Here is a 115,343-nt window from a genome sequence, read left to right on the forward strand (position 1 = left end):
GAATCAATCGCGTACCATCAACATCCAGTTGTTCATTTTGAATATATCCAACAAATGATGGATATTTTAAGTTTGGTAAGCTATGATACAATGATAATAGTTGTTGGCTACAGGCGTCAAAAAAGGTTTGATGGGATTTTTTGCCTGTGATAATATTATATATGCTTTTTTCTGTTTTGTAATTATGTGCTTGCATTCGTGTAAAGCGAATTAAATTATACATGTGTGCTCCCTCATTTTATAAAACAAAAACATTTGATAAAATTTTAAACAGTAACTACAATACTAATTGTGTTATTAGTGTAGCATGTTTGTTAAAGGAGGCGAAGAGTTTGGCTAAATATACAATTGTGGATATGGATACATGCATTGCATGTGGTGCTTGCGGTGCTGCTGCTCCTGATATATATGATTACGACGATGAAGGTATCGCATACGTTATACTAGATGATAACCAAGGTACTGCGGAAGTACCAGAAGAATTATATGAAGACATGGAAGATGCTTTAGAAGGTTGTCCTACAGATTCTATTAAAATTGAAGAGGAATCTTTTGACGGAGACCCTCTAAAATTTGAATAATAAAATTAATCAAATAGATATTCATTTTTGCATGAAATGAATTTATAAAAGCTCAGTATATTCATTGTTTTAATGAAAATGCTGAGCTTTTATTTTATGAAAAATAATCATTTATTAATTGTATTATGAAAATAAAACAAGTTGAAATATAGCATGTAAATCTCGCAATCAAAAATAAATGACTAATCCGTATGATGAACTGCACCCTGTCAAGTAGACAGTGAAAAAAACAAAATGTTTATGGCTACCTTATATTTACGATATAAGGGTAGCCATTTTTAATGTTATTCTTTCTTGATTAAAAAATTCTATATATGAATTAATTGCTTTTATTGCTGTAGCCTTGTCTTTAAAAATCACTTTTTTTCTTCCTCTAAACAATTCACTTTTAATAGTTCCCCATACACCTTCCATAGGTCCATTATCTATGCAACATCCTGGTCGTGACATACTTTGTTTTATACCAAGTTGCTCTAACGTAACTTTAAATAATCTGCTTGTATATTGATATCCTCTGTCGCTATGCAAGAGTATACCTTCGGTATTCGGCACAAGTTTGACTGCTTTTTTGAGCGTATCTAATACAAATTTATTGTTATTTGAGGTACTTAATTTATGACTGATAATCTGTTTGCTGCCTAAGTCATAAATAGCACTTAAGTAAAGTTTTTTACCATTGCTGAGTTTGAATTCTGTAACGTCAGTTAACCATTTTTTATTTGGGATTTGTTCTTCAAATTTTCTATTTAATATATTATGTGCTGTAATTTCAGGTGTTGTTTTAATATATCGTTTTCTTTTAGGGCGGATAGTAGATTTTAGATTAAGTTGATTCATCAATCTATAGACACGTTTATGATTTACTTTTTGATGTAGTTTAAGTCTTAAATATATGTATATACGACGATATCCATATATGCCTTTGTATTTATTGTAGATATCAACGATATCTTTGATCAATTTTTGGTTTTCAATTTCTTTATTTGATGGTTTGCGATGTAACCATTTATAGTAACTTGAACGTGATATCTTTAATACTGAACATAACCAAGCTATCGGATAAAGGTTTTTAAATGCTTTTACCGTTTGGTATGATGCTTTTTGTCTGATGCCTGTTTCATCAACTTCCTTTCTATTTCTTCTTCCTTTTTTAAAACGTCATTTTCCATTTGAAGAAATTTATTTTTCTCTTTAAGTATCTTAATTTCAGCTTTTAATGCCTCTTCAGGTGTTAATACAGACTGGGGTTTCCCTTTTCCACGTCCATCTTTAAGCCCATCATACCCATGCAAGTTGTACTTTTTTACCCAGTTATATACTTGGCTATAATTGATGTTAAAATGATTTGCTGTTGTCTTATACGATTGACCATGATTCATATAATAATCAACGATTTCCACACGATCTTCAAATGTTAATGATTTATATTTCAATTGATACACCTCGGGTTTTGGAGAATATGTTTTTAATATTTTACCCGATAAATACTTTGAAATCCATTTGTTTACAGTTGAAGTAGTGGGGATATTATATTTAACTACTAAATCAGTTAAAGATAGGCCATCATTTATATATTCGTGCACAACTTTAAGCTTAAATTCATTTGAGTAGGTATTATTTCTCTGAATTGGTAAAAGCACCTTTATTCCATGCTTCTTAAATTTATAATAGTTAATCAATAATGTTCTAGGAGAACAATTTAAATTTAATTTTTGAATTACATTTTTCATACTATATCCTTCTTCATATAAGCTGAAAGCTTTTTGATAAGTTTCAGGTGATAATTTTCTATGAGTCATAAAAAAACTCCCTTCAAAGTTTACATTTTTAAGTGTCTACTTTGAAGGGAGCATATCATAAATTGTCTCAGCTTCTTTTATTATTGCGTGTCTATTTTTTCATATTCGTGGTATAAGCTAATTAATTAAAATTTAGCTAAGTAAAATCTTTTTTAAACGTTTGAATAATAACATAAATATTAAAGAAATTATTATACCTTTCACTATATTAAAAGGTATAACACCTGAAACTATCACAATTTTTATATTTTCAACTACATTTGATAAATTCATAATCATCCCATAAAGTGGTAATAAAACAAAATAATTTAAAATACTTAGAACAATCGTCATAACAATCGTCGCTATTGTAAATCCAATGATTTGTGTTTTGACTGTATGATTATTTTTAATTATATAAAAGGCACTTAAAATAAAACTAGCGCCAGCTAAGAAATTAGCAATTGGTCCAACTGGATCCCCTATATTAAATAAGAAATTAAGTAAATTTTTTATAAATAATATAATAATACCAGCTACTGGTCCTAAACTAAAAGTTGCTAATAGAGCTGGAATATCACTAAAGTCTAATGTTAAATATGGTGGTAAAAATGGGATTGGAAATTTGATAAACATCAAAATAAATGACACCGCACTTAACATACTTATCGTAATAAGTCGCTTGGTTTGTTGTTGCATATTCAATTATCTCCTTCCATTCATCTTACTTAGAAAAGGAGGATTTAATTGCACAACAAAAACCCTCCATCTTCTCCCATCCAGACTATACTGTCGGCTCTAGAATTACACTAGATCAGCCATTTATCTTTTTAATAGATAAATGGGTCGCAGGCTTCAATTACTGCCGGTTGGGAATTACACCCTACCCCGAAGATGAATTTCTTAAATTTTATAAATATATCATAGCCTATTACTCAGATAAAAACAATAGACCTGCTTATGCTAAGTAAATTACATAATTTATGAAAAAGAAGAGATTGAAAATCAATAGTAATGTATTGACTCTCAATCTCGTCATTTATAGAACACACGTGCTTGATTTACATTAAGATTATAAATTAAATTACATTTCACTCTCTATGATTAGTTTAATAGTCATGTATCTTCCGTTCTTCTGTTGGTTTTGGTAATTTAATTATAAATGTTGTGCCTTTGCCAAGCTCACTTTTAACGTCTATCGTACCTCCATGTTCATCAATAATCATACGACAGATAAACAGACCTAACCCAGTACCTTGTTTACCTCGTTTACGAGCAGTGTCGACTTTATAGAAACGGTCAAATACTTGTTGTAAATGTTCTGGAGCAATACCAGATCCTGTGTCTGAAATGTATAAAATATTTTCATTTTCTGACTCTCCATAACTAATCGATATTAAATCACCAGGTTCTGTATATCTAGTAGCATTATCTATAAGATTAGTTAAAACCTGTTCAATTCTATCGGTGTCGAAATACCATAATTGATTGTGTGTATTTGGATTTAAATTCATCGTTAACTTTAAGTCATTTGCTTGTTTCTGGTATTTTTGTTGCATTCTATTAAGCAGTGGATCAATTGGCTGTTTCACTTTCTCTACAGTTAGCCCTTCAGCATCCATACGTGCAACATTTAGCAACTCATTTACTAATCGATTTAAACGTTTTGTTTCATCAAGGACAATGGACAATGATTCATGTATTTCGTCTGGTTCTGTTACAATACCATCCACTATCGACTCTGTATATCCTTGTAGCAATGAAATAGGTGTACGCAATTCATGTGATACATTAGCAATAAAATCTTTTTTCATTTGATCAATATTATGTTCATTGGTCATATCACGAATAATAGCTACAATACCACTTCTGCCATCAGGCTGAATTTGTTCAATATAACTTGTAATAATGACAAAATAGCGTGTGCTAATTTCATATTCTTCGAATTGTGTTTTTTTGGATTTAAATGTTAATTCATTTTGACGATCAAGTTTGTCTAAATCGTGTGCATCCAATATTTTTAAAATATTTTGTGCCATCTTGTTTGATATAATTATTTCTTGTTTATCATTAAAACCTAGAACGCCTTCAACCATAGAGTTTATTAAACTATCTCTGATATTTTTTGATGAGGATAATGCGTCGATGTGTTGTTGTATTTCCGAACTCATCGTGTTAAAAGCACGTGATAACTCACCAATTTCATCTCGAGAATTAACAGGAACTACTTGTGTATAGTCACCTTTAGAAACTTTTAATGCTTGAGTCCTTAAATTTCTAAGTGGTTTTGTAATTCGAGATGATAAGAAAAAGGCGAACACAGTAGTAATAGATAAAAAGATTATAGCAATAATTAAAATAATGACTGTAATCACATTATTGGTATCTTCTATCGTTTTCAAATCTTGATAGATAAAAACACCACTATATTTACTATTATGTGCACTCGATTCTAAATTTTTTGATGGATAACCTATTAAAACATAAGTTTTTTGCTGTTTATTTATATCTATTGTCACGTGCTCAGATATCTGCTTTCCTTTATCGAACACTTTTTCGTAGTTTTTATTACTTTTTATTTCTTTGAACATCTTTTCTTTTGTCTCATCATTATTGACGCTATCCATGTGTTTATGATTCATGATAATAAGCCCAACTGGACCCTCGATAAGAGACTTACTATGCTTTATGGCAGTCGTTTTATCTTCTGAATGCTCAACTAAATGACTGATTCTTTTAGCATCTTCAAGTAATGAATCTTCTGTTTCTTGCGTAAAGTAAGATTGTATAAACGTTATAAGTGCTGCACTTAATAAAATTAAAACTGTCGTTACTATAAAAATTATAGTTAACCACAGTTTTACTACTACATTATTGAGGCGGTTCATTTTCAGATTTAACCTCGAATTTATAGCCAACGCCCCAAACAGTTTGAATCATTTGGGCAGCTTCATCAGAAACGCGATTTAATTTCTCTCTTAAACGTTTTACATGTGTATCAACAGTACGCAAATCTCCATAAAATTCATAATGCCATACTTCTTTTAATAGTTGCTCACGATCAAAGACTTTATTTGGCGTTTTTGCTAAAAAGATTAAAAGTTCATATTCTTTTGGCGTTAAGTTTACTTGGTTGCCATCAGCTAGCACGCGATGAGCATCATTATCAATCACAAGATGTTTAAATTCTATTAGGTCTCGTGCATGAGGTTCACTTTGTTCTGTATGTGCAACTTGAGTTCGTCTTAATAGCGCTTTGACACGTAAGACCACTTCACGTGGTGAAAATGGTTTTACAATATAATCATCTGCACCGGATTCGAAACCTTCTACGCGGTTTGTTTCTTCTCCTTTAGCAGTTAACATAATAACTGGTGTTTCTTTCTGTTCTCTGAGTCTAGCTGCTACAGTAATGCCATCCATTTCTGGCAACATTAAATCTAACAAGATACATGCATAATCATGTTCCATTGCCATTTTGAATGCTTCTTGTCCATCTCTAGCTTCATGAGTTTCAAAAGATTCTCTTTCTAAGTACAATTTTAATAATCGTCTGATTCTATCTTCATCATCAACGATAAGTATTTCGTTTGACATAGGTTCGTACCCTCCCACACTGCTAACTTCAATTTCAACCATATTATATCATAGGTTGAGCTATAAAAGTGTTTATGAATGAAAAGTTTGTGAAAAAATTATCAATATCAGGATTTTGTTAAAGGAATGTCATAATTATTGTCCGTGTTCTGCAATTTGACGTAATATTTTTACTTCATGCGGTGTAAGTACTCGGCCTTCGCCAGCATTGAGTCCTTTCAAATTTAACGGTCCAAATTCTATGCGTTGTAGTTTTGATACTTGATGCCCAAAATATTCAAACATGCGTCTAACTTGTCTATTGCGACCTTCAGTTATTGTAATTTCTACAAGTGTCGTATTTTTATCTTTATCTTGGTTTTTAACTTTAACTGTCGCAGGTTGCGTTTGCCCATCTTCTAAATTAATGCCTTGTTCTAATGCTTTAACTTCTTCACGCATGAGATACCCTTTTAATTTAACAACATATTTCTTTTTGATTTTATAACGTGGATGTGTCATTAAGTTAGTGAATTCACCATCATTGGTAAGTAAAAGTAGCCCTGATGTATCATAATCTAAGCGTCCTACAGGGTATATTCTTGTCTTAATTTGTTTGAAATAATCAGTAACGACCTTTCTACCTTTATCATCAGAAACGCTAGTGATAACTTGAGAAGGTTTATAGAAAAGAATATATAGTTTGTCTTCTTGTTCTAATTTAATGCCTTCAACTTCTACTGTATCCGTTGGTTTTACTTTAGTACCTAATTCTGTTTCGATTTCACCGTTTACTTTCACTTTACCTTCTGTAATTAATGTTTCCGCTTTACGTCTTGAAGTATAGCCACTATTTGCGATACGTTTTTGTAATCTTTCTGTTTCTTTATTCATTTTTTTCTCCTTTTTGATTTACTAAATTACTGAAGAAGGCTTCTATTTCCTCATCTTCTTCATCCGTAGTTGGTAAATCATCTAATTGTTCAATACCAAATACATTTAAGAATAGTTCTGTTGTATATAATTGTTGGCTTCTAGAATCTGCCTCATCTTTGGCTTCAATTAAACCTCGTGCTATCAAGGTTTTGACGGCTCCGTCCGAATTTATACCTCTAATCAATTCAATATCACTACGAGATAATGGCTGATTGTATGCGATTATCGATAAAGCTTCCATAGCTGCTTGTGATAATTTCATTTTTGATTTTTGTTCAATTAACTTCTCAATAAATTCTGACGCATCTTTTTTGGTGGTTAAGACATAATTTTTACCATAATGTTGGATCTCTAAGCCACAAGCGTCATATTCATTGATTAATGTATGAAAACGATGTTGGTCAATGTCTAAAATTTCTAGTATTTGCTTTTCTTCAAGTCCTTCATCACCTGCAGTATAAAGTAATGCTTCTAGGATTCCTTTATCGTTCAATGCCATAATTAACTCCTCTTAAAATATTAATATCGTCAAAACTTTTTTGTTGTTCAATATTTACTATTCCAGATTTCGACATTTCTAGTATGGCGAGGAAATGAGTGACTACCATTTCCAGTGGTTCAGTAAAATTAAATAAACTAAAAAAGTTGAATGATTCATGTTTTTGCAAACGTTGAGTTACTTGTGTAGTAGCTTCTTGTATTGTGAACGTTTCTTTTCGAATATCAACGGTTTTGGGTGTTTGGTATTCCACACGATTTTTCACTTTTTGATAAGCAATGATGAGTTCTGTTAAATCAATCGTATTACTAGGGTCCCAAGTTTCATTTGATTCTAAGTGTGTTAAATCCGTTGGGTGTTTAGAATAATACTTCTCTCTTTCTGCTCTTTTTTCGTTTAATAGCACTGTATATTCTTTATAGTTTTGATATTCAATTAATCGCTCAACCAAATTTTCACGTGGGTCATCTTCTAAATCGTCAACTTCATCTGAATGAGGCAAAAGCATTTTGCTTTTTATCATTAGTAATTCTGATGCCATAACTAAATATTCACTTGCCACATTAATTTCTAATTGACTCATCGCATGAATATATTGCATATACTGTTCTGTTAAAGATTTCATTGGTATATCATAAATATCAATTTCAAATTTTTGAATAAGATGCAATAATAAATCTAAAGGACCATTAAAGGCATCGAGTTTTACTTCATACATTTTATCTACCTCATATTAGCAAGTTAAGTGCTTAATTCACTAAAATATTATAGCATGTTTAATACAAACATTTAAATTCGGAGCGATAATCATGTTAAAAATTGCACTTCAAGATTTTTATTTCCAATTCCATACAAAGCAACATTACTTTCTTTGTCACGATATTTTAGAAGACGCCTGGAAAACAAATCCAAATTACAATAAAGGAGATGCTGTTGTAAGTCTTATACTGACTGCAACTGGCGCTTATCATTACCGTAGACATAATTATGTAGGCGCCTATAAATCATTTGGTAAGGCATTAAAAGTAATAGAAAAGTACGACTCAGCAATTAATATTGGACTCGATATAGAAGCGTATAAAGCGCTATTAGTCGAATTAATTAATGCTACAAAGAAGGAGAAATCTTTCGAGCCTATTCATCTCCCATTAACTGCGACAATGGAGCAAGTTATATTACAACAATACCCGCATTATGCGATGACATATTATAAAATTGAAGATGATTATATCATTGACCACCATTTAAAAAGAGATAGAACTGAAGTCGAAGCAGCAAGAAAACGCGCTCTACAAGCTCGAAACAAATGGATATAAGCATTAATCTTATATGAATATATTTATTTAAATAATGTAACTACAATAAAAAACACAGTCTAGTTATTCAATAGAATAAACCAGGCTGTGTTTATGCTCTTGGATGAAATTCATTATACATTTTACGAATTTGTGATTTTGAAACATGTGTATACAATTGTGTTGTAGATATGTCAGAATGGCCGAGCATTTCTTGTACTGCACGTAAATCTGCTCCATTTTCAAGTAAATGTGTGGCAAATGAATGTCTTAATGTATGTGGTGTTAAAGTTTTTAGTATATTTGCTTTGATACCATTTTGTTTAATCATCTTCCATATGGCTTGTCTTGATAAAGGTTTACCGTGCATATTTAAAAAGAGTGTATCAGTTACCGTGTTTTTTAATAATTGTGGTCTTACTGTTTCTAAATAAGTATTTAAGTATTCAATCACTGTATCTCCTAATGGCACAATTCTTTCTTTATTTCCCTTACCAAAAACACGTATAAAGCCCATAATTAAATTAACATCTTCTAACTCAATTTGAATCAGTTCTGACACACGCATGCCAGTGGCATAAAGTAATTCTAACATCGTGCGATCTCTATATCCGTTATTTTTGGATAAATCAGGTGTTTCTAATAGTCTAAGTACTTCATCTATTTCTAAAACATCTGGTAATTTACGATCATATTTCGGCGTTTCTATTAATACTGTTGGATCTTTTGCTGCATATTTTTCTCTTAATGCAAACTGATGAAAACTGCGGATAGTGGAAATGAAGCGTGCTAACGATTTTGAAGATGCGCCTTCATCATGTAAGTGACCCAAACATTCTTGAATAAGTTGTCTATCTACAAAATCAATATGACTAATTTTGTGTAATGTTAAAAATTCATCATATTTTTTTAAATCTCTTCGATATGCACCAATTGTATTTACACTTAATCCTTTTTCTATTTGTATAAATTTCAAATATTCATCTATAATATTTTTCACTGTACTACCTCTGTTTCTGAAATAGTATTTTTAAAATTATTTTCCTTTTGCTTGGCACGATGCACAAATACCATGGAATGTTAAACGATGGTCTAATATTTTAAATTCAAATTCATTTTCTACTCTTTCCTCTACGCGAGGTAATAAGTCTTCTTCGATTTCTTCTACTTTACCACATTCCATACACACAAGATGGTGGTGAAAATGCTTTGCTCCTTCTTTTCTTAAATCAAATCGTGCAACACCATCACCAAAGTTTATTTTATCCACTACCTTTAATTCTGCTAGCAATTCCAAAGTACGATAGACTGTTGCAAGTCCTATTTCAGGTGCTTTGTCTTTAACTTTTAAATAAACATCTTCAGCACTTAAATGATCTTTTTCATTTTCAATTAAAACTCTCAATGTTGCCTCACGTTGTGGCGTCAATTTATAAGATGATTGCTGTAATTGTTGCTTCACGCGATTTAATCGTTCTTCCACGGAAGCCTCACTCCCCTACTAATAATTATAATCATTTTAATTTAGTTATGATATATATATTTAAAATACCAATAATTGATAAAATTCGCAAGTATTCTCGACTCTTATTTATAATGATTATAATTAAGTAGTAAATGTTGTAAAGCAATAATGGTTTTTGCATCTTCCAATTCTTTATTATCTAATAATGTTTTAATTTCATTTATATCAAAATATGCTATTTCTAAAAATTCATCTTCATCTAAATGCATTTTACCCTTTGCTAAATTTTTTGCCATATAAATTGATATTTTTTCGTTTGAGAAACCAGGTGAACCATACATTTCAGTAATATGTTCTAATTCACCTGCAATATAACCAGTTTCTTCCTCAAGTTCACGCTTAGCTGCGGATATACGTTCTTCGTCTTTTTCTAATTTACCTGCTGGTATTTCTAAAAGTGGTTTTTCGCAAGCTTTACGAAATTGTTTCACTAATATCACTTTATTATCAGGTGTAATGGGACAAACAGCGACAGCACCGTTGTGGTATATTAATTCACGTTTAGAAGTTTGTCCATCGGGTAGTTCAACATCGTGGACTTCTAAATCTATGATTGCTCCTTTATAAATAGAAGCGCTATGTAATGTCTTTTCAAATAGGTTCATAAATAATCACAGTCCTTTTAATTGGTTTAAGATATTGTTAAGATGTACTCATTAGTTATTATGGGAATAGCGAATGAACACATATGAGTTTGATTTTTGTTTTGTATAGAATAGTTAATATTGAAAAAATTCAACTTACTTTATTATGTCTACGCCCTATTATCCAAGTGTATCGAAAGGAGATAAAACATGCAAAAAAATGTTTTGAAAAGCGGTATAGAAATTTCAGAGTTAGGTTTAGGCTGTATGAGTCTTGGGACAAATAAAAAGCAAGCAGAGCCTATCATAGAACGTGCAATTGAACATGGTATCACTTATTTTGATACAGCTGATATGTATGACAAAGGTGTAAACGAGACAATCGTTGGTGAGACTTTAAAGAAATACCAAAATAGAGATGATATAATCATTGGTACAAAAGTAGGAAATCGTTTAACGGGAGATGGGTCTACAACATGGGATCCTTCTAAATCTTATATTAAAGAAGCAGTGAAAGGTTCATTGAAAAGACTCGATTTAGATCATTTAGATTTATACCAGCTACATGGTGGTACGATTGATGATCCTATAGATGAAACGATTAGTGCTTTCGATGAATTAAAGAAAGAAGGTATTATTCGTGCTTACGGTATCTCCTCAATAAGACCTAACGTAATCGATTACTATTTAAAACACAGCGATATCGAAACACTAATGTCTCAATTTAACTTAATTGATAACAGACCAGAACAACTTTTAGATGATGTACATGCTAAAAAAGTTAAAGTATTAGCTCGCGGTCCAGTGTTTAAAGGATTATTAACTGCTAACAGTAATAATGTGTTAGATTCAAAATTTAGTGAAGGTATTTTTGACTATACTTATCAAGAACTCGGCGAAACAATTGCTTCCATAAAAGAAATAGAAAGTAATTTAACTGCCCTTACATTTAATTATTTAACGTCTCATGATGCTTTAGGTTCCATCATTGTTGGTGCAAGTAGTACAGATCAACTTGATGAAAACGTAAAAAATTATCAACGTTCAAAAGACATAAGTTTAGAAGCTTTAAAAGCAGCACAAGAGCGCGTGAAAAATTTAGAGTATACCCAACATTTAAAATAAATCGCTTTTTGTTGTTTCCAATATGTGTATATGCTCAAAATTGAAAATAGTAAAGTTTTAATTGTATAAACGGGGTTGTTTTTCAGACCGAAAGTTGAAAAAAACAAATAACTTCAATCAAAGCCAAAACGTCAATTTCTATTGTGATTTTATAGAAATTGACGTTTTTATATTAAAAGCTTAATTATCCGTAACACCATTATTGCTATCTTCTATTTTAATGCTATTGTCAAAATGACAATTTCTCATTTTTGAAGTAGCGTTACCTTTTGTTTTTAAATAATGAAGTAAAGTTTTTTTCAATAAATCGTGGCATTAATTGATAAATTTTTAGTAAATTATGCATCCATCTAGGTTGATTAATTTCTAATTTTTGCCTAATTATACCTTCGATGATTTGGTTTGCTAGTTTTTCGGGATCAAGCATTATATTACTGTATTTTTTAGCAAATCTCATTGTGGGATCTGCTTTTTCATGGAAAGGCGTCGCTATTGGCCCTGTATTAACTGTCATAATATGATAATTTGGTTTTTCAATGCGCAGTGCATTTAATAATTGATTGAAAGCCGCTTTACTTGCACCATAATGTGCAGCATAACCTTGGCTTATAAAGGCAGCTTGACTTCCTATACCAACGATAATTGGATTTTTAGAGAAAGCCGGTTGTATAACTTTCATTAATAGATTAAAATGCAACACATTCAACTTATATGTTTCAAACATTTCAACAGATGTATGGTCTTCAATGGATTTAAAATACCCAAGACCAGAACAATAGATGAGTCCATCAATCGTTTGGTGTTGAAAGTATTTTTTTAAATTAATGATTTCCTGTTGCGATTGTAAATCACATTTAATGATATTAAGATGTTCTGTATTATATTGCGTTATAAATTGTTTTAATTTCTCTGGATTTCGTGCAAGTACCGTAACATGCACTTTTTTAGTTAATAACGTTTTTAATATGGCTTTTCCTAATCCACTTGTACCACCTGTTAATATAAAATGTTTACCTATCATAGTAAATTCTCCTAGCTTTAAATTCATAGTTTAAGTATATGAGTGTAAATGATATTTTACTATAGATCTTTAAAAATTCTTAGCCATAATTTAAAACTATGTTAGTATGGAAACATAAAAAGCGAAGAGGAAGTGAAGTCTTCACATGAAACTAGTATTTTATGGTGCCGGAAATATGGCGCATGCAATTTTTACAGGTATCGTTAGTTCAAAAGTGATTGATTCTAAAAATATTTATTTGACGAATCGTTCGAATGAAGTTGCATTAAAAGAATATGCTGACGAATTAGGTGTGAACTATAGCTATGATGATGCGGCATTGTTAAAAGATGCAGATTATGTATTCTTAGGAACGAAACCATATGATTTTGATGAGTTAGCAGATCGTATCAAACCATATATTGCAGAAAAGAATAAATTTATTTCTATTATGGCTGGTTTACCGATAAGCTATATTCGTGAAAAATTGGCTTCTAATAATCCAATTGCACGTATCATGCCAAACACAAATGCACATGTCGGACATTCAGTTACTGGCATTAGCTTTTCCAATAATTTTGGCGCTAAATCAAAAGAAGAAGTTGATAGTTTAATAAATGCATTTGGTTCTGCAATAGAAGTTTCAGAAGATAATTTACATCAGGTAACAGCGATTACTGGAAGCGGTCCAGCATTTTTATACCATGTCTTTGAGCAATATGTTACAGCAGGTACACGTTTAGGTTTAGAAAAGTCACAAGTAGAAGAATCGATTCGGAATTTAATTATAGGAACGAGTAAAATGATAGAACGTTCAGAACTGAGTATGGAACAGTTAAGAAAAAATATCACTTCTAAAGGTGGTACAACACAAGCAGGCCTTAATGCGCTTGCAGATCATGACATAGAGGCTATATTCGAAGATTGTTTACGTTCTGCAGTTAATAGAAGTATTGAATTATCCAACCAAGACAATGATTAATATCTTTTAAAAAAATTAAATTATTATAGATAAGTGGGACAGTAATCTAAATTGTAAAATACTTCCAAAGTTTATTATTAAGACTCGTTTTGGAATACATCAATTTTTAGATAACTGCCCCACTTTTCATTTTTAAAATTGCCAAGCATCAAAGTCATTAACAAAATTAAATGGTGGTGTATCACTTAAAAGTTTAAGTGATTTACTAATTTCACATACTTCTTCTTTAGTATAACGATTACTGATATGTGTGATTAAACTGTAGTCGACATTGGCTTCTCTTATCAATTCAAAAACATCATCAATATGACTATGGTGATAACTATTAGCCAATGATTTATCTCCTTCTATATATGTACTTTCATGTACCATGATATTTGCATCACGTGCAATTAATAATTCATTTTTACAAGGCATAGTGTCTCCAAATATTGCTACTACTGGACCTTTAACTGCGTCGTCTTTAAAGTCCTTAGAGTTGTAGATTTCACCTTTATATTCAAATGTTTCATTGTTTTTTACATCTTGATATTTAGGGCCGGGTTCTAATCCAATGCCTCTAAGCGCTTCAACATTGATTTTACCAGATTTATATGGTGCTTCTACTCTATAGCCAAATGAGGGAATACCATGATTTAACATATGTGCTTCAACATTAAATCCATTGTGTTGATAGGACAATTGTTCCTCAATCTCAATATAGGTAATAGGATAATTTAATTTTGATTCTGATAAAGTTAAAGTTGTTTCTATATATGATTTAATACCTTTGGGACCAATAATCGTAAGCGGTTTACCATCACCTCCTTGGAAAGATCGGCTTGTTAGCAAGCCAGGTAAGCCAAATATATGATCCCCGTGCATATGCGTGATAAAAATGTGATCAACTTTACCTAATTTAATTGAATGATGTAATATTTGATGCTGTGTGCCCTCACCAACATCAAAAAGCCATATGCTGTTAGAGTATGGTTCCAAATTTAATGCAATCGCTTGCGTATTTCTTTCTTTAGTTGGCAGACCAGCACTTGTCCCAAAAAACGTAATTTCCATGCATATGCCTCCTCTTCTTGTTCATATTTTATCATATAAAAGTATTAAAAATATAATAAAATATGATATTACAAGCAAAATTGTGGGAAGATATTGGTATATTGGTCTATAATAAATACAGATTTAATAAAGAATTGAGGTTTTGATCTTGAATACTAGAAATAAAGATATCCCATGCTTAATTACTATTTTTGGAGCAACTGGTGATCTTAGTCACAGAAAATTATTTCCATCATTATTCCATTTATACCAACAAGAAAATTTGAATGAGCACATTGCAATCGTTGGAATTGGTAGAAGAGATTTAACAAACGATGATTTCCGTAGTCAAGTGAAGTCGTCAATTCAAGAACATGTTAAAGATACTAAACACTTAGATAAATTTATGGAACACGTATTTTATCATAAACACGATGTAAGTGATGAAGCGAGTTATCAATCACTATTAGAATTCAGTAATAAATTAGATCATGATTTCCAATTGCAAGGTAATAGACTCTTTTATTTAGCTATGGCTCCAAATTTCTTTGGTGTTATATCTGACTATTTAAAATCTTCTGGATTAACAGATACAACAGGTTTTAAACGCCTAGTAATTGAAAAACCATTTGGCTCAGATTTAGAATCTGCTGAAAAATTAAATGAACAATTACGTCGTTCATTTAAAGAAGAAGAAATATACCGTATTGATCATTATCTAGGCAAAGATATGGTTCAAAATATTGAGGTATTACGTTTTGCCAACGCAATGTTCGAACCATTGTGGAATAATAAATACATTTCTAACATTCAAGTTACTTCATCGGAAGTGCTTGGTGTTGAAGACAGAGGTGGCTACTACGAATCTAGCGGCGCATTAAAAGATATGGTTCAAAATCATATGTTACAAATGGTTGCCTTACTCGCAATGGAAGCACCTATTAGTTTAAATAGTGAAGATATCAGAGCAGAAAAAGTTAAAGCTTTAAAATCTTTACGTAAATTAGAACCAGAAGAAGTTCGGCAAAATTTTGTTCGCGGACAATATGATGAAGGTGTCATTGAAGGTCAACAAGTAAAACGTTATAGAGATGAAGATCGTGTAGCAGAAAATTCTACTACACCAACTTTTGTTTCAGGTAAACTAACGATTGATAATTTTAGATGGGCTGGTGTACCCTTCTATATAAGAACTGGTAAACGAATGAAAAGTAAAACGATTCAAGTAGTTGTCGAATTCAAAGAAGTTCCAATGAACCTATACTATAAAACAGATAAAAAATTAGATTCCAACCTCTTAGTTATTAACATACAACCAAATGAGGGTGTCTCCTTACACTTAAATGCTAAAAAGAATGTACAAGGCATTGAAACTGAGCCAGTACAATTATCGTACGCAATGAGCGCGCAAGATAAAATGAATACGGTTGATGCTTATGAAAATTTATTATTTGACTGTTTAAATGGAGATGCAACTAACTTTACACATTGGGAAGAATTAAAATCAACTTGGAAATTCGTTGATGCAATTCAAGAAGAATGGAACCAAAATGAACCTGAATTCCCTAATTATACAGCTGGAACAAATGGTCCATTAGCAAGTGATTTACTATTAAGTAGAGATGGTTTCCACTGGTGGGACGATATTTATTAGTTAACATGTAACTTTTTAAAAAATAAGGCAATGATACAAGTTTCTATTTGTGCTTGTGTTGTTGCTTTTTTATTATACCCTATTTGTGTTATGATTTAGACTATTGATTAAACTATGAATATACAATTTTAGATTGTTTACATTTTACCCTATTTAATATTTTTGAGATGTAAGTCATATAAAAATGATGTAAAATAGAACTAATCAACAATGATTCATAACAAAGTGTATAGAAAAGTAGCGAGGTACATATTTAATTGTATTTAGTTATAATTTAGGAGTGAAAGTTTTGGACGTTATCAAGCAAATCCAACAGGCAATTGTATATATTGAAGATCATTTGCTAGAACCTTTACATTTGCAAGCACTTAGTGATTACGTTGGTCTTTCACCATTTCATATTGATCAATCATTTAAAATGATTGTAGGTCAATCGCCAACAGAATATGCAAGGTCAAGAAGATTGACTTTAGCTGCTCAAGACATTTTAAGTGGTTCAGCTCGCTTGGTAGATGTTGCAAAAAAGTATAGCTATAAAGATGCTAATGATTTTGCTAATGATTTTAGTGATTTTCATGGTGTTTCTCCTATTCAAGTCAATACAAAACGAGACGATTTAAAAATGCAACCAAGACTTTATATTAAACTTACTACTACAGAACGTGCGCCTTATACGTATCGTTTAGAAGATACACAAGGCTTATCTTTAGTGGGTTATGCTAAATTTTTGAATTCAGACGAGATTGACAACCCATTTAAAGTGCCTGATTTTTTAGAAGATTTATTAATTGACGATAAAGTTAAGGAATTACAACGATATAATGATACGAGTCCACATGAGTTATTTGTGGTTAATTGTCCACTTGATCATGGTATGGAAATTTTTGTTGGCGTGCCAAGTGAAAGATACCCAGCTCATCTAGAAAGTCGTTACTTACCTGAAAGACAATATGCTAAATTTAATTTGCAAGGTGAGATGGATTATGTCGTCAATGAAGCTTGGTATTATATTGAGACTAGCCTGCAAATGACTTTACCCTATGAACATAATAGTTTGTACGTTGAAGTTTATCCATTTGATATTTCATTCGATGATCCATTCACTAAAGTTCAATTATGGATGCCTGTTGATCAAGAGCAATATGATATACTAGAATAACAATTCACAAAATGCTTAAATAACAAATAGCGAGTAAGCAAACTTATTATTAATTGAGTTGCTTACTCGCTATTTTTGCGTTTGTAATACTATTTAATGTGGTAAATCGAAAATGTTTTATAATTTAATTACAAATGCTTCGTATGGTTGGATATTTTCAAAATCAATAGTATTGTTTTTATAGTTGTGTAGTAAGATATTTTCTTCTATCACATTCATATCAAAGTATAATTTAGCTTCTTGATTTGTTAAATTACCAACAATTAGTACACTTTGACCATCTAATTCTCGTGTATATGCAAATACTTGACTATTTTCTGAATCAACCAGATTAAACGTTCCATATGTAAAAATATCTTGAGATTTTTTTAATTTTATTAAAGCTTTATAGAAATTTAATATTGAATTTGGGTCTTGTTGTTGTTGTGCAACATTAATCGTTTTATAGTTTGGATTTACAGGGAACCAAGGCGTTACGTCTGAAAATCCTGCAAAGTTAGAACTATTCCATTGCATAGGCGTTCGTGAATTATCTCTATTTTCTTTTTTATGTTTATCTAAAAGTTTGGATACGTCGCCACCTTGCTGTTTGACAATTTGGTATTCATTGACTACTGCAACATCATTAAAAGTTTTAATATCATCGAATGGATAATTGGTCATACCAATTTCTTGCCCTTGATAGATAAAGGGTGTACCTTGTTGTAAAAAATAAACGACTGCATGACTTGTAGCAGATTCAAACCAATAATGCGAATCATCTCCCCAAGTTGATACACGTCTTGGCTGATCATGATTTTCAATAAATAATGCATTCCAACCAACATTTTCAAGCTTTTTTTGCCATTCATTTAACACATTTTTATAGGCATTGACATCAAATTTAACATCACCTGAATTCCATAAACTTAAATGTTCGAATTGAAAAATCATATTGAACTTACCAGTTGACTCACCTACCCATGGTTCAGCATTATCTGGACTGACGCCATTTGCTTCCCCTACAGTCATAATATCATAATGATTTAAAGATTTATCTTTCATTTCTTGTAACCAAGTTTGTATGCCAGGTTGATTCATATCCACTTCAAATGCTGGCGCATAATCTTTTCCTTCTGGTAGTTTTAAGTCACCAGCTTCAAATGTTTTTTTAATATGTGTTATTGCATCTACTCTAAAACCATCTATACCTTTATTAAACCACCAATTCATCATTTCAAAAATAGCATTTCTTACTTCTTTATTTTCCCAGTTTAAATCTGGTTGTTTTTTACTGAATAAATGAAAATAATATTGACCTGTATGTTCATCAAATTCCCATGTAGATCCATTAAATATACTTTCCCAATTATTTGGCTCTGATCCATCTGGTTTCGGATCTCTCCAAATATACCAGTCACGTTTAGGATTATCTTTACTTGATTTTGATTCTATAAACCACTGATGTTCATCTGACGTATGGTTTACGACTAAATCTAATATTAATTTCATATCTCTTTGATGTACTTCATATAGTAATTGATCAAAATCTTCCATAGTACCAAACTCATCCATAATATCTTTATAATCGCTGATGTCATAACCATTATCATCATTTGGAGATTTATACATTGGGCTAAGCCAAATAACATCAATGCCTAAATCATCTAAGTAATCTAATTTTTCTATCACACCTTTTAAATCTCCGATACCATCGTTATTTGTATCATTAAAGCTTCTTGGATAAACTTGGTAAGCGACTGCTTCTTTCCACCATTCCCTGTTCATATAAATCCCCCTTCAAAAGTATTGAATTCGTTAAATCCGTTCATTATTAATATTTGAAGTGTTACCTATGAGTTGAATTGTCATAAAATATTTGCATGACAAGCAGTAGCGAATATTTCATTGTTATAGGTTAATACAATATTAAATATAAAAGAATTAATTACATATATTAATAGGATAATTAATGTATGTATAAAAGTCAAAAGTTTAGCGTAATCGCTTCCAAATGAAACAGGTATGATATAAAAAAGATATTTAGTTTATACATATAGATTTCTTTTTAAAAAATCAGCTAAACAATAACTTTATTTTAAATTTGATTGAATAAGTAATTTTATTTATAGAAAAAACACTTCCGTATAAATTCATTTTATATTATGAATTTAACGAAAGTGTTTTTATTATGATCTTCACTAATTGAGGTCGATCCATCGTTAATTTTAATGACATTTAACACTCTTTAGTTAGAATTACTTATGTTTTTGGTAATTTTTTAGTTTCATCTGAGATAATTATATCAGAACATGAATGTTATAAAACATCTAAATTATTCATCAATCCACTGTGTATGGAAAATGCCAGAACGGTCTTTACGCTCATATGTGTGTGCACCAAAATAATCGCGTTGTGCTTGGATTAAGTTAGCTGGTAAATTTTCTGAACGATAACTGTCATAATAGTTAATACTTGCAGAAAAACCAGGTGTTGGTACGCCATTTTGTACGCCTGTTGCTACAACGTCACGTAAAGCATCTTGATAATTTGTAACGATGTCTTTGAAATAAGGATCTAATAGTAAGTTTTGTAATTCACTATCATTATCATACGCTTCTTTAATTTTTTGTAAGAATTGCGCACGGATTATACAACCTTCACGCCATATCATAGCAAGTTCACCTAATTGAAGATTCCATGCATGGTCTTCACTAGCTTTTCTCATTTGAGCAAAACCTTGCGCGTAAGAACAGATTTTACTCATATAAAGTGCTTTGCGGATTTTTTCAAGGAATGCTTTTTTATCACCCTCAAATTTAGCACTAGGTCCATTTAATTGTTTAGAAGCATTTACACGTTCTTCTTTAATTGAAGAAATAAAACGAGCAAATACAGATTCAGTGATTATTGTTAAAGGTATTCCTAGTTCTAAAGCATTGATAGATGTCCATTTACCAGTACCTTTTTGGCCAGCTGTATCTAGTATTTGTTCAACTAATGGGCCATTTGTTTCATCATCTAATTTATTGAAAATATCACCAGTTATTTCTATTAAATAACTAGATAATTCCCCAGCATTCCAGTCCTTAAATGTTTGAGCGATATCTTCATGTGACATACCTAGTAAGTCTTTCATCATTGCATAACTTTCTGCAATTAATTGCATGTCAGCATATTCTATACCATTATGGACCATTTTAACGTAATGTCCGGCACCATTTGGTCCAATATAGGCTACACATGGAGCACCGTCTTTTGCTTTTGCTGATATAGCTTCTAATATATGACTCACTTTATTAAAAGCTGCTTCTTGTCCACCAGGCATAAGTGAAGGTCCTGTTAATGCACCAACTTCACCACCAGATACACCCATACCAATGAAATTAACACCACTTTCAGCGAGTGCTTTGTTTCGTCTAATTGTATCTTGATAATTAGTATTTCCACCATCAATTAAAATGTCATCATCGTCTAATAATGGTAAAAGCGTATCAATTGTTGCATCTGTAGCTGTTCCTGCTTTTACCATTAGTAGTATTTTACGGGGTTTTTCTAAAGAATTTACAAATTCTTCCATTGAATATGTTGGATGTATGTTTTTTCCTTCAGATTCTTTTACCATTTCATCTGTTTTTTCTGAAGAACGGTTAAAAACTGATACGCTGTATCCACGTGATTCAATATTCCAAGCAAGGTTTTTACCCATTACGGCTAAACCTACTACACCTATTTGTTGTGTCATTTAACTAACCTCTCTTATTAAAGTTTTCTAGTATATTGTATCACAAAGGTATCTTTATATTCACTTAATCAGTTTATAGATTGTTTAATAAGCATGTCGTTAATACTTAAAAGTTGACTAGCTAACTGATTTAAAGATTCAATTGAAATTCTTTCTTCTGTAGTGTGAATGTTTTCATAACCTACACCTAAAATGACTGTAGGTATTCCAAGTTGATTTATTATATTACCATCTGATCCACCACCAGCAATGACAGTATTTGCTTCTAAACCTAAAGCTAAAGCGCTAGATTTTGCTATAGAAGTTACCGTTGCATCATCAGAAATTTTAAATCCTGGATAACTTTTGATGATTTCTACTTCGGCATGACAATGATACCTTTTTGCTGTTGTTTCAAAAACAGATTTCATATGATTTACTTGTCTGACGATATTTTCTTCTGAATGTGAACGTGCTTCTGCATTTAATGTTACTTTTTCTGCCACAATATTGGTAGCAGAACCACCTTCAAAACGACCAATATTTGCAGTGGTATAGTCATCTATTCGACCTAAGTTCATTTCACTAATTGCCTTTGCAGCTACATTGATTGCACTTATACCATGGTTAGGTGTACTGGCGTGCGCTGTTTTTCCAAATATAGTCGCATTCAGTTTCATTTGAGTTGGCGCACCAACTACAGTTGTGCCAACTGGAACACTTGCATCAATTGCAAACCCATAACTCGCATCTAGTAAAGTTTTATCTATTGCTTTCGCCCCCTCTAAGCCAATTTCTTCACCAACAGTCAAAACAAATTGAATTTGACCATGAGGCAAATGTTGTTCATTAATAACATGGATAAATTCTATAATAGCTGCTAAGCCAGCCTTATCATCTGCACCTAAAATCGTAGTTCCATCTGAGTATATGTATCCATCATCCTTTACAGTTGGTGTGATTTTTTGACCTGGTACAACTGTATCCATATGACTTGTGAAATATATTTTTTCAAGATGTTCATAATTGGGCGTTGCCTTTAAGGTGCAAATTAAATTATTCGCACCTAAAGTATCATTTTGAATACTGGCTTTATCTTCATAGATATCTATATTTTGCTGTTCCATTATTTTTTTAAGATGGTATTGGATATCCTGTTCATTGCCACTTTCAGAATCAATTTGAACGAGTTCTAAAAATGTCTCTAATAGACGTTGTTTATTTATCATATAAATCCCCTTTTCTATAATCACAATTTATTTTAGTTTACATAAGTTTAAAGCTTAGCAAAACAAATATGTTTATACGTATTCGTCTAGTTATGTTATAATATACATTGATAAAATAGTAGTGACTTGAAATATTGTGGATGAGTCACAGTACAATATTGCTTTTTAAAACGCATTTGATATATTTTGGAGGAATTAAGTTTGAATAACAATAAAGTGCTTAGATTTATAATTGTAGTTATGTTGATAGCAGTCGTACTTGCATTAATCTTGACGAGTATAGTTCCTTTAACAAATTAAAAAATGAAAATAAATATTAATTAAAATTGTGTCATGTATCATTTAGCGATGTAAATTATATTGCTTTATGGTACATTTTTTGTGCTTTTTTACATTAAAATGACCTAGGTAAAAGAAAGTGATTGCGCCATTTCTTTTACATAGGTCAAGGTGATTATTATTTATGCATATTATGAAAAAATTGTTGATTTTGTATCTTTATGTAATTTTAAGGATCCGAATTGTGATTTAACTTCTAAATATTCTTCTAATTCATTGAGTAATTGTTTAATGCTTGCTCTAGTTCTGAAAGAAGCATGTGAGTTTGGTAACTCTAATTGATCTAACTCTAATTTGATTTCATAAAGAGAATGCAAGCGTAAGGCAGTATAATCATTACTATTTACGTTTTGAGCTACCTCTAAAAACAAACTACTGATTTTATCTAATAACGTGTCTTTTGTTTCAATGTTTTGTATCATTTTAGACATTCTTTCTAATAATTCTAACTGTGCTTCTCTCATATCAAAATAATGATAGTAAGAATTTTCATTACGTACAAAATGATTTTTAACATCTCTAAATGCAATTGATTTTGCTTTTTGTATCGTAAGTTGTAATTGATTGAATGACATATCTAAAGAAGGGTTAGGTGCTTTGCAAGTAGTACTGAATGTTTCAAAGATTTTTGTGAATTGATTTTCTATTTCCTCTTTATATTGTTTTAGTTTAAAGTCTAAACTAGGCATGATTAAATTCATTAAAAATGCAATACCAAGACCAACGATTAACAATAAAATTTCATTGATAAACAAGTGTATGTCAATGACTTTAGCATTAAATACATGCAGCAAAATAACACAACTTGTAACTACTCCCTCTTGTACTTTAAAAACAACAGTGAGCGGTATAAATAAAAGTACGATCACACCTAAAATAATCGCGCTTTGACCAAAATAACTGAAAGCTATTGAGCCAATCACAAGGATTAATATACAAGAGACAAATCTAGATATTATCGCTTGTAGTGAATGTACTTTTGTATGTTTAATACAAAGCACCACTAAAATGGCACTAGAAGCAAAATTATCTAACCCCATTAATTTAGCAATGATAATTCCTAGTGCCATACCTACAGCAGTTTTTATTGTTCTAAATCCGATTCGATATGGATTTAATCGCATTATCGATGTTAACCTCTATCTTTCATCACAATAAGTATCAAATAAATTTTGTAATTGATTAATAACATCCATCACATCGTGGCCTTCGATTTGATGGCGTTCTATCATTTGTGTGATTTCACCATTTTTTATTAATGCAAATGATGGGCTTGATGGTGCATATCCTTTAAAATAATCTCTTGCTTGTTGAGTTGCTTCTTTATCTTGTCCAGCAAACACTGTTACAAGTCTGTCTGGTAATTTATCATAATGTAATGCATGCGTAGCTGCTGGTCTAGCAATACCACCTGCACAACCACAAACTGAGTTAACCATAACTAGTGATGTACCTTCTTGGTTTAATACTTTATCAACTTCATCAGCTGTTGTTAATTGTTCATAACCTGCTTCTTCGATTTCATTTCTTGCTTGGCTTACTACATCATTCATATATAAATCAAAATTTAAATCCATATTCAAATCACCTTTCGTTATCAATTTATTAATTTCATTTTACTAATATATAGACAATAGTTCAACATGTGTGTTTAATCTGACAACAAGTTCGTTCATCTTGGAACTTTCAATAATAAAGTCTTTAAAATAAAAAAGTTAGAAATCAAAATAATGAAATTTGATTTCTAACTTACTATTTATCACATTTAATAGTATTTACCGATATTACAAAACTAATAAATACTTGTGTTTTCTATAGAATATTGCTCGATTCTCGTTTTGACGAAATTCATAAATCTACCTGCTTGCAAGCCATCTAATATACGATGGTCGATAGAAATACATAAATTAACCATATGTCTAATTGCAATCATATCATCAATAACGACAGGTTTTTTGATAATAGATTCAATTTGAAGTATTGCTGCTTCAGGGTGATTGATAATTCCCATAGATGATACTGAACCAAATGTACCAGTATTATTGACTGTAAAAGTACCACCTTGCATATCTTCAGATCTTAATTTTTTATTACGTGCTTTTTGAGCTAAATCATTAATTTCTCTAGCAATGCCTTTTAAAGATTTTTCATCAGCATTTTTGATTACTGGAACATATAATTTTTCTTCATCAGCTACTGCAATTGAAATATTAACATCTTTGTGCATTACTATTTCAGAATTTTGCCAGCTGCTATTTAGTAAAGGATATGCTTTTAAGCCTTCTGCAACTGCTTTTACAAAGAATGCAAAATAAGTAAGGTTATAACCTTCATTTTCTTTAAAACTATTTTTATGATAATTTCTTGTTTTAACTAGATTTGTAGCATCTGCCTCTACCATCATCCAAGCATGTGGGATTTCATTAACACTGTTGACCATATTTTCAGCAATTTGCTTACGAACGCCATTTACTGGTATTGCTGAACCCGGAGATGGTTCATTATATTGCACTTGCTTATTGACTTTAGGTGAGTCTTTAGGCGCGATGATTTCTGAACCTAATTTATGGGTACCTTCTTTGATTGCTTTCTCTATGTCCTTTTTAGTTACTCTTCCTTCAAAGCCAGTTCCTTTAACTTGTGAAAGGTCAATTTGATGTTCAGACGCTAGTTTAAATACTACAGGTGAAAAGCGTCCATTATTTTGAGGACGCTGATCAGCTGCAGCGTTTTCGCTATTGTTTACATTTGAGTTACTCTCTTGAGTTTGTGATGTTTCTTTTACATCTTCAGGTTGGTCATTTGTAGCACCGTTATCGGTATTTTCATCTGATACATCTTCTTCAGTATCTAAGTAACAAATTACTTCACCTACTTCAACTGTTGTACCTTCCTCCACAATAATTTCACGGATTGTACCTGCAAATGATGATGGCACTTCTGCTGTAACTTTATCAGTTATGACTTCACAAAGTGGGTCATATTCTTCTATTTTATCGCCTACTGAAACAAGCCATTGTTCAATTGTTCCTTCATGTACACTTTCACCGAGTTTAGGCATTTTAATTTCCATGGTTGTGCCTCCTTAAAATTCTGCGAGTTCACGCATTTTGTTTTTTATTTTTTCTGGATTTATCATAAACTCATCTTCAAGCGTCGGTGCAAATGGCATTGATGGAACATCTGGACCGGCAAGTCTCATAATCGGTGCATCAAGGTCAAATAAACAGTTTTCTGAAATAATAGCGGCTACTTCAGAAATAATACTTCCTTCTAAATTATCCTCAGTAACTAATAATATTTTACCTGTTTGTTTTGCGCGTTCAATAATTGTATCTTTATCTAATGGATACACGGTACGTAAATCTACAACTTCAACATTGATGCCTTCTTCCATTAACATATCAGCAGCTTGTATACAATAATTGACACATAAGCCATAGGTAAATACTGTAATGTCATCTCCTTCACGTTTTACATCAGCTTTACCAATTGGCACCGTATAATATGACTCAGGTACTTCTTCTTTTAATAAACGATATGCTTTTTTATGTTCAAAGTATAGGACTGGGTCATTAGATTCGATTGAAGCAAGTAATAGCCCCTTTGCATCATAAGGTGAAGAAGGTATGACTATTGTTAGACCAGGTGTTGATGCAAAAATAGATTCTACACTTTGAGAATGGTATAAAGCGCCATGAATTCCACCGCCAAATGGAGAACGAATGGTTAATGGACAGTGCCAATCATTATTTGAGCGATATCTCATCTTAGCAGCTTCACTCATAATTTGGTTGGTAGCAGGTAAAATGTATTCTGCAAATTGTATTTCAGCCACTGGTCTTTTACCCATCATTGCTGCACCTATACCAGTTCCTACAATGTTAGATTCAGCTAATGGCGTGTCTAACACACGTGCTTCCCCATATTTTTGTTGTAATCCTAGAGTAACACCAAAGACGCCACCTTTTTTACCTACATCTTCACCCAATACAAAAACATCATTGTCTTTTTCCATTGCTTGGTCTAGACCTTGATGAATCGCTTCTAAATAAGATAATTTAGCCATTATTTAAGCTCCCTTCTTCGTAGACATGTGTGTAAGTTTCTTCTGGTGATGGATAAGGTGCTTTTTCAGCTTCTTTTGTTGCTTGATTAACAATTTCTTTATGTTCTTTTTCTATTTCATCCAACCACTGTTCATCAATAATTCCTTCTTCTAATAAGAAAGATTTGAATTTTTGATTACAATCTAATGATTTTAATCCTTCACGTTCTTCTTGTGAACGATATTTATCATCATCATCAGAAGAATGCGCAGTCAAACGTGTACACATCGCTTCAATTAAAGTTGAACCTTCGCCACTCAATGCACGCTCACGAGCCTCTTTCATAACTTTATATACTGCAATGGGATCATTGCCATCTACTTGTTCACCATGTATACCATATCCAATAGCACGATCAGATAATTTTTCAGCACCATATTGCAATGAGTCAGGTACAGAAATAGCATATTTATTATTTTCTATTACGCAAATAAAAGGTAATTTATGTACACCAGCGAAGTTTAAACCTTCATGGAAATCTCCTTGGTTAGAACTTCCTTCACCTACAGTAGTTATTGCAATATTTTGTTTACTGTCCATTTTTAAAGCTAGTGCAGCACCAACTGCATGTAATATTTGTGTAGCAACTGGTGAACCTTGAGATAGAATTCCTTTTTCTTTTTTACTAAAATGAGATGGCATTTGTTTGCCGCCAGAGCTGATATCATCACGTTTACCAAAAGCAGCTAACATTGAATCAAGTGGCGTCATACCTAAATATGTAACAAGTGCAAGATCTCTATAATAAGGTGATGAAATATCCCCTTCTTGCATTGCGAATGCCATACCTATTTGTGTAGCTTCTTGTCCCTGACAGCTTATTACAAAAGGTATTTTACCTGCACGATTAAGTAGCCACATGCGCTCATCAATTTTTCGGCCTAAATCCATCCATTTATACATAGATTTTAATTCAGAAGTATCAAGACCTACTGATTTATAATCAAACATTTTGTATCCTCCTTAATTAAACGTGAATCGATCTATTTTCGACTTTTAATCCTAATTCCATCAGCACTTCTGAAAGTGACGGATGTGCATGTGTAGTTAACCCTAATTCCAATGTTGAACCATTCATAAATTGAAATAATGATAATTCATTAATGAGCTCAGTTACGTGGGGGCCAATCATATTTATACCTAGGACGTTATCGTTTTCTTGATCAATTACAATTTCACAAAAACCATTCAAATTTTTTGTATTTTCAATAACTGCTTTTCCAATTGCCTTAAATGGAACTTTAAATGTTTTTGTTTTGAATCCTTCCTCATTCGCTGATTCTTTAGTTTGACCAATACTTGCAACTTCTGGTTGTGTATAGACACATTTTGGCATTTTATTATAGTCTACTGAGATTGGTGTAGCATCAAACATATGCTCAATGGCTGTTATGCCTTCTTTAGATCCAACATGTGCGAGTTGTAATTTACCTATACAATCTCCAGCAGCATAGATATGTTTGTCTTCTGTTTGTTGATATTCATTTACGACTATATGGCCTTTATCCGTCAGTTTTATTTTTGTGTTGTTTAATCCAATATCTGTTGTATTTGGTTTACGACCAATGGCTACTAATAATTTATCAAAAACGAATAATTCTTCCTCGATTTGAATTTCAATACTGTTATCTTTAGTAGAAACATGTTCTTCAGATAGTTGGACATCTACATAAAAATTAACGCCACGTTGTTCTAAATCATTTTGCAACACTTTTGCTATTGATTTACTTTCAGTAGGCAAAATACGTGGTCCTGCTTCGATAACAGAAACTTCTACACCTAAATCCACCATTAAAGATGCAAATTCTAAACCAATTACTCCGCCTCCTATGATAGCAAGTGTTTGTGGCAATTTATCTAACTTTAATATATCATCACTAGATAACACAGTGTTGCCATCAAAAGATAAAAAAGGTAAGGGCATTGGAGATGATCCTGTACAAATTAATACATTATTATTTGGAATTAATTCTGATTCACCATCATCATATTCTACTGAAATAGTGCCACTTTGAGGTGAGAAAATAGAAGGACCTAATATTCGTCCGAAACCATTAAACACATCTATTTTATTATGTTTCATAAGTTGTTCAACACCGTTAAACATTTGTTGGACTACTTCATTTTTACGCGTTTGCATTCTTGAAAAATTTAACTTAAATGCATCAATATCTACACCAAATTCACTTGAATTTGTAACTGTTCTTAATACTTCAGCGGATTTTAAGAGCGCTTTTGTTGGTATACATCCTTTATGTAGGCAAGTACCTCCTAAAAGTGACTTTTCTACAAGCGCAACTTTTTTACCTAATTGAGATGCTCTTATTGCTGATACATACCCAGCTGTTCCTCCACCTAAAATTACTAGATCATATTTTTCATCTGCCATATTTTTGCTCCTAACTGCAATCTTAGTATTATGTCAAAAATCATATTTAAACATTAAATTCGTATAGTATTTAAAATTCAATCTATAGTTTACAGTTTAATATTTATTTGAAAGAACATTGATAAAAGAATTGTATAGCAAGTTTAAAGTATTTAACAAACTGAATTGTTTAATGTTAATTAATTTAAACATACGAATAAAATCACCTTTGAATTTTAAAAGTGATTTCAATACAAATTTTTGAAATTTACTAAAATAACTTCATTTCATTAATTTTTAAAAACGAATACTTTCAGTAAAATGTTTAAATAATGAAATATGAATAGATACTATTATTACAATAAGTCTTATATAGAAAATCGTTACTTACTTTACATAAACAAGTGCAACAGCATTTAAATTTTCTATTAATTGATATCCTTTACTATCTTACATCAAAATTCAGTATTATAAAATTAATAACCTAAATAATAGTGTAAAAATTCAAATTTATTTAGTGGTTAAATTTATTTTGTGTTTTCAAAGCAAGTAATAAGGAGTTTAACTTATTTTGCTTACTTTCTGCCCTTGACGTGAAAACAATTGGGAATTTTGCGCCGAGTAACAAACTGGAAACAGAAGCATTTCCAAAATGAGTTAAAGATTTTAATAATGCACTCCCAACATCTATATTTGAAACGATAAGTGCATCAACATCACCAGCAATACTAGATGTGTAATTTTTTTCAATCGCTCTTTTTTTACTGATTGCATAATCAAATAGAATTGGTCCATCTACTTTTACATATACATCCGAAGTTCGATTGAAAATATTTTTTAATTTTTCAGCGTCAATAGATGATGGTATCTTTTTAGACGCATATTCGACTGCAGATAATAATCCAATATTAAATTTATCGTAACCTAATGTATTACTAAATGTAGTTAGATTTTTAATGATTTGCTTTTTTTCTTCTATCGTAGGTGCCACATTATATGCTACATCACTAATCATTAAAGTTTTATGGTAATTAGGTATACTAAAACACGCAACATGGTTTAAAAACCCATATTGGTCTATAAAATTTTTATTGCTTAAAATAAAAGAAATCATTGATGTGGCTTTCATTTTTCCTTTCATTAAAACAGTTACTTTACCCTGCGATAAATCTTCTGCGCATTGCTTAAGTAATTGATAATCACTTGAAAATGTTAGCACATGAATCCTATTTAGGATTTGAGGTTCTAAATCAAAAGAACGAATGATTTCCGTAGTGTCTTGGGTATCATAAATAAAAATGTCTATGTTAGTTAATTTTAAAGCCTTAACTAGTACTGATATCATTTTTTCGTCATTTGCATATAAAACGGCTACATTTCCATTCATTGTTTCACATGGTTCAACTAAATGTTGGAATCGCATAAAATCAACATCCTTCACTGATTATTTATCTAACCCAGCTTGCACTTGTATTAACAATAGTGAATATAGATTTTTATTTTAAATTGTGGTTCTGCTCTATCATTTCTTTCGCATTTTGTCTGGTTAATTCTGTCACAGTAGCACCAGAAATCATTCTCGCTACTTCATCAATACGTTCTTCTCCAGTCAATTCTTTAACTTGTGTTGTTGTTCGTTCATCATTAGAATTTTTACTAATAAATAAATGGTGGTCACTCATGGACGCAACTTGTGGTAGATGTGATATACATATCACTTGTATGTGTTCAGCCAATCCTTTCATTTTCTCTGCCATCTTTTGAGCAGCTTTACCAGATACACCAGAATCTACTTCATCAAATAAAATTGCTGTCTGGCCTCTTGTTTTTACAAAGATAGTTTTTAGCGCTAACATAATTCTTGATAATTCTCCTCCAGAAGCAATCTTATTTAAGCTCATTAAAGGTTCGCCTTTATTTGGACTGATTAAAAATTCCACAAATTCTATTCCTTCTCGGTTCGGTTTATCTAAAGGTTTAAATGAAATTTCTAAATTAGCATCGTTCATCTGAAGATTTTGAATTTCATCTACAATATGATTACGCAAAGATTGTGCAACATTTCTTCTTTCTTGCGATAACTTTTCTCCTAGTTCCATAACATTTTTATATAAATCATCGATTTCTTGACGTAATTGAGCAGTACTTTCTTCATAATTTTCAATCTTATTAATTTCGTCAGCCATTTTATCTTGATACATAATTAGTTCATTAACATCTTTACCATATTTACGTTTCAAACTATTTAATAAATTCATTCTAGATTCTAATTCATTTAAATATTGTTCATCAAATTCTGTATTCGTTAAATCATCGTACAATTGATGTTTAGCATCCTCAAGCGTGTAATAAAATTGGTCGACATCTTCTTTTAGTTCATCATATTTATCGGGTAAAATTTCACTAATTGATTGTAACTGATTACTCAATTCGTATAAACGATCTGTAATAGCATGCTCATCTGTCAACGTGACGTGTGCATTGTTTAACGCTAAACTGAGACTTTCTGAATTTTGAATACGTTTGATATCGCTCTCAAGTTGAGGTACTTCGTTTTCAATAAGATTCGCTTCTTGTAATTCTTCATATTGAAATTTTAACAAATCTAACCGTTGTAATAACGCTTGATCGGCTGACTCTAAATCTGCTAATTCTTTTTTCTTAGCGCTATATTTATCAAAAGTATCAACATACGATTCAAGCAGTGATTTATATGTATTTTCGGCATAATTATCTAATAAATGTAAATGATATTTTTGCTTTAATAATGTTTGTGTTTCATGTTGTCCATGTATATCTAATAATTCTTGCATTATTTTTCTCAAATCTTGTAAAGTAACTGTTTGATTATTAACTCTACAAATACTCTTACCTGAGCTAAATATTTCTCTTTTTACTAATAAAAAGTCTTCATCGATATCGATAGATAAATCATGAAGTATCGAAATGGCTTCTTTACTATTATCTATATCAAAAATTCCTTCAATAACAGCTTTTTTTTCACCATGTCTAACATAGTTTGATGAAGCACGCATACCAATTAATTGACCAATCGCGTCTATAATAATTGATTTACCAGCACCAGTTTCGCCACTCAAAACAGTTAAGCCATCACCAAAGTTTACTTCTAATTCATCTATAATAGCGAATTGTTTAATTGATAAGGTTTGTAGCATTTATAATCACTTCCTTATACTTATAATAAATTAAAGATACGTGTTTTAATTTTTTCGCTGGCTGATTCATCTCTGCATATAATTAAACAAGTATCATCACCACAAATTGTACCCAACACTTCATCCCAGTCTATTTGATCTAAAATTGCCCCAATTGATTGAGCGTTACCAGGTAAGGTCTTAAGTACTAAAAGGTTTCCAGTACCATCAATATTTACAAATGAATCCATTAAATAACGACCAAGTTTTTCTAAAGGATGATATTTTCTGTCATTAGGTAAACTATAAACATATTGACCAGAAGGTGTAGGGACCTTTATTAACTGTAATTCTTTAATGTCGCGAGAAACAGTTGCTTGGGTAACATTTAACTCATATTCATTTAAACGCTTTACCAGTTCATCTTGGGTTTCAATTTTTTCATTAGATATAATTTCTCTTATTTTAATATGTCTTACTGATTTTTTTGCCATGTATAGCACCTCTGTAAACGAATATTTATACAATGATTTTAACACATGGACAATGATACTACTACTAAAGTTAATTTAACAGAAATACTTTTATTGACTGTTGTGTATACTGCCTGTCTATTTTCGAAGTGAATTAAAAATAAGCCATAATTAAATTTTGAATCACTTATACCGATACTATTTTAGTAACAAATGAATATTTATTTATAAAATTATAAATTTTTATAAATAAAAAATCACGCTACGAAAAGTAGCATGATTTAGCATAATTTAATGGTAGAAATTTTATAAAATCTGTAAAAACAGAATCTACGTCTGATTATGACTCTCTATAATTGAATAATTCTATGATATATTTTAGATTACTTGTGTCATATTGTTCAGGTAAACGAGCTAAACACGCATATGCAGATTCAGTATGTGATTTTAGCTTATCTTCTGCCCCGTTTTGACCTAATAATGAGACGTAAGTGCTTTTATCATTTTCAAGATCACTACCTGTAGATTTACCTAGTTTCGCTTCGTCTCCATAAATGTCTAATAAATCATCTTTTATTTGGAACATTAATCCTAAATGTTCACTAAATTTTTCTAATAAATTAGCTACACTTGGTTCAGCCTCGGCAATATCAACAGCTGCCATTACTGCAAATTTTAATAGCGCACCTGTCTTAGCTTGATGGATATGTTCTAAAGTATTTAGGTCTACCGCAGATCCTTCACCTTCACTTTGCATATCGAGTGTTTGACCACCTACCATACCTAAATGTCCACTTGCAGATGATAAGCGTTTAATCAGTTTTATTTTGGTATTATCTTTCAGCTTGTCGTCGTTAACAATGATATCAAATGCTTTAGTGAGTAATGCATCACCAGCTAGTATTGCTTTCCATTCACCGTAGACTTTATGATTTGTCAATTTACCTCTTCGATAATCATCATCATCCATTGCAGGCAAATCATCATGAATAAGAGAATACGTATGTACCATTTCTAACCCAAGTGCTGAAGCGTAACCAAGTTTATAATCCGATGTTAGCATTTCCAATGTTAATAAAAGTAAAACAGGTCTAATTCGTTTGCCGCCTGCTTCTAACGAATATCTCATGCTATGTTCTAAATCTGTATTCAGTGATGAATTCGGAATTGAATTTTGTAATAATTCATTAATTTCGTCAGTTAAATTGTCTATTTTATGATTCATCATGATTTTCTTCCTTTTCAGTTTCTTCATCGCCTTCAACATTTTCTTCAGACATCAGTTCATTAACTTTTTTTTCAGCATTTTTCAATGTTTCATCACAATTTGCTGATAATGTCATACCTCTTTGGTATAAGTTTAAAGATTCTTCTAAAGAAACATTTTCATTATCTAGTTTTTGAACTATACTTTCTAATTCTTTCATCATTTCTTCAAAACTTTGTGATTTATTCGTCATCATTACACCTTACTTTCATAACTTGTGCATCAACAGAACCGTCTTTCATCGTTAATACAATATTATCATTTTCAGCTAAATCGCTAGTACTAGTAACTATTTTATCTTGTTTGTTCACAATCGTATAACCACGTAACATTGTATTGGTTGGACTAAGATTATTCAAATTCTCTATTTTATTAGTTAAATTATTTCTTTGTTTTACAATAAGATGATTCATTAATTTTACAAGATTCGTTTGTTTTTGATTGATAGTTGATTGTTCTCTTTGAATATTTTGTTTGAAATGTTTTAAGTTGAAACTTTGTTTTATTAATTCTAGCTTTTGCTTATGTTGATTAACTTTAAAAGTAATAGCTAAATTAAGCTGTTTCTCTAAGTCATCCCGTTTTTGAATCTGTTGATCATATAACAAGGTTGGTGTTTTAAATTTGTAATATGAAGCAACGTGTTCTAAATACTGCTTTTGATGTTGAATCTGTTGTTTCATAAACCTGGTTAAAGAAAGTTTTTGTTGTTGAATATATTGCCTCAATTCAAATTGATCAGGTGTTGCCATCACTGCTGCTTGTGTAGGTGTAGCAGCACGTGCATCTGCTACAAAATCACTAAGCGTAAAGTCTGTTTCGTGGCCTACTGCTGATATGATTGGCGTTTCACACGCATAAATCGCTTTGACAACATCTTCTTCGTTGAAGTTCCATAAATCTTCTATAGAACCACCACCACGACCAATGATTATAGTATCTACATTTAAATCATCAGCTTGTTTTATTTTTTCAATGATATCATACTTAGCCTGCTCACCTTGTACTAAAGTGTTGATTTGTATTTGTTCAACTAAAGGATATCGACTATTAATAGTAGTATGGATATCTCTAATCGCTGCACCCGTGCCTGCAGTCAGCACAGCGATTTTTTTAGGAAACTTAGGAATAATCTTTTTATGGTTTTGATCAAGATAACCATCTTTAGTTAATTTCTTTTTTAACTGTTCTAATTTTTGATATAAATTACCAATACCATCTATATGCATTTTATTAACATAAATTTGATAATTACCACGTCTTTCATATACAGAAACACGTGCTTCTAACAACACTTCATCTCCCTCTTTAGGGTCGAAGTCAATTTTCGAAGCATTTCCTTTAAACATCATTGCACTGATGACACTATTTTTATCTTTAACATTAAAATAGAGATGACCGCTACTATGTTTTTTAAAGTTAGAAAGTTCACCTTTAAGCAATACAGTCTGTAAGTGCGGATCTTGATCAAATTTATATTTAATATATTTAGTTAAAGCTGAAACGCTTAAATAATCTGACATATTATATCACTCTTTTACTCAATATTACTCAACACACCATTGATAAACTTATAATGTTCATCATCACTGAATTGTTTTGCTAATTCAACTGCTTCATTGATAATTACTTTTTGTGGCGTTTCGCTATTTAGTAATTCATAAGTTGACATTCTTAAAATAATTCGGTCAGATTTCAATAATCTATCTATTGTCCAATCTTTTAAATGTGGTGCAATTTTATTATCTAATACAGATTCATGATCTTTTACGCCTGTAACTAGCCAATTAATAAAATCAAACTCTAAATCAGGATTATCATCTTTAATAAAACTAATTGCTTCATCAATCGTTAAATCACTATTTTTCATTTCTAATTGAAATAGTGTTTGAAAGGCTTGTGTTCTTGATTCTTTTCGACTCATTATAAACTCCTTTTAGCATTGTACGCTTTATGACTAATATAAAATAGAATTTTGTTAATCTCTTGATTATAGAACTCAGTTTTATGACCGCATTAAAGTCAAAGTGCTATGTTTAATTTGTAGATACGATATGTGTAATGTGAACATTAATTTGACTTGGTATGATCGTTGTCATCGTAGATATTGAATTGTATATAGCATTTTGTATTTTTCTTGCTGTTTCTGAGATATTAATATCATATGAAAATGAACAATATACATCAATATGAATACCATCATCTTTAGTATCTACTTTAATACCACGTGCCAATTGTTTTTTTGTAACTTTCTCAACACTTAAGTCCTTTATTTCTTTAAAGTGACCTTCTAAGCCTTTTACTTCTGAGGTTGCTATACTTGCAATAACAGTCAAAACCTCAGGTGCAATTTCTATTTTTCCTAAATTGGAATGTGATGATTCTGTTACTTTGACCATTTCACAAACCTCCTATTTAGTTTATTCATCCATTATGTTATAAGTTTCTAAGAAATTAGTATTAAATTCACCACTTCTAAATATATCGTTATTTAGTAGGCGAATATGAAATGGAATTGTAGTGTCAATGCCTAATACTAAATATTCACCTAACGCTCTCAATCCTGTCATAATTGCTTCATCTCTTGATGGTTCATGAACAATTAATTTTGCTACCATAGAATCATAGTATGGAGGGATTGTATAATTAGTATAACATGCTGATTCAATTCTTACGCCAAAACCACCCGGTGCTAGATATTGTGTGATTTTACCTGGTGAAGGCATAAAGTTTTTATAAGGATTTTCAGCGTTAATTCTAAATTCAATTGCATGTCCTTTGATTTCAATATCTTTTTGTGAGAATGGTAACTTTTCACCCATCGCTACTTTAAGTTGTAGTTTTACTAAATCAATACCAGTTACCATTTCTGTAACGGGATGTTCTACCTGAATACGTGTATTCATTTCCATAAAATAAAATTCATGTGTGTTCAAATCATAAATAAATTCAATTGTACCAGCGTTTTCATAATTTACAGCTTTTGCTGCTCTTACTGCTGCATTACCCATTTCTTGTCGTTTAGCATCATTTAAGATTGGTGACGGTGCTTCTTCTACAAGTTTTTGCATACGTCTTTGAATGGTACAATCACGCTCACCTAGATGGATGACATTACCATAACTGTCTCCAATTACTTGTATTTCGATATGTCTAAAGTTTTCAATAAATTTTTCAAGATATAATCCATTGTTACCAAAAGCAGTTTCTGCTTCTTGTTGAGTCATTTTGAAGCCAGTTTCCAATTCTTTTTCATCACGTGCAACACGTATACCTTTGCCACCACCGCCTGCAGTAGCTTTGATAATGACTGGATATCCTATATCTTTTGCAATTTTCTTCGCTTCTTTAATATCTTTAACTAACCCTTCACTTCCAGGAACTACAGGAACCTCAGCGCGTTTCATTTCTTCTTTAGCGACATCTTTGATACCCATTTTTTGTATGGACTCATAACTTGGACCAATAAATTTAAGTTGACATGCTTCACAAAGTTCAGCAAAATCACCGTTTTCTGCTAGAAAACCATATCCAGGGTGAACCCCATCACATCCTGTTGAAGTCGCGATAGATAAAATATTAGGGATATTTAGGTAAGAATCTTTAGATTGAGTGGGACCGACACAATATGCTTCATCAGCAATTTGAGTATGTAATGCGTCTTTGTCTCCTTCAGAATATATTGCCACAGTTTGTAAACCTAAATCGTGACAGGCTCGAATAATTCTTACAGCAATTTCCCCTCTATTTGCAATTAAAATTTTATTCATTATTTCACCTTAAATAACGGTTGGCCATACTCTACCATTTGACCGTCTTCTACTAGTATTTCAGTAATTTCCCCTGTGACTTCTGCTTGTATTTCATTAAATAATTTCATAGCTTCCAAAATACATACTGTTGATTCGTTTGAAACAGAATCTCCTATTTGAACATATGGACTTTCCTCTGGTGAAGGTGATTTATAAAATGTGCCAACCATTGGTGCATTGATTGTTTTTAAATTGTCATTTTCTTGGGTAGAACTTGTATCATCAGAATTTTGTGTATCAAGTTGATTTGAAACAGCTGGTTGTTGTGGTGCAATCTGTTGCATCGGTTGTTGTGAAACTTGAGGTGTGATAATCTCAGTTTCTTTTTCTTTTTTTAAGTTAACTATATTCCCTTTATCTTCTATATTTATTTCAGTCAAGCTAGATTGATCAAGAATTTCAATTAATTCTTTAATTTCTTTAAAATTCATAAATACTGACTCCTTCAGATTGTTTTCATTTACCTAGTTTATTTTACTTTAGTGAAATGTTCAATTCAAGCATATACATATTTTCTATTATAACTCATTAACTTTTATAGTTAATCAATAATTAACTATAGTTTTGTGTCAAAATGATTTTCCGTCCTTACGCAAATAATAAAAGCCCTTCCATTTAAAGTAAGTGGAAAGGCTTCTAAAATAATTTGCAAATGCTGTCATCAAGTGGTGAGTGTCACTGATGAATTAAGCTCTTGACACGTAACTTCCATCACTTGTGTTAATTACTAAAGTATCTCCTTCATTAACAAATAATGGTACATTTAGTGTATAACCTGTTTCAACAGTCGCAGATTTTGTTGCACCAGTAGCAGTATCACCTTTAATACCTGGTTCTGTTTCTGTTACTGTAAGCTCAACGTTTTTTGGCAATTCAATACCTAAAGTTTCATTTTCATAACTTTGAATTTGAACTTCCATATTTGCTTTTAAGAAATTTAATTCATGTTCTAAGTAATCAGCAGGTAATTCAATTTGATCAAATGTTTGGTTATCCATGAAAACGTGTGTATCACCATCGGCGTATAAATATTGCATGCGACGATTTTCAATCATAGCAGTTTCAACTTTTTCTCCGCCTCTAAATGTCTTCTCTTGGATCGCACCTGTTCTTAAGTTACGTAATTTTGAACGTACAAATGCAGCACCTTTTCCTGGTTTTACGTGTTGGAAATCTAAAACTTTCCAAATACCATTATCTACAGAAATTGTTAAACCTGTTTTAAAATCATTAACCGAAATCATTCAGTTTCCTCCTTAATATAAGGTCTTCTATAAAATAATAAGGTCTTTAGACGATTTAGTAAAGCGTTCGCAACCATTTTCGGTAATTAATATATCATCTTCAATACGTACGCCACCAATTCCATCTAAATATATACCGGGTTCAATTGTAACACAATTATTTAATTCTAATGTAGATTCAGATTTTTTAGATAAATTTGGACCTTCATGTACGTCTAATCCTATACCGTGCCCTAACGAATGGCCAAAGGCCTCACCGTATCCTTTTTCGGTAATATAATCTCTTGCTACTGCATCAAGTTCTTTACCAGTTATTCCTTGTTTAGCTGCTTCAATTCCTTTTAAATTTGCTTGTAATACAATGTTATATATTTCTTTTAATTGAGCATCTGGTTCGCCAATAGCAAAAGTACGGGTAATATCTGAGGCATATCCATTGTAATAAGCTCCATAATCCAAGGTAATTAATTCTCCTTGATTGATGACTTTATCACTTGCTACACCATGTGGAAGTGCTCCTCTGACTCCAGAAGCAACAATAGTATTAAAAGATGGTCCTTCTGAACCTAATTCGAGCATTTTGCTTTCTAATTTTGCTTTTAACTCGAGTTCTGTCATTCCAGCTTTAGCAACTGTTAAAATATACTCATAAGCATCATCAACAATTTGAGCAGCTTTTTGAATATTTGCTATTTCTTGTTCATCCTTGACTTCTCTTATTTTCTCAATTAAACCAGAAATACTTATTAAACTGATATAAGATTTACTTAATTGTAAATAAGTATCATAGCTTACTAAATTACCTTCAAAGCCAACATTTTGCACATTTAAGTCTTCTAGTGTGGACTTTATAGATTCTATCAGTTGTCCCTGTTGCTTAATCACTTTAAAACCAGCAGCTTGATCAGTTGCTTGCTCTATGTATCTAAAATCAGTAAGCAATAGTTTTTCGCTATTTGTAATAATCAATGCACCACTGGTTCCAGTAAATCCAGATAGGTATCTTCTATTATAATCAGATAAAACTATAATTGCTTCCAAATGTTTTGTCTTTAGAGCAGATTTTAACTTTTCAATTCTATTCAACAGTAATCACCCTATTCAATAAATTTGTACATTTCCAATATATACATTAAAATGATAGCATAATTAGTGTACAAATTTATAGTTTTTGAATTAGGAGAGAGTTATGAAGAAAAAATTATTCGCTATTTTATGCGCTTCGTGTTTACTCGCCGGTTGTGGAAGCCAAAATTTAGGCCCATTAGAAGAGAAAACAACAAAATTACGTGACGAAAATCATAAATTAAAAAGTGATATACAAGACTTAAAACTTGAAATAAAAGAAGAAAAAACAAATATTACTGCATTAGAAAAAGATAAAAATAATATCAAGAATGCGAAAAGTAATAAAAAGAAATTAAATCATATTAAGGCGTCTTCTGAATATTATCAAGATGTCGCAAAAGCAATTGGTGATTATAATGATATTGAAGACGAAGTCTCAAAAAATAAGCAGAGCGAAAAAGTTCAAAATAAATTAACCGATATTACTAATAAAATTGATAGTGCATTTACTACATATAAAAGTAAAATTGATAAAGATAAAATGAATGACGAAGATAAAAAGAAACATAAAAATATTACTAAATTAAACAAGTCATTAGATTCTGCCATGAGTGATATAAGGGATGGTTATAACGAGAAAGATAAGAAAAAACTTAATAAAGGGCAAACTACTTTATCAAAAGTGAGCATAAGCAATGAGTAATGTGACATATAAATAGGAGTGTGTATTTTGAAACAAGCAATATTTTATATCGTAATCGCAATTGCATTAGTTGGTTTAATACTTAACTTGGATGCATTTTTATTTAGTTTTGTAAGAATGGCTATCAGTTTAGCAATTTTTGCAGGCATCATTTATTTAATTTATTATTTTTTCTTTTTAACAGAAGATCAAAGAAAGTATAAGCGTGCCCAAAGAAAATATAGAAAAAGACATAAAAAATAATAAAAATTGAGTTTTGAATGTTTAACATTATTGAATAAATTAAAGCATTTACCCAACAATTAAATTCAAAAATTGTTGGGTAAATGCTTTTTTATAGCGTATTTAATTATTTTCTATAAGTCCATTCTGATGATTGGTACTTTTTAATTAATGCGTTAACTTCTGCGTTTTGCTGAGAAGTCAATTCTAAAGGTTTTAAATTGATATTTAATCCTTTTTTGAATCCACTTTCGAATGCTTGTTCCATTTCATCTAAAGTGATGTAGCGATCAGATATATCATTAATTGCTACTGCTTTATCGACAAACGCTTGCTTCATTTTCTCTTTCAAACGGTCATTTTTAAATATAAACATATCAAATAAATCATCAATATCTATATCTTGTAACAATGAACCATGCTGCAGAATCACACCCTTTTGTCGCATTTGGGCACTTCCTGCAATTTTGCGTCCTTCTACGACTAATTCATACCAACTGGAAGCATCAAAACAAACCGCACTTCTTGGTTGTTTTAATTTAGACCGTTCTTCTTTAGTTCGTGGGATAGCAAATGAAGCATTAAAACCTAATGTTTTGAATCCTTCAAGTAGCCCTTCAGAAATGACCCTATATGCTTCTGTAACTGTTTTGGGCATGTTTGGATGTGATTCCGGTACAATAACACTATAAGTTAATTCTTTGTCATGCAAGACACCTCTGCCACCTGTTTGTCTTCTAACAAGGCCATAACCTTTATCTTTCACCTTGTCTATATCAATTTCTTTCGTTAATCTTTGAAAGTAACCAACTGAAAGTGTAGCTGGATCCCATGTATAAAATCTAATTACTGGATCAATTTCACCTCTAGATACAAAATTTAATAACGCTTCATCCATTGCCATATTATAAAATGGATCATTACTACCTGTATTGATAAAATGCCATGTTTCAGTCACAATCAAAACTCCATTCATTAAAATTAAATTGTGATAACATCTAATTTGTGTTATCGTTTTCAATAATTGTACAAAAATGTCAGTTTACGTAATTATCATGATAAAAATATTTTGATAATTTGTGCTAACAGTCTTATAATATATAATATCGGTTAATTAGGGAGGATGCAAGATGAGTAATTTTTGGTTTATAGCTTTAGCAATTTTAATAATAATCATCGCATATATGTTGTTCAATAGATATTTGAACAAAAAAGCGGTAACAGAATTAAACCAAAATGAATTCCATAATGGTTTGCGAAAAGCTCAAGTGATTGATGTAAGAGAAAAAGTAGATTATGATTATGGTCATATTAATGGTGCCCGTAACATCCCAATCACAATGTTTAAGCAAAGATATCAAGGCTTGAGAACAGATCAACCTATCTATCTTTGTGATGCGAATGGTATTGCCAGTTATCGTGCCGCTAGAATTTTAAAAAAGAATGGTTATAAAGATATATTCATGCTTAAAGGCGGATATAAAAAATGGACTGGTAAAATCAAATCAAAAAAATAAATGAATAAGTTAACATTTTAAAATTGGGCTGTTAGTTAAATAATTAGTAGCTCAATTTTTTATATAATTAAAAAATTTAAATTTATAATTTGCTAAATATTATAAATAACCTGTTTTGAATCAATTTAAATATATGGTGAAAGGCTATGATTTTATTATATTTCCAAGTAACTTCACACTATTAACTTCATTAGATTTATAGAGAACAAAGGGCCAATCCATTTTAATACGGATTAGCCCTTTGTTCTCTATATGAGGTTTATATCAAGTTAATAATTTTTAATTGAATTGAATGCTTCATACATAATTTGATTATCAATTCAAAAAATCCTTTAACATGTCATTTTAAAAATTATTTTTCTGATCTTAAATGCTCAAATTTTAATACTGGTTGACGAGCAGCTTTTGTTTCGTCTAATCGATCAATAATCGTTGTATGAGGTGCTTCTAAAACTTTATCGGGATTTTCTTTTGCTTCATTCGCAATTTCGATCATTGTGTCACAGAAATAATCTAATGTTTCTTTAGATTCTGTTTCAGTAGGTTCAATCATCATACCCTCTTCTACATTTAATGGGAAATAGATAGTAGGTGGGTGTACACCAAAGTCAAGTAAACGTTTAGCCATATCTAGCGTTCGTACACCAAATTCTTTTTGTTTTGAGCCACTTAAAACAAATTCATGTTTACAATATTGTTCATAAGGAATTTCAAAATGTTCTTTTAATCTTGCTTTAATATAGTTTGCATTTAGTACTGCTGCTTCTGAAACTTCTTCAAGTCCTTTATTACCCATAGTTCTAATATATGTGTATGCTCTTAAATAAATACCGAAGTTACCATAAAATGGTTTGACACGTCCGATTGAATGCTCGATATTATTATCGTATTTATATACATCATTTTCTTTAATTACCATTGGTTTTGGTAAGAAACTTGCAAGTTCTTTTTTAACACCAACTGGTCCTGAACCAGGTCCGCCACCACCATGCGGTCCAGTAAATGTCTTGTGTAAATTTAAATGAACAGCATCAAAGCCCATGTCTCCAGGTCTAACTTTGTCCATGATTGCATTTAAGTTGGCACCATCATAATACAATAATCCACCAGCTTCGTGTACAATATTGCGAATATCCATGATGTTTTGTTCAAAAATACCTAGTGTATTTGGATTCGTAAGCATAATTGCAGCTGTGTTTTCGTTGACAAGGCGTTTTAAATCTTCTATATCAACTTCTCCACGTTCATTTGACTTCACTGTAACAGCTTTAAATCCAGCAAATGCCGCTGAAGCAGGGTTTGTACCATGTGCAGAATCAGGAACGATGACTTCGTTACGATGTCCTTCACCATTTTTTTCATGATAAGCTTTAAAAATCATCAGTGCTGTCCATTCTCCATGTGCACCAGCTGCTGGTTGTAAAGTGACTTCATCCATACCAGTTATCTCTTTGAGTTCTTCTTGTAAGCTATGAATAATTTCTAGCGAACCTTGTACTTGAGATTCATCTTGTAGTGGATGTGATTCAGCAAAACCAGGTATTCTAGCTATTTTTTCATTTACTTTTGGATTATATTTCATGGTACATGAACCTAATGGATAAAATCCTGAATCAACACCAAAGTTTTTATTTGATAATTCTGTATAATGACGCACTAAATCTAGTTCTGCCACTTCAGGAAATTCAGCTTTGTTTTTTCTAATAAATTTGTCATCTAATAGCTTGTTAACTGCTCCATTATCAATTTCTTTTTTAGGTAAAGAATACGCGTAACGACCTTCTTTAGAACGTTCAAAAATTAATGGACTAGATTTACTTACTGCCATTTATTTCACCTGCTTTCTTAACAAATGTATCAATTTCATCTTTAGTTCGTAATTCTGTAACTGCAATTAACATATGATTGTCGAAGTTTTCTCCTATTTCACTTAAATCAAATCCGCCTATTATGTCTTCTTGAATTAAAGCATCGTTTACATCTTTAACTGGTTTATCGAACTTTACTACAAATTCATTAAATGATGTGCCATTGCTAACTTCAAATCCTTGTTGCTTAAATTGTTCTTTAGCATAGTTTGCATTCTCAAAATTTTGAACTGCAATGTCGTAAATACCTTGTTTTCCTAAAGCAGACATACAAATTGATGAAGCCAATGCATTTAATGCTTGGTTTGAACATATATTTGATGTTGCTTTATCACGTCTAATATGTTGTTCACGTGCTTGAAGTGTCAACACAAAACCACGGTTTCCATCTTGGTCTTCGGTTTGTCCAACAAGTCTACCAGGTGTTTTTCTCATGAGTTTTTTAGTAGTAGCAAAGAAACCACAATGTGGACCGCCAAACTGTGTTGGAATACCAAATGGTTGCGTATCTCCAACTACAATATCTGCACCAAAACTACCTGGTGGTGTCAATAACCCTAGTGCGATTGGGTTTGTATAAACAATAAATAATGCTTTTTTATCTTCGATATATGACTGTATTTTCTCTAAATCTTCAATTGAACCATAAAAGTTTGGATATTGGACTGCAACTGCAGCAGTATCATCATCAATAGCATTTTCAAGTTTTTCTAAATCTGTAATTGTACCATCTAAATCAACTTCAACAACTTCAAATTCTTCACGTGTTTTTACATATGTGTGTAAGACTTGTAATGCTTGATAATGCATGCCTTTTGAAACGACAATTTTATTTTTACGCGTTTGATTAAATGCTAAAATGCAAGCTTCTGCAAAACTTGTCATACCATCGTACATAGATGAGTTTGCAATATCCATATCTGTTAATTCACAAATTAAAGTTTGAAATTCAAAGATAGCTTGTAATTCACCTTGTGAAATTTCAGGTTGATAAGGTGTATATGCAGTATAAAATTCAGAACGCGAAATCATTGCATCTACTACTGCTGGGGCATAATGATCATAAACGCCTGCACCTAAAAACGAAGTATGTGTTTCTTTAGTAATGTTCTTACTAGCAATTTTATTAAGTCTTTTTGTTAATGTGGTTTCAGATTCAGCATCGGGAATAGTTAACTCTCTGTTTAATAAAATATCTTTTGGAACATCTCCAAATAATTCGCTGATTGATTCAGCACCAATTGTCTCTAGCATTTCATTTTTATCTTGATCTGTTAATGGAATATAACGATGACTCACGGTAACACCCCTTTAAATTATTTACTGATTTGATTTTTCTTCACAATTTTTGCTTTTGCTTGTCTTTTTCTAATTTGAATAATAATCTCTTTGCCCATTTCAAATGCATCTCTATCAATTATAGCTAAACCAATTGATTTACCAGTTAATGGAGATTGTGTGCCTGAAGTAACTTCTCCAATTTCATTTCCATCGATATCATAAACAGTGTAACCTGTTCTTGGTATTCCTTTATCAATCATTTCTATGCCAACTGTTCTTCTTTTAGAACCGTTTTCTTTTTGATCTTTCAACACTTTTTTACCTATAAAATCAGCATCAATTAATGGTTTAGCAGCAAATGCAATTCCACCTTCATATGGTGTAATTGATTCACTTAAGTCTTGTCCATGAAGTGGTAAACCAGCTTCTAATCTTAATGTATCTCTTGCACCAAGACCACAAGGTTCTACGTCAAATTCTAATATTGAATCCCATAAAAATGGTGTATCATCTGATTTACAATAAATTTCAAATCCATCTTCACCTGTGTAACCAGATTGGGATAATATTACGTTTTTACCAAAGAATTCAACATCTTGTAAGAATTCAAAAGGAGACATTTCTGATATATTCTGTTTCACATGCTTTTGAACAAAATCACGTGCATTTGGACCTTGTATAGCTAATTGACCATAATCTGTTGATACATTTAAGACTTCAGCATCAAAATTTTCAGATTGTTTTTTCATCCATTCAAAGTCTTTATCTGTGTTTCCAGCATTTACGACTAATAAATATGCTTTTTCACTGAGTCTATAGGTGATTAAATCATCGATGATACCGCCTTGCTCGTTACACAATGCTGTATATTGCGCCTTTGTTGTGTCTAAATTGTCAGTGTCATTTGAAAGCAAGTATTGTACTAATTGATCTGCTTCAGAACCTTTTATTAAAATTTCACCCATGTGACTTACATCAAATAAGCCCATATTAGTTCTTACAGCATTATGTTCTTCTTTAATACTTGAAAATTGAACTGGCATAGCCCAACCACCAAATTCAACAATTTTTGCACCGAGATCCACAAAGTTTTGATAAAGTGGTGTGCGTTTTAATTCATTTACCATTGCTAAACCCCCTATTAATATATTAAAAAAGACAGAGTAGACTAAGCCTACCCTGTCAATAAATCCAGGAATGCGTCTCAGTATTATCCTTTTGCCTGAGAGTTTCGTTAAACTTGCACCTTCGGCGATGGTTATATAAATAATTAACCATTCTCTCTAATACTGGTCATTCGCTTTCATCGTTTCCAATATTTTTTTATATGTAACTGGAAGCGATTTATTACTATTCACTTTGATGAATGCGATTTCATTATATCTTGAAACTCTAGTTGAATACAAGCTTTTTAATTTAAAAAAGGGTTTATTATTCGCATTGGGTCTATTACTATCATTCTTAATTCTATCGTATAGAATTTCTATGTCGCAATCTAACCATATAACATGTTTTTGTTCTTTTAATAAGTTAAAGGCATCATTGCCTTCGATGATACCCCCGCCTGTCGCAATGACGTCAAATTGGTTCGCACATTTTTTTAAATACTTAAACTCTAAATTGCGAAATCCTTTTTCACCTAATTGTTCAAAAATTTCTGGAATTGTTTTTCCTTCTTGTTGCACTATAAATTCATCTAAATCTACAAAACTTAATTGATTGTTTTGTGCAATATATTTTCCTAATGTTGTTTTTCCTGTCCCCATAAAACCTATTAAAATAAGTGGTGTGTTAATTTTATTTTTCAAAAATATCTTCCTTTTGTAATTGTAATTTAATTTGTTTATCATAATATGATTCAATGTTATTAAGCGTTTTTAGTTGAAGATTAAATTGAGAAGTATATATTGCTATTAGTGATAAATATAGCATATAAATAACCATCACAAAAGGGTATATATACCCTTTCATATTAGAATTGTACTGCCTTTTCAAAGGAACCCCCTGTATAATACATTTTCAATTTTAATTTTAAATGCTTATTTTTTAGTAATATAAATTGCGCATTTTTTACATTGTTTAATAAGGTAATGTTTCCTGTGTTATTTACAGTTTTAATAATCTTATTATTTTTAAACTCGTACCTTATAATATTTTTCCTTATGTTAAATTTTAAAATACGGCCGTTTTTATCAATTTCAAGTGCTTTTGAATTGTTTTGTAACATTGCTTCAGTCATGTCTCTTGAAAAAAATTCTATATCAATTGATGAATCTAAATTAAATTGATTCTTTGTTGGGACGATTGATTTATATAATAGAGGTAGCATAGTGAATATTAATATAGTAATAAATAATGTAAATAATACTTCGATGTAAGTAAAGCTGGAATATTTACTTGTGAAAACATTTTTCATTATTATTGTCCTTTGTTTTTATGCATAAATTAGAATTAGTTAATTTTATTTTATAACCGTCAATATTTACGCCGTTTATTAAACGCTCACTATCATTATATTTCAAAGCTAATAATATGATTCTTTTCATACTTATGTTTTCAATTTTATCATTAAAAGTATGATTTAATTCTAAAACCATAGGCAAAAATACACTACACATTATAAGCATGCAAGTAAAAGCGATATATGCATCCATAAGTATACTACCGTTAATGTTTAATTTTTTCATATCTTAATCTTCCTTTTTCAATATGAAATATTAGTTTGAAAATTTCATTATCAACTGAAAGTAAGACACTACCAAATTTATTTATATTACCTTTATTGTTAAATGTTAAATACCTTATATTACTTTTAGGATGTACAAAAGTATTTGGTGGAAATACTATATCTTTGTTTTCAATTGACTGTTCTCTAACTATAATTTTATTTGAATAGTCGTTAAATATAAGTGTTAAAGACTTATCATCTTTTATTGCTTTAGATTTTAAATAATTGAGTTGAGTGATTAAATTATTCATAAAATTATTGTTCACATTATTTTTTTTATCATTAATAGGTATATGATTGACTTGAACAATTAATAAGATACTAATAATAGCCATAACCATTAACATCTCGATATATGTAAATGCTTTACTAGTTTGCAATTACTTCACCATTGTTAATTGTGATAGTAGCACCTGATTTACAATTTTTTTGGTTTTCTTTAATATAGCCATCCGCAATCAATTCATCTATAGATTGTGGTTTTTTATTATGTTTTAAAGTATATGCTTCAACTTGACTTTCAATCATTTTTATTTGGGCATCACAACCTGTACTTTGAATATGTGAAGATTGTTTTGCAATATTGGGTATAATCAATATCAGTAATAAACTGATAATTAAAAGCACGAGGAGCATCTCAATTAAAGTAAAAGCACGTTTATTAAAAAATTGTTTTATTTTATTCATTAAAAGCCTCCAAGTCTTATTATTTAATCGTTTGCATTAGATCAAACATAGGTAACATAATCACTAAATATAGCGCAATGATTAAGATGCCTAGCATTAAAAATATAGTTGGTTGTATAAATTTCATTAATCGTTGCAGATAGCGTTCAATTTTTGTAAATATAATTTCACTATATAATTTTAATTCTATGTCTAGCTTTCCTATCTTTTCGCCTTCCTCAATAAAGTTAATCAAGCCTTCTTCAAAACAGGAAATCTTTTTTAATATTTCACTTAACTTATAGCCATTTTGTGTACCTGTTGCCAATTTTCTAGCAAGATAAATTAAATATGAGTCATTTTTTTGTTTAGAATAAATATCAACGATTGATTGTAAGTTCACACCATTCTTATAAAACAATGCAAATTCAGTAGAAAGTCTATAAGTTTTATAAAATTTGAAAAAAGTACGTAAAATCGGGATTTTTAATATAATTTTGTACTTTAAGTTAATGGGTAGTTTTTTTGTAGATATATAAAATGAGTAAGAAAAAATTAAGCAGATAAATAAAATAATAAAAAGTGTTCTAGGTAAATATATTAATAAAGATGATAAAATTAATTGTGTTTTTGAAATTTCAACATCAAAGCTATTATAGAGAGATTGAAATTCAGGTATAATAGTATGATTTAAAATGATTAACATACCTATAAAAATTGTAATTAAGAGCAAAGGGTATTGAAGTGTTTTTAGTAGTTGTAGCTTTGCTTTGTTATTTCGAATTAAATAGTCTTGGGCATGTGGTAAAGTTGATGTGAGTTCACTGAATAACTCTGAAAAATATATTAGCATGATAATAATTTTGGGATATTTTAGTAACAATAATATTTCGTAACATTGTGCGCCTTGATCTAGGCGAGTATTAATCTGAGTCACTATTTTTGGTGTTTTTATTGTTAAGTGTTGTAGTAAAAATTTAAATGATGCTGATAATGTGAATCCATGCTGAAGTAAATCATGTAATCTTTGAAGTAATTCAATTTGGTTTTTTTCACTGATAATCATAAATCGTGGTGAACTAAAGATATCTATTAAGTGTTTCTTCACAAATTTCCCCTTCTTTTGCCATTTCATGCAATTTATACGACAAATTTTTGAATGTGTTTGGAAGTGTAAGTTGATTTTCAAAATAAAATGCTATATCTTCTCGAGTTAATTGTTCATAAATTAAAGAACGTTCATCTTTTGAGGTGTTTACTAATCTCTGATTGATAATACTTAATACCGTCTGTCGTAGTTCTTGAATACTTATACCCATTTCTAATAATCTACTCAATGCGCCCTTACAATTATTTGAATGTATCGTTGAAAGTACTAAGTGACCACTTAAACTTGCATGAATAACTTGTTTAGCAATCATAGCATCCCTGATTTCACCAATAAGTATAATATCTGGATCACATCTTAAAATCGCCTTGAATGAATTAGCATAATTAATCCCTGCTTTTTCATTAATAGAAACTTGTGTTATACCTTCAACCAAACGTTCTACAGGGTCTTCTACAGTAATTATATTAACATTTAATTTTTCCTTTGCGTGCACTATCAGTTGATACATTAACGTACTTTTGCCAGACCCAGTAGGTCCACTAAACAGTATTAAACCTTGTTTTTTATGGACTAGTTTAAATAATTGATTTATACTAAGTGCTTTTGCTGAACTTTGAAAATATTGAGGTATAATTCTCACTACGCAACTTTCAAATCCAAGAGATAAAGGTAAAGTTGATACTCTTAAATAGTATAATTGTTTAAGTTTGTAAGCGTATCTTCCACTTTGTGCGGTGCTGTGTGTTGATACATCTAAACCTGCTTGATATTTCATATATGTGAGCAACTTCCTATAAATATTGACTTCTATCGTTTCTATAGTGTTTAAATATTCTTTTTTTCTAAATTTAATGTATACCTTTTTGTGGTTTGGAATAAAGTGTACATCTGATACATTTTCCTTAATCGCTTTATCAATGATATTTTTAAAGAGTAACTTCAAAAAAACACCTCCTACAATAATACACGTAGGAGGTGTTAATATTACTTTATGAAATAAAACTAACCATGCAAATATGGATTAAGTTGTTCGTCTTCTATCGTTGTATATGGCCCATGTCCTGGGAATAATGGTAAGTCATCCTCTAATTTGAACAATTTATCTAATATAGAGTCAACCAAAGTTTCATAATCGCCTTTATATAAGTCAGTTCTTCCTATACCTTGATAAAACAAAGTATCTCCAACTACAGCAAAATCATCAAATATAAAAGATAAACTACCAGGTGAATGTCCAGGTGTATGAAGTACTTTAAATTTAAAGCCCTCAATTTCCATAGAGCCTTCATCAATTTTTTGTGGTGATACATGACTAATGACAGGTGTTAATCCATATTGTTTAAACTTTTGTGAACCATTTTTTTCTGTATTAGTTAAAAAATCGAACTCACTAGGATGCATATAAACAGGCACATTAAATTTATCAACGATTTGATCTAAAGCCCCGATATGGTCAAAATGTGCATGTGTTAATAATACTGCAATGACAGGTTTATTAATTTGATTTAATTTTTTTATAATTAATTCATAATCAGCCGCTGGATCTACTAAAATCACATTCTTATCATTTTCAATAAAATAAGTATTCGTTTTAACTAAGCCCAATGCTAAACTAGATATTTGCATTGTTAGTGACCTCCACTATCTAAATGATTTTCAACAGATTTTAGTTTGTCATTCATTTTTCGAGATTTGTCTCTTCGATCGTCAATTCTTATATTAGTACAAACTCTATCAATACCTTTATCAAATGGTAATTCATGGATTGCTTGAACGACTTCAAATAAATCTTTTAAATCTCCCTCAATCAAAGTATTCATTGGTGTCAATTGATAATCAATTTTACCTTGTGCTTTAAATTCTTTTAATTTTGTTTGTATCTCAGCAATATACTTACTAACACTTGGTCCTTCCGTACCCACAGGTATAACTACTACATCTACTATAGCCATTATTTCACACCTTCCTTTTCAATTATATAAGTATAAATTAAACCAGCAGCACCAGTAATGCCCGCATCATTGCCTAGTTTAGCTTGAACGATTTCTGTACCTTGTTGTGCTGGTGTAAAAGTTAGATTATGGTACTCTGTTTTTATATTTTCTATTAATATTAAACCAGCAGTTGACATTCCTCCGCCTAAAACAATATATTTAGGATTACTTGTTACGCTGATAATACTACACAAATATGCAATATAATTAGCCACGCGTTCGGTAATAAAGATACAGAATTGATCTCCAGCTTTTGCCGCATCAAATACTGCTTTCGCGGTAACTTCATTATCTTTTATTAATTGAAGTATCGAAGATTTAAACGTTAATTTAGGGTAATAAAAATTCACTAAATTGACGACGCCAGTCGCAGAAGCAACGGTTTCAATACAACCTGATTTTCCGCAATTACATTTAAAGCGTTGGTCATGGTCAACTCTAAAATGACCAATTTCAGCACCAGAGCCATTATGACCATGTACAATTTCTCCATTAGAAATAATACCGCCTCCAAGGCCAGTGCCTAATGTAATTGCAACCACATCGTCTGCGCCATGTCCTGCCCCTTTATGCTTTTCACCTAATGCTGCAACATTGGCATCGTTATCAACATAAACTGGACAGTCTACAAATTGTTGGAAAATTTCTCTGACATTAACTGTTTCTTTCCAATATAAGTTAACGGCACCATTCACTTCACCTGTTTCAAAATTCACTGGTCCTGGTATACCTATACCAACACCTAAAACATCTGAAAAAGCAAATTCTGAATTATCAACATGTTCAACGAAAGATTCATAAACATTTTCCAAAAGTGCATAACCTGTAACATCTGACGTATCAGTTTTTATAGACCATTTTTCAATTCGTTCTAATTGTTCGTCGAATATACCTAGCTTACAAGTTGTACCACCAATATCTGCTGCTAAGATAATTTTTTTCATGTTTTTATTCATCCTTCTCTTATTTTTAAGGAATGCTAAATTGAATCCTTGTTTCGTCAATAGACGATTTTAACGATTAACGTGTCAACATAGTAGTCTTTTTCCTTAAAATATATTTTTCTCTGTATAAAACATATATATCTATATTAATACTTTTCATTTCATAAATGCAATGATAATGAATATAAAGATACATTATATCAGCACTTGCATGATTGCTGTTATTTAGTTTCAATATTTTATCACTGTTATTTTGGTAGATATCTATAATATCAGTAACTACATTTTCATGGAACTTTCGTAAAATTAGTGTTCACTTTTTCTTTGACTAATCACTAATTTGGACTTAATATAATCATCTTTAGAAATTAAATTATAGGAATATAATGAATGAAGCTCTTGTTGCATCATTTCATAAACATCATTTTTATCCTTAAAATATATAATAAAACCAAATTTTTTTAAAAGTTGTTGAACATCATAAAAAGTATTAATCTCATGAATCACTGTCATCGCTCAATTCTTTATTTAAATTTATATAATCATTATTTGTTGGATCTAATTTCAAAGCGGACTTAATGTATTTTTTTGCTTTATCTTTGTTATCGATGGACCTATTTGCAACCGCTAGTTGGTAATTTAATAATGCAGAATCTGGGAAGTTTCTTAAACCTCTTTCCCATGTTGCCATACCTTCTGATTTTGAATCAGTTGTCGCATTAATTAATCCTTTTAGGTAGTATGTTTCATCATCAGCATAACTTTTATTCACCGTATGTTGTACCATATCTTCAGCACTTTTATAATTGCCATTTTTCATTTCTTTTTCAATGATTGTATTATAAATATTATCTTCTTGAATCGTAAAAATCCTAATTTGTGCTGCAATAAATAAAATAATCATTACAATTAGAAAAAACCAGAATTTATTTTGATTAATTCTAAAATAATATCCTATAAGTGTTATCAATAAACCACCAATAAATCCACCAACATGTGCTACAATATTTACATTTTGCATTAGTAATGAAACGCCAATTAGGACGAAAAGAACAATTAGCAATTGACCAATCAACTTTTGGTTAAATTGTTTACCAATATACATAAAAGCAAAAATGGCACCTATCAGACCAAATATAGCACCGCTTGCACCAACGGAAACGGTGTCTGTATTAAAAGATAATGAAGCAAAATTACCAAACAAACCAGAAACAAAATAAATAATTAAAAATCTCCAATGCCCAACGATAGATTCTACTATTTTTCCAAAAATAAATAAACTTAACATATTCATTAATATATGTTCAAAGTTATAATGTAAAAATATGGATGTAATGAGTCTGTACCATTCTCCATGGACGACATTAAAATGTACAAGACCCCCAACATCTAAAAGTTTTAAATCAGAAAATCGATTTAACAATAATACCATCGAAAGCCAGATAATAATATTAATTATTATTAATAAATATGTAACTGGTGCAAATTTCAGCATATGTTTTTCAATAGGATTATTATTTAATGCTCTTTGTTTATAAAAACCTTTTGTATGGTTCGCATCGCGATTAAACACAAACTTCACAAAAAAGTTGGGCATTATTTGATCTATATGCTCTTTTTGACGTAAAATTTTCACTTTGAATTTAACTGATTTTAGCTCATCTAAATTTTCATTTGTAAATGTTTTATCGGTATAAATATATAAATTATAATTATGGGGTTTGAAACCTAAAAATGTAATTATATCTTCTTCATGGTCTTGGATTCTACTTTTATCAAATCTTACTTCTTGTGTAGAATTAGCACCAAATTTAAATATTGCAACGGATTGCTTTCTTTTATTTGCAAGCCAAACTTCAGTATCATCTTGATTACGATGCACAACTTGATAATTTAAATATTTTATCCAAGTATAAATTGACTTCCAAAAATGCTTTTCTGTAATCATTTTTCCCTCCATTAATTTGTAGTCGCTATAATTAGTTTTTGCACTGGTTGATCATGTGCTTCTATTTCAAAATTATTTATTTGAAAGTCATAAATTAAACTTATTGTTGGCTGCTGATGTTGTGATAAAAATTTATCAAAATAGCCGCCACCATAGCCGATTCTATAACCTTTATTATTAAATACTACACCAGGCACGATTAATAGGTCTAAATCATTTGTTATTTCTGTGTCACTTGTAACATAATTAATTCCTTTATCGTCAGGTGTAATATTTGATAAATTATCTAACTCCTTAAATGACATTGTTTTGTTTTTATAATTAGTTTCTGGTACAAATACTTTTTTATCATCATTTAATATTTTCGAAATGATGGGATAAGTATCTACTTCATGTTGCATTGAGAGGACAACTCCAATACGATATGCCGATTTATATTCAGATGTATTCATTAATTGTTGTGTTAAGTATTGATCAGCAGATAATTTTTGATCTTGATCCGAAAATTGTTTCATTTTATTTATGGTTTCTTTTCTTAACTTATGTTTACTCATATATGACACCTTCCCATTTTATATCCTCTTTTATTATAACGATAATAATATATTATGTCATCAAACTGTCATTTCAATATTTTTAATAAAAAAAATAACCAGATTCTAAAATTAGAATCTGGTTAAAAATTTAATTATTTTGTTTCACGGTGCAATGTATGTTTGTTATCACGAGCACAGTGTTTTTTCATTTCGATACGTTCAGGATTAGTACGTTTATTTTTTGTTGTGATGTAGTTTCTTTCCCCACATTCTGTGCAAGCTAGTGTTACGTTTACGCGCATGCTAATTCCTCCTTACCTTTTCAAAATACGACTTATTTATCATACCATTTAGTTATAAAATTGAAAAGTATTATTTTTCATATATACCATACCCATAGGTTTTTAACTTAAAAATGAGTTATATGAATTTTATTTTTTATCTTTTTCCTTAAAATAATAGTTAATGATATCTCTACCTAAGTCACCACCATTAAGCCAAGGTTCTGGTACAGGTTGATTTGTATATACAATTGAAAATGCTAATTTCGGATTATCACTTGGTGCATAACCTACGTAAGTTGAATTTACTTTTGGTTTGCCGTCCTGGAATACTTCTGCTGTACCAGTTTTACCAGCTGAAGGCACAACAGTATCATTGAAACTTTGATAACCTGTACCTTCTTTTTCATTATATGCCATTTTGAAACCTTCTTGCACTTGCTTAACTTGATCTGATGTATTGTTAACTTTATTTAATACGTCGCCTTTTACTTTTTGTTTCACAGGGCCTAATGAATCTTTATTTGTTGCTTTTCTGATTTCTAAACCAATATGTGGTTGAATTCTATAACCACTGTTCGCAATCGTAGAAGCATATTGGGATAATTGTAACGGTGAATAAGTGTCATATTGTCCAATTGCCAAATCTAAATAATTACCTGGATTATCTGTTAGCGGTTCTATTTGTCCGCCAGTCTCATTTGGTAAATCGATACCTGTTTTAACACCTAAACCAACTTGATTTAGTCCTTTTCGTAATTTTTGACCTGCTTCTGAGATATCAGTAGGTAGTGACATGTTTGGCGCGTATGGTGAACCTGCTATTTTTAATGCTGTTTTAAACATATATACGTTTGATGAATGCATTAAAGCTTCTTTATCATCTATAGTTACTTTACCATCTTGGTTAAAGTATGAACGTTTAGAAAGACCACCAGAAAATTTCAATGGTTCATCAACCATTTTTTCGCCCACATTAATAGCATTATTTTGATAACCAGCAAGTAATGTTCCGCCTTTAACAGACGATCCAACAGCGTATTGTGATGTAAAAGTTCCGATATCATAATCGGTTAAATCACCATTTTTATCAATTTGTTTACCAGCCATTGCTAAAATATCGCCATTATTCGGATTTTGAACAACCACTAAAGCATTGTCCATATCTTTAGCACCTTCACTACGTAATTTGCTTATTTGTTTTTCTAAATATTCTTCAGTTTTCTTTTGCAAATCAATATCAATACTTAAAACAAGATCATCTCCGCGTGACCCCTTATGAATCACTTGTGAATCAATAACTTCTCCTGATTTATCTGTTGTATATTTCATTTCTTTCTTTTTACCTTTGAGAATATCATCATACTGATATTCCAAATAAGATTTTCCTACACGATCATTTCTTGAATAACCTTTTGACAAATATTGTTCTGTAAATTCTTTTGGAATACCTTCTTGTGTCGTAGAGACATCACCAAAAATACCACGTAATGTATCATCATATGGATACTTTCGATCCCAGTCCATTGTTGTATTAACCCCTGGTAAATCAGAAAGTTTTTGTGACACTGCAGCATATTCTTCATCAGTAACATCTTCATTTTTAATCATTTGAGGATCTAATGCAGAACCTGACATCATCTCTCTAAATATCGCTAATACTTGTAAATCTTTGTCTGAAAATGAATCAAATTGTTGCTTTCCAATTTTTTTATGTAACGTTTCATCATATTGTTCTTGTGAAATACTCCCATCATCTAACAACGCTTGTTCTTTTTTCATTAATTTGTCAGCTTGATTAGGGTGTTTTAAAATCCAAAAATCTTGTTTATCTCGATCTGTGATTTTATCGGTATCCATTTTTATAAGTTTCGATAAATCAGTAGCTATTTTTAAAACCTCTGATTGAGAAGTTTTTCTTCCCCGAGAAAAAGTGATGGCTTTTTTTGATGCATTATCTACTAGAACTTTACCGTTTCTATCGAGAATTCTTCCTCTCGGAACAGCTTCATTAACAGTTAAATTCTCACTATTTTTAATTAATTGTTTATAATGAGAGCCTTGTGCAATTTGCAAATAACCTAATCGTAAGACAATTATTGCAAAAATAAATACAATTAGACCAAACACAAAGCTTATTCTTTTATTCATCGTATTTCTTATTTTCTCATCGTTTGATTTTTCCTTTAATCTTTTTAGCAAAACAACATACCTCTATTCAAAAGTGATCACTTTAAATGATATATGAAATTGATACAGATTTCTATTATTTTAAATAAAAAAATGACGACCTGTGTAAGGCCGTCAAAAATAGAAGCTTAATTATTTAGCAGCGTTATATAATTCATCAACTTTTTCCCAATTTACAACGTTCCAGAAAGCACTAATATATTCTGGACGTTTGTTTTGGTATTTAAGATAATAAGCATGTTCCCAAACGTCTAAGCCTAAGATAGGTGTTTTACCTTCAGTTAATGGGTTATCTTGGTTTGGAGTTGTAACAATTTCTAAATTGCCATTATTAACAACTAGCCAAGCCCAACCTGAACCAAAACGAGCTGCAGCTTTATCTGCAAATTCTTCTTTAAATGCATCTAAAGAACCCCATTGTTCCTTAATTTTATCAACTACAGTTCCTTTTTCTTCAGAGTTTGGAGTTAATAATTCCCAGAATAATGAATGGTTTAAGTGTCCACCACCATTATTTCTAACAGCTGTTTGAATATTTTCTGGTACACTGTCTAAATTTGCTACAATTTCTTCAATTGATTTAGATTCTAAATCAGTACCTTCAATTGCTGCATTTAATTTAGTAACATAAGTGTTATGATGTTTGTCATGGTGGATTTCCATTGTTTGTTGATCAATATGTGGTTCTAATGCGTCAGAACCATAAGGTAAATTTGGTAATTCAAAAGCCATAAATAATCATCCTCCTAATTAATCTGTAAATAAAGCATAACAACTAAAAATGATTACAACAATGAATATGCTTACAAACTTATTCAAAAGTCATAAAATTATATTTGTTATCTTTAGTTCCTTTACTATTATATCTCAAAATAGTGGATTTTAAACATAAAGGACAAAGTATTTTAAAAATTCAATAAAATTCAGACTAATGACCTATATTTAGAAGGAAACTTTTTAGTAATAAACGTCGATAGGTGCTATTTTACATTAGATACACGCTAAAAATTTTAAGCATGTTGACAAGCTTCACATATGCCATATACTTCTAATTTGTGTGTGTGAATATCGACTTTTGGTAAGAAAGTCTTTATCTGTTCAATTGGACAGAAATCAATTATTTTTGTATCACCACATGATTCACAAATAAAGTGATGATGGTGGTGGTCTGTACATGCTATTCTAAACTTCATTTCACCGTCGAGTTCAGTACCCTCAACGATACCTAAATCTTTAAATAAATGTAAATTTCGATATATTGTATCAAATGAGATACCTGGATAATCTTTGTCTAATTTTTGCTGTATATATTTTGCGTTAATGTATTTATCTTCTTCTATAAAAACATTTATCATATCTTTTCTTTTATTTGTATACTTGTGTCCTTCTGCTTTTAGAATATTAATTGCTTCATCTATTTTCATTATTAATAGCCCCTTTCACAGTTTTTAATTTAAACTTTTGATATGACATCATCATTGCTAATAAAAGTACAAGTAATACGACAATTACGCCTCCAGGAGAAATATTCATATAAAATGCTAATACTAGCCCTGCTATAACTGAAAATTCACCAATTAACACGCTTAATATAATAAGTTGTTTGAATCCTTTTGTCATACGCATTGCTATAGCTATCGGTAATGTAATTAATGCACTTACTAATAAAATACCTACGACTCTCATAGATGCAGATATGACCATTGCGACGATAATAATAAATAAAAATTGTATCCATTTCGGAATACCTATAACTTTACTATATTCTTCATCGAATGAAAGAATGAATAATTCCTTGTAAAATAACAATATAAATGCTAATACAATAATAACGATTGCGATAATAGTTGATAAATCGCTGATAGTTACAGCACTGATTGATCCAAATAATAATCCAACAATTTCTTGATTAAAACCATCTGCAAGCGAAATAAAAATGGCACTTAATGCTATGCCTGCACTCATTATAATAGGGATCGCAATTTCTTGATAATTACTATACGATGTTCTCAGTTTTTCAATCAATAACGCACCAATGATTGCAAACAATATCCCAAACCACATTGGATTAATAAAAGTTAGTGCGGGTGCAATAGTCACAAAAAACATCCCGAATGAGATACCACCAAGTGTAACGTGACTTAAAGCATCTGCAATTAATGATAGCCTTCGTACAACAATAAATGCACCAATTAATGGGGCAATAAAACCAATCAAAATACCACTTAATAGAGAGTATCTCATAAAATCAAAATTTAATAATGCCTCAATCATGATGAACAACACTCCCTATTATGTTGGTGATCTACAAATTGTATAGGATGACCGTATATTTTAGATATTTCTACCTCATCTAACGATTTAAAATCCTCTGTCGTGCCATGAAAATGCAGATGCTTGTTTAAACATGCTACTTCTGTAGCAGTATCAGCCACGACACCTATATCATGCGTAACCAAAATGATAGTTACGCCTTCATTTTTTAAAGTTTCTAGTGTTTCATAGAATTCACTGACGTGTTTTGCATCTATACCGTTAGTTGGTTCATCTAATATAAGGACTGAAGGGTTACTTATCAATGCTCGTGCAATTAATACACGTTGTTGTTGTCCACCTGATAATTCTGCAATATTTTTATTAATTAAATGGCCTATATTCAATCGATTTAATACGGCTTCCACTTTATTTTCATCATTTTTATTAAACCACTGAAATAACTTTTTACGTTTCGTTAGTCCACTCATAACGACTTCTTTAACACTTGCAGGAAAACCTGCTTTAAAAGCTTGAGCTTTTTGTGAAACATAACTAATCTTGTATAAAGATTGTTTTCCATTATATACATTACCATCTACAAGTATTTCACCTTTTTGCAACGGTAACAATCCTAAAATAATTTTTAGCAAAGTTGATTTACCGGCACCATTAGGTCCAACTATAGCCAAAAATTGTCCTTTATTAATTTTAATATTAATATTTTCTAATACTTTTTTGTTTTCAAAATAATAATCGATGTTTTTTAATTCGAACACTGGAGTAGTCATCTTTTCACCTCGTTCTATACTATACAACTTGCAAACAATTATGTAAATAGTAATGTTTACGAATTAACAAAAAAGGATGATATAGAGACTCATTTTGAATTGAGTTCACTATGTCATCCTTTAAATACATTTATCTATTTTTTCACATTTTTGATTATAATTCATTTTTTTAATATTATTGCATTAAAATTTTATCCTTTAAACTTGGATCAAATTGTTGTTGTTTAAGCATTTTAATTTCAAATTTATAAGGTGGTTTTTTATTCTTTTTATCTTCACCAACATAGGGTGTTTCAAGTATTTTGGGAATATTTTTAAACGTATCATGATGAACGATATAATTTAAGGCATCAAATCCGATATAACCAAAACCTATATTTTCGTGTCTATCTTTATGAGCACCAATATCATTTTTACTATCATTTACATGAACAACTTGTATTCTATCTATGCCTATTATCTTATCAAATTCATTCAACACACCATCAAAATCTTCTTTTACATTATAGCCTGCATCATGAGTATGACATGTATCGAAACACACAGATAAACGTTCATTATGTTTGACACCATCTATAATTCGAGCGATTTCTTCAAAATTTCTCCCAATTTCTGAACCTTTGCCAGCCATTGTTTCAAGTGCAATGCGTACATTATTGTCATTCGTCAGCACTTCATTTAGACCTTCTATGATTTTATTAATACCAGCGTCAGCACCTTCTCCTACATGTGAGCCAGGGTGCAATACTATGTCTTTGGCACCAATGGCTTGCGTTCTTTCAATTTCACTTTGTAAAAATTCTACGCCTAGGTTAAACACATGTGGTTTGACAGTATTTGCAATATTTATTATATAAGGTGCATGTACTACAATATTTGAAAGACCGTACGTTTGCATTAATTCTTGTCCCTGATCAATATTTAGCTCTTCTATTGGCTTTCTTCTTGTATTTTGTGGTGCACCTGTATAAATCATAAAAGTAGATTCACCGAATTTATGTGCTTCTTCAGCTGAACCTGCCAACATTTTTTTACCATTCATAGATACATGAGATCCTAATAACATAGTAGTCACCAATCCTTTATTTATTTTTTCTGGCTTGACGATTTTGTTTCTTACTGTATTTTTTACGCTCTTGACGTTTTAAATGTTCAAGATCACGTTGGAATTTTTTCTTATAGCCAGGTTTTACTTTTTTCTTATTTCTCTTCACTTTATTTTTTAATTCATTTGTTAAATGATCATCTTTATTCTTACGTGATTGACGTGTATTGTGTGCTTTAATTGGCGATAACTCATCATTTTTTATATCAACATTTTCAAATTGATAACCTCGTTGTTCTATTAACGCTATGTTTTCTTCTTCTTCAGGGCTATATAAGGTAATCGCCACGCCCTTGTATTGCCCTCTACCTGTACGGCCAACACGATGCGTGAAGAAATCGATATCATTTGGTACATCAAAGTTAATCACATGGCTTACGCCTTCAATATCTATTCCACGCGATGCTAAGTCACTTGCAATAACATATTGAAATTCTAAGTTGCGAATACGCTTCATTTGTTGTTTACGCTCTCTTGGCGTTAAACCACCATGTATCATACCTAATTTTAAACCTGCTGCATTTAACTGGTCTGCAAGTTCGTTTGCATTATCACGACTATTACAAAATATAATACATAGATATGGATTTAAAATATCAATGAGTTTTATTGTTTTTTCTATCTTTGCCTCACCCTTTGTCGGAATTAAATAGAATTCAATATTTTTTTTATTTTTTTGAACATTTTCAATTTCGACGTATTCAGGATTTTCTAAATATTTATTTAAAAATGGATGTAATGATTTAGGAATAGTAGCGCTAAAGACAGCTATATGGGAGTCTTCATCTAAACGTGTAGCAATGTAGTCTACCTCTTCTATTAATCCTAAATCAATCATTAAATCAGCTTCGTCCACAACTAAATAAGAAGCCAAATGCACATGCAAATCTCCATGTTTAGCTAAATCGTTTATCCGAGTTGGTGTTCCTATAATAAGTTGTGGTTGATTCTTAGCGCGTTGTCTATCTTTTTCTATATCTGTGCCACCAATAAAAAGTTTAACAGATAAATCACCTTTGTAATCAGCTAAATGACTAGCGACATCAAATAGCTGTTGCGCTAATTCCCTTGTTGGAGCGACGATGATTGCCTGTGGTTCTTTAATATCGACATTTATTAAATGTATCAGTGGTAATAAAAAGGCATGGGATTTTCCAGTGCCTGTCTGAGATTGTCCAATTATGTTTACTTGTTTTAATATTTTTGGAATAACTCTATTTTGTACTTCTGTAGGTTGATTAAAGTTCAAATTTCGTACTGCGTCGATTAAACTTGGGTCTAAATTAAACTTATCGAATGGGTGATTTGCCATGATTTGGCCTCCTTAAATCTTCATCTTTTCTATTATAAAGCATTCGCAAACGATTTTGAACTAATTATTTTATACTAAATTGGCAGTCATCAAATATAATTTAAATGTAAGTGTAGCTGGAACATAAGGATGCACAGCCTAGAAAAAGATTACTAGCCGTTGACTAAAATAAATTTGATTTCTTGATAGTAACATACATGGCAATTATAAATAATTAAATGGATCTGTGTTGAGGTTAGATGACTTAATTTCAAAAGTAATATCATCTGGGTTAAGCCAATCTATTAATAAATTACACAAACCATCTTTCATTACATATTCACTATAATGGTTAATATCTAATAAGTTAATACCAGCAGTTTTTGCATCTAATGCATCATGATGTTTAATATCACCAGTGATAAAGATATCTGCACCTTGTTGAGCGGCTTGAGTCTCAAATCCAATACCGGAACCACCAATAATCGCAACCTTCTTAATAATTTGATCTAAATTACCAACATATCTTACACTTGGCATTGCCAAATTTTCTTTGACATGCTTCACAAATGTAGATATATCCATCTCGGATTCTAAATCACCAATCATACCTAAACCATAATTCGCTTCTTTTTCCATTTTTATAAAATCAAAAACTGGTGTTTCGTATGGATGATTATTCTTAATTAATTTTTCTGCTAAATCTTTTTGATATGCTTCAATCATAAATTCTAATTTAAATTCTTTTACTTCTTCAATTTTATCTATTGAGCCAATATGTGGGTTGGCACTACCAGTAGGCTTGAATTGTCCATTCCCTGAACTTTCAAAGAAACAATATTTATAATTTCCTTCTTCAGCTAATCCTGCATCACTCAATGCATCTTTAAATGTTTTAAGATTCTCTTCAGGTATAAACACTTGTACCTTATAGTATTTTAAAGTTTCTGGATTTAAAATATGTTGGTTCTTCAATTGAAGCTTTTCTGCTAACATTGCATTAACACCTTTTGGATAAACATCCAAATTTGTATGTAAAGCAATTAAATTAATTTCATTTTTAATTAATTTTCGTAAGATAGCACCATAGCCTTCTTGTTGAATGATATTATTAACACCTTTAAATATGAGTGGATGATGACAAATAATTGTATTGAAACCTTGGTTTATTGCTTCATCAACAATTTCATTGGTACAATCTAGCGCGGTTAAAACACCTGAAATTTCAGCAGATTCGTCTCCGATTAACAAGCCGACATTATCCCATGACTCTGCAGTTTCAAATGGTACATGCTGATTTATTACTTGGAGTAACGTTTTAATTTTCATTTACAACACCTCATTAATTAAATTGATTTCGTTGTTAATTTCATTTAGCCGTTCACGATGTTTTTCAGTGTTCAATTGATCTTTGATTTTTTGCAATGCCTGTCGTTCTCTTTCCCATTTTTTAAAAAATAATTCATGTTTCTTTTTTAATAAAATCGGTCCAAACTTTATTTCTGATTTAGTAAGTGTTTGTGTTTGTTGTTCAAAATAATCTGCCACTATTATTTCATATATATGACCTTTTTCTTCTAAAATAACTTCTTCAATAATCTTGTAATGCATGGAATCTAACAAATTTCTAATCGCACTAGATTGTATATTACTTTGTAAAATAAGCCTCGGATGGGCAGTTAATTTTTCTTTACCTTCTTGAAGGATTTTAGCTATTAACGGTCCACCCATACCACATATAGTGATGGAATTAACTTTATCATTTGACTGTAATATCGACAATCCATCACCTAGTCTAACATCGACATGATTACTTAACTCATGTTCCACAACATTTTTTTTCGAAGCTTCAAACGGTCCTTTGATAACTTCTCCAGCAATTGCATTTTTGACTAAATTGTTTTCAATCGCATAAATCGGAAGGTATGCATGGTCTGAACCAATATCCGCTAAACAATCACCTATTATATATGTACTTACTTTTTTTAATCTTTGATTTAATATAACCATAAAAGCGCTCCTCTATGTAAATGTAAAAAGCTCTTTTGTACGACTAGGTACAAAAGAGCTGAAAAATTAGTCCATAAAGTCTTTAAGACGTTTACTTCTACTCGGATGTCTTAATTTTCTCAATGCTTTAGCTTCAATTTGACGAATACGTTCTCTCGTAACGCCGAAGACTTTACCTACTTCTTCTAGTGTACGTGTTCTTCCATCATCAAGTCCAAAACGTAAGCGCAGTACATTTTCTTCTCTATCTGTTAATGTATCTAAGACATCTTCCAGTTGTTCTTTTAATAATTCATAAGCTGCATGATCAGATGGACTTTGGGCTTCTTGGTCTTCAATAAAATCACCTAAGTGACTGTCATCTTCTTCACCAATTGGTGTTTCTAATGAAACTGGCTCTTGAGCTATTTTTAATATTTCTCTTACTTTTTCTGGTGGTAAATCCATTTCCTCACCAATTTCTTCTGGTGCTGGATCACGACCTAAATCTTGTAATAATTGTCTTTGTACACGGATTAATTTATTAATTGTTTCTACCATATGCACTGGAATACGTATTGTACGAGCTTGGTCTGCAATAGCACGTGTTATTGCTTGACGTATCCACCATGTCGCATATGTTGAAAATTTAAATCCTTTATTAAAATCGAACTTTTCAACTGCTTTTATTAAGCCCATATTACCTTCTTGAATTAAATCTAAGAAAAGCATGCCACGACCAACATATCTTTTGGCTATACTGACTACTAAACGCAAGTTTGCTTCAGCTAATCTTGACTTAGCAACTTCGTCACCTTGTTCAATTCTTTTCGCCAATTCTATTTCTTCTTGCGCATTTAATAAATCGACACGTCCGATTTCTTTAAGATACATACGAACAGGGTCATTAATTTTAACACCTGGAGGAGCACTTAAATCATTAGGATTTAATTTTGCATCTTTGTCAGAACTATCTTTTTCGTTTACCAAACTGATATCGTTATCTGTTAATTGATCAAATAGTTCGTCCATTTGATCAGAATCCATCTCGAAGTTTTGCAATTTCTCTGCAATTTCTTCATGACTAAGATGCCCTTCTTTTTTACCTTTTTCAATTAAGTGTTTTTTTACATCTTCTAAAGTTAGAGATGGGTCTATTGTTTGCTTTTTAAGTGTAACTTTATTTCCAGACATGAAAAGGCCTCCCGAATATAATATCAACTTGAAACCATGATATCATTTGATAGATAATCTTAATACTATCTACCCATAAATCATACGGTTTATTCAAGTTGTTAAACCCAATAATCTACAGATATATTCATTTTTAATTTAATTCATTCTATTTTTATTGAAGTTTACAATTTTTTCTAGGTAATATTTCTGCAACTCTAAATCACCTAATCTAGAAGCCTCCCGTAACTTTTGATTAAGCGATTCAATCGTTTCTTCATTTCTATTTGTTAAAAGTGTGTCTAAATAATCATCGATTTCATGTTCATATGGTTCTTCATTTATCAAATAGTTATCCAATGATATAAATGCTTCTTTAATGTCATTTGTATCGATATATTGTAAAACATCACTAATATTAAACGTATCATTCTCAGAATAAAACTCATATAAAACATTAAATATACGCTTAAAATACTGATTTGTAAAGTCTTCTGTTTGAAGTAATTTATGATAATTTAAAAAAATATCCTTATCATTCATAAAATGTTTTAATAAAGCACGTTCTGCTTTTTCTTGCTTATTTAAATGAGTGAATTGTGGCACACTAGGCATTTGATATGACTGTGGTTGATAATAATCTTCACGTAGTCCTACTTCATTATTTAAACTATCCATGCTTACTTTAAACAATTCTGACACGTCTTGCAATATCTTTTTGCGTAAAATCGATGACTTCATTAATGAAATATCATTTGTGATTTCTTTTAAATACCTTTCATATGCTAAATCATTATTTTCTATTTCTTCTTGATGCATAAGGACTTTATAAAGAATAAATGCTTTTTTTTCATGTTCCACAAAATAATTAAACGCATCTGCACCGTGTTTTCCAATATACTCATCAGGGTCCATGTTTTTTGGTAGTTGAACTACAAATACATTAAATCCTTGTTGCAATAATATTTGACCAGATTTTAAAGTGGCCTCACTACCCGCAAAATCTCCATCAAACATTAATGTCACATTTGAAGTGAGTTTTTTCATAAATGCGATATGTTCTTGTGAAATCTGAGTTCCCATACTTGCTACAACTTGATGCAATCCTGCGTAATCAGCTTTTATCACATCCATAAAACCTTCAAGTAGTATAATTTCATCATTTTTACGAATTGCTTTTCTAGCTTGATCAACGTTGTATAACAATCTTCTTTTTTGAAATATCGGTGTTTCAGGACTATTGAGATATTTAGGCTCTTGATTTGTATATGTTCTTCCTGAATAACCAACTGTTCGACCTTGTGCATTTGATAATGGAAACATAATTCGATCCCTGAAACGATCATAATAGCTGAAATTCTCTTCATTCCTAGACAATAAACCCGCTTCATATGCTAATTGAATATCATAACCTTTTTTCTGTAAAAAGTCATGGCAAAAATGTGCATTTTTAGGTGAATAACCTATTTTCCGACGATCTATGAGTTCATCTGTAAATCCACGTTCTTTTAAATAGTTTAACGCTTTTTCTCCTTCAACGGTTTTTTTTAATGCATAATGATAGTAATCTTGCATTAATTCATGCATTTCAATCATTTGCAAATCTTCAGAAGCAATTTGATGATTAGTATGCTGTTCTGATGTTGCTTGCGGTGTTTCCACTTCAACATTTACACGTTCACCTAATAACTTTACAGCTTCAGTAAAAGAAACGTCTTTAATTTCTTGAGTGAATTGAAAGACGTTTCCTCCTTTTTTACAACCAAAGCAATGGCAAATTTGTTTATCTTCAGAAACTGTAAACGACGGTGTTTTTTCATCATGAAAAGGACACAACCCAATGTAATTGCGCCCTCTTTTTTCTAATTTAACGTATTCACTTACTAAATCGAGAATATCTGTTTTCTCTTTTATTTCATTAATGGTTGCTTGTTCAATTCGCAAAATTATCACCTATTAGACAGTAGTTATAATATTATAATAGAAATTCTTATTTTAAGAAACTGTTTTGCTCAATGATACTTATGATATCATTTGCAGTTTCTTCAATCGCTTTATCAGTTACGTCTATAACAGGACATCCAATTTTTTCAACTAATTCATTGAAATAATTTAATTCTTCTTCAATACGTTGCTCGGTAGCATATCTTGCACTATCACCTAAGCCTAATTGCTTTAATCTTTCTTTTCTAATGCGATTTAATTTATCCTCACTTATCTTTAAGGCAATACATTTTGAAGTATCAACATTAAATAAATTATCTGGAGGTGTGACTTCTGGCACAATAGGAATATTCATCACCTTATAACTTTTATGTGCAAGATACTGTGAAAGAGGCGTTTTTGAAGTTCTAGATATGCCCAATAGAACGATATCAGCTTTATCTAGACCTTTTGGGTCTTTACCGTCATCGTATTTTACTGCAAATTCTATAGCGTCAATTTTTTTAAAATATGCTTCATCTAATTGGTGCACGAGTCCGGGTTCAAAATATGGTTGCTCATCTATTTTATCTAATAATATATTCATCAATGGGCCCATAATATCTACAGATTTAATTTGAAATTCTTTTATTTTTGCTTCCATATACTTTCTTATTTCTGGTTTAACTAATGTATAAACAACTATTGCTTCAGTATCTTTAGCAACTGAGATTACCTCATCTACGTTTTCTAAAGCTTCTATATACGGATATCTACTAATTTCACTTTCACATTGATTTGGGTTGAATTGTGAAATACAAGCTCTTGCCACAAGTTCAGCTGTTTCACCTACTGAGTCAGAAGCAACAATAATTTTAATATTTTCCATTTAATACATACCACCTATTCATTTAGTAAAGAGACAAAAATTTTAGTAATTGTTGTTTTAGAAATACGGCCCTTCACTTCATATTTTCCATTTTCTTTTTTATTCACAATTGGTAAAGAATCAATTTCCTTTTCAATCATTAGGTTTGCAGCAAATATGACACGTTCGTCTTCCAATACAAAGCTTAAATTAGGCATACGAGTCATTATAATATTAACAGGCATAGTATGTATATCCTTACCTATCATCGAAGCACGTAATAAATCCTTCCGAGAACAAACGCCTATAAAATCTCCTTCATTATTTATAACAAATAACGTACTAACATCCTCTAGAAATATAGTACAAATTGCATCGTAAACTGACATTTCACTTTTCACTACTACAGGGTGTGACGCATAATCTTTAACAATATATTGTTTTAATTGATCAGCAATTAATTTATTTTTGGGTTTTCCAGAATAGTAGTAGCCTACGCGTGGGCGTGCTTCTAAAATACCAGACATTGTAAGTATTGCTAAATCTGGTCTCAAGGTCGCTCTTGTAAGACTAAGATGTTCTGCTATATGTTCACCAGTAATAGGTCCATTATTTTTGACAATATCAACAATTTGTTGTTGTCTTTTATTCAGTTCTATAAGACTTCACCCCTTTACTCATTACATTTAATTATACATTGAATTATAAATTGCTACAAATACATATATTTACTTGCTAATAATCAACCAATACATTAAAATTATATTTAAAGCGAGTTAAGGGTGGTGAAAGCTTAACATAACAATTGGCTAAAAATTTAAAAAGAAGTTTCAAAGGCGAGTGTACACACTAAATTGGGTGGAACCGCGGGTTAATAATAATTTATTAAAAACACATAATTATATGTGATTAAAAATAATTAACTCGTCCCAAGGCAATGATTAAGTTTTTGCTTTTTCTTTGTCTTGGGGCGTTTTTATGTTAAAAGGAGTGTTTTTTTTGGCAAAAGATATGGAAACAATTGTTCAGTTAGCAAAACACAGAGGATTTGTATTCCCTGGTAGTGATATTTATGGTGGTTTATCAAATACGTGGGACTATGGTCCATTAGGTGTAGAATTAAAAAATAATATTAAAAAAGCATGGTGGCAAAAATTTATCACGCAATCTCCATATAATGTAGGGATTGATGCAGCAATTTTAATGAATCCAAAAACTTGGGAAGCATCTGGTCATTTAGGAAACTTTAACGATCCAATGATAGACAATAAAGATAGTAAAATTCGTTATCGTGCAGATAAAATAATAGAAGACTACATGGCGAATGAAAAAGGAGACGAAAATTTCGTAGCCGATGGTTTAAGTTTCGATGAAATGAAACGTATTATTGATGAAGAAGGTATTGTTTGCCCTGTAAGTGGAACTGCTAATTGGACAGATATTCGTCAATTTAACTTAATGTTCAAAACTTTCCAAGGTGTGACGGAAGATTCTACAAATGAAATTTTCCTACGTCCTGAAACTGCGCAAGGTATTTTCGTTAATTACAAAAATGTTCAACGTACAATGCGTAAAAAATTGCCATTCGGGATTGGTCAAATCGGTAAATCATTCCGTAATGAAATTACACCTGGTAACTTCATCTTTAGAACACGTGAATTTGAACAGATGGAATTAGAATTTTTCTGTAAACCTGGTGAAGAAATAGAATGGCAAAATTATTGGAAAACTTTTGCTAGCCAATGGTTAAAAGACTTAAATTTAAGTGAATCGGCTACGCGTTTACGTGACCATGATGCAGACGAATTATCCCACTACTCAAATGCAACAACTGACATAGAATATCGTTTCCCATTCGGTTGGGGAGAATTATGGGGTATTGCAAGTAGAACAGATTATGATTTAAAACAACACAGTGAACATTCTGGTGAAGATTTCCAATATCATGATCAAGAAACTGGCGAAAAATACCTTCCATATTGTATTGAACCATCACTTGGTGCAGACCGTGTTACATTAGCATTCCTTTGCGATGCATATGCTGAAGAAGGTGTTGAAGGTAGTAAGGATTCAAGAACTGTATTACACTTCCACCCTGCATTAGCACCTTATAAAGCTGCTGTTTTACCATTAAGTAAAAAATTATCTGGTGATGCAATTAAAATATTTGAACAATTAAGTGCTAACTTTGCAATTGATTTTGATGAATCACAATCAATTGGTAAACGTTACCGCCGTCAAGATGAAATCGGTACACCATACTGTATAACATTTGACTTTGATTCACTAGAAGATCAACAAGTAACTGTACGTGACAGAGATACGATGGAACAAGTACGTATGCCGATTGCTGAATTAGAAAGTTTCTTAACTGAAAAAGTGAAATTTTAATTTCACTTTTTCAAGTTATACTTTGAAAATAGTAGTACAAAATGAAAACGTCAATTTCTATATAATTTATAGAAATTGACGTTTTTTTACTCATAAAATTTTATTTCTCATTAATTTTGACTATATTTCATTAATTTGAATGATCTAATCTTTGTAATTGATTAATAAGCTTTTGACTTTTGAAATACATACCTGCATATTCACTATATAACATTATCATTAATTGCGACATTTCATTAATAATATCTTGATGAATACTCAAGGCGTTCATTTTACTTATAGGTAAATTTTGTAACACATCTAATAAGTAAAGCGTTTTATTGGATAGTAGTAAAGCATTTGGATCTTGAGATTTTGCATGATTTGAAATTGCACCATCAAATTTAAAACTATAACCAATGAGTTTAGCTTGGTCATCATCACCAGTGACCACACAATGATTGAAAATTGCGCTAAACCCAAACTTTGACATTGATTTAATTAATACAATTACCGACATCAACTGTGCGGATACACCACTTTTAATTTTATCTAATACAAAATGTAATAATTCGTAGCTAAACTGTGACAGTTCATCATTATCAATAGATCGATCTATCGTTTCAGTACATAAACTAGCATAACTACTCTCATAAATATCTAATCGAAGATGATAATTTTGATCGATGACATCTACTGAACTTAAAGTTCCCATGCCTTTCCATTTAGAATAAATAAACAAACCATAAACAAATAATTGCGTATTAGCTTGCAAACCACTCTTACTCTTTTTGGCACGGCGAACCATAAGTGGAATTTTTGCACCGTATTCATTTAAAATTGTAATAATTTTATCGGATTCGCCATAATCAACCGTTTTAATAATGATACCTTTTTGTTTGATTAACATTTTAGCTCACCGACTCTCAACTTAATCTTGATCTTCTAAATAGCCCATTTGACGAATAAAGTTTACTTTATTTCGCCAATCTTTTTGAACTTTTACCCATAGTTCTAAGTACACTTTAGACCCCAACAAGCCTTCAATATCTTGACGTGCTCTTTTCCCTACTTCTTTAAGTTTTTTACCACCTTTACCAATCACTATTCCTTTTTGTGAATCACGTTCTACAAAAATCGTTGCTTCAATCCTCACGCGTTCTTCATCTTCTTTAATCATACGATCAACATTGACGCCTATCGCATGTGGAATTTCTTCATTCGTTAGGTGTAATATTTTTTCACGAATGAGTTCGCTCACTACAAACTGTTCTGGGTGATCAGAAATTTGATTATCCGGATAGTATTTTGGCCCTTCAGGTAAATATGATTTAATAACATTGATAAAATGCTCAACATTTAATCCTTCTAAAGCAGATATAGGGACAATTTCGGTGAAATTCATATATTTTTTATATTTTTCTATTCTTGGCATGAGCTCATCCGGATGGACGAGGTCAATCTTATTTAACACTAAAAACACTGGTGTCTTGACTGATTTCAACATTTCCATTATGTATTCATCGCCTCTACCAATATCTTCATTAACATTAACCATAAACATAATGGCATCAATTTCAGAAAGTGTGTTTGTTGCAACACGCATCATATAGTCGCCTAATTTATGTTTAGGTTTGTGTATACCCGGTGTATCTAAAAAAATAATTTGTGCGTCTTCTTGAGTCATGACACCTTGAATTTTATTTCTTGTCGTTTGTGCTTTATCAGACATAATAGCGATTTTATGTCCGATGACGCGATTAACAAAGGTAGATTTACCTACATTAGGTCTACCAATTATTGTTACAAATCCTGATTTATGTGCTGTCATTATTTTAAATCCTTTCCAGAAAATCCTAGAGGTAATAAATCACTAACTGTAGATTGAATCATGTCACCTTTGTGATTAGTCATATATACAGGCATTTCGTCATCACAAAGTTCTTTTAAAACCTGTCTACAAGAACCGCATGGCGAAGAAGGTGTTTCTGCATCAACGGTTACAGTGATGGATTCAAAATCGCCAGGTCGATATCCATCAGCAATAGCTGCAACCAGACTTGATCTTTCTGCACATATACCCAATGGATAAGCGGCATTTTCTACATTTGCGCCGTGATAAGTTTTACCATCTTTCGTAATTAAATACGCACCTACTTTAAAATTACTGTATGGCGCATAAGCTTTGCTTTGTGCTGTTCTTACTTCCTTGAAATAATCGGGTTGGTAAGCCATAATTTAACACTCCTATTCAATTTTTAATTATTATAGTATTTTTTCAAACTAAATGTTGCTTAATATATAGATAGATTAAAAATCTTATTTTCTATTTTATAAAATATGGTAAAAAAACAATAAGTCCTATTACTAACGCAATTATCGAAGCAAGCATAACACTAGCAGCTGCAGTGTCTTTAGCTTTCTTTGCAAGTTCATGATATTCATCTGTAATCAAATCCACTACATATTCTAGTGCTGTATTCATGGCTTCAAAAGTTAACACAAATCCTATAGCGATAATGATTAAAAACCATTCAACTATATTTATTTTTAAATAAAAACTCAGTATAATTGCAAAACATGCAAAAATAATATGGATTAAAAACTTTTTATCTTTGTTAAAGAGGACTAGTAAACCTTGAAAAGCGTACTTAAAACGTTTCATAACTATCTCTAATCTCTTGGCAATCCATAAGCATTTAAAATTTCATCTTGTCGACCAAACATTACCTTTTCATCAGCTTCATCTATATGATCATAACCCAATAAATGTAAAAAGCCATGAAGCGCGAGAAAACCAAGTTCTCTTTCAAAAGAGTGTCCATATGCATCTGCTTGTGATTGAGCAACTTCAGTGCATATGATAATATCGCCGAGTACTCTTGGTATATCTAACCCACTGATTTCAGGTTCATCTTCCTCTAATGCAAAGGATATTACATCTGTCGCTTTATCTTTATCTCGATACATTTTATTAATTTGTTGAATTTCCACTTTATCTACAAATGTCACAGATAATTCGGCATCATTTTCTATGCCTTCTTGTTCTTTTGCAAAAGTAAGAAGGTCGTCTATTTGCTTAAACCATTTTTTATCGACTAATTCAGTATGATCATTAAAATCTATTGTGAACATTTATTCTTCTCCCTCATAGCGATCAATTATTTTACTTACAAGTGGATGACGCACAACATCGTTTTGGTCTAAATGATGGATACTTAAACCTTTTACATTGTGTAACTTTGCTATTGCTTCTTTAAGACCACTTTTAACACCTTTAGGTAAATCAATCTGTGTCTTATCACCGGTCACAACCATTTTCGACCCAAAACCTAACCTTGTTAAGAACATTTTCATTTGAGCATGTGTAGTGTTTTGTGCTTCATCTAAAATAACAAATGCATCATCAAGCGTTCTCCCTCGCATATATGCTAACGGTGCTATTTCTATAACACCACGCTCGATAAATCTAGCAGTTTGTTCTCTTCCTAAAACGGTATTTAAACCATCATATAATGGACGTAAATAAGGATCAACTTTCTCCTTCAAATCACCAGGTAAGAATCCTAATGATTCCCCAGCTTCTACTGCAGGTCTAGTCAAGACGATACGTTTAACATTACCCTTTCGTAATTGCTTGGCAGCATAAACAACAGCTAAAAATGTTTTCCCAGTACCTGCTGGTCCAACACCAAATACCAAGTCATTATGATACATGGCATTTACGTAAAGTCTTTGTCCCATAGTTTTAGCTCGTATTGTTTTACCAAACGCATCTTTAGTAATTTCGTCCTCATATAAATCTAATAAGTAATGAATCGTACCATTTTTTGCCATTTTAACAGCAGCTTCTACATCTTTGAGCGATATTGTAACGCCTTGCTGTATGACTTTCAATAAATTAATTAGTACTGATTCTGCTTGTTCTACATGCTCAACTTTTTCACCTTTAACGGCTATTTCTTGTCCTCGAGCATGTATTATGACATCAAATCCCTCTTCTATTGATTTTAGATTTTCATCATTGTTACCAATGAGTGCTTGCGCTTCATTGATGTCATCTATTTGAATAATTCCAGGCATATAGTTGCTCCTTTACAAATATATTCGTTTCTATTATTTTATCCTATTAGATTTTAAGTTACAAAAAATAATTATGATGCATGATATGAAATAAGCATTATTATAAAAATAATAATTTGAATAAATCATACTGCAACTTCAATATTATTATATCATGAAATAATCTCATATTATTTCAAAGTGAATTAAAAATTGACATTAATTGTTATTTTTATGTAAAGCAAAGCGTTATGATAGACTGTGTGAAATTTATCAATCATTAAATACTTTGAAATTAAAAATAACTCAACTCACAAAGTCAAAATACTAACTTTATAAGTTGAGTTTAAATAAATTTATAATTGTTTTGGTCGTTCTAAAACTTCAGACCAAATAATGCCATTAACAACTTCATCATCTGCAAATCTATATTGAGCATTTGTGCCAGAGCTTTGAACAGAATGCGCATTCATTAACTGTTTTAAACGGTAACGCTTAGTTCTCTCTGATAAATATTTATCAGAAATAATATCTCGTGCTTTTTTCTCAGTTCTTTGTATTTTTTTCTCAGTTTCACGATCAATCTCATTACGCACGTCTTCTATTTGACCCATTAAATCAGCTTCAAGCTCTTTTTGAAGTTTATCATCTTGTTGCTTTTGCTCACGTTTTACTTTCTCAGCTTCTGTTTCATTATGTTTAGGAGCTGATGATGATTCTTGTTGAGGTTTCTCAGTTTCCATCTTTTCAGCTCGTGTCTCAGCAGGTTTATTCTGCTTTGGTGTATGTTCTTCTTGAGAAAAAGGACCATCATTAAATTGTTTTTCTAACTCAGAAAATGTTTTACCGATTTCTTCAAGGAAACCACGTTTTTGTGGTGGCGCTTCAGATTGATTTGGCTGTTTGTTAGATGGTGGCTGTTGTTTTTTTCGTTTTTTATGACTATCATCGTTAATAGCACCAATTATTGTAAAAATGACAGATACTACAAAGATAATAATACCTATATTCATTTAATCACCCCTATTTATTATTCCGGTGATTCATCATCTTCTTTTTTTGTACGTTGGTTAATAGAATTTCTCATACCTGTATCTGCTTCAACATTTTTCAGATTATAATAATCTTTCACACCAAGATTTCCTGAACGCAATGCTTCGGCCATAGCTAGTGGAACTTCTGCTTCCGCTTCAACAACTTTAGAGCGCATTTCTTGTACTTTTGCTTTCATTTCTTGTTCTTGTGCTACTGCCATTGCACGACGTTCTTCGGCTTTTGCTTGTGCGATATTTTTATCAGCAAGCGCTTGCTCAGTTTGTAAGTCTGCACCGATGTTTTTGCTAATGTCTACGTCAGCAATATCAATCGATAGGATTTCGAAAGCTGTGCCTGAATCTAAACCTTTACTTAAAACTGTTTTAGAAATATTATCAGGGTTTTCAAGCACTTGTGTGTGATGTTCACTAGAACCAATTGTAGATACAATACCTTCACCAACACGTGCAATAATTGTTTCTTCTCCAGCACCACCGACCAATCTTGCAATATTCGCGCGTACTGTAATTCTTGCTTTTGCTTTAACTTCGATACCATTCATTGCTACACCAGCGATAAATGGTGTCTCAATTACTTTAGGGTTTACAGACATTTGAACAGCTTCTAACACATCACGGCCAGCTAAGTCTATAGCTGCACCACGCTCAAAAGGTAAATTAATATCTGCTCTTTGTGCAGCGATATTTGCATCAACAACACGATCAACATTACCACCTGCTAAATAATGTGATTCAAGTTGATTTGTTGTCAAGTTTAATCCTGCTTTATGAGCTTTAATTAAAGGTGATATTACTTTACGTGGAGAAACTCTACGTAATCTCATTCCTACTAGGGTACCAATACCTACTTTTACACCCGCTGCGATTGCTGAAATCCACAATCCAACAGGTACAAATGAAAATAATAACAATAATGCAATTACGACTATAACTGCTATAATTAAAATTCCAATCATACTCATTCTCCTTTATGTTTCTATTTCTCTCACAACAACTCGGGTACCTTCAACTTCAAGAATAGTTACTTTTTTATTGCGTAATATAAAAGAACCGTCTGAAACTGCATCGATACGTTCATCGTTATAAATAATAATTCCTGCTGGTCTTAAATCTGTAGATGTAACTGCAACTTCTCCAACTAAATGAGAGCGATCTTCATGTGATGTATAACCTGCTTCTGCATTTGTAGAATCCTTCAATACAACTTTATCTAAAAACGGTATTTTACGTTTGAAAAATTTCACAAGTATCACCCACTCTATGATTGATAATATTAAGGCAACGACAACATTAGCAATCATGTACACTAAATTGTCACCTAAAGTAACAATACTAAAAACGATTAATGCCATACCTATAATGCCTATAATTGCACCTACTACAAATAATTCAATAATGACGAATATCACACCAATAGCAAATAAGACAACTGAATAAAAGTTAACATCACCTTTTATAAAAAATCCTAAAAAGAAGATGAATAACGCTAATGTTGATATAATTCCGATAATATTTATCCTATTTGAATATAACTGATACAAAAAGCCTAAGAAGATAATACAAGTTAATATCAAAGCACCTATTGGACTAACAATAAAGTTAGAAACGTTGTCTATCCAGTTTCCGTTTTCAACAAGTCTAGTTGAAAAGATTGTATGTATATTGCTTATCGAAGGAATCACTATATCACCTCACTCTCAATTTAATTATACATGAAATAAATATATGATTATACCGTTTACACAATAAAAATCATAATGTTATTCATTTTTAATTAAATGCTATAACTATAAATATAGTCTTTTTCAATCTACTGTAAAAGAAGCAGACATTAATATTTGTTCATAATGTAAATGTGGTTGTTTTCTTAAATATGTATCATGTTATTTCAATGTTTATGACATCATTGTATAGGGAGAAGGATTATAGATAGTCAATTTCTTAACATATAAAAATAATAGCCTTAGCTGAATAAACAACTAAGGCTATTATGGTTTATAATTAATGTTGGTGTTGAGGGAGTCAACGAAACAATTAATTATTTGAATTTACGTTTACGTGCAGCTTCTGATTTCTTTTTACGTTTAACGCTAGGTTTTTCGTAAAATTCACGTTTACGTACTTCTTGAATTGTACCGCTTTTAGAAACTGTACGTTTGAAACGACGTAACGCATCTTCAAGTGATTCGTTCTTTTTGACTACTGTTTTAGACATGTGTATTTCCCTCCCTCCAAATATCAACGAAACTTTATAATCATTACACGGTAATTACCATGTATTAATTAGTATAATATATCTGATTAATGTGGTCAATTAGTAAAATTTTAATTTCATGATTCATTTTACACCATCAAAAGATGTTTGCAGTTAAATCATGGTTCATTAAAATTTAAACAGTAATTGAATGTTCTGTTGTATTGGTAGCATGATCCACTACTCTTAGTAACTCCCCATGATTGATTGGGTAATCAGGTTGAGTAATTTTAATTTTTACAAGCTCGCCAATCAGTGATTCATCACCTTCAAATTGAACTTTCATATAATTATCCGCAAAACCTATTAAAGTCCCTTGCTCACTGCCAACTTCTTCTGGAATGACTTCAAGTACCTCTTGGTCAAATTTAGATGCATATGATTTAGCCAGTTGATCACTTAAATGAATTAAACGATGTACACGTTCATTTTTAATATTTTCGTCCACTTGGTCATCCATTCTTGCAGCTGGTGTACCAATTCTAGAAGAATACGGAAATACATGTAGTTCTGAAAATTGATGTTCAACAATAAAATCATATGTTTCTTGGAATTCTTCTTCTGTTTCACCTGGGAAGCCAACAATGACATCACTTGTAACTGCCAATCCAGGTAGCGCTTCATGTAAACGCGTCAATCGCTCTGAAAAATGAGCCATAGTATATTTTCTTCTCATTCTCTTCAATACTGAATCAGATCCAGATTGTAAAGGAATATGCAGATGACGCACAACTTTGTTTGACTGTTCAATTACACTAATGACTTCATCCGTTAATTGACTGGCTTCAATTGATGAAATTCTGATACGTTCTAATCCATCTATCGTTTCTAAATCACGTAGTAATTGTGCTAAATTATAATTCTTTAAATCCTGGCCATATCCACCTGTATGGATACCAGTTAAAACAATTTCTTTATATCCTGAATTCACAAGTGTTGTTGCTTGTTCTATCACTTTTTCAGGATCTCTGGAACGCATTAAGCCACGTGCCCAAGGAATAATACAGAAAGTACAAAAATTATTACATCCTTCTTGTATCTTCAATGAAGCTCTTGTTCTATCTGTAAAGTATGGAACCTCTAATTCTTCATATGTACGATTTTTCATGATGTTTCCTACACCATTGATTGGTTGTCTTTCTTTTTTAAACTCATTGATATAACCGATTAACTTCGTTCGATCTTGTGTGCCGACCACTATATCTACACCAGGTATTTCCATAATTTCAGCAGGAGATGTTTGTGCATAACAACCTGTAACACATACAACTGCGTCTGGATTTTGTCTTATAGCACGTCTGATAACTTGTCTACTTTTTTTATCACCTGTATTCGTAACCGTACATGTATTGATAACAAATACATCAGCATTTGTTTCAAAGTCAACACGCTCGTATTCTGCTTCTTTAAATAATTGCCAAATTGCTTCGGTTTCATAATGATTCACTTTACATCCTAATGTATGAAATGCAACCGTTGACATAAATATCACCCCAATAAATCTTTTTGAAAGCTTACAGCACTTAATGTGTATAAAGGTGCAGTTTCAGCTCTTAATATCCTAGGACCTAGACCGACTTGATATGCTGAACTTCCAAATAACTTAATTTCTGATTCAGACAAACCACCTTCTGGTCCAAAAATGATTAACACACGATCACCAGGTTCAAATTTTTGAACAACTGCTTTAAAAGTACTTTTTTCCCCACACTTAGCAGATTCTTCATAAGCAATCAATACATAATCATATTCATCAATAATATCATAGATTTCCTTTAAATTCGACTTATACTCTATCTCTGGAATAATTAACCTATAACTTTGTTCAGCAGCTTCTTTTATAATCTTTTGCCAACGTTCTAATTTTTTAATTACTTTATTTTCATTAAGTTTTACAACTGACCTTTGCATACCAACAGCAATAAATTGGCTTGCGCCTAACTCTGTTGATTTTTGTATCATCCATTCATACTTATCTGCTTTAATTAAACCACTGCAAATTGTTACATGTTGTGGTAACTCTGTATTGATATCCATTTTTTCTATTAATACAATTTCGATTTGATCCATAGTTATATTTTCAATTTTACATTTATAAACTTTTTGATCTGAAAAAGTAATAATAATTTGATCGTCATTTTGATATCGCATTACATTTGTAATGTGATGTATATCACTTTGATCAGTAATAAAAAAACGCTGATTTATATCAGCGTTTTGGTCAATAAAATATCTCTGCATTGCTTAATCGCTCACTTTCTGTCCAACGATACATACCCAACCGTTTTCATGATTAATAGAAATGATTTTAAACCCAACACGCTTCATCTGTGCTAAAATTGTTTCATGCTTTTCTGTTATAATACCAGAAGTTATAAAATAACCATCTTTATTTAAAGTATTATAAGCATCTTCAATCATTTCTTCAATAATATGAGCTAAAATATTCGCAATAACGACATCAAATTTTTCAGTTTCTTCTGTTAGTAAATTGCCTGGCACAGCTTCAATTGCTTTAACACAATTATTTTTTTCGAAGTTTTCCTTCGCAACTTTAATAGCCATTTCATCTACATCAATCGCTTTTATGCGTTCTACTCCTAATAAATATGATGCAATGCTAAGTATACCTGAACCTGTACCAACATCAATCACTGAATCATCTGGCTTTACAAAGTGTTCAATCGCTTTCAAACACATGCTAGTGGTTGGGTGGTCTCCTGTACCAAAAGCCATTCCCGGATCCAATTCAATACACATTTCTGCTTCGTCTTCTTTTTGATAGGTTTCCCAACTTGGAACAATCGTAAATTTTTCAGAAGCTCTAAAAGGATGAAAATAATTTTTCCATTCATTTTCCCAATCATGTTCTTGAATCGTTTGTTGTTGATATTCAAATATGTTTGTATCCAAAGATTCAATGCTTTTAATTTCATGAATCAGATCTTTTTTAAAGTCTTGAGTATATTTCATTTCATTAAAATAAGCTTTAACCCTTACGCCGTTAACTGGGTAATCATTAGGGTTTAACTCATAAATTTCACCAAACTTATCAGCAAAACCATTTTGAAGATCTAATGAATCTTCGATAACAACCCCGTTTGACCCGAATTCTTCTAAAATATTAGAAATAATAGATATCGTATCATGATTTGCAGTGATTGATATTTCAGTCCAGTTCATTTTTTTATTCTCCTTTAAAGAATCTTTTTGCTTTGTCCTTAAAATTTGATGGTTGTTCAGTTAATGATTCACCATCAATATCAGCAAATTCTCTTAACAATTCTTTTTGACGTTCATTTATCTTAGTAGGTGTAACAACTTTTACATTGATAAACAAGTCACCATAACCATATCCATGAACATTTTTGACGCCTTTTTCTTTGAGACGGAATTGTTTACCTGATTGTGTTCCGCCAGGAATTGTTAACATTACATGACCTTTTAAGGTTGGAACCTTGACTTCATCACCAAGCGTTGCTTGCGCAATACTAATATCTTGTGAAAAGTAAATATCGTCGCCATCTCTTTCAAAAGTTTCAGATGTTTTAACTCTAAATACAACGTATAAATCACCTTGTGGTCCGCCGTTTTCTCCTGGCGCACCTTCACCTGCTAATCTTATTTGTTGTTCATTATCTACACCTTCAGGTACCGTCACATTAATTTTAACTGTTTTATTTTCAGTACCTTTACCATGACATGTTGGACAAGGCTCTTCAAATTCTTGACCAGAACCACTACATACTGGACAAACTTTTTCAGTTCTAACTCTACCTAAAATCGTATTTTGTTCTACTGCAACATGTCCTGAACCATTACAGTAATGACACGTTTTTTTCTTAGTACCCGGTTTAGCACCTTCGCCATCACAGGTATGACAAGTTACATCTTTGCGAATTGAAATTTCTTTGTTTGTACCGAATACGGCTTCTTCAAAGGTAACAGTCATTGTATATTGTAGGTCATCACCTTTTCTAGGTGCATTTGGGTCTCTTTGACGTCCACCTCCAAAGAATGAACTGAATATATCTTCGAAGCCACCACCGAAACCGCTAAAGTCTTGACCACCAAATCCTTGGCCGCCAAAACCACCTTGTGGTCCATCATGACCAAATTGATCATAATTTGCACGTTTGTTTTCATCACTCAATGTTTCATATGCTTCTGAGATTTCTTTAAATTTTTCGTCTGCGCCTTCTTCTTTATTGATGTCAGGATGATATTTTTTTGATAATTTACGGTAAGCCTTTTTTATTTCATCTTTAGAAGCGTCTTTACTGACACCTAAGATATCATAATAATCTCTTTTGGCCACTTTTATCTCTCCTTTTACGTTGGATTAAATTACTTATTAAAAAGGAAAAAGTCAAAGCCAATGTTCAATTGACTTTGACTTAATTTGGCTAAGCAATTGTGTCATATTTTGCTTTTAATAGCAATTAATAACTAAACTTATTTTTTATCGTCTTTGTTATCGTCTTCGTTCACTTCTGTGAAATCAGCATCTTCAACATTGCTATCATCTGAACCATTTGCTTGTTCACCTTGTGCTTGTTGTTGTGCTTGAGCAGCTTGTTCGTAAACTTTAGCAGATAAGTCTTGAACTACTTTTTCTAATTCTTCTTTTTTAGCTTTAATATCATCAATATCTTCGCCTTCAAGCGCAGATTTTAAAGCTTCTTTTTTCTCTTCTGCATTATTTTTATCATCTTCACTGATGTTTTCACCTAAATCAGTAATTGTTTTTTCAACTTGGAATACTAAGCTATCTGCTTCGTTTCTTAAATCACTTTCTTCACGACGTTGTTTATCTGCTTCAGCATTTTCCTCAGCATCTTTAACCATACGATCGATTTCTTCGTCAGAAAGTGAAGAGCTTGATTGAATAGTGATATTTTGCTCTTTATTAGTACCTAAATCTTTTGCAGTAACATTAACGATACCATTTTTATCGATATCAAAAGTTACTTCGATTTGTGGTACGCCACGTGGAGCTGGTGGAATATCAGTCAATTGGAATCTACCAAGTGTTTTGTTGTCAGAAGCCATTGGGCGTTCACCTTGTAACACGTGAATATCAACTGCTGGTTGATTATCTGCTGCTGTTGAATACACTTGTGATTTAGATGTCGGAATAGTTGTATTTCTTTCAATCAATGTATTCATACGTCCACCCATAATCTCAATACCTAATGATAGAGGTGTTACGTCTAATAATACTACATCCTTAACGTCACCAGTGATAACGCCACCTTGGATAGCAGCACCCATTGCTACTACTTCGTCTGGGTTAACACCTTTGTGAGGATCTTTACCCACTTCTTTTTTCACAGCTTCTTGAACTGCAGGGATTCTTGTTGAACCACCAACTAAAATAACTTCATCGATATCAGAACTACTAATACCAGCATCTTTCATAGCTTGACGAGTTGGTTCCATTGTTCTTCTGATTAATGAATCAGCTAATTCTTCAAATTTTGAACGTGTTAAACTTAATTCTAAGTGCAATGGACCATTTTCACCTGCAGAAATAAATGGTAATGAGATTTGTGTTTGAGAAACACCTGATAAATCTTTTTTAGCTTTTTCAGCTGCATCTTTTAGACGTTGTAATGCCATTTTATCTTGTGATAAATCTACGCCATTTTCTTTTTTAAATTCTGCTACTAAATAATCGATAATAACTTGGTCAAAGTCATCTCCACCTAGTTTATTATCTCCTGCAGTTGAAAGTACTTCAAATACACCGTCACCTAATTCAAGAATAGATACGTCGAATGTACCGCCACCTAAGTCAAATACTAGGACTTTTTGGTCTTGTTCAGTTTTATCTAAACCATAAGCTAATGCTGCTGCTGTTGGTTCGTTAATGATACGTTCAACTTCTAAGCCAGCTATTTTACCAGCATCTTTTGTAGCTTGACGTTCACTGTCATTAAAGTATGCAGGAACAGTGATAACTGCTTTTTCTACTTTTTCACCTAAATAATCTTCTGCTGTATTTTTAAGGTTTTGTAATACCATCGCAGATATTTCTTGTGGTGTATATGATTTACCTTCTACATCTACTTTATGTTCAGTACCCATATGACGTTTGATAGATTGAATCGTATTAGGGTTAGTAATTGCTTGACGCTTAGCAACTTCACCTACTTGAGTTTCACCATTTTTAAATGCAACAACAGATGGTGTTGTTCTAGCACCTTCTGGATTTTGAACAACTTTTGGTTCGTCACCTTCTAAAATTGCTACACATGAATTTGTTGTACCTAAGTCAATACCTATTACTTTACTCATAACTAAATTCCTCCTGTTTGTTTTGAAAATTTGGTATTTTCATCAATATAACTATTGATTTACTTTAACCATTGAAGGTCTTAAAACACGTTCCTTCAATTTATAACCAGTTTGTAGTTCTTGAGTGACCTGACCTGATTCATAATCAGGATTGTCGTCTTGTACTACAGCTTGATGTATATTTGGATCAAACTGTTGACCTTCAGCCTCAATTTTTTCTAAACCGTTATTTTTCAATGCGTTCAATAAACTTTCATAAACCATTTCCACACCTTTTTGTAATGATTTAAATTGCTCATCTTCGCCTTCGATTTGTAAAGCTCGTTCTATATTGTCTATAGTCGGTAAAATGTCATTTAAAACATCCTGAGCTTTATATGCTTTCATCGTTTGATTTTCTTTTTGGATTCTACGCTTATAATTTTCAAATTCTGCGTATAATCTTAAATATTTTTCTTCTTCTTCTTGAACATTATTTTTTAATTGTTGAATTTCTTCATCTTTAGGATCGATATCTGCCTCAGTGTCTTCAGAATTTTCTTCTTGCAGATTATCTTGTGATTCATTATTCATTTCATCAGCATCTTCAACTGAAGTAGTTTGGTCGTTCTGTGATTCTTGATTAATATCTTCAGTTTTTTCGTTTTCATCGAATACTGATTCATTTTTTTCTGTCATTTTCTGCCCTCCAATACAATTCTTAATTACCAAATCGTATTTAGTAATTGTATTACATTCTGATAGTTCATTGCCGTTGGTCCGATAACAGCAATTTGACCTTTAAGTCTATCATCAATATGATATTCTGTAGTGACGATAGAAATATCGCTCAAGCTTGATTCGATTTCCTGTCCAATCTTAACATTAATTGATGAATTTGACATTTCATCAAGTAGCTGAGTAATTTTGTTTGATTCAATATACTGCAAGATAGGTTGAATAGAAGAAACATTTGATTCATTAAGTGCATCAATTAGTTTAACCTTTCCACCCATGTAAATGCCATTACTTTGATTATCAAAATGAACATCTATCGTATCTAACATTTCTTTTATAAAGTCTTTTTCAAAATCCGACTTCGCAAAAGCATTAAGTTCATTTTCTAAGCGTTGTTGATTTAATGCATTGTATCTTGCAGTCACAAAGTTAGCTATTTTAGTCAATTCATCACTCGATAAACGTGCTTTGGATATTAAATGTAAATGCTCAACATGGCCAGAAGTAAAAACAACAACCATGATTACTAAATATGCATTCGCTCGAATCAAGTGAATGTTATTAATAATATCTTTTTTGTGATTTGGACGCATTACCAACGTTGTATACTGAGAAGCGATTGAAAGTTCATTTGCGAACTCACTCAAAGCTGAGGAGATATCATAATGATTTTCAACCAGTAAGTCTCTTAAACGTTGTATTTTTTTGTGTTGTTGATGAGATGTTTGTTGCAATAATTGATTCACATAATATCTGATGCCTGACTCTGACGGCGAACGTCCTGATGAAGTATGTGTCTTCTCTATTAACTGTAGTTCTTCTAGTTGTTTCATTTCATTTCTAATAGTAGCAGGACTAACATTTAAATTATGTCTTTCAATCAGTGTTTTGGAACCAATCGGTTGACCTAAATCAACATAATCTTCAACAATTGCATTTAAAATGCTCAATTGTCTATCACTAATCATGTTTTCACCTCATTAGCACTCTTTTGTTTCAAGTGCTAATTATAATTTATCAAATTGGTCAAAGTAAGTCAATGTTAAAGCCCTAGTTTTTGAAAAAAATTAAACATTTAGTAAAAACGACTCAAATACTAGATTTCCAATTACTTTACCTCTCTCTGTTAAAGAAATATATCCGCCAGTATCATTAATTAATTCTCGTTGCTTTAAATCTTTGATTGTGTCGTTATAAACATCATCAATTGTTTTATTAAATTTTTGTTCGAACCGTTTTCTACTAACGCCTTGATTCATTCTTAAACCTAGAAACATTTCTTCTTCCATTTGTTCACTTTCTGTTGGATAAACTGAGTCAAGAACGGGCCTTTCCTTATTTTGTATCTTATTTATATAATGATTCACAGGGTTTACATTATTATATCGCTCGCCATTTACATAACCACTTGCCCCTGCGCCAAATCCATAATAGCCTTCGTTTTTCCAATATACTTTATTATGCTCTGATTCATGTCCTTTTTTACCAAAATTTGAAATCTCATATTGGTGTAATTCAGTCTCGTGCATTCGCTTTAATAAATATTCGTACATTTCTTCACCAACATCTTCGTTTGGAATTTTCAATTGACCTTTACGGTACAAATTATAGAATTGAGTTTTTGGCTCTAAAATCAATCCATAACTTGAAATATGATCAATATCCATCGCTAACGCTTTTTCTAAACTTTCTTGAAAATCTTCTAGGCTTTGCTGGGGTAGATGATACATTAAATCTAAACTTATAGAAGGTATACCAACTTTCCTTGCATTGTTCACCGCTCTATAAATGTCCTCTGTCTTATGAGAACGTCCTAATATCGCTAGTAATTCGGGTTTGAATGTTTGAACGCCCATCGATAATCTATTTACACCATAATCTCTTAAAAGTTGTACTTTGGCTAAAGTTAGTTCGTCCGGATTGGCTTCAAAACTAAATTCACCTTTAATTTCAAAAATATCTGTAATTGCAGTTAATAGTTTTTTCAGTTGCTCATATGATAAAGCGGTAGGTGTCCCACCACCCACAAAAACGGTTTCTAAAGATCTAACTTCGCTCTGTTTCATTTCGTTAATTAAGCAATCTAAATATTGATCCACTGGTTGATTTTGTATAAAGTATTTATTGAAATCGCAATAAGTACAAATTTTGACACAGAAAGGGATATGGATATAAGCACTTTTCACTTCCATTTTTGAAATGACCTTCTTTCGTTAAATAAAATAGATTCATATAACAAAAACTGGGCCATAAATCGAATGGATTTAAGGCCCCAATGTTTAAAAAATCATATTAATCTTCGTCCATCTTAAGCACTGCAAGGAAAGCATCTTGTGGTATTTCAACATTACCCACTGCTTTCATTTTTGCCTTACCAGCTTTTTGCTTTTCTAATAATTTTCTTTTACGACTAATATCGCCACCATAACACTTAGATAAAACGTTTTTACCCATTGATTTTATATTTGTACGAGCAACTATTTTTTGTCCAACTGCTGCTTGTACCGGTACTTCGAACTGTTGTCTAGGTATTAGCGTTTTAAGCTTTTCAACTAACGCTTTCCCTCTTTCATATGCGAAGTCTTTATGAACTATAAAGCTAAGTGCATCTACTTTCTCTCCATTTAGTAATATATCCATTTTAACTAAGTCGCTTTCTTTATTATCAATAAATTCATAGTCAAAAGAAGCATAACCTTTTGTATTTGATTTTAGCTGATCAAAGAAATCAAACACTACTTCAGATAAAGGCAGTTCATAGATAATATTGACGCGTATATCATCTAAATACTCCATATTAATAAATTGGCCACGCTTACGTTGACACAATTCCATAACTGCCCCCACATAATCGTTTGGTACCATCATTGTCGCTCTTACAAAAGGTTCATAAATCGTATCAATTTGATCTCTTTCAGGCATATGCGCTGGATTATCGACTGAGATTTCATCACCATTTTTAAGAATACATTCATAAATTACAGATGGGGCTGTAGCGATTAATTCTATTCCAAATTCACGTTCAATACGTTCTTGGATAATTTCCATGTGCAACATGCCTAAAAACCCTGTTCTGTATCCAAAACCTAATGCTTGAGAAGACTCTGGTTCAAATTCTAATGAAGCATCATTCAACTGTAACTTCTCTAATGCTTCACGTAAATCGTTATAGTCTTTATTGTCTATAGGGAATAAACCGCAGAAAACCATTGGGTTCATTTTCTTATATCCTTTTAACGGCTCAGCTGCTGGACGGTGTAGATGGGTAATTGTATCCCCGACACGTGAATCATCTACATTTTTGATACTAGCAATGACATAACCAACATCTCCAACAGTTAGCTCGCTAACTGGTAATTGCTTTGGTGTATTGATGCCTACTTCTGTAACTTCAAAAGATTTTCCTGTAGCCATCATTTTTATTTCATCACCCGTTTTCAAAGTACCTTCAACAATTCTAATTGATGAAATAACCCCTCTGTAGGGATCATATTCTGAATCAAAAATCAATGCTTTTAATGGTTCGTCTGGGTCTCCTTGTGGCGGTGGCACGACTTCTACAATTTTTTCTAATATATCATCAATACCAATATTTGATTTTGCACTAGCTAATACAACATCATCTTTATCTAGTCCTATAACATCTTCTACTTCTTGCTTTACACGTTCAGGTTCCGCTGCTGGTAAATCTATTTTATTCACAACTGGTAATAACTCTAAATCGTTGTCTAATGCCAAATAAACATTGGCTAATGTTTGGGCCTCTATGCCTTGTGCAGCATCTACTACTAATATAGCGCCTTCACATGCAGCTAATGATCTTGAAACTTCATATGTAAAATCTACGTGTCCAGGTGTATCAATTAAATGAAACGTATAAGTCTCACCATCTTTTGCATCATATTTTAAACGTACCGCATTTAATTTTATTGTTATACCACGTTCTCTCTCTAAATCCATGGAATCCAATAACTGTGATTGCATTTCACGTGATTCAACAGATTTAGTATTTTCCAAAATTCTATCTGCTAATGTAGATTTTCCATGATCAATATGTGCAATAATAGAAAAGTTTCTTATATTTTCACGCTTGTTTAAACGATTTTCTTTATCCATGTATTATCAGTCTCACTTTCATAATTCTAGCCCGTAATATGTATGACATTCTTTGATATAATAACGTTTTTATCTACTAATTGCAAACTTGATAAAATTAATAGTAAAATTTGAATTTATGTTTATCTTTCGTTGCTTATGTTACTATTTTTACTAATATCTTTTCTTGTTATAATTATTATTGTATCATTTATCGCGAGTTTACGCGCCTTATTATAAATAAATGATTGCAGAAACTTGGTTGTTTTGATAAAATATTTCTTGTTGTAATCAAATTAATTTTTGATAGCGAAGATCACACTTTTAGGAGGTGACAGACATGCCAAACATTAAATCTGCAATTAAACGTGTTAATACTACTCGTGTAACTGAGGAACGTAATATTTCACAAAAAAATGCAATGCGTACAGCTGTGAAAAGAGCTCATACAGCAATTGACACTAACGCTGACAACAAAGCTGAATTAATTAGCTTTGCATTGAAAAAAGTAGATAAAGCTGCGCAACGCAACTTAATACATTCTAACAAAGCTGCTAGAATTAAATCTTCTTTAATGACAGCTGCTAAATAAACTAAAGTTCAAGCCTACGCTTGAACTTTTTTTATTTCAATATTTCATGCGACCTGCTACATAAGATTAGCCCAGAAATGATTTATAATAAGAGAAATCATTTCTGGGCTTTTTACAACTTTAATATTTATTAGTTTTAGCATCATAACTATCAACATGCTTTATAATTCATCTACAGAAATCTATCCAGTGAAATGACTAGACGAAAACAAAAAGCTTCACATTTATAAGGACAAAATAAACAATTCGAGGATAAGGTGTTTATCCATATAAGATGACTTTAATTTATAATCTGTTTCTGCGCAATTATCAATAATATTTAATAAACTTTCTAATTCATAATGCCTTGCTTGGTTTAAAGCTAACTTCACCCTATAGGGATGAACGTTGATTGTTTTAGCAATTTGTTGGCCACTATAGCCTTTTTGTCCCAATATTTTACTTTGGTAAAAAAGTCGATAATTACTTGTAATCAGTGCTAATAATTTTATAGGCTCCTCTTTCATTGCTATTAAGTCTTTAACTAGTTGAATGGCTTTTGATTTTTTATTTTTTTGTATATATTCAGTGAGCAAAAAAACATTTTGTTCTAGACTTCTATTTACAATTTGATGAACATCATCCTTATTAATAGTCGTTCTATCACCTAAAAATAAAATGAGTTTTTCTATCTCTTGCTTAACAACATTAAAATTAACTCCTGTTAATTCAATAACTAAATCAAGCGCATCTTGCTTAATATCTTTATAATTCTGATGCAGTTGACTTTTTATCCAATGTTTTATTTCTTCTTCTGACATTTGTTCTATCTTTTTAATTTGCGCATGTTTTTTCAATGATTTAACAACTTTTTTTCTCTCATCTAATTTAGAATGATTGACTTCAAACAATATTAAAGTGTCACCATCATATTTTTCTATAAATTCTATCAGTTGATTAATGTTATGATTTAATTCTTTAGGCGGTTTTTCACCAGTAAAAACATATGCATTTTGTACTAGAACAGCTTTTTTATTAGAGAAAAATGGCATGGTAAGCGTTTCTTCAATAATTGGAGCTAAATCATTTTCATATAAGTTATATTTAACGAAGTTGAATTCATCTTTTGGTGCATCTAAATATTGTTCAATAACTTCAGAAGCTTTTTTTTCAATTAATTCAGGTACTTCACCATATATCGTTATTATATTGCTGCTCATTCTCGGCACCCTTTCAATTCTATTACACATTTTATAATTATAACACGCCTAATAGTTTCTCACTAACTAAAAAATTTCAATGGTATTGAGATTTTATTTCTATTTGATCTTTAAATAAAATGTTCACTTCTCCATTTACATTTGTTTGAAAAACTTTAATATTATTATATCTTAATCTATCAATAATTTGACGATTAGGAAGTCCATATTTATTTTTTTTACCTACCGAAATTAGAGCTATTTTTGGTCTAATTGATTGCAATAAACTGTTACTTGTACTCGTACGACTGCCATGATGACCAATTTTTAAAATATTAACATCGGATAAATGATATTTATGTATCAATTTCTCTTCGTTATGATTTGTTGCATCACCCATCAGTAAAATTTTATAACTATTGTACTGTATTAATATTATAATTGATTGTTCATTTAAATTATTAGAGTTAGGAATAGTAGCATCTAACAGATTAAGTTTCGCTTTATTCATAAAAAATTGTGATTTATTTTTAAAATCTATTAACTTGATGCCTTTTTTTATACAGTTCTCTTTTAAAAGATTTAATTCTTTCATTTTAAAACTATTAGCATTGATAATGATACTTTTAATTTTGAGTTGTTTAATTAAATAACTTAGTTCACCCATATGATCTAGATGAGGATGAGTAATTATAAGGTAATCAAGTTCTTTTACATTATGTCGTTTCAAAGTTGGTAAGATATGATATCTAGAAATATTATGATTCGCAACTTTTTGTTTCGAATTAAAGTTACCACCCGTGTCGATTAATAGTGATTCGTGGTATTGAGTCTCAAATAAAAGTGAGTCTCCTTGCCCTACATCCAACATAGTAAGTTGATATGCATGCACTTGAGGTAACATTGTAGAGACAACATACAAAGTAATTAAAGTAATTGACATTAGTTTATAGCATTTATGAACGGATAGAACTAAGCTTAAAAATGCAATGATAGTTATTATAGCTATTTGAAGATTATTTAATGTAGGAATATACCATTTAAAAAAGTTGAGTTTATCAAAAAGTTCAACCATTTTATCATGAAAAATAATTAATAAGTTATATAAGTTGGTTATAATAAAAGGTTTGAATGGTAAATGTATTAGAAAAGTAAGAAAAATAACAAAAGGAAATAGTATGAAGGAATAAAATGGAACAAAAAAGATATTAGATAGCAAGCCAATCCATTGAATTTGGTGAAAATGGATACAACTTAAAATAAATGAACTTAATTGTGCTATCCATGTGATAGCGCATAAAGATTTAAAGACACCTAAATTTTTTAGTAACGGGCTGGCAAAAAGGATTGAAAAAGTAATTAAAAAGGAAAGTTGAAATCCGATATGATAAATTAACGAAGGGGTTAAAATTGTTAAGCAAATAAATAAAAAAGCTAAAACGTTCATTGAATGCTTTATGATGTATTTTGGTCAAATGATTATTATCAAACTCATTAATATTGCTCTGACGGCACTTGCCGACATGTTTGTATACATGCAATAGATAGGTAATAATATGATTAATATTATTTTAATTAAAAACAATGGGCATTTTAATCTGTTAAGTGTATAGCATATAATTGTAATAATAATAGCAATATGTGTGCCGCTAATAGCCAGAAGATGCGCTATACCAATTTCTTTTATTCTATCTAATTCATCTTTATTCATAAGTGATGTATCACCTGTTATAAATGCGATTGTTTTTTCAGGTGAAATTATTTTCCATTGTTGCATTCTTTCGTAAATCAATGCTTTATGTTTATTTAAAATATCAGTAAAGTTATTATTGTTAGTTTTACAACTTGAAAGATGAATATTTTGAATCATAAAAATAAGATTAGAATTTGGTTCGTTTTTTATAGTATTAAACTTCCCATTGACTTTACAGGTTTTTTGTAATAAAAAAGCAGAAACTTTTTTTAAATCTATATTTTTTGATGTTTGTAAATTATAAACGTAAGTATAATGTTTTTTATTTATTTCAATCTTACCTTTAAGTTTATGATGCTCCAAAATTGGTTTTGTAATTAACTTTGCTTCTCCTTGAAATGCTTTGTTCAAAAGTAAAGCATGGTTGTTTTTTTCTAATTTTAAATCTTTTTGAAACATCATATAACTACTTAAAGATATGATGGCAACCATTATAAAATGAATTACATTAAATCTTTTTCTTTTCATTATAATAAATAGGCCCAATATTAAAATAAAAGATAAAACTTTATTAAAAAGTAATAAGTTACCAGCTAAATAAGCTAAAGCATAATAAATCAATTTTATTTATTTATTAAATATTGTGCTACATGTTCTTGATTAAATGGAATTTTTTTATACACAATACCTGATTGTTTTAACAATTCTAAAGCATAATAATGATTATGGTAATCTTCAGCATAATAAATTGTTTTAATACCTGCTTGAATAATAGACTTGGTGCAATTTAAACAAGGGAAGTGAGTAACATAAATCGTTGCGTCCTCTGTTGACACCCCTTGTTTTGCGCATTGTAATAAAGCATTCATTTCTGCGTGAATCGTACGAATACAATGACCATCTTCCAATAGACATCCTTCATCAATACAATGTACTTCACCAGACACAGAACCATTATACCCTCCTGCTATAATTCTATTATCCTTTACAATCGTTGCCCCTACAGATAGTCTTTGACATGTAGAACGCAGTGCTAATAAGTGACTTTGCGCCATAAAGTATTCTTCCCATTTAATACGATCCATGATACTTAGCCTCCAATTTATGTATTCTTTAATATGTTTATTATAGATTATATCGCTTTTAGAAAAATACAACAAAATTTTACATTGTTAAATGTGAACTTAATTTTTCTATCGTTTTAGCACCGAAACCATTAATTTCTTTTAACTCATCAATAGATTTAAAATTTCCATTCTGCTCACGATACTCAATGATAGATTTGGCTTTAACCTTTCCTATCCCTGGTATCGTTGTGAGTTCGCTTTCTGTTGCAGTATTTATATTTACTTTTGCTACATCAGTATCCTTATTTTCTGATAAATTTGTAACAGTTTTATTTTTATTCAATGGATTATTAGTTTGTTCCCCTTTTTCTGGAACATATATCATTTTTTGATCGATTAATCGTTCGGATAAGTTAATGTTCGTTAAATCAGCACGTTCTGTAGCAATAGCTTTGTCCAACAACTGTTTAATTCTATCATTACTGCTCATTTTATAAACATTAGGATGTTTTACTGCACCTTTGATATCAACATAAACAAATGAATCTTTACTATCATTATCGCTTTTTGCTGTAGTTTTATTAGATGACCGTTCACCTTTCACATTTGGTAATGATTGATTACGGTCAGATGTTTCAATTAGTGCAGATTCGTCATTTTGCTTGATTTGATCAATGCCATGATTCATCAAAAATAATAGTGTTAGCACTGCAATCACTATTATAATTAGCATAACACAGGCCTTTATTTTTAAATTACATCGACTGAATCTTTCTTTGAACAATTCCCATAATGGTAACAAAAAATCACTCCTTTATACTTTACACGCATAAAGGAGTGATTTTACTTTTTATTTTTTTACAACGAAGAACAAGCGCTCTCCTTTTTGATTATGGTTATTGATTTCAAAATCAACGAATGTTGTTATATTTTTAAAGCCACATGATTCTAACATTTTAGTGTAAACATCTTTTGAATAAGTCTTTTGATAATGTGACTCATCAAATCTCTTATAATGCTTATCATCTTGTTTTATAAAAAACGTCATATCATGCCATACGCTTAATGGTTCTTCCCCGCGAACAGCTTCCCAAGCTAAAAATACATTTTCAGTTTCATCAATATAACTTTGATTATTGAATAAAGTATTCATTTTATGTTCTGTATGCACATCAAACATAAATGTACCTTCATTCGGCTCTAAATGATGATATACTTGCTGAAAAGTGGACAACACATCTTCATATTCTGTTAAATAATTTAAAGAATCACAAAAAATAGTTATTACATCAAATTGTTGGTTTAGGTCGAAATCAGTCATATCGCCTTCAATCCAATTTACTTCACTAGATTTTTGCATCGCTATCGAAAGCATATCAACACTTAAATCCATACCAGTTATATAATCAAAATCATTTAATTTCGAGGTGAAACTGCCTGTACCACAACCTATATCCAAGATGGTTGATTTATTTTTAGCATAAAATTCTACAATATCAAGCCATGATTCGTAAGGCTGATCTATAGTTAATTGATCATAGTAATAGCTCATTTCTTCATATTGAACCATTATTAATAAACTGCCTGTCCATAAGATTCTAAAGGTGCATCACGATATAATTTCTCCAAGTTATAATAATCACGTTCATCTTTATGGAATACGTGTACGACTACATTGGCCAAGTCAATTAAAATCCATCTTGCTTCATTAAAACCTTCCATTCGTTTCACTTCAATTTCCGCTTCGTTAGCAGCATCTTTTACTGCGCGTGCGATGGATTGTACTTGTCTTTCATTATTGCCGTGGCATACGATAAAATAATCGGTCATATCGCTAATACCTTGCATATTTAAAGAAATTATATCTTCTGCTTTTTTATTCTCAGTTGCATTGACAGCTAATTTTAATAATTGATCTGATTTCATTTAATCATCCTTTACTCTTTCGTTACTATAATTGTAATAATTCAAGCAGGCAATCGTGGCATCATAAACGGTAATATCTTGCGTGATTAAATATAAAACAGTTCGCTTAGATATTTCATAAATAGTTTTATCTAAGCTACCTTGATTGTATGCTAAATCTCGAATTTCTTCAACGCCTGGGGTTTGACGACCAGGTTCAATATAATCTGCAATAAAAACTAATTTTTCTGTTTTAGTCATTTGAGCACGACCAGTAGTATGATTTTTAATGGCAAGCAAAACTTCTTCGTCGTTCACAGCGAATTTTTGTTCCATAATAACTGCACAGACTGGACCGTGTAAGATTTCTGATCCATAGCTCAACAAGTTACTATCTAAATCATTTTGTCTAACAATCTGATACATAGATCCTAAATCATCATATTTACTATAGTCATGTAAGATACCTGCAAGTTCTGCTTTATCTTTATCACCATCATATAATTCAGCTAATTTAACAGCCGTTTCTGCTACTCTTAGTGAATGATTAAATCTTTTCTCCGGTAATTTATCTTTTACTAACGAGACTGCTTCATCAAATTTCATATAATCCTTCCTCTCTGATATATTTTTCTACACTTTGAGGAACAAGCGTATGGATATTTCCCTGTTGTTTCACTCTATCCCTAATCAGCGTTGAACTTATATCTATGCGTGGAATATTAATTGCAATCATATTATTTGAAACTTCTTGCTTTGCTTTTCCACGATTCACAATTACAAAGGTTACCATCGATTTCAATTTATCAATCTCATACCATTTTTCCAATTGTATATATTGGTCAGTCCCTATAACAAAATATAGTTGTGCATTAGGATGCTTTTCTAAAATGTGTTTAATTGTGAGATATGTGTAACTTTGTCCCTTGCGTTCTACTTCATCTAAATAAACAAAGCCAAACCCTAGTTCGTTAATTGCACACCGTATCATATCGATTCTATATGCTGCATCTAAGTAATCATCATGCGCTTTGAGCGGCGACATATAACTTGGAATAAAATAAAACAAATCTGGTTTAATAACATGATTCACTTCACTAGCAACAACCATGTGAGCCGTATGAATCGGGTTAAACTGCCCACCATATAAGACTATCGTTTTAGACATTATGGTAATTGAATTTGTTTATTATCATGTGATTCTTTATACAAGACAATCATAGACCCGATTACTTGAACAATTTCACTATGAGTTGCATCGCTTAAAGTTTGTGCTAAGTCATTTTTATCTTCAAAGTTGTTTTGTAATACATGTATTTTAATTAATTCTCTATTTTCTAAAATATCTTTTAATTGTTCTATCATATTTTCACCAACACCTGCTTTTCCGATTTGGAAAGTTGGATCAATATTATGTGCTTTACTTCTCAAAAATCTTTTCTGTTTACCTGTTAACATAAAATGCTCCTTTTATAAATAATCTAATACTGTGCGTTTCATTACTTCCACGTCTGGTTCTGTACCTGTCCAAATCTTAAAACTTTCTGCACCTTGATAAACAAACATATCCAAACCATTATAAATTGGGTTACCTTGGGCTTCAGCTTGTTCTAAAATGGGTGTTTTAAAGGGTACATACACAATATCACTTACTAAAGTTTCCGGGTCCAAATTTTTCAAACTAATTGGTATTTCTTGATTTGTATTCATCCCTGCTGGTGTCGTATTTATAATAATGTCGAATTCAGATAAAGCTAATTCAGCATCTGATAAGCGAATTTTATTTACATTCAAACGCCATTGATCAAACCTGTCTAAAGATCTGTTGGCTATAGTAAGTTTCGGTTGTACATATTTGGTTAATTCATTCGCAATACCTTTACTAGCACCGCCTGCACCTAATATTAAAATATAAGCCTGTTTTAAATCTGGGTACACGCGTTGTAATCCTTTAACGTAGCCGATGCCGTCTGTATTATAACCAGTCCATTTGCCGTCTTCTATTTTAACTGTATTCACGGCACCTACAGTTTCAGATTGTTCGTCAATTTCATCTAAAAAAGGTATAATGCGTTCCTTATGAGGAATTGTTACATTGAAACCTGAGAGTGCTTTATCTGAAATAATTTCTCTTATTTGGTTGAATTTATCTTCAGGAATATTAATCGCTTCATATGTTGCATTGCAATTTAAAGTTTCAAAATTGGCATTATGCATCACTGGAGATAAAGAATGATCGATAGGGTGGCCTATTACTGCATATTTCATACTCTTCACACCTTACATAATTGAATTTCTTAAAATAACATCAACATTTTTTGGCACGCGTACAATTACTTTTGCACCTACATCAATTGTGATAAAACCTAATCCCGAAATCATCACATCACGTTTTTCCTTACCTGTTTCTAATCTTACGGCTTTAACATTACTCAAATCAAAATTTTCAGGGTTATGCGGTGGTGCTAATACAGATCCTAATTGATTTCGCCATAATTCATTAGCCTTTTCTGTTTTTGTTCGATGAATATTTAAATCATTAGAAAAGTAACAGACTAACGGTCTTTTACCACCACTTATATAGTCTATACGTGCAAGTCCACCGAAAAATAATGTTTGTCCTTCGTTAAGTTGGTACACACGTTGTTTAATTTCTTTTTTTGGCATAATTGTTTTAAGTTCATGTTCAGATACTAAATGTGTCATTTGGTGCGCTTGAATAATTCCTGGTGTATCATACATAAATGTTGTTTCATCAAGTGGAATATCAATCATGTCCAATGTTGTGCCAGGAAATCTTGAAGTAGTAACAACATCTTTTTCTCCTACACTGCGTTCTATTAATTTGTTAATTAGGGTTGATTTACCTACATTTGTAGTTCCTACTATATATACATCTTCATCATTTCTAATATTGTTAATAGAAGTTAATAGATTTTCAATACCTTCATTTTTGTCAGCAGAAATAAGTACTACGTCTTCAGCATCAAGTCCATATTTTTTGGCTGATTTCTTCAACCACTCTTTTACACGACGTTTATTTATTTGTTTTGGCAGTAGATCTATTTTATTAGCTACGAGAATAATTTTTTTGTTGCCAACAATACGTTTGATTGCATTAATAAATGATCCTTCAAAATCAAAAACATCTACAACATTTACTATTATTCCTTTTTTATCTGCTAGACCATTAAGTAAATTTAAAAAGTCATCACTATCTAAACCTACATCTTGTACCTCGTTGTAATTCTTTAATCTAAAACATCTTTTACATACAACATCTTCACGAAATAAATTATGTTCCGGAACATAACCAGGTGCATCAGAATCTTCAGATTGTAATGGTGCACCACACCCTATACATTTCAATACATCCACTTCACTCAATCAATTTTCCTCCCATTTTATATATCCTTTTTTTCTAAAATGTTGTAATAATCTGCGTTCAATAAGGCGATTAAATTTAGTAATAAAACCATCCGTTTGTTTAACAGGTACTACCATAATAGTAAATAAACCGCGTCTATTCCCACCAAATACATCCGTTAACATTTGATCACCAATCACTACAATCTCTGATGGATTTAAATTCATAGAATGCATTGCACGATCAAACGCACGTCCTCTAGGTTTTTTAGCTTTAAAAATATAATCTACTTTTAATGATTTTGAAAAACTACCGACTCTTTTTTCATTATTGTTAGACACAATTGTAATTGTAATCCCTTTTTGTCTTGCTTCTTCAAACCATGTTTTAACCGCTTCAGTAGGATCGGCTACATCCCATCCTACTAGTGTATTATCTAAATCAGTAACGATACCTTTTACGCCAGATTCTGCAAGCTTATCTATATCAATTTGAAAAATTGACTGTACATATTCATTTGGCATAAAGTATTTCTTTATTATACCCATTATTTCTATTCACCTTTTTTATATTTTTTTAATTAAATTTTCTACCATTGTACTAGAAGATTTAGCTGCTTTTGTTAAAAATTCATCAAATGTGATACCTGCGTCGCCATCAGCTAAATCTGAAATTGCACGCGTGATAATAAATGGTAAATTAAATTGATAGCAAGTCTGAGCAATTGCAGTTGCTTCCATTTCTGCAGCCATCACGTGAGGGAAATTTGTTTTAATTTTCATTCGTTGGTCTTTTGTTCCAATAAAACTATCGCCGCTTACAATCAAGCCTGTCTTTGCAGTTAACTGTTGATTAGTAATTACTTGTGTCGCTTTATCAATCAATGATTTATCTGCTACGAATTGCGCTGGCATTTGCGGAATTTGTCCTAATTGATAACCAAATGCTCTAGCATCAGCATCATGATAAGCCACCATATCACTTACCACGATATCTCCTACGCTTAATGATTTATCCAATGCTCCTGCAGAACCAGTATTTATAATTAAATCAGGTTTGAACTTTTCAATTAATAATGTTGTTGAAATTGCAACATTCACTTTACCAATACCACTTTGAGTTAATACGACTGCTTTATCATTTATATACCCTTTATAAAAATATACATGTGCAATATTAATCTCTTCAAAATCGACAAGTTTATCCTTTAAGATTGCTACTTCTTCTTCCATAGCTCCTATAATACCGATCATCGTTATTCACCTCAATTTAAAATCCTAACCTTAGTTATTCTACCACATTTAAACCAATAGCTCGACGATTGAACGATATTTATATCATTTTATTATTTCATTCATTTCTATACGAAACATAAGAATAATTTCTCTGCTTTCAATTGAATTAATCTGTAAATTTGTTGTTTAATATTTCAAACTATTCGAGGCTATTTATTGAAAAAAATCATCATAAAAAATACCATTCCCTAAGTCCTTGTTTTGCATTAAGAACTAGAGAATGGTTTATTTGTCACTATAATTGTTTTGTTAACTACCCATTAATTCTGTCAATCCTTGTAGTGAATAAACACCTGTAACAACTGTAACGATCACAGCAATTGCTCCAAAGACTAACATCCATGTTGGATGATGATAATCTCCGACGATTGATTTTCGTTTACTAGCAATTAGTATTGTCGTTAATATAATTGGTAAGATAAGTCCATTTAAAGCACCTGCAACGATTAATAATGTAACTGGTTTTCCTAAAAATAGAAAAACAAAAGTTGAAATGACTATAAATGAAATTACAATAGTGTTTGTTTTATTATAGATAGATTTATGCAATGTTTTTAAGAAAGTTGCACTTGTGTATGCTGAACCAATAACTGAAGACATTGCTGCAGCAAATAAAACGACACCAAAAATATTTCGACCGACTGGTCCTAATACATGTTCAAATACAGAAGCTGGTGGGTTAGTATCATTTAAAGTTACACCTGTAACGACCACACCGAGTACCGCTAAGAATAATAAGGCTCTAAGTACACCCGTTGTTAATATTCCTGAAATTGCCGCCTTATTGACAAATGGCAAATAGTGTTTACCTTTGATACCTGAATCTAATATTCTATGTGCACCAGCAAAAGTGATATAGCCACCAACTGTACCTCCTACTAATGTGATAATCGGTAAGACAAGCGCTAATGGTTGCTCTGGCATCACGAGATGTTTAGCTGCGTCTGCATATGGTGGGTTTGCTTTAAACATTACAAATGCAACAACTACAATCATTAAAACGCCTAAAAACATCGTGACAACATCCATAATTTTTTGACCACTTTTACTTACAAAAATAAGTATTGATAGTACAGCTGTAATAGCTGCACCAATTTTAACATCTAAGCCAAAAATTGCATTTAATCCTAATCCAGCACCTGCAATATTACCGATATTAAATGCAAGTCCTCCTATTGCAATTAATATCGATATAAAAGTACCCAATCCTTTAAAGATTTCATTAGCTACTTCTTGTCCACGTTTACCTGTAACTACCAACACTCTCCAAATATTAATTTGCGCCCCTATATCAATCAATATTGATAATAAAATTGCAAAAGCAAAACTTGAAGTAAACTGAGCAGTAAATACTGCTGTCTGAGTTAGAAACGCGGGTCCAATTGCAGATGTAGCCATTAAGAATACAGAACCTAATAATAATCTTTTATGATTTTTTGTAAATTCAAAATCCTTTGATTCTGTTTTTAATTTTTCTCCCATGTGTTAGCCTCCCAGCTTAGATATAGAAACGCCTTCTTTCGATAATCTGTCTCTTATTTTTGTAACAAATTCTAGTGCGTGTTCACCATCTCCATGAACACAAATTGTATCTGCTTGAATATCAATTTCCTTGTTATTTTTCGTAACGACTTTTTGTGACTTAACCATTTTGACAACTTGTTCAATAGCTTCTTCAGTGTCAGTGATCAATGCATCACTTTCTTTACGACTAACTAATTGACCATCATCTTCATAGCGTCTATCTGCAAACACTTCGGCAGCAGTAGTTAAACCAACAGCTTGCGCCTCTGTAACAAGTAGTGTATTTGATAATCCAACATAAATTAATGATTTATCAAAATCATATACAGCTTGTGCAATCGCATGAGCAATTGCTTTATCACGCGCCCCCATTTGATAAAGTGCTCCATGTGGTTTCACGTGATTTATTTTAACTTGGTGAACATTACAGAATCCGCTTAATGCACCGAGCTGGTAAATGACGATATCATAAATTTCTTTGGGTGACAAGTCCATATTTCTACGTCCAAATCCTTGTAAATCTGGGAGGCCAGGATGAGCCCCTATACCAACACCATTTGCTTTAGCTAATTCCACCGTTTGATTCATGACATGTTGGTCACCAGCATGAAAACCACATGCAATATTAGCTGAAGTAATTAGCGGAATAATTTGATTGTCTCCACCGAATGAATAATTTCCAAAAGCTTCGCCTAAATCACAGTTTAAATCAACTTTCATCATGATTCCTCCTTAATTATTTGATGTCTATCTAAGAATTTAATATCTACATCTTTTGCATCACCATTAGCATATTGCGGATACGATAAAACAGCATATAAGAAATCAGCTGTCGTAGTAAAGCCATCGATTACCATTTCATCCAATGTTACTTTTAATTTTTTTATTGCTGAATCTCTATTTGGTGCTTTTACAATCACTTTAGCTACAAGTGAATCGTAATTTGGCGATACCGTATAGCCATGATAAAGTAAACTGTCGATACGGACGTTAAAGCCTTGAGGCAAATGTAATGCTTTTACTTTACCTGGTGAAGGCTGAAATCCTTTCTGAGGATTTTCTGCGTTGATTCTTGCTTCAATGACATGACCATCAAATATCACTTCGTCTTGATTGAACGGTAATGTACCGTGTTTCATTAAATAGAGCTGTGCGTGTAGTAAATCACGATTAGATCTCATTTCAGTTACTGTATGTTCTACTTGGATACGCGCATTCATCTCTATGAAGTAATAAGCATCTTCTGTCACTAAATATTCGATAGTACCTGCACTTCTATAACCAGATGCTCTTGCTACTTTCACAGCATCATTACACATAGATGTTCTCATATGTTCAGATAATGCAGCACAAGGCGATTCTTCAATTAATTTTTGATTTTTTCTCTGAACTGAGCAATCACGTTCACCTAAGTGTATGTAATTTTCTTTACCGTCTCCTAACACCTGAACTTCCACATGTTTAGCTACTGGGATAAACGCTTCCACATATACGCGATCATCATTAAAATATTTTTGCCCCTCACTTTTGGCTTCTTTAAATGACTTTTCTAAAGATTCTTCTTTTTTGACAATCCTTATCCCTTTGCCGCCACCACCACTGGCAGCTTTTAATACAAGTGGATAACCAATATCTTGCGCAATTTCCTTAACTTCTTCGATTGACTCTACAGCAGAAGTAGAACCTGGTATGATTGGCACATTAGCTTGGTCAACTGTTTGTCGTGCTGTTATTTTATCACCCATCATCTCCATAGTCTGATCAGTTGGCCCTATAAAATAAATACCGTTTTCTTCAACATTTTTAGCGAATGAAGTACTTTCTGATAAAAAACCATACCCTGGATGAATTGCATTCGCACCACTAATTTTTGCTGCGCTAATAATTCTATCTTGGTTTAAATAGCTATCTAATGCATTGGCTTCACCAATACATATCGCTTGATCAGCTAAGCTGACATGCAGGCTAGACTCATCCCCTAAAGCATAGATAGCCACAGTTTCAATATCCATTTCTCTACAAGCGCGGATGATTCTTACAGCAATTTCTCCTCTATTTGCAATTAAACAACGATACAACTCAAATACCCCCTTTATACTTATTTCACAGTTATAATCGTTTGATCATACTCAACATTTGCGCCGTGATTGACATGTATTGTGTCGACTACTCCACTCACATCACTTTTTACTTCATTCATGACTTTCATCGCTTCTATATAACCAATGGTATCTCCTTTTTTAATTTCATCACCTTCATGAATAAGTGGATTTGTTAATTCCTTCTCGTCTTGTAAATAAAACGTACCAACCATTGGTGATTTGACAACTTGATCGGATTGTTCTTCATTTGATGCACTTTGTTCATTTAAACTTGATTCATTATTTGAAACTAATTGTTGTTGTGCAGTTGACGCAGATGTATTATCGGTGAAATCTATAGTGATTTCATTTTCATAATCTTTATAATTAAATTTTTTAACCCCGTTATCTTTTACCATCTTTATTAATTGTTCTACTTTTTCAAAATTCATTATAATTCCCCTTTCAATAAATGATTAATACGAGTAGATGTATTTCTCAATTGTGAAATATCAAAAATTGGTTGCTCTTTAATATTATTGATTGTATTTTTAAACGCTTCTTCTTGTTGCTCTAATTTTTTAACTGCTTCTTCGATTGTCGTCCATTCAAAACGAATCGTATCATTAGGTTGCATTTGAGCTAAATTATGTAAATCAGATGCGCAAACAGTTGCTATTTTTGTATAACCGCCTACTGTTTGTTTATCATTTAATAAAATGATCGGATTGCCATCATTTGGCACTTGTATACTGCCTAAGGCAACAGGCTCTGATATTATGTCAGCCGATGTGTTTGGTGAAATCGCTTCACCTTGTAACCGATATCCCATACGGTCTGACTTTTCTGATATTTTAAATTCATTAGCTACTAGTTTTTGTTGTGCCTCTTCGCTAAAGCTATCAAATTGAGGCCCTTTGATGATTTGAATAGGTTTTTCTTCAACTTCACCAACATCTTTTGGTACACTCAATCCAAGATTTTGTGCATATGGATAATCGTTTTCGCACTCAATTACATCACCAGATTTTAATGCGCGCCCTTTAAAACCACCAATTTGACTTCGTGTGTGTGTAGAATAACTATTTGCTACTTTATGAATTGTCAAAGGTTTACCAAATAATAAGTACCCTCTAGCCCCTTTAGTGACCTGTCCAACTTTCAAAACGTCACCTTTTTTTACTGCTATTACAGTAGATTCATCAATAATTGCTTCGTTAACAGTTGCTTTGAACTCAGCACCTATTAATACAAAAGCATTGTCTTCTAAGAATTCAATTGTTGGGCCAATTATTGTACATTCAATTGCTGGCCCTTCATTGCCAATGAGTGCTTGTCCAGTTCGATAAGCGTACCGATCTAAAACACCTGCAGTAGAAAATCCTTGGTCTTGATAGCCGATTCTTCCTAAATCTTGAATCGTACTAAATAACCCTGGATTAATAATTTTAATACTCATATTGAATTTTCACCCATTTCTTAATATCAAATTCACTTTGCTGTTCTTCTATAATCTGTTCGAACGTTGATTCATCGATAGGATAGAATTTTATATAGTCACCAGATTCATATAAACACATAGGTGTTTTTGAAATATCAAATACAGTAATTGGTGTACGTCCGATGATTTGCCAACCACCTGGAGATTGTTTTGGGTATAAACCTGTTTGATTATTCGCAATACCTACAGAACCCGCTGGAATGCTCGTTCTTGGTTCTTCTCTTCTAGGTGTAGCCAGCTCTGGATTTAAACCACCTAAAAACGGAAAGCCTGGCATAAATCCAAGCATATAAATTAAATATCGATTTTCTGTATGTAAATTAATGACGTCCTCTATTGATATTTGATGATGTGTAGCTACTTCTTGAATATCTGGACCATAATCACCACCATAAAGAACTGGTAAACTAATTATTTTTACTTCATTATTATTTTCATCAAAATCCAGTTGATTTAATTGTTCTAGATTCAGCGCTTTAACTACTTCCGCTAAACTTTGTTTTGTAATATCTATATGTAGCATAATTGCCCGATAAGAAGGTATCACTTCAATAATTGCTTTATGTTGTTGATCTTTAATATAATTTTCAACTTTTTGAACTTCCTTAAATGTCGAAGGATTGATTTGTTGTTCAAAGTAAATCATAATTGTCTCTTCATTGATCAATTTATATTCCAACACATTTCCCCCTTTGTATTTTATACATTAAACTATGATTCAAACATTAATATGTGTGCAACATTATAATTGTATCATTAACTGTCAGACTATGTTTAATTAAAAATAGTTATAATTGTCGATAATAAACTACTATTGTTAAATACAAATTAATCCAAAATTATCTCAATATTTCAATTATTGTATCAATGATATAAATTTATCAAATAGTTGAAGATAAGTATATCTTTTTATTTATAAAGTGTAAAATCCCCCTAACAATAAGTGTTAAGGGGATTTTGATATTATTTGATATTTACAATTTTGACATTAATTTCTGCACCATTTGGTAGTGGAACACGAACTTCTTCGTTTAATTTTTTACCGATTAAACTTTTTGCCATTGGTGATTCATTTGAAATTTTACCATTAAATGCATCAGATTCAGCTGATCCAACAATTTGGTATTCCTCTTCGTCTTCACCAGGTAATTCTACAAAAGTTACAGTTTTACCAATTTGTACTTGGTTGTTATCACCAGTATCTTCGATTATTAGGGCATTACGTAGCATATGCTCAATTCTTTGTATATCTTGTTCGATAAATCCTTGTTCATCTTTAGCAGCATCATACTCAGAGTTCTCAGATAAGTCTCCGAATGAACGTGCTACTTTTATTTTTTCTACGACTTCTGGTCTCTTAACCGTTTTTAACTCTTCAAGTTCATTTTCTAGTTTTTCGAAACCTTCTTGCGTCATAGGATATTGTTTTTGGTTTTCCATATTGTCATCTTCCTTTACTATAATACTATTGTTTACTTACTAAAGTCTGAATTTTCGTCGTCATTATATCGATCGCAACTTTATTACTTCCACCTTCTGGAATGATAATATCTGCATATCTTTTTGTGGGTTCTATAAATTGATTATGCATTGGTCGAACTACATTTAGATATTGACTTATTACAGAATCCATTGTTCGTCCTCTTTCTTCTGTATCACGAAGTAAGCGACGTAAAATTCGTAAATCTGCATCTGTATCAACATAAATCTTGACATCCATTAAATCTCTTAACGTTTTATTTTCAAGCGCAAATATGCCTTCTACGATAATAACATCTTTTGGTTTAAATGCAATCGTTTCTTCACTTCTAGTGTGATTTGTATAATCATATGTTGGTACTTCGATTTGTTTGCCATTTCTCAAATCGTTTAAATTATCTATTAATAAGTCATTATCAAAAGCAAAAGGATGATCATAATTGGTCTCTAAACGTTCTTCGAAACTTAAATGCGATTGGTCCTTATAATAATAGTCTTGTGCCAATAATGCAACACTATGGCCTTCTAAATTTTTCATTATTTCATTTGTCACTGAGGTTTTACCCGAACCCGAACCACCAGCGATTCCAATAATAGTCGTACGTTTCATTATCCAATTTCCTTTCTCATCATGTTGTTGGTATAAATTGGATGATCAACTTTAATTTGCACGATTTGCAATGGATGTCGTGCAGCATCAAGTTGGTTACCTTCTTCATCATAGATAGTGTCAACAACTTGTCTAAATGTATCGATTTCAGGACCAAAAAACTCTATTTCGTCTCCAGGTTCAAATTTGTTCCGCTGTTGAATCGTAGCAAGCTTAGTTGTTTCATCATAAGCCAGAACCAATCCACAAAAATCATAAGCTGAGTTCTTTTTATTTTGTTGTCCAAACATTTGTTCTTCATATCCAGGTGTGCCTTCAATAAATGCAGAAGCAGTATCTCTATTAGCACATTTTTCCAGCTCAGTTAACCATTCTGGCTTAATTTTAAAGTTATCAGGATCTTCTGCATAAGCATCGATGACTTTGCGATATACAGACACTACAGTTGCAATATAGTGTATTGATTTCATGCGTCCTTCAACTTTAAGTGAATCCACACCAATATCCATCATTTTAGGGATTGATTCAATAAGTTTCAAATCTTTTGGACTCATTGCAAATGGAGTCACTGCATTTTCGTCATAATATAAATCTAATTCACCATCTTCATCAACTTCCAACAGATCATAATCCCATCTACAACTTTGACAACAACCGCCTCTGTTAGAGTCTCGAGCAGTCATGTGATTACTTAATGTACATCTACCAGAATACGCAATACACATCGCACCATGTATAAATGATTCAATTTCAATATCTACTTTGTCTTTCATTTCCTTCATTTCCATAGCACCAGTTTCACGTGCTAATACTACACGATCTAGACCTTCATTTTTCCAAAATTCTACAGCTTTATAATTCGAAAGAGATTGTTGTGTTGATAAATGAATTTCTAAGTTCGGCGCTACACGCTTACAGGTTTCAATAATAAGTGGATCTGCAACAATAATACCAGTGGCGCCTGCTGACTCAATATTTTTTAAATACTCGTCCAATCCTTCAATATTTTCATCATGAGCAATAATATTAGTCGTAACGTAAATTTTCGCCCCATATTGCTGAGCGAATGTCACACCTTCGTTTATTTCTTCCAACGTAAAATTATCTGCATTTGATCTTAAACCATATGCTTGTCCACCTAAAAATACAGCATCAGCACCATAATGTACTGCTATTTTGAGTTTTTCTAAATTACCTGCTGGTGCAAGTAGTTCAGGTTTTTTAATCTTATTATTAGTATGATTTTCAACTTTTTCTAATAATTCCATTACTTAAACCTCCTTTAATAGACTGTTTGTTTATACAAGAATCCTTCATCAAACGGACGGTGCTCAGGCTGAATGGCCTCAATCGGATCTACAAGCATAAATTTTTCATCATCATAGGTTTCAGAATCTTCTTTGAACAAATCAATCGCTTCTCTATATTGCTCTGTACATACATTGATATATTCTTCAGTTTGTAATACACCATCGATTTTGAATGCATCAATATTGGCTGCTAAAAGCTGATCTAACTCTTCGATCAAACAAATATCATTAGGTGACATTATATGCGTTCCATTATAATCTTCAAAAACAGGATATTTGTTATCCCGTTCTTCATCATATAAAAGCAACTCATTCGCTTCTTTATTTCGTTGAATTTTCATTTGTCTTTCTTGGAAAGTAAAATAGTTACCTAATAACATACGTTTTGATTGAAACATGCAAGTCATACCATGTACTTGTACTTCAATCTCTACATCTGCATTTTGTTTTATATTTAATATTTCATCTAAACTTAATTCTCTAGCTAATTGCGCACGTTGTGCACCTTTTTTCCCCCAATAGTTACACTGGAAATAATTTGTGACTAGCGCTTCTGCATCCCAATTTAATGGAATCGGATTTCGTTGTTCATTCACATACATAACTACTGCTGGATCGCCAAATATGATGCGGTCAACGCTTACTTCGTGTAAAAAATCTATATATGATTTTAGTGCATTTAAATGATAATTGTGAAAAATACCATTTACTGCTACGTAGGCTTTTTTACCATGATTATGTATTAATTCCACTGCTTCTATCAATGCTTCTCTTTTAAATTCTCCTGCTAATCTTAAGCCGAATCTTTGCTCACCAATTACAAAAGCATCTGCACCTTTTTCAATTAGTGTCTCAATATGTTTAACAGATTTTGGTGTTACTAATAATTCTGTCATTTTGATTCTCCTTTAATCGAAATAGCTAGACCATCATCCATATTAAGGAAATTAGTTGTGAAATGAGGTTGAGCCATAAGCCATTCATTATATTCTTGTACTTTTTTTACCATTTGTCTAACATTTCTACTTCTCACTTCGGAAATATCAGAAACAAAACCATGATACAAAACGTTATCTGTAACTATTATCCCACCTTCATTCAATAAAGGGGCGTACAAAGAAAAAAACTTTTTTGATTGTGCCTTTGCAGCATCAATAAATATCATATCAAAAGATTCATGTTTGATATTTTCTAAAGCTTCTAACGCATCCTTTTCAATTAACTCAATTTGAGTTTCAAATCCAAATTTCGCAAAATTTTCTTTGGCTTTTAATTGCATATCATCATCACGCTCGATGGTAACCACTTTTATTTCATCAGAAACAGAAGCAAATTGCATACTGCTATAACCAATCGCTGTACCTATTTCTAAAATGCGCTTGGGTTTATGTATTTTGATCAGTTGTTTAATCATATCTAATGTTAGTCTATCAACGATTGGAACATGGTGTTCCAACGCATACGGTCTAAGTTGTTCAATAGCAATATCATTCTCTTTGTGCAATTCTAATAAATATGATTGATTATTTTCCATTTTATAACTTCCTTCAATGTAGATATTTCAAAGCATTTTTGACAAATAAAATAAATCAGCCAATAATCGTGACTGATTGTATTATGGTTAATAATGACGTCTATAAGTTGTTATTTTCGAACTACTTTATATAATTCTTTGAAAATATCTCATAAATTTAAAATTTAACTTTATATATTTTACCACAAACCCATATATTTTATAAGTGTAAATTGTGATAATTAACTAGTTAATATAACTGTAGCTGATTGAGTACTTTTATTCTTAAATATAAAAATTGGGACTTAAAAGTCTCAGTTACGATAAGCTACATTTGTGTGTATTTTTGAAAAATTTCTTTTTGATTTGATATTAAAAATGTTCAAAATAAACGATACTTTTTTTAAAACAACAGAATCTAAAAATAGTTTGACATTATTAAATCGATATTTTTCTTCGACTTATTCGAATATGAAAACTAAACTGGCATCTGTAATAAAATAAAAGCCGGTAGAGACAGAGTAAATTAGCGCCAGTAGAATTCAAACACAAAAAGACTGTCAACAAAGCTAGAAACTTTGTTGACAGTCTGAGTTGAGACTTTTAAGTCTCGGCTTGATAATTTGAAATAAGCACTTTGTATCTCATATTTTATCCCTTAACAATTGTACAAGATTTGACTAACAAGCTTTGTCACCAAAGAAAAACATAAACATTATTAAATCAATGTGTCGTCCAGGTTCATGTTTTAATTAGTGGTGCAAATTATTTGAGTTGTTCAGATTAGAGGTTATTCATGGTTATGATCATGATCGTCCATTTCAGTGTTAACGACTTCTTCAATCATATCCCATTCTTCATCTGTTTCAACCGGTAAGAATTTTCCGCCTTCACCATCTTCATCAGGCTCATTAATCATTGGTACTAATTCGATTAAATCATCATCATCTGATTCTGCACCTTCTTCAGCAAGAATCACATATTCTTTTTTAAATTCAGGATGGAAAAATTCTAATACTTTACGGTAAAGTACTTCGTTTCCATCTTCATCATATAAAGTTAATAGTTCCTCTTGATTATTAATTTCTAATTCAGATTCATGGTTGTGTTCAGTCATTATAAAACGCTCCTTTTTATTGTATAGAATCTAAATAGCCTTGTAATATAAATACTGCAGCCATTTTATCTATTACTTTTTTTCGTTTTTGTCTAGAAACATCTGCTTCAAGTAAAGAACGTTCTGCAGCCATGGTACTTAAACGCTCATCCCACATGATTATCTCTACAGATGGCAATGCTTCTTGAAGTTGCTCCTTGTATTGTAACGAAGCTTCGCCTCGAAATCCAATAGAATTATTCATATTCTTTGGCAAACCAATGACAACAGTACCAACTTTTTCTTTCTCTATGATTGTTACTAGTCTGTCTATACCTAGTTCATTCTTATCTTCGTTTATATGGAGTGTATCTAATCCCTGGGCTGTCCAACCCATGAGATCGCTTATAGCAATGCCAACAGTTTTACTTCCTACATCTAAACCTAAAATTTTATGTTTTAGCATTAATTACTTTGAATTCTCTTGTAAATAATTTGAAACTAATTCTTCCATGATATCGTCACGATCAATACGACGAATTTGGTTTCTAGCTTCATTATTACGTGGAATATACGCAGGATCTCCTGATAATAAGTAACCAACGATTTGATTAACAGGATTATAGCCACGTTCTTTCAATGTGTTATAGACATTTTGAAGTACTGTTTTGACATCTTCTTTTGGAATTTCATCATAATTAAATTTCATTGTTTTATCAAAGTTTTCCATTTTGTAACACTCCTTCATATCGAGTAAAAAGTACTTATTGTTAATTCTACATGACAATAGTTAGAACTTATAGAGATTTAATGTAATCTTTAATGAAACGTAATGATTCTGTTATGTTTTCAGGTTGAGTGCCTCCACCTTGAGCCATGTCTGGACGGCCACCACCTTTACCACCTACAATAGGTGCCATGTTTTTAATAATATCACCAGCTTTTACACTGTCTGTTAAAGCTTTTGGCACTGTTGCTACTAATGACACTTTACCATCTATATTACTAATTAAAATTATAATAGCATCTTGCAATTTAGATTTAAAGTCATCCATTGTCTCACGAATCGCTTTTGCATTTGCGACTTCAACCTCAGTTGCAAGGACTTTAAATCCATTAATTTCTTCCACTTGATTTGTAATATCACCCATTTTTAGTGTAGTGATTTCTTTATTTTTTTGCTCAAGTTGTTTAGTTAATTCTTTTTCATCCGCTTGCATTTGGATGACTTTATCCAAAACTTGATCATCTGATTTCACTTTAATTTGTGCTTTCACTGCATTAAATTGTTCTTGAATTGTTTCTAAATATAGGAATGCTGATTTCCCAGTAAATGCTTCTATACGTCTCACACCAGCACCAGTACCTGATTCACTTACTATTTTAAACAAACCTATTTCAGAAGTATTATTAACATGGATACCTCCACATAATTCAATAGAGAAAGGAGACATATTCACTACTCGAACAACCTCACCATACTTTTCACCAAACAATGCCATCGCACCTAACTTTTTAGCTTCAGCAATAGGCATTTCTTGAATATCCACATCTATACTATTCCAAATTTCTTCATTAACTCTTCGTTCAACTTGATCAATTTCTGCTTGATTTAAAGGTCCAAAGTGCGTGAAATCAAATCTTAATCTCTCTGCTTCAACGAGTGATCCTGCTTGATTGACATGGTCTCCTAGCACCTCTTTTAATGCTGCATGTAATAAGTGTGTAGCGCTGTGATTCTTTTTAATATCTCTACGTTCAATGTGGTTTACACTAGCAAACACTTCGTCATTCTTTTTAACAGTGCCAAATTGAATTTCACCTTTGTGTAAGTTCTGTCCATTGGGCGCTTTGGTAACTTCAGTAACATTGATTTCGAACTGTTCATTACTTATAGTACCTTCGTCTGCAACTTGTCCACCACTCACTGCATAAAATGGTGTTTCTTTTAAAATAAAGTAAATAGTTTCTCCTGCTTCAGCTTCATTTACTAATTCACCATTATATATGATGTCCGTAATAATCGTTTTTTGGTCCATGACATCATAACCTACAAATTGACTATCTGTTGTTATTTTTTTTAATATGTCACTTTGTACTTGCATAGATTGTGAGTTTTGACGTGCTTGTCTAGCTCTGTCACGTTGTTTTTGCATTTCTTCTTCAAAAGTATTCATATCAACGGTAAGATTTTCTTGAGTTGCAATTTCTTCAGTAAGTTCAACTGGAAAACCATATGTGTCATATAATTTAAATGCATCTTTACCACTAATTTCATTTGTCGTCGACTTTGCTTTTGTAATTAAATTATTTAATATCGCTAGGCCTTCTTCTAATGTTTCATGGAAACGTTCTTCTTCAGATTTAATCACACGTTTGATGAAATCTGATTTTTCTTTAACGT

General features: G+C 31.4%; 123 protein-coding genes, 1 pseudogene and 2 riboswitches (2 of these 126 running past the window's edge). Of the genes and pseudogenes, 12 read left to right on the forward strand and 112 right to left on the reverse strand.

Annotated features, from left to right (window positions below):
• Window positions 1-223, reverse strand: the 5' end (the start) of a protein-coding gene (locus MUA21_RS06205; RefSeq protein WP_262562191.1) for a helix-turn-helix domain-containing protein. The gene continues 743 nt to the left of window position 1, outside the view; the window shows 223 of its 966 coding nt (coding positions 1-223); the start codon lies at window positions 221-223; the stop codon falls past the left edge of the window.
• A gap of 109 nt (window positions 224-332) precedes the next feature.
• Between MUA21_RS06205 and MUA21_RS06210 the strand changes: the two genes are divergently transcribed.
• Window positions 333-581 (forward strand): ferredoxin, encoded by a 249-nt coding sequence (locus MUA21_RS06210; protein ID WP_019468351.1) that lies wholly within the window; start codon window positions 333-335, stop codon window positions 579-581.
• A 255-nt stretch (window positions 582-836) separates the two neighbouring features.
• On the opposite strand, the gene MUA21_RS13340 is transcribed toward MUA21_RS06210, so the two are convergent.
• The 7 genes from MUA21_RS13340 to MUA21_RS06250 all read right to left on the reverse strand — a co-directional run bounded on the left by MUA21_RS13340 (window position 837) and on the right by MUA21_RS06250 (window position 8,088).
• Window positions 837-2,380, reverse strand: a protein-coding gene (locus tag MUA21_RS13340) for an IS3 family transposase (protein WP_437129139.1) whose coding sequence is annotated in 2 segments (ribosomal slippage) — window positions 837-1,703 and window positions 1,706-2,380 — 1,542 coding nt in all. Because the reading frame shifts where the segments join, the coding sequence is not laid out codon by codon here.
• 132 nt (window positions 2,381-2,512) lie between these two features.
• Complete coding sequence (locus MUA21_RS06225; RefSeq protein WP_262562192.1) at window positions 2,513-3,058, reverse strand: ECF transporter S component; 546 nt, start codon at window positions 3,056-3,058, stop codon at window positions 2,513-2,515.
• 64 nt (window positions 3,059-3,122) lie between these two features.
• Window positions 3,123-3,259, reverse strand: a riboswitch (FMN riboswitch).
• A gap of 209 nt (window positions 3,260-3,468) precedes the next feature.
• Entirely contained in the window at window positions 3,469-5,247 is a 1,779-nt protein-coding gene (locus MUA21_RS06230; RefSeq protein ID WP_262562193.1) for an ATP-binding protein, read from the reverse strand.
• Entirely contained in the window at window positions 5,231-5,956 is a 726-nt protein-coding gene (locus MUA21_RS06235) for a response regulator transcription factor (protein WP_107525878.1), read from the reverse strand. The genes MUA21_RS06230 and MUA21_RS06235 overlap by 17 nt, the downstream gene beginning before the upstream one ends.
• A 135-nt stretch (window positions 5,957-6,091) precedes the next feature.
• The gene (locus tag MUA21_RS06240) at window positions 6,092-6,829 is read right to left on the reverse strand and encodes a pseudouridine synthase (protein ID WP_073342008.1); all 738 of its coding nucleotides are present in this window, start codon (window positions 6,827-6,829) and stop codon (window positions 6,092-6,094) included.
• A complete protein-coding gene (scpB, locus tag MUA21_RS06245; protein ID WP_081254262.1) occupies window positions 6,822-7,370 on the reverse strand; it encodes an SMC-Scp complex subunit ScpB in 549 nt (182 codons plus the stop codon). The genes MUA21_RS06240 and scpB overlap by 8 nt, the downstream gene beginning before the upstream one ends.
• On the reverse strand, window positions 7,354-8,088 hold the full coding sequence (locus tag MUA21_RS06250) for a segregation and condensation protein A (RefSeq protein ID WP_107525877.1): 735 nt from the start codon (window positions 8,086-8,088) through the stop codon (window positions 7,354-7,356). The genes scpB and MUA21_RS06250 overlap by 17 nt, the downstream gene beginning before the upstream one ends.
• Window positions 8,089-8,179: 91 nt before the next feature.
• Here MUA21_RS06250 and MUA21_RS06255 point away from each other — a divergent pair, with 91 nt between their 5' ends.
• Entirely contained in the window at window positions 8,180-8,686 is a 507-nt protein-coding gene (locus tag MUA21_RS06255) for a DUF309 domain-containing protein (RefSeq protein WP_073342005.1), read from the forward strand.
• A gap of 91 nt (window positions 8,687-8,777) precedes the next feature.
• Here MUA21_RS06255 and xerD read toward each other — a convergent pair whose 3' ends face one another.
• The 3 genes from xerD to MUA21_RS06270 form a co-directional block, all read right to left on the reverse strand.
• Window positions 8,778-9,665 carry a site-specific tyrosine recombinase XerD gene (xerD, locus tag MUA21_RS06260; protein ID WP_073342002.1) on the reverse strand — a complete coding sequence of 296 codons (888 nt, stop codon included), beginning with the start codon at window positions 9,663-9,665 and terminating at the stop codon, window positions 8,778-8,780.
• Between the two features lie 36 nt (window positions 9,666-9,701).
• A complete protein-coding gene (gene fur, locus MUA21_RS06265) occupies window positions 9,702-10,148 on the reverse strand; it encodes a ferric iron uptake transcriptional regulator (protein WP_019468360.1) in 447 nt (148 codons plus the stop codon).
• A gap of 104 nt (window positions 10,149-10,252) precedes the next feature.
• Window positions 10,253-10,795, reverse strand: a complete 543-nt coding sequence (locus tag MUA21_RS06270; protein ID WP_073341999.1) for an NUDIX hydrolase — start codon at window positions 10,793-10,795, stop codon at window positions 10,253-10,255.
• Between the two features lie 189 nt (window positions 10,796-10,984).
• Here MUA21_RS06270 and MUA21_RS06275 point away from each other — a divergent pair, with 189 nt between their 5' ends.
• Entirely contained in the window at window positions 10,985-11,899 is a 915-nt protein-coding gene (locus tag MUA21_RS06275) for an aldo/keto reductase (RefSeq protein ID WP_262562194.1), read from the forward strand.
• Between the two features lie 262 nt (window positions 11,900-12,161).
• On the opposite strand, the gene MUA21_RS06280 is transcribed toward MUA21_RS06275, so the two are convergent.
• Window positions 12,162-12,920: an SDR family NAD(P)-dependent oxidoreductase gene (locus MUA21_RS06280; RefSeq protein WP_262562195.1), complete on the reverse strand. Its 759-nt coding sequence runs from the start codon at window positions 12,918-12,920 to the stop codon at window positions 12,162-12,164.
• Between the two features lie 145 nt (window positions 12,921-13,065).
• Here MUA21_RS06280 and proC point away from each other — a divergent pair, with 145 nt between their 5' ends.
• Window positions 13,066-13,881 (forward strand): pyrroline-5-carboxylate reductase, encoded by an 816-nt coding sequence (proC, locus tag MUA21_RS06285; RefSeq protein ID WP_046208206.1) that lies wholly within the window; start codon window positions 13,066-13,068, stop codon window positions 13,879-13,881.
• Between the two features lie 132 nt (window positions 13,882-14,013).
• On the opposite strand, the gene rnz is transcribed toward proC, so the two are convergent.
• Window positions 14,014-14,934: a ribonuclease Z gene (rnz, locus tag MUA21_RS06290; RefSeq protein ID WP_262562196.1), complete on the reverse strand. Its 921-nt coding sequence runs from the start codon at window positions 14,932-14,934 to the stop codon at window positions 14,014-14,016.
• 148 nt (window positions 14,935-15,082) lie between these two features.
• Between rnz and zwf the strand changes: the two genes are divergently transcribed.
• Both zwf and MUA21_RS06300 read left to right on the forward strand, forming a co-directional pair.
• On the forward strand, window positions 15,083-16,567 hold the full coding sequence (zwf, locus tag MUA21_RS06295; protein WP_262562197.1) for a glucose-6-phosphate dehydrogenase: 1,485 nt from the start codon (window positions 15,083-15,085) through the stop codon (window positions 16,565-16,567).
• A gap of 289 nt (window positions 16,568-16,856) precedes the next feature.
• Window positions 16,857-17,726, forward strand: a complete 870-nt coding sequence (locus MUA21_RS06300) for an AraC family transcriptional regulator (RefSeq protein ID WP_046208203.1) — start codon at window positions 16,857-16,859, stop codon at window positions 17,724-17,726.
• A 117-nt stretch (window positions 17,727-17,843) separates the two neighbouring features.
• Here the strand turns inward: MUA21_RS06300 and MUA21_RS06305 are convergent, their stop codons facing one another.
• The 3 genes from MUA21_RS06305 to MUA21_RS06315 form a co-directional block, all read right to left on the reverse strand.
• Window positions 17,844-19,493, reverse strand: coding sequence for a glycoside hydrolase family 13 protein (locus tag MUA21_RS06305; protein ID WP_262562198.1), 1,650 nt, complete (start codon window positions 19,491-19,493; stop codon window positions 17,844-17,846).
• Window positions 19,494-20,040: 547 nt separating this feature from the next.
• Entirely contained in the window at window positions 20,041-21,450 is a 1,410-nt protein-coding gene (gnd, locus tag MUA21_RS06310; protein WP_262562199.1) for an NADP-dependent phosphogluconate dehydrogenase, read from the reverse strand.
• Between the two features lie 68 nt (window positions 21,451-21,518).
• Window positions 21,519-22,658, reverse strand: a complete 1,140-nt coding sequence (locus MUA21_RS06315; RefSeq protein WP_262562200.1) for a M20/M25/M40 family metallo-hydrolase — start codon at window positions 22,656-22,658, stop codon at window positions 21,519-21,521.
• Between the two features lie 201 nt (window positions 22,659-22,859).
• Between MUA21_RS06315 and prli42 the strand changes: the two genes are divergently transcribed.
• Window positions 22,860-22,958 (forward strand): stressosome-associated protein Prli42, encoded by a 99-nt coding sequence (gene prli42, locus MUA21_RS06320; RefSeq protein ID WP_150822912.1) that lies wholly within the window; start codon window positions 22,860-22,862, stop codon window positions 22,956-22,958.
• Between the two features lie 170 nt (window positions 22,959-23,128).
• Here the strand turns inward: prli42 and MUA21_RS06325 are convergent, their stop codons facing one another.
• The 18 genes from MUA21_RS06325 to MUA21_RS06410 form a co-directional block, all read right to left on the reverse strand.
• Window positions 23,129-24,124 (reverse strand): aromatic acid exporter family protein, encoded by a 996-nt coding sequence (locus tag MUA21_RS06325; protein ID WP_046208199.1) that lies wholly within the window; start codon window positions 24,122-24,124, stop codon window positions 23,129-23,131.
• 12 nt (window positions 24,125-24,136) lie between these two features.
• Complete coding sequence (gene brxB / locus MUA21_RS06330; RefSeq protein ID WP_046208198.1) at window positions 24,137-24,574, reverse strand: bacilliredoxin BrxB; 438 nt, start codon at window positions 24,572-24,574, stop codon at window positions 24,137-24,139.
• A gap of 215 nt (window positions 24,575-24,789) precedes the next feature.
• The gene (locus MUA21_RS06335; RefSeq protein WP_064208924.1) at window positions 24,790-26,070 is read right to left on the reverse strand and encodes a dihydrolipoamide acetyltransferase family protein; all 1,281 of its coding nucleotides are present in this window, start codon (window positions 26,068-26,070) and stop codon (window positions 24,790-24,792) included.
• A 12-nt stretch (window positions 26,071-26,082) separates the two neighbouring features.
• Complete coding sequence (locus tag MUA21_RS06340) at window positions 26,083-27,066, reverse strand: alpha-ketoacid dehydrogenase subunit beta (protein WP_046208196.1); 984 nt, start codon at window positions 27,064-27,066, stop codon at window positions 26,083-26,085.
• Entirely contained in the window at window positions 27,059-28,057 is a 999-nt protein-coding gene (locus tag MUA21_RS06345) for a thiamine pyrophosphate-dependent dehydrogenase E1 component subunit alpha (RefSeq protein ID WP_046208195.1), read from the reverse strand. The genes MUA21_RS06340 and MUA21_RS06345 overlap by 8 nt, the downstream gene beginning before the upstream one ends.
• Before the next feature lie 16 nt (window positions 28,058-28,073).
• Window positions 28,074-29,495 carry a dihydrolipoyl dehydrogenase gene (gene lpdA / locus MUA21_RS06350; protein WP_262562201.1) on the reverse strand — a complete coding sequence of 474 codons (1,422 nt, stop codon included), beginning with the start codon at window positions 29,493-29,495 and terminating at the stop codon, window positions 28,074-28,076.
• 493 nt (window positions 29,496-29,988) lie between these two features.
• Window positions 29,989-30,897 carry a phosphate acyltransferase gene (locus MUA21_RS06355; RefSeq protein ID WP_070038254.1) on the reverse strand — a complete coding sequence of 303 codons (909 nt, stop codon included), beginning with the start codon at window positions 30,895-30,897 and terminating at the stop codon, window positions 29,989-29,991.
• Between the two features lie 73 nt (window positions 30,898-30,970).
• Window positions 30,971-32,650 carry a DNA repair protein RecN gene (gene recN, locus MUA21_RS06360; RefSeq protein WP_262562202.1) on the reverse strand — a complete coding sequence of 560 codons (1,680 nt, stop codon included), beginning with the start codon at window positions 32,648-32,650 and terminating at the stop codon, window positions 30,971-30,973.
• A gap of 20 nt (window positions 32,651-32,670) precedes the next feature.
• Complete coding sequence (gene ahrC, locus MUA21_RS06365) at window positions 32,671-33,123, reverse strand: transcriptional regulator AhrC/ArgR (protein ID WP_019468379.1); 453 nt, start codon at window positions 33,121-33,123, stop codon at window positions 32,671-32,673.
• Between the two features lie 319 nt (window positions 33,124-33,442).
• On the reverse strand, window positions 33,443-34,330 hold the full coding sequence (locus MUA21_RS06370; protein ID WP_262562203.1) for a polyprenyl synthetase family protein: 888 nt from the start codon (window positions 34,328-34,330) through the stop codon (window positions 33,443-33,445).
• Window positions 34,317-34,562 carry an exodeoxyribonuclease VII small subunit gene (locus MUA21_RS06375; RefSeq protein ID WP_103161483.1) on the reverse strand — a complete coding sequence of 82 codons (246 nt, stop codon included), beginning with the start codon at window positions 34,560-34,562 and terminating at the stop codon, window positions 34,317-34,319. Before MUA21_RS06375 ends, MUA21_RS06370 begins: the two co-directional genes overlap by 14 nt.
• Window positions 34,552-35,892 (reverse strand): exodeoxyribonuclease VII large subunit, encoded by a 1,341-nt coding sequence (gene xseA, locus MUA21_RS06380; protein WP_262562204.1) that lies wholly within the window; start codon window positions 35,890-35,892, stop codon window positions 34,552-34,554. Before xseA ends, MUA21_RS06375 begins: the two co-directional genes overlap by 11 nt.
• A gap of 14 nt (window positions 35,893-35,906) precedes the next feature.
• Complete coding sequence (gene nusB / locus MUA21_RS06385) at window positions 35,907-36,293, reverse strand: transcription antitermination factor NusB (RefSeq protein ID WP_046208188.1); 387 nt, start codon at window positions 36,291-36,293, stop codon at window positions 35,907-35,909.
• Window positions 36,294-36,405: 112 nt separating this feature from the next.
• A complete protein-coding gene (locus tag MUA21_RS06390; RefSeq protein WP_070658616.1) occupies window positions 36,406-36,768 on the reverse strand; it encodes an Asp23/Gls24 family envelope stress response protein in 363 nt (120 codons plus the stop codon).
• Window positions 36,769-36,789: 21 nt separating this feature from the next.
• Complete coding sequence (gene accC, locus MUA21_RS06395; protein ID WP_073341964.1) at window positions 36,790-38,139, reverse strand: acetyl-CoA carboxylase biotin carboxylase subunit; 1,350 nt, start codon at window positions 38,137-38,139, stop codon at window positions 36,790-36,792.
• Window positions 38,139-38,612 carry an acetyl-CoA carboxylase biotin carboxyl carrier protein gene (gene accB, locus MUA21_RS06400; RefSeq protein ID WP_262562205.1) on the reverse strand — a complete coding sequence of 158 codons (474 nt, stop codon included), beginning with the start codon at window positions 38,610-38,612 and terminating at the stop codon, window positions 38,139-38,141. Before accB ends, accC begins: the two co-directional genes overlap by 1 nt.
• Window positions 38,613-38,867: 255 nt before the next feature.
• The gene (gene efp, locus MUA21_RS06405) at window positions 38,868-39,425 is read right to left on the reverse strand and encodes an elongation factor P (RefSeq protein ID WP_046208184.1); all 558 of its coding nucleotides are present in this window, start codon (window positions 39,423-39,425) and stop codon (window positions 38,868-38,870) included.
• Window positions 39,426-39,452: 27 nt separating this feature from the next.
• The gene (locus tag MUA21_RS06410; RefSeq protein ID WP_073341956.1) at window positions 39,453-40,511 is read right to left on the reverse strand and encodes a M24 family metallopeptidase; all 1,059 of its coding nucleotides are present in this window, start codon (window positions 40,509-40,511) and stop codon (window positions 39,453-39,455) included.
• Window positions 40,512-40,614: 103 nt separating this feature from the next.
• Between MUA21_RS06410 and MUA21_RS06415 the strand changes: the two genes are divergently transcribed.
• Both MUA21_RS06415 and MUA21_RS06420 read left to right on the forward strand, forming a co-directional pair.
• Complete coding sequence (locus tag MUA21_RS06415) at window positions 40,615-41,196, forward strand: hypothetical protein (protein WP_046208182.1); 582 nt, start codon at window positions 40,615-40,617, stop codon at window positions 41,194-41,196.
• A gap of 27 nt (window positions 41,197-41,223) precedes the next feature.
• Window positions 41,224-41,439, forward strand: a complete 216-nt coding sequence (locus MUA21_RS06420) for an SA1362 family protein (RefSeq protein ID WP_046208181.1) — start codon at window positions 41,224-41,226, stop codon at window positions 41,437-41,439.
• A gap of 106 nt (window positions 41,440-41,545) precedes the next feature.
• Here the strand turns inward: MUA21_RS06420 and MUA21_RS06425 are convergent, their stop codons facing one another.
• On the reverse strand, window positions 41,546-42,376 hold the full coding sequence (locus MUA21_RS06425; RefSeq protein ID WP_262562206.1) for a lipoate--protein ligase family protein: 831 nt from the start codon (window positions 42,374-42,376) through the stop codon (window positions 41,546-41,548).
• Window positions 42,377-42,548: 172 nt separating this feature from the next.
• On the opposite strand from MUA21_RS06425, the gene MUA21_RS06430 reads away from it, so the two are divergent.
• Window positions 42,549-42,935 carry a rhodanese-like domain-containing protein gene (locus MUA21_RS06430; protein ID WP_046208179.1) on the forward strand — a complete coding sequence of 129 codons (387 nt, stop codon included), beginning with the start codon at window positions 42,549-42,551 and terminating at the stop codon, window positions 42,933-42,935.
• A 352-nt stretch (window positions 42,936-43,287) separates the two neighbouring features.
• On the opposite strand, the gene gcvPB is transcribed toward MUA21_RS06430, so the two are convergent.
• The 30 genes from gcvPB to ccpN all read right to left on the reverse strand — a co-directional run bounded on the left by gcvPB (window position 43,288) and on the right by ccpN (window position 70,534).
• Window positions 43,288-44,763: an aminomethyl-transferring glycine dehydrogenase subunit GcvPB gene (gene gcvPB, locus MUA21_RS06435; protein WP_073341947.1), complete on the reverse strand. Its 1,476-nt coding sequence runs from the start codon at window positions 44,761-44,763 to the stop codon at window positions 43,288-43,290.
• Complete coding sequence (gcvPA, locus tag MUA21_RS06440; RefSeq protein ID WP_107526324.1) at window positions 44,750-46,102, reverse strand: aminomethyl-transferring glycine dehydrogenase subunit GcvPA; 1,353 nt, start codon at window positions 46,100-46,102, stop codon at window positions 44,750-44,752. The genes gcvPB and gcvPA overlap by 14 nt, the downstream gene beginning before the upstream one ends.
• Before the next feature lie 17 nt (window positions 46,103-46,119).
• Window positions 46,120-47,211: a glycine cleavage system aminomethyltransferase GcvT gene (gene gcvT, locus MUA21_RS06445; protein ID WP_107526325.1), complete on the reverse strand. Its 1,092-nt coding sequence runs from the start codon at window positions 47,209-47,211 to the stop codon at window positions 46,120-46,122.
• A gap of 73 nt (window positions 47,212-47,284) precedes the next feature.
• Window positions 47,285-47,381: riboswitch (glycine riboswitch) on the reverse strand.
• Window positions 47,368-47,892 carry a shikimate kinase gene (locus MUA21_RS06450; protein WP_046208175.1) on the reverse strand — a complete coding sequence of 175 codons (525 nt, stop codon included), beginning with the start codon at window positions 47,890-47,892 and terminating at the stop codon, window positions 47,368-47,370. (Overlaps the previous riboswitch by 14 nt.)
• 164 nt (window positions 47,893-48,056) lie before the next feature.
• Entirely contained in the window at window positions 48,057-48,500 is a 444-nt protein-coding gene (locus tag MUA21_RS06455; RefSeq protein WP_336606224.1) for a competence type IV pilus minor pilin ComGF, read from the reverse strand.
• The gene (locus MUA21_RS06460; RefSeq protein WP_046208172.1) at window positions 48,478-48,771 is read right to left on the reverse strand and encodes a hypothetical protein; all 294 of its coding nucleotides are present in this window, start codon (window positions 48,769-48,771) and stop codon (window positions 48,478-48,480) included. Before MUA21_RS06460 ends, MUA21_RS06455 begins: the two co-directional genes overlap by 23 nt.
• Entirely contained in the window at window positions 48,752-49,192 is a 441-nt protein-coding gene (comGD, locus tag MUA21_RS06465) for a competence type IV pilus minor pilin ComGD (protein ID WP_103161487.1), read from the reverse strand. Before comGD ends, MUA21_RS06460 begins: the two co-directional genes overlap by 20 nt.
• Window positions 49,182-49,499, reverse strand: coding sequence for a competence type IV pilus major pilin ComGC (comGC, locus tag MUA21_RS06470; RefSeq protein WP_046208171.1), 318 nt, complete (start codon window positions 49,497-49,499; stop codon window positions 49,182-49,184). The genes comGD and comGC overlap by 11 nt, the downstream gene beginning before the upstream one ends.
• Window positions 49,500-49,518: 19 nt before the next feature.
• Entirely contained in the window at window positions 49,519-50,586 is a 1,068-nt protein-coding gene (gene comGB, locus MUA21_RS06475) for a competence type IV pilus assembly protein ComGB (protein ID WP_262562207.1), read from the reverse strand.
• Entirely contained in the window at window positions 50,558-51,532 is a 975-nt protein-coding gene (gene comGA, locus MUA21_RS06480) for a competence type IV pilus ATPase ComGA (protein WP_064208910.1), read from the reverse strand. The genes comGB and comGA overlap by 29 nt, the downstream gene beginning before the upstream one ends.
• Before the next feature lie 59 nt (window positions 51,533-51,591).
• Window positions 51,592-52,215, reverse strand: coding sequence for an MBL fold metallo-hydrolase (locus MUA21_RS06485; protein WP_046208168.1), 624 nt, complete (start codon window positions 52,213-52,215; stop codon window positions 51,592-51,594).
• A gap of 2 nt (window positions 52,216-52,217) precedes the next feature.
• Window positions 52,218-52,541 carry an MTH1187 family thiamine-binding protein gene (locus MUA21_RS06490; RefSeq protein WP_064208909.1) on the reverse strand — a complete coding sequence of 108 codons (324 nt, stop codon included), beginning with the start codon at window positions 52,539-52,541 and terminating at the stop codon, window positions 52,218-52,220.
• Entirely contained in the window at window positions 52,541-53,527 is a 987-nt protein-coding gene (locus MUA21_RS06495) for a glucokinase (RefSeq protein WP_107526330.1), read from the reverse strand. The genes MUA21_RS06490 and MUA21_RS06495 overlap by 1 nt, the downstream gene beginning before the upstream one ends.
• Before the next feature lie 306 nt (window positions 53,528-53,833).
• Window positions 53,834-54,040: a YqgQ family protein gene (locus tag MUA21_RS06500; RefSeq protein ID WP_438873803.1), complete on the reverse strand. Its 207-nt coding sequence runs from the start codon at window positions 54,038-54,040 to the stop codon at window positions 53,834-53,836.
• Window positions 54,024-55,475: a rhomboid family intramembrane serine protease gene (locus tag MUA21_RS06505; protein WP_204180127.1), complete on the reverse strand. Its 1,452-nt coding sequence runs from the start codon at window positions 55,473-55,475 to the stop codon at window positions 54,024-54,026. The genes MUA21_RS06500 and MUA21_RS06505 overlap by 17 nt, the downstream gene beginning before the upstream one ends.
• An 11-nt stretch (window positions 55,476-55,486) precedes the next feature.
• Window positions 55,487-56,029 carry a 5-formyltetrahydrofolate cyclo-ligase gene (locus tag MUA21_RS06510; protein WP_262562218.1) on the reverse strand — a complete coding sequence of 181 codons (543 nt, stop codon included), beginning with the start codon at window positions 56,027-56,029 and terminating at the stop codon, window positions 55,487-55,489.
• 134 nt (window positions 56,030-56,163) lie between these two features.
• Window positions 56,164-56,313 (reverse strand): 50S ribosomal protein L33, encoded by a 150-nt coding sequence (gene rpmG / locus MUA21_RS06515; protein WP_019469354.1) that lies wholly within the window; start codon window positions 56,311-56,313, stop codon window positions 56,164-56,166.
• A 129-nt stretch (window positions 56,314-56,442) separates the two neighbouring features.
• Complete coding sequence (locus MUA21_RS06520; RefSeq protein WP_262562221.1) at window positions 56,443-58,494, reverse strand: peptidoglycan D,D-transpeptidase FtsI family protein; 2,052 nt, start codon at window positions 58,492-58,494, stop codon at window positions 56,443-56,445.
• 120 nt (window positions 58,495-58,614) lie between these two features.
• Window positions 58,615-59,214: a superoxide dismutase gene (locus tag MUA21_RS06525; RefSeq protein WP_046208161.1), complete on the reverse strand. Its 600-nt coding sequence runs from the start codon at window positions 59,212-59,214 to the stop codon at window positions 58,615-58,617.
• A 278-nt stretch (window positions 59,215-59,492) separates the two neighbouring features.
• Window positions 59,493-59,906 carry a Fur family transcriptional regulator gene (locus MUA21_RS06530; protein WP_073341915.1) on the reverse strand — a complete coding sequence of 138 codons (414 nt, stop codon included), beginning with the start codon at window positions 59,904-59,906 and terminating at the stop codon, window positions 59,493-59,495.
• The gene (locus MUA21_RS06535) at window positions 59,893-60,756 is read right to left on the reverse strand and encodes a metal ABC transporter permease (protein ID WP_073341912.1); all 864 of its coding nucleotides are present in this window, start codon (window positions 60,754-60,756) and stop codon (window positions 59,893-59,895) included. Before MUA21_RS06535 ends, MUA21_RS06530 begins: the two co-directional genes overlap by 14 nt.
• Window positions 60,753-61,526, reverse strand: coding sequence for a metal ABC transporter ATP-binding protein (locus MUA21_RS06540; RefSeq protein WP_073341909.1), 774 nt, complete (start codon window positions 61,524-61,526; stop codon window positions 60,753-60,755). The genes MUA21_RS06535 and MUA21_RS06540 overlap by 4 nt, the downstream gene beginning before the upstream one ends.
• 175 nt (window positions 61,527-61,701) lie before the next feature.
• Window positions 61,702-62,592: a deoxyribonuclease IV gene (locus tag MUA21_RS06545; protein WP_262562222.1), complete on the reverse strand. Its 891-nt coding sequence runs from the start codon at window positions 62,590-62,592 to the stop codon at window positions 61,702-61,704.
• A 16-nt stretch (window positions 62,593-62,608) separates the two neighbouring features.
• Window positions 62,609-63,943, reverse strand: a complete 1,335-nt coding sequence (locus tag MUA21_RS06550) for a DEAD/DEAH box helicase (protein ID WP_107526333.1) — start codon at window positions 63,941-63,943, stop codon at window positions 62,609-62,611.
• Between the two features lie 204 nt (window positions 63,944-64,147).
• Window positions 64,148-65,251 (reverse strand): Nif3-like dinuclear metal center hexameric protein, encoded by a 1,104-nt coding sequence (locus MUA21_RS06555; protein WP_262562224.1) that lies wholly within the window; start codon window positions 65,249-65,251, stop codon window positions 64,148-64,150.
• Complete coding sequence (locus MUA21_RS06560) at window positions 65,252-65,932, reverse strand: tRNA (adenine(22)-N(1))-methyltransferase (RefSeq protein ID WP_107526331.1); 681 nt, start codon at window positions 65,930-65,932, stop codon at window positions 65,252-65,254. It lies immediately after the preceding gene.
• A gap of 66 nt (window positions 65,933-65,998) precedes the next feature.
• Complete coding sequence (gene rpoD / locus MUA21_RS06565) at window positions 65,999-67,105, reverse strand: RNA polymerase sigma factor RpoD (protein ID WP_046208153.1); 1,107 nt, start codon at window positions 67,103-67,105, stop codon at window positions 65,999-66,001.
• Between the two features lie 138 nt (window positions 67,106-67,243).
• Entirely contained in the window at window positions 67,244-69,028 is a 1,785-nt protein-coding gene (gene dnaG, locus MUA21_RS06570) for a DNA primase (RefSeq protein WP_262562228.1), read from the reverse strand.
• A 46-nt stretch (window positions 69,029-69,074) separates the two neighbouring features.
• Window positions 69,075-69,896: a pyruvate, water dikinase regulatory protein gene (locus tag MUA21_RS06575; RefSeq protein WP_046208151.1), complete on the reverse strand. Its 822-nt coding sequence runs from the start codon at window positions 69,894-69,896 to the stop codon at window positions 69,075-69,077.
• Window positions 69,897-69,910: 14 nt separating this feature from the next.
• Complete coding sequence (ccpN, locus tag MUA21_RS06580) at window positions 69,911-70,534, reverse strand: transcriptional regulator CcpN (RefSeq protein WP_075100076.1); 624 nt, start codon at window positions 70,532-70,534, stop codon at window positions 69,911-69,913.
• Between the two features lie 340 nt (window positions 70,535-70,874).
• On the opposite strand from ccpN, the gene MUA21_RS06585 reads away from it, so the two are divergent.
• Window positions 70,875-72,266 (forward strand): glycine--tRNA ligase, encoded by a 1,392-nt coding sequence (locus tag MUA21_RS06585; protein ID WP_040030033.1) that lies wholly within the window; start codon window positions 70,875-70,877, stop codon window positions 72,264-72,266.
• 130 nt (window positions 72,267-72,396) lie between these two features.
• Here the strand turns inward: MUA21_RS06585 and recO are convergent, their stop codons facing one another.
• The 19 genes from recO to lepA all read right to left on the reverse strand — a co-directional run bounded on the left by recO (window position 72,397) and on the right by lepA (window position 90,749).
• Window positions 72,397-73,155 (reverse strand): DNA repair protein RecO, encoded by a 759-nt coding sequence (gene recO, locus MUA21_RS06590; RefSeq protein WP_046208150.1) that lies wholly within the window; start codon window positions 73,153-73,155, stop codon window positions 72,397-72,399.
• A 21-nt stretch (window positions 73,156-73,176) separates the two neighbouring features.
• Window positions 73,177-74,076 carry a GTPase Era gene (era, locus tag MUA21_RS06595; RefSeq protein WP_046208149.1) on the reverse strand — a complete coding sequence of 300 codons (900 nt, stop codon included), beginning with the start codon at window positions 74,074-74,076 and terminating at the stop codon, window positions 73,177-73,179.
• Window positions 74,076-74,480 carry a cytidine deaminase gene (gene cdd, locus MUA21_RS06600; protein ID WP_046208148.1) on the reverse strand — a complete coding sequence of 135 codons (405 nt, stop codon included), beginning with the start codon at window positions 74,478-74,480 and terminating at the stop codon, window positions 74,076-74,078. The genes era and cdd overlap by 1 nt, the downstream gene beginning before the upstream one ends.
• A 91-nt stretch (window positions 74,481-74,571) precedes the next feature.
• Window positions 74,572-74,910 carry a diacylglycerol kinase family protein gene (locus tag MUA21_RS06605; protein WP_107526342.1) on the reverse strand — a complete coding sequence of 113 codons (339 nt, stop codon included), beginning with the start codon at window positions 74,908-74,910 and terminating at the stop codon, window positions 74,572-74,574.
• An 8-nt stretch (window positions 74,911-74,918) separates the two neighbouring features.
• A complete protein-coding gene (ybeY, locus tag MUA21_RS06610; protein WP_107526343.1) occupies window positions 74,919-75,380 on the reverse strand; it encodes an rRNA maturation RNase YbeY in 462 nt (153 codons plus the stop codon).
• The gene (locus MUA21_RS06615) at window positions 75,381-76,328 is read right to left on the reverse strand and encodes a PhoH family protein (protein ID WP_046208145.1); all 948 of its coding nucleotides are present in this window, start codon (window positions 76,326-76,328) and stop codon (window positions 75,381-75,383) included.
• 335 nt (window positions 76,329-76,663) lie between these two features.
• Entirely contained in the window at window positions 76,664-77,320 is a 657-nt protein-coding gene (locus MUA21_RS06620; RefSeq protein WP_107526296.1) for a hypothetical protein, read from the reverse strand.
• Window positions 77,321-77,337: 17 nt separating this feature from the next.
• On the reverse strand, window positions 77,338-78,324 hold the full coding sequence (floA, locus tag MUA21_RS06625; RefSeq protein WP_026034799.1) for a flotillin-like protein FloA: 987 nt from the start codon (window positions 78,322-78,324) through the stop codon (window positions 77,338-77,340).
• A 6-nt stretch (window positions 78,325-78,330) separates the two neighbouring features.
• Window positions 78,331-79,023 (reverse strand): NfeD family protein, encoded by a 693-nt coding sequence (locus tag MUA21_RS06630; RefSeq protein WP_371090943.1) that lies wholly within the window; start codon window positions 79,021-79,023, stop codon window positions 78,331-78,333.
• Window positions 79,024-79,400: 377 nt separating this feature from the next.
• On the reverse strand, window positions 79,401-79,577 hold the full coding sequence (gene rpsU / locus MUA21_RS06635) for a 30S ribosomal protein S21 (protein ID WP_002483157.1): 177 nt from the start codon (window positions 79,575-79,577) through the stop codon (window positions 79,401-79,403).
• 175 nt (window positions 79,578-79,752) lie between these two features.
• Complete coding sequence (gene mtaB / locus MUA21_RS06640) at window positions 79,753-81,099, reverse strand: tRNA (N(6)-L-threonylcarbamoyladenosine(37)-C(2))-methylthiotransferase MtaB (RefSeq protein WP_046208141.1); 1,347 nt, start codon at window positions 81,097-81,099, stop codon at window positions 79,753-79,755.
• Between the two features lie 5 nt (window positions 81,100-81,104).
• Window positions 81,105-81,857, reverse strand: a complete 753-nt coding sequence (locus MUA21_RS06645; protein ID WP_107526297.1) for a 16S rRNA (uracil(1498)-N(3))-methyltransferase — start codon at window positions 81,855-81,857, stop codon at window positions 81,105-81,107.
• Between the two features lie 3 nt (window positions 81,858-81,860).
• Window positions 81,861-82,799, reverse strand: coding sequence for a 50S ribosomal protein L11 methyltransferase (gene prmA / locus MUA21_RS06650; protein ID WP_107526298.1), 939 nt, complete (start codon window positions 82,797-82,799; stop codon window positions 81,861-81,863).
• 4 nt (window positions 82,800-82,803) lie between these two features.
• Complete coding sequence (dnaJ, locus tag MUA21_RS06655; RefSeq protein WP_262560910.1) at window positions 82,804-83,934, reverse strand: molecular chaperone DnaJ; 1,131 nt, start codon at window positions 83,932-83,934, stop codon at window positions 82,804-82,806.
• 137 nt (window positions 83,935-84,071) lie between these two features.
• Window positions 84,072-85,916, reverse strand: coding sequence for a molecular chaperone DnaK (gene dnaK / locus MUA21_RS06660; protein WP_107526299.1), 1,845 nt, complete (start codon window positions 85,914-85,916; stop codon window positions 84,072-84,074).
• Window positions 85,917-85,967: 51 nt separating this feature from the next.
• Entirely contained in the window at window positions 85,968-86,594 is a 627-nt protein-coding gene (gene grpE, locus MUA21_RS06665; RefSeq protein WP_064208889.1) for a nucleotide exchange factor GrpE, read from the reverse strand.
• 26 nt (window positions 86,595-86,620) lie between these two features.
• The gene (hrcA, locus tag MUA21_RS06670) at window positions 86,621-87,601 is read right to left on the reverse strand and encodes a heat-inducible transcriptional repressor HrcA (RefSeq protein ID WP_107526300.1); all 981 of its coding nucleotides are present in this window, start codon (window positions 87,599-87,601) and stop codon (window positions 86,621-86,623) included.
• Window positions 87,602-87,700: 99 nt separating this feature from the next.
• Complete coding sequence (hemW, locus tag MUA21_RS06675; protein WP_262560911.1) at window positions 87,701-88,825, reverse strand: radical SAM family heme chaperone HemW; 1,125 nt, start codon at window positions 88,823-88,825, stop codon at window positions 87,701-87,703.
• A 100-nt stretch (window positions 88,826-88,925) separates the two neighbouring features.
• Window positions 88,926-90,749, reverse strand: a complete 1,824-nt coding sequence (gene lepA, locus MUA21_RS06680; protein ID WP_046208133.1) for a translation elongation factor 4 — start codon at window positions 90,747-90,749, stop codon at window positions 88,926-88,928.
• Window positions 90,750-91,068: 319 nt separating this feature from the next.
• On the opposite strand from lepA, the gene rpsT reads away from it, so the two are divergent.
• Window positions 91,069-91,320, forward strand: coding sequence for a 30S ribosomal protein S20 (gene rpsT / locus MUA21_RS06685; RefSeq protein ID WP_046208132.1), 252 nt, complete (start codon window positions 91,069-91,071; stop codon window positions 91,318-91,320).
• A 224-nt stretch (window positions 91,321-91,544) separates the two neighbouring features.
• Here the strand turns inward: rpsT and holA are convergent, their stop codons facing one another.
• The 28 genes and pseudogenes from holA to alaS all read right to left on the reverse strand — a co-directional run.
• Window positions 91,545-92,519, reverse strand: coding sequence for a DNA polymerase III subunit delta (gene holA / locus MUA21_RS06690; RefSeq protein WP_073341870.1), 975 nt, complete (start codon window positions 92,517-92,519; stop codon window positions 91,545-91,547).
• 76 nt (window positions 92,520-92,595) lie between these two features.
• Window positions 92,596-94,719: pseudogene (locus MUA21_RS06695) on the reverse strand (DNA internalization-related competence protein ComEC/Rec2).
• Window positions 94,720-94,814: 95 nt separating this feature from the next.
• The gene (locus MUA21_RS06700; RefSeq protein WP_107525714.1) at window positions 94,815-95,276 is read right to left on the reverse strand and encodes a ComE operon protein 2; all 462 of its coding nucleotides are present in this window, start codon (window positions 95,274-95,276) and stop codon (window positions 94,815-94,817) included.
• A gap of 79 nt (window positions 95,277-95,355) precedes the next feature.
• Window positions 95,356-96,060, reverse strand: coding sequence for a helix-hairpin-helix domain-containing protein (locus tag MUA21_RS06705; protein ID WP_262560912.1), 705 nt, complete (start codon window positions 96,058-96,060; stop codon window positions 95,356-95,358).
• 48 nt (window positions 96,061-96,108) lie between these two features.
• A complete protein-coding gene (locus MUA21_RS06710) occupies window positions 96,109-96,828 on the reverse strand; it encodes a class I SAM-dependent DNA methyltransferase (RefSeq protein ID WP_107525715.1) in 720 nt (239 codons plus the stop codon).
• 2 nt (window positions 96,829-96,830) lie between these two features.
• Window positions 96,831-97,184, reverse strand: coding sequence for a ribosome silencing factor (gene rsfS, locus MUA21_RS06715; RefSeq protein WP_073341865.1), 354 nt, complete (start codon window positions 97,182-97,184; stop codon window positions 96,831-96,833).
• Entirely contained in the window at window positions 97,185-97,769 is a 585-nt protein-coding gene (gene yqeK, locus MUA21_RS06720; RefSeq protein ID WP_046208127.1) for a bis(5'-nucleosyl)-tetraphosphatase (symmetrical) YqeK, read from the reverse strand. It lies immediately after the preceding gene.
• Window positions 97,759-98,331 carry a nicotinate (nicotinamide) nucleotide adenylyltransferase gene (nadD, locus tag MUA21_RS06725; protein ID WP_046208126.1) on the reverse strand — a complete coding sequence of 191 codons (573 nt, stop codon included), beginning with the start codon at window positions 98,329-98,331 and terminating at the stop codon, window positions 97,759-97,761. The genes yqeK and nadD overlap by 11 nt, the downstream gene beginning before the upstream one ends.
• Window positions 98,331-98,621, reverse strand: coding sequence for a ribosome assembly RNA-binding protein YhbY (gene yhbY / locus MUA21_RS06730; protein ID WP_046208125.1), 291 nt, complete (start codon window positions 98,619-98,621; stop codon window positions 98,331-98,333). Before yhbY ends, nadD begins: the two co-directional genes overlap by 1 nt.
• A 12-nt stretch (window positions 98,622-98,633) precedes the next feature.
• Window positions 98,634-99,431, reverse strand: coding sequence for a shikimate dehydrogenase (gene aroE, locus MUA21_RS06735; protein WP_073341859.1), 798 nt, complete (start codon window positions 99,429-99,431; stop codon window positions 98,634-98,636).
• 12 nt (window positions 99,432-99,443) lie between these two features.
• On the reverse strand, window positions 99,444-100,541 hold the full coding sequence (gene yqeH / locus MUA21_RS06740; protein WP_406992545.1) for a ribosome biogenesis GTPase YqeH: 1,098 nt from the start codon (window positions 100,539-100,541) through the stop codon (window positions 99,444-99,446).
• A 9-nt stretch (window positions 100,542-100,550) separates the two neighbouring features.
• Window positions 100,551-101,078 (reverse strand): YqeG family HAD IIIA-type phosphatase, encoded by a 528-nt coding sequence (locus MUA21_RS06745; RefSeq protein WP_046208122.1) that lies wholly within the window; start codon window positions 101,076-101,078, stop codon window positions 100,551-100,553.
• 18 nt (window positions 101,079-101,096) lie between these two features.
• Window positions 101,097-101,783, reverse strand: a complete 687-nt coding sequence (locus tag MUA21_RS06750; RefSeq protein WP_262560913.1) for a 5'-methylthioadenosine/adenosylhomocysteine nucleosidase — start codon at window positions 101,781-101,783, stop codon at window positions 101,097-101,099.
• 291 nt (window positions 101,784-102,074) lie between these two features.
• A complete protein-coding gene (locus MUA21_RS06755; protein ID WP_262560914.1) occupies window positions 102,075-103,307 on the reverse strand; it encodes an NRAMP family divalent metal transporter in 1,233 nt (410 codons plus the stop codon).
• Between the two features lie 3 nt (window positions 103,308-103,310).
• Window positions 103,311-104,069, reverse strand: a complete 759-nt coding sequence (pxpA, locus tag MUA21_RS06760; RefSeq protein ID WP_046208119.1) for a 5-oxoprolinase subunit PxpA — start codon at window positions 104,067-104,069, stop codon at window positions 103,311-103,313.
• Window positions 104,069-105,427 (reverse strand): acetyl-CoA carboxylase biotin carboxylase subunit, encoded by a 1,359-nt coding sequence (locus tag MUA21_RS06765; protein ID WP_046208118.1) that lies wholly within the window; start codon window positions 105,425-105,427, stop codon window positions 104,069-104,071. The genes pxpA and MUA21_RS06765 overlap by 1 nt, the downstream gene beginning before the upstream one ends.
• A 20-nt stretch (window positions 105,428-105,447) precedes the next feature.
• On the reverse strand, window positions 105,448-105,882 hold the full coding sequence (locus MUA21_RS06770) for an acetyl-CoA carboxylase biotin carboxyl carrier protein (protein ID WP_046208117.1): 435 nt from the start codon (window positions 105,880-105,882) through the stop codon (window positions 105,448-105,450).
• The gene (locus MUA21_RS06775) at window positions 105,882-106,889 is read right to left on the reverse strand and encodes a 5-oxoprolinase subunit C family protein (protein WP_262560915.1); all 1,008 of its coding nucleotides are present in this window, start codon (window positions 106,887-106,889) and stop codon (window positions 105,882-105,884) included. The genes MUA21_RS06770 and MUA21_RS06775 overlap by 1 nt, the downstream gene beginning before the upstream one ends.
• The gene (gene pxpB, locus MUA21_RS06780; protein WP_262560916.1) at window positions 106,879-107,610 is read right to left on the reverse strand and encodes a 5-oxoprolinase subunit PxpB; all 732 of its coding nucleotides are present in this window, start codon (window positions 107,608-107,610) and stop codon (window positions 106,879-106,881) included. Before pxpB ends, MUA21_RS06775 begins: the two co-directional genes overlap by 11 nt.
• Window positions 107,611-107,894: 284 nt before the next feature.
• Window positions 107,895-108,371, reverse strand: a complete 477-nt coding sequence (gene greA / locus MUA21_RS06785) for a transcription elongation factor GreA (protein WP_019469406.1) — start codon at window positions 108,369-108,371, stop codon at window positions 107,895-107,897.
• A 25-nt stretch (window positions 108,372-108,396) separates the two neighbouring features.
• A complete protein-coding gene (gene udk, locus MUA21_RS06790) occupies window positions 108,397-109,020 on the reverse strand; it encodes a uridine kinase (RefSeq protein WP_064208882.1) in 624 nt (207 codons plus the stop codon).
• Entirely contained in the window at window positions 109,020-110,288 is a 1,269-nt protein-coding gene (locus MUA21_RS06795; protein WP_073341839.1) for a peptidase U32 family protein, read from the reverse strand. Before MUA21_RS06795 ends, udk begins: the two co-directional genes overlap by 1 nt.
• A 14-nt stretch (window positions 110,289-110,302) precedes the next feature.
• Entirely contained in the window at window positions 110,303-111,226 is a 924-nt protein-coding gene (locus tag MUA21_RS06800; RefSeq protein WP_107525718.1) for a peptidase U32 family protein, read from the reverse strand.
• Complete coding sequence (locus MUA21_RS06805; RefSeq protein ID WP_262560917.1) at window positions 111,223-111,864, reverse strand: O-methyltransferase; 642 nt, start codon at window positions 111,862-111,864, stop codon at window positions 111,223-111,225. The genes MUA21_RS06800 and MUA21_RS06805 overlap by 4 nt, the downstream gene beginning before the upstream one ends.
• A 769-nt stretch (window positions 111,865-112,633) precedes the next feature.
• Window positions 112,634-112,960, reverse strand: a complete 327-nt coding sequence (locus MUA21_RS06810; RefSeq protein WP_046208110.1) for a DUF1292 domain-containing protein — start codon at window positions 112,958-112,960, stop codon at window positions 112,634-112,636.
• 16 nt (window positions 112,961-112,976) lie between these two features.
• Window positions 112,977-113,405 (reverse strand): Holliday junction resolvase RuvX, encoded by a 429-nt coding sequence (gene ruvX, locus MUA21_RS06815; RefSeq protein WP_019469412.1) that lies wholly within the window; start codon window positions 113,403-113,405, stop codon window positions 112,977-112,979.
• Window positions 113,406-113,408: 3 nt separating this feature from the next.
• On the reverse strand, window positions 113,409-113,669 hold the full coding sequence (locus MUA21_RS06820; protein ID WP_046208109.1) for an IreB family regulatory phosphoprotein: 261 nt from the start codon (window positions 113,667-113,669) through the stop codon (window positions 113,409-113,411).
• Window positions 113,670-113,736: 67 nt separating this feature from the next.
• Window positions 113,737-115,343, reverse strand: partial view of an alanine--tRNA ligase gene (gene alaS / locus MUA21_RS06825; RefSeq protein WP_107525719.1) — the 3' portion only. Its footprint extends 1,024 nt past the window's final position; only the last 1,607 of its 2,631 coding nucleotides appear in the window; the start codon falls outside the window, past its right edge — the gene reads right to left on this strand; the stop codon is at window positions 113,737-113,739.

Origin of the sequence: Staphylococcus ureilyticus, from assembly GCF_025558845.1 — a bacterium.
In the GTDB taxonomy this organism is placed as follows: domain Bacteria; phylum Bacillota; class Bacilli; order Staphylococcales; family Staphylococcaceae; genus Staphylococcus; species Staphylococcus ureilyticus.

Excerpts from the sequence above, each read along its gene's own strand:
- MUA21_RS06710 (WP_107525715.1), bottom strand. The coding sequence starts at position 96,828 with ATGGTTCAATATGAAGAAATGAGCTATTACTATGATCAATTAACTATA.
- accB (WP_262562205.1), bottom strand. The coding sequence starts at position 38,612 with ATGAATTTTAAAGAAATTAAAGAATTAATTGAAATTCTTGATCAATCT.
- MUA21_RS06415 (WP_046208182.1), top strand. The coding sequence starts at position 40,615 with ATGAAGAAAAAATTATTCGCTATTTTATGCGCTTCGTGTTTACTCGCC.
- rpsT (WP_046208132.1), top strand. The coding sequence starts at position 91,069 with ATGCCAAACATTAAATCTGCAATTAAACGTGTTAATACTACTCGTGTA.
- MUA21_RS06430 (WP_046208179.1), top strand. The coding sequence starts at position 42,549 with ATGAGTAATTTTTGGTTTATAGCTTTAGCAATTTTAATAATAATCATC.
- rpoD (WP_046208153.1), bottom strand. The coding sequence starts at position 67,105 with ATGTCTGGAAATAAAGTTACACTTAAAAAGCAAACAATAGACCCATCT.
- MUA21_RS06805 (WP_262560917.1), bottom strand. The coding sequence starts at position 111,864 with ATGGAAAATAATCAATCATATTTATTAGAATTGCACAAAGAGAATGAT.
- MUA21_RS06530 (WP_073341915.1), bottom strand. The coding sequence starts at position 59,906 with ATGAAAATAGATGAAGCAATTAATATTCTAAAAGCAGAAGGACACAAG.
- gcvPB (WP_073341947.1), bottom strand. The coding sequence starts at position 44,763 with ATGGCAGTAAGTAAATCTAGTCCATTAATTTTTGAACGTTCTAAAGAA.
- accC (WP_073341964.1), bottom strand. The coding sequence starts at position 38,139 with ATGAATAAAATTTTAATTGCAAATAGAGGGGAAATTGCTGTAAGAATT.
- udk (WP_064208882.1), bottom strand. The coding sequence starts at position 109,020 with ATGAAACGTACGACTATTATTGGAATCGCTGGTGGTTCGGGTTCGGGT.
- pxpA (WP_046208119.1), bottom strand. The coding sequence starts at position 104,069 with ATGAAAGTTGATTTAAACTGTGATTTAGGCGAAGCTTTTGGAAATTAT.
- MUA21_RS06645 (WP_107526297.1), bottom strand. The coding sequence starts at position 81,857 with ATGCAGAGATATTTTATTGACCAAAACGCTGATATAAATCAGCGTTTT.
- MUA21_RS06345 (WP_046208195.1), bottom strand. The coding sequence starts at position 28,057 with ATGTTTGATTATAAATCAGTAGGTCTTGATACTTCTGAATTAAAATCT.
- MUA21_RS06755 (WP_262560914.1), bottom strand. The coding sequence starts at position 103,307 with ATGGGAGAAAAATTAAAAACAGAATCAAAGGATTTTGAATTTACAAAA.
- ybeY (WP_107526343.1), bottom strand. The coding sequence starts at position 75,380 with ATGTTCACAATAGATTTTAATGATCATACTGAATTAGTCGATAAAAAA.
- MUA21_RS06620 (WP_107526296.1), bottom strand. The coding sequence starts at position 77,320 with ATGAATATAGGTATTATTATCTTTGTAGTATCTGTCATTTTTACAATA.
- hrcA (WP_107526300.1), bottom strand. The coding sequence starts at position 87,601 with ATGATTAGTGATAGACAATTGAGCATTTTAAATGCAATTGTTGAAGAT.
- MUA21_RS06275 (WP_262562194.1), top strand. The coding sequence starts at position 10,985 with ATGCAAAAAAATGTTTTGAAAAGCGGTATAGAAATTTCAGAGTTAGGT.
- MUA21_RS06775 (WP_262560915.1), bottom strand. The coding sequence starts at position 106,889 with ATGAGTATTAAAATTATTAATCCAGGGTTATTTAGTACGATTCAAGAT.
- recN (WP_262562202.1), bottom strand. The coding sequence starts at position 32,650 with ATGCTACAAACCTTATCAATTAAACAATTCGCTATTATAGATGAATTA.
- MUA21_RS06615 (WP_046208145.1), bottom strand. The coding sequence starts at position 76,328 with ATGCCTGGAATTATTCAAATAGATGACATCAATGAAGCGCAAGCACTC.
- rnz (WP_262562196.1), bottom strand. The coding sequence starts at position 14,934 with ATGGAAATTACGTTTTTTGGGACAAGTGCTGGTCTGCCAACTAAAGAA.
- gnd (WP_262562199.1), bottom strand. The coding sequence starts at position 21,450 with ATGACACAACAAATAGGTGTAGTAGGTTTAGCCGTAATGGGTAAAAAC.
- MUA21_RS06390 (WP_070658616.1), bottom strand. The coding sequence starts at position 36,768 with ATGGTCAAAGTAACAGAATCATCACATTCCAATTTAGGAAAAATAGAA.
- MUA21_RS06500 (WP_438873803.1), bottom strand. The coding sequence starts at position 54,040 with ATGACAGTGATTCATGAGATTAATACTTTTTATGATGTTCAACAACTT.
- rsfS (WP_073341865.1), bottom strand. The coding sequence starts at position 97,184 with ATGAAATCAGATCAATTATTAAAATTAGCTGTCAATGCAACTGAGAAT.
- MUA21_RS06545 (WP_262562222.1), bottom strand. The coding sequence starts at position 62,592 with ATGTTATTAGGATCTCATGTATCTATGAATGGTAAAAAAATGTTGGCA.
- MUA21_RS06510 (WP_262562218.1), bottom strand. The coding sequence starts at position 56,029 with ATGAGTAAACATAAGTTAAGAAAAGAAACCATAAATAAAATGAAACAA.
- MUA21_RS06460 (WP_046208172.1), bottom strand. The coding sequence starts at position 48,771 with ATGAAAAAATTAAACATTAACGGTAGTATACTTATGGATGCATATATC.
- MUA21_RS06335 (WP_064208924.1), bottom strand. The coding sequence starts at position 26,070 with ATGGAAATTAAAATGCCTAAACTCGGTGAAAGTGTACATGAAGGAACA.
- gcvT (WP_107526325.1), bottom strand. The coding sequence starts at position 47,211 with ATGGTAAATGAATTAAAACGCACACCACTTTATCAAAACTTTGTGGAT.
- MUA21_RS06240 (WP_073342008.1), bottom strand. The coding sequence starts at position 6,829 with ATGAATAAAGAAACAGAAAGATTACAAAAACGTATCGCAAATAGTGGC.
- MUA21_RS06700 (WP_107525714.1), bottom strand. The coding sequence starts at position 95,276 with ATGGATCGTATTAAATGGGAAGAATACTTTATGGCGCAAAGTCACTTA.
- MUA21_RS06225 (WP_262562192.1), bottom strand. The coding sequence starts at position 3,058 with ATGCAACAACAAACCAAGCGACTTATTACGATAAGTATGTTAAGTGCG.
- nadD (WP_046208126.1), bottom strand. The coding sequence starts at position 98,331 with ATGTCTAAAACGATAGTCTTATATGGTGGGCAGTTTAACCCGATTCAT.
- MUA21_RS06230 (WP_262562193.1), bottom strand. The coding sequence starts at position 5,247 with ATGAACCGCCTCAATAATGTAGTAGTAAAACTGTGGTTAACTATAATT.
- rpsU (WP_002483157.1), bottom strand. The coding sequence starts at position 79,577 with ATGTCTAAAACAGTAGTCAAAAAGAACGAATCACTTGAAGATGCGTTA.
- MUA21_RS06355 (WP_070038254.1), bottom strand. The coding sequence starts at position 30,897 with ATGCGATTCCAACATTTAGTTGAACCATGTGAAACAATGAATGGAAAT.
- MUA21_RS06485 (WP_046208168.1), bottom strand. The coding sequence starts at position 52,215 with ATGCAAATATCTAGTTTAGCATTGGGCTTAGTTAAAACGAATACTTAT.
- greA (WP_019469406.1), bottom strand. The coding sequence starts at position 108,371 with ATGGAAAACCAAAAACAATATCCTATGACGCAAGAAGGTTTCGAAAAA.
- mtaB (WP_046208141.1), bottom strand. The coding sequence starts at position 81,099 with ATGTCAACGGTTGCATTTCATACATTAGGATGTAAAGTGAATCATTAT.
- MUA21_RS06255 (WP_073342005.1), top strand. The coding sequence starts at position 8,180 with ATGTTAAAAATTGCACTTCAAGATTTTTATTTCCAATTCCATACAAAG.
- MUA21_RS06550 (WP_107526333.1), bottom strand. The coding sequence starts at position 63,943 with ATGGCAAATCACCCATTCGATAAGTTTAATTTAGACCCAAGTTTAATC.
- scpB (WP_081254262.1), bottom strand. The coding sequence starts at position 7,370 with ATGGCATTGAACGATAAAGGAATCCTAGAAGCATTACTTTATACTGCA.
- MUA21_RS06560 (WP_107526331.1), bottom strand. The coding sequence starts at position 65,932 with ATGGTTATATTAAATCAAAGATTAAAAAAAGTAAGTACATATATAATA.
- MUA21_RS06800 (WP_107525718.1), bottom strand. The coding sequence starts at position 111,226 with ATGACAGAATTATTAGTAACACCAAAATCTGTTAAACATATTGAGACA.
- ruvX (WP_019469412.1), bottom strand. The coding sequence starts at position 113,405 with ATGCTAAAACATAAAATTTTAGGTTTAGATGTAGGAAGTAAAACTGTT.
- MUA21_RS06490 (WP_064208909.1), bottom strand. The coding sequence starts at position 52,541 with ATGGCTATAGTAGATGTAGTAGTTATACCTGTGGGTACGGAAGGACCA.
- MUA21_RS06340 (WP_046208196.1), bottom strand. The coding sequence starts at position 27,066 with ATGGCTAAATTATCTTATTTAGAAGCGATTCATCAAGGTCTAGACCAA.
- hemW (WP_262560911.1), bottom strand. The coding sequence starts at position 88,825 with ATGGAAGTGAAAAGTGCTTATATCCATATCCCTTTCTGTGTCAAAATT.
- prmA (WP_107526298.1), bottom strand. The coding sequence starts at position 82,799 with ATGAACTGGACTGAAATATCAATCACTGCAAATCATGATACGATATCT.
- efp (WP_046208184.1), bottom strand. The coding sequence starts at position 39,425 with ATGATTTCGGTTAATGATTTTAAAACAGGTTTAACAATTTCTGTAGAT.
- MUA21_RS06370 (WP_262562203.1), bottom strand. The coding sequence starts at position 34,330 with ATGATGAATCATAAAATAGACAATTTAACTGACGAAATTAATGAATTA.
- brxB (WP_046208198.1), bottom strand. The coding sequence starts at position 24,574 with ATGGATTTAAATTTTGATTTATATATGAATGATGTAGTAAGCCAAGCA.
- MUA21_RS06820 (WP_046208109.1), bottom strand. The coding sequence starts at position 113,669 with ATGGAAAACTTTGATAAAACAATGAAATTTAATTATGATGAAATTCCA.
- MUA21_RS06235 (WP_107525878.1), bottom strand. The coding sequence starts at position 5,956 with ATGTCAAACGAAATACTTATCGTTGATGATGAAGATAGAATCAGACGA.
- cdd (WP_046208148.1), bottom strand. The coding sequence starts at position 74,480 with ATGGCTTACCAACCCGATTATTTCAAGGAAGTAAGAACAGCACAAAGC.
- MUA21_RS06575 (WP_046208151.1), bottom strand. The coding sequence starts at position 69,896 with ATGGAAAATATTAAAATTATTGTTGCTTCTGACTCAGTAGGTGAAACA.
- era (WP_046208149.1), bottom strand. The coding sequence starts at position 74,076 with ATGACAGCACATAAATCAGGATTTGTAACAATAATTGGTAGACCTAAT.
- yhbY (WP_046208125.1), bottom strand. The coding sequence starts at position 98,621 with ATGTTAACAGGTAAACAGAAAAGATTTTTGAGAAGTAAAGCACATAAT.
- dnaK (WP_107526299.1), bottom strand. The coding sequence starts at position 85,916 with ATGAGTAAAGTAATAGGTATTGACTTAGGTACAACAAATTCATGTGTA.
- MUA21_RS06745 (WP_046208122.1), bottom strand. The coding sequence starts at position 101,078 with ATGGGTATAATAAAGAAATACTTTATGCCAAATGAATATGTACAGTCA.
- lpdA (WP_262562201.1), bottom strand. The coding sequence starts at position 29,495 with ATGGCAGATGAAAAATATGATCTAGTAATTTTAGGTGGAGGAACAGCT.
- xseA (WP_262562204.1), bottom strand. The coding sequence starts at position 35,892 with ATGTCAGATTATTTAAGCGTTTCAGCTTTAACTAAATATATTAAATAT.
- yqeK (WP_046208127.1), bottom strand. The coding sequence starts at position 97,769 with ATGAAATTTGATGAAGCAGTCTCGTTAGTAAAAGATAAATTACCGGAG.
- comGC (WP_046208171.1), bottom strand. The coding sequence starts at position 49,499 with ATGAATAAAATAAAACAATTTTTTAATAAACGTGCTTTTACTTTAATT.
- MUA21_RS06505 (WP_204180127.1), bottom strand. The coding sequence starts at position 55,475 with ATGATTACAGAAAAGCATTTTTGGAAGTCAATTTATACTTGGATAAAA.
- MUA21_RS06315 (WP_262562200.1), bottom strand. The coding sequence starts at position 22,658 with ATGATAAATAAACAACGTCTATTAGAGACATTTTTAGAACTCGTTCAA.
- MUA21_RS06305 (WP_262562198.1), bottom strand. The coding sequence starts at position 19,493 with ATGAACAGGGAATGGTGGAAAGAAGCAGTCGCTTACCAAGTTTATCCA.
- MUA21_RS06525 (WP_046208161.1), bottom strand. The coding sequence starts at position 59,214 with ATGGCTTTTGAATTACCAAATTTACCTTATGGTTCTGACGCATTAGAA.
- MUA21_RS06770 (WP_046208117.1), bottom strand. The coding sequence starts at position 105,882 with ATGAATTTTGAAAAAGTAGAACAATTAATAAAGATGGTAAAAGATAAC.
- rpmG (WP_019469354.1), bottom strand. The coding sequence starts at position 56,313 with ATGCGCGTAAACGTAACACTAGCTTGCACAGAATGTGGGGAAAGAAAC.
- MUA21_RS06605 (WP_107526342.1), bottom strand. The coding sequence starts at position 74,910 with ATGAAACGTTTTAAGTACGCTTTTCAAGGTTTACTAGTCCTCTTTAAC.
- holA (WP_073341870.1), bottom strand. The coding sequence starts at position 92,519 with ATGAGCAGCAATATAATAACGATATATGGTGAAGTACCTGAATTAATT.
- ahrC (WP_019468379.1), bottom strand. The coding sequence starts at position 33,123 with ATGGCAAAAAAATCAGTAAGACATATTAAAATAAGAGAAATTATATCT.
- MUA21_RS06750 (WP_262560913.1), bottom strand. The coding sequence starts at position 101,783 with ATGATCGGTATTATAGGAGCTATGGAAGAAGAAGTAGCAATCTTAAAG.
- MUA21_RS06810 (WP_046208110.1), bottom strand. The coding sequence starts at position 112,960 with ATGACTGAACACAACCATGAATCTGAATTAGAAATTAATAATCAAGAG.
- MUA21_RS06375 (WP_103161483.1), bottom strand. The coding sequence starts at position 34,562 with ATGACGAATAAATCACAAAGTTTTGAAGAAATGATGAAAGAATTAGAA.
- MUA21_RS06495 (WP_107526330.1), bottom strand. The coding sequence starts at position 53,527 with ATGAAAAAAATTATCTTAGCAGCAGATATTGGTGGTACAACTTGTAAG.
- aroE (WP_073341859.1), bottom strand. The coding sequence starts at position 99,431 with ATGAAATATGCAGTAATAGGCCACCCTATCGATCATTCTTTATCTCCA.
- recO (WP_046208150.1), bottom strand. The coding sequence starts at position 73,155 with ATGTTAATCAAACAAAAAGGTATCATTATTAAAACGGTTGATTATGGC.
- MUA21_RS06250 (WP_107525877.1), bottom strand. The coding sequence starts at position 8,088 with ATGTATGAAGTAAAACTCGATGCCTTTAATGGTCCTTTAGATTTATTA.
- MUA21_RS06555 (WP_262562224.1), bottom strand. The coding sequence starts at position 65,251 with ATGAAAATTAAAACGTTACTCCAAGTAATAAATCAGCATGTACCATTT.
- MUA21_RS06535 (WP_073341912.1), bottom strand. The coding sequence starts at position 60,756 with ATGATTGAGGCATTATTAAATTTTGATTTTATGAGATACTCTCTATTA.
- MUA21_RS06795 (WP_073341839.1), bottom strand. The coding sequence starts at position 110,288 with ATGGAATTATTAGAAAAAGTTGAAAATCATACTAATAATAAGATTAAA.
- floA (WP_026034799.1), bottom strand. The coding sequence starts at position 78,324 with ATGAGTATGATTGGAATTTTAATTATAGCAGTTATAGTCGTAATTGCA.
- MUA21_RS06280 (WP_262562195.1), bottom strand. The coding sequence starts at position 12,920 with ATGATAGGTAAACATTTTATATTAACAGGTGGTACAAGTGGATTAGGA.
- nusB (WP_046208188.1), bottom strand. The coding sequence starts at position 36,293 with ATGAGTCGAAAAGAATCAAGAACACAAGCCTTTCAAACACTATTTCAA.
- grpE (WP_064208889.1), bottom strand. The coding sequence starts at position 86,594 with ATGACAGAAAAAAATGAATCAGTATTCGATGAAAACGAAAAAACTGAA.
- MUA21_RS06455 (WP_336606224.1), bottom strand. The coding sequence starts at position 48,500 with ATGAAAAATGTTTTCACAAGTAAATATTCCAGCTTTACTTACATCGAA.
- lepA (WP_046208133.1), bottom strand. The coding sequence starts at position 90,749 with ATGGATAAAGAAAATCGTTTAAACAAGCGTGAAAATATAAGAAACTTT.
- proC (WP_046208206.1), top strand. The coding sequence starts at position 13,066 with ATGAAACTAGTATTTTATGGTGCCGGAAATATGGCGCATGCAATTTTT.
- MUA21_RS06540 (WP_073341909.1), bottom strand. The coding sequence starts at position 61,526 with ATGACTACTCCAGTGTTCGAATTAAAAAACATCGATTATTATTTTGAA.
- MUA21_RS06270 (WP_073341999.1), bottom strand. The coding sequence starts at position 10,795 with ATGAACCTATTTGAAAAGACATTACATAGCGCTTCTATTTATAAAGGA.